We start from the raw sequence: 115,343 nt of genomic DNA, 5'->3' as shown, positions 1-115,343 counted from the left end.
TGATGGCCTGAACGTCACCCGCCGCGATCGCCTCGCTGACCATGGTGGTCGCCTTGGCTTCCGCTTCCGCCTCGCGCTCGCGCGCCTCCGCATCGCGGAAAGCCGCCTCACGCCGGCCTTCGGCCTCCAGAATCTGCGACTGCTTCTGGCCTTCCGCCTTCAGGATCTCCGACTGCCGCTTGCCTTCCGCTTCCAGGATGGCGGCACGCTTTTCGCGCTCCGCCTTCATCTGTCGGCCCATCGCCTCCACGAGATCGCGCGGCGGGTTGATGTCCTTGATCTCGATGCGCGTGATCTTGATGCCCCACGGCTCCGCAGCCGTATCGACGACGCGCAGAAGCTGGGCGTTGATCTCGTCGCGGTTGGACAGAAGCTGGTCCAGATCCATGGACCCCATCACGGTGCGGATATTGGTCATGGTGAGGTTCAGGATGGCATTTTCCAGCCCCAGAACCTCGTAGGAGGCGCGCGCTGCATTGACCACCTGGTAGAAGGTCACGCCATCCACGGTCACCGTGGCGTTGTCGCGGGTGATCACCTCCTGCGACGGCACGTCCAGAACCTGCTCCATCATGTTCATCTTGTTGCCGATGCGATCGAAGAACGGAACAATCAGGTTCAAGCCGGGATGAAGTGTGCGGGTGTACTTTCCGAACCGCTCGATTGTGTAATTGTAGCCTTGGCTCACCGTCTTCACCCCGGCGGCAAAAACAAGCACCACGAGCAGGAAAAGAACGATAATGAAAACGTCTGAGCCGGTCAGAAAGTCCATGGAAGATCTCCGCAAAGAGGATCGGCGTTAAAACCGCCGCGATACAGTCGACGCACGGGCGTGACTATGCCCGCTCATGCGCACGGGGAAAAGATCAGAGTGCCCGCTGCTAGGCAACCCAGCCGCCAAGCTCGCGCCGCACCACGGCCTCGATCACGCGCATGCCCTGCTCACTGTCATTGAGACAGGGGATATGGGAGAACTTCTCGCCGCCATGTTCATGGAAGATCTCGGCATTCTCGCCCGCGATTTCTTCCAGCGTCTCAAGGCAATCGGTCACGAAACCGGGATTGACGATGGCGAGACGCTTCACGCCTTCGCGCGCCAGCTTTTCCACGGTCTTGTCGGTGTAAGGCTGAAGCCATTCCTCCGGGCCGAAGCGCGACTGGAAGGTGATCCGCAGCCGGTCCTTGTCCCAGCCAAGCCTCTCGCGCAGCAGCCGCGCCGTCTTCTGGCAATGGCAGTGATAGGGATCGCCCTTGTCGAAATAGGATTGCGGAATGCCGTGGAAGGACGCCAGCACCACCTCCGGCTCGAAATCCAGGCTCGCCAGATGCGTTTCGATCGAATTGGCCAGCGCATCGATATAGATCGGCTCGTCATGATAGGCGGGGACCGTGCGCAGCGCCGGCTGCCAGCGCATGGACTGCAGCACCTCGAACACCTTGTCGTTCACCGTGGCCGTCGTGGAAGCGGAATATTGCGGGTAGAGGGGAAAGGCGAGAATGCGGTCGCACCCTGCCGCCGCCAGCGCATTGAGACGTTCCGCGATGGAGGGATTGCCGTAACGCATGGCCCAGTCCACCACCACCTCGGGCGAAGAGGACAGCGCCTCGCCGAGCTTTTCGGCCTGTGCGCGGGTGATCGTGCGCAACGGGCTCTCGTCAAGCTCCTTGTTCCAGATGGAAGCATAGGCTTCGCCCGACTTGGACGGACGGCGCATCAGCACAATGCCATACAAGATCGGATACCACAGCAGCCGCGGCCATTCGATCACCCGCTTGTCGGACAGGAACTCCGAAAGATAGCGCCGCATCGACCAGTAATCCGTGCCGTCCGGCGTGCCGAGATTGATCAAGAGCACGCCCACCTTGCCGACCGCCACCTTCGGGTGATCGGCGGGAAGGTGCAGTGTGCTGGAGGAGGGCTGAGCCGGGCTCCGGCCTGTTGCGACGGACTGGACCGTGGTCTCTGTCATGGCTTTACGCATTGCTCCTCAGTCGGGATGGGCAGCGATAATCGGGGCGGGCGGGATCCGGCATTCGGGCTGAAAGCTGAACATGGACCGGTTGAAAGCCGAATATGGGCATGACCACGATATTGGCAAGTTTTCGAGGGCAAGTTTCGCAACGGCGTTTCTCGTGTTCCTCCCGCGCCAGGCGTGGTGCGGGACGCTCCGCTTCCCGGACCGCTTCGCGCGACCCGAAATGCGCCTTCCCCGCCAGTCCTTGCAGGATGGATCGCCTGTCGTGGCCCCCCAAGCAATGACCTCCCCGTCCCCCGTTTGAGCCGTGCGCCTGCGATAGCCAGACATAGCGCATATCTCAAGCCCGCGCCATGCCGGCCGCCGGTTGGGCCTGCCCCGACGCCGTCCATCAGAGCAACGACTTAAGCATTACCCAATAGACTGATCTTCAAGTATTTTTCAGACTTGCGCATCAAGATTGCGGCCAACAGCGCCCGCAAGGCGCGACATAGACAAGGACAGGCGCCATGGCATTGAACGACCCGTTCGATCGGGACGGCCTCGGAGACGTCTTGATCATCGATCCGCAAGCTTTCGGGCGCAGGCGGATGACGGCGCTGGTCACCGAGATCGGCAGCAACGGCATCGTCGGCTGCGATAATCTCGCCGACGCCCTGTCCGCGCTTGTCGCCCAGCGTTTCGATCTGGTGATCATCGACCGACGATTGGGCCTTCCCGCCATCGGCTGCCTGATCCGCGCGTTGCGTCAGTCGAGCGAGCCCAGATTTCGCAACATGACCGCGATGTTGAGCACGGACCGCATCGACCGCGACCATGCCAGAAACGCAGGCGCCCTGGGCTTCGACGGAATCGTCGTCACGCCCTGCACCGCGCGCATCCTCAACGACCGCATCGACGCGGCAGGCGCAATCTGGAACCGCCGCTTCCCCGTCGCGTCGCGGGCAAGGCGCATCTACGGAACACTCGACGACCACCAGACCCAGCCGCCCGCGCGCCTGCTGCACCTGCCTGCACGTTGAAACGAAAGAGGCCGCGACCGGCGGCCCCTGGCGGTACGTCGTCGGGCGGTACGTCGTCGGGCGGCACGTCGTCCGGCGGCACACGGCCTTTCGCCCCGCCGCCATCTGTTGTCCCGCCACAGAGCAACCGCCCTCATCCCGGCGCAAGACCGACATCAGGCGAATCCAATGCGATACCCGCCTCCGGCCGGATCGAAACAGCTTAATCCAGGTAATAGCGCCGGGCAGTGGAGAACCAGAACTCCACGATGGTGTTGAGGATCGCGCTCATGCCTTCCAGCGTGTCGACCTTGGACACCACCGCATTGGCCCCGCTTTCATAGGCGCGACGAATGGTTTCCTCGTCTGTCGCCGTGGTCAGCACACAGACGGGCACCGAATGCAGCCGTCCATGCGCGCGCAGCTTGTGCAGGAAGGTCGTGCCGTCCACCACCGGCATGTTCAGATCAAGGATGATCAGATCCGGTGGGGCGTTCTCGTCAGCTGCAGCCTGTTCCAGATACTCGAAGGCCTCGCGGCCATCCTCGCAGACTTTCAACTCCAGTCGGATCGGCGCATCCCGCAGGGAGCGCTTTATGACCAGAATATCGTCGGGGTCATCTTCGACCAGCAAGACACGCGCATCCACCAGCGGATCTGCATGTTCTTTCTTGTCCGACGCGGTACCCATGAACCAGAAACCTCACCGTTAATAGTAACAATGCGACGACCGACCTCACTCGACGGCAATGTCGCACAGACAGCTTCCCACTTCGTTACAAAATACTATAGTGTCGAATGGACAGGTTCCACAATAGAATCGGCTTTGATCAAGTGAGGCGAAGAGGGCGTTAATCATTGCAAAATTGCCGCAAGGTTGCCGGGATTGACGGAAATCAGCCATTTTACTTCGACCTTAATTTTCTTCCCACTCCGGCATTGCGATTGAGGCCGGACAGCACGATCTCTTTTGCAAATCATCACTATTGCGTTATCTTCCGTTGCGGTAAGCCCCTGCCAGAGGGCTGTAATCTTCTGGATTTCGTTCCGTCACCGAGCCATAATCGGATCCGCAATACAATTGCCGGTCTGACGGTTGAAAGCCCCGAGACCGTCCTGGAGTTTCCAGTCACTGACGGACAGGGGCGCAATTGCTGGGCGCAATGGAGCCTGAAGGGGCGCTTTGATTCGCATGGCGAATTGATTGACGCGGTTGCAGTCGGCCGTGTCATCGCGGAAGAGTTGCGCTACCGAAATGCGCTGGAAGACCTGATGCGCATCTCGAACGACGTCGGAAAGAGCCAGGAGGAGCGTGCCCGCATGATCCTGTCTGTGGGCGTGAAGTATTTCGACGCCGACCTCGCCGGCATCACGCGGCTGGAGGGCGATCTGGCCAATCCTCTGGTGCTCAACTTCCATCTCGATCACCTGCGCGAACGCCACCCCTTCCCGCGCGAAAAATCCTATGTCGATCTGGTCCTGCGGGCCGGGCCAGTGGTGGCCATTCACGACATCCGCGAGACCGAATACGTCAATTACCCCTTCTACGAGAACCTGCCGCTCCAAAGCACCATCGCTTCCGAGGTCTATGTCGGCGACCGCTTCTACGGGATCATCAATTTCGGCACGCTGAAAGCGCGCACGGAGCCCTTTTCCGACAAACAGATCCAGTTCTGCCGGCTGATCGCCCGCTGGATCGGCTACACGCTGGAAAAGCACTTCTTCTATGTCGGGCTTCAGGTGAGCGCGGAACGCTATCACCGGATCTTCGAGCACGCGCCGATCATGATGGCGGTCGTGGACAAGCAGGGGCGGCTGCTTGACGTCAATGCAGCCTGGCTGCAGCGGCTCGGCTACAATCTGCGCGAGGTGATCGGGCGCAACCTGGCCGACTTCGTCACACCGCAATCGCGTGAGGCTCTTGACGCCGAACCGCTCGACCGCCAACCGCTGACGATTGCCACCCAGAATCTCGACTTCATCACCCGCGACGGCGTCATCTTGGCCACCCAGCTCTCCTCACTGGCCGTTTCCGCAGAGGATTTGCCGATCCTGTGCGTCTGGGTGGACATGAGCGAACGCAACCGCTTGCGCGAAGAAATGAACGCCGCCAACCGCGCCATCATGCGCGCCAACGAGGACCTCAAGCGTTTCAACACCGTTGCCGCCCATGATCTGCAAGAGCCGCTGCGCAAGATACGCCTCTATGGCGATCAGCTCGCAAAACACCTGCCGGAAGACTGCGATCCGGAAACCGGCCATGCCCTTGAAGTGATCACGCGTGCGGCCGAGCGGCTGTCCAGGCTGGTACGCGATCTGCTGGCGTTCTCACGCGAAAGCGAGCGCGGCTATGCGAGCGACCCGGTCGACCTCAACCCGCTGATTGAGGAAGTGCTTGGCGACATGGCCCTCTTGATCCGCGAGACCGAGGCAAACGTGAAGATTGCCCCCCTGCCGAAGGTCAACGGCGATGCGGTGCCACTCCAGCGGGTCTTCCATAACCTCATTCTTAACGCCCTGAAATACCGCCATCCCGAACGCCCGCCCGAGGTCGAGGTGTTCGCCCGCAAGTGCAAACAGGGCAATTGCGAGCTCGTCGTGCGCGACAACGGCATCGGACTGCCGGAAGGCGCGCAAGAGGAGATCTTCGAACCCTTCGTGCGCCTTCATGCCTCCCGAACGACGGGAACAGGCATCGGGCTGGCGCTGGTGCGTTCCATTGTCGAGGGTCACGGCTGGAAGGTCATCGCACACGCGCGCGACGATCAACCGGGCACCGATTTCGTCATCCAGACGAATACGGCGGCAGCCGCCGGGCAAAATCCGGATGACGTCCCCTCCCCCAGAAACGACAAGAGGTCCTGAGTGGCAAAGGCAAGATCCGGTCCCGACCCGATCGACGGCGCTGCGCACTTGGCGTCGCTGCAGGATCTGCCCATGCCCGCAACCTTGTTGACAGCGGATGGCGTCATGCTGGAGGCCAATCCGGCCTATTGCGAGGCGTTCGGACTGGAGCATGAGCAGATCATCGGGCGCTCCATCTTTGAACGGGCCAACGAAGAAACAGAGCGGCTGACCCGAGACTACTTTGGCCGCCTCTCCCCGTCGCAGCCGAACGTGACCTCGCGACCGGTCCTGCAGGTCCTGCATCACCGCGAAAGGCGGCGCATCTGGCAGTTGAACGGGGTTTTCGATGCGGATGGCGCGTTGGAGAAGATCCTGATCCTGTTCTGGGATGTCACCGAGGAGTATCGCTACAACGAAACGCTGGAAGACTTGATCCGCATCACCAACGACCGCTCGCTCGACACCGACGAGGTCGTGGAGGGTATTCTGCAGATTGGCCACGCCTATTTTCGCATGACTGCCGGCGTCATCAGCCGCTGCGGCCCGGAAGGGGTGACCGCCGAATTCCAGGTCCGCCATGACATCTCGCCCATCGGCGCGACCGTACCGCTCGAATACTCCTACACCTCCATCACCCATTCGCGCGGCAGCATCGTTGCCATCCAGGATATCTTCAAGACCCCCTATGCGGACGCCCCCTTCCGCAAACGGCTCAACATGCGAAGCTTCCTGAGTGCGGAAATCCATGTCGACGGGAAACTCTACGGGGCGCTCAGTTTCGCATCGCCGGAGGCGCGCGACGCCCCCTTCAAGGACGAAGACATCCAGCTGATCCGCATTCTGGTGCAGTGGCTGTCCTACGCGCTCATGCGGCGGCGCAGGATTGCGGAGCTGCGGGGGAGCGAGGAAAAGTACCGCTTCATCTATCAGAACTCGCCGATCATGATGCACACCGTCGATGCCGATATGCGGATCACCGACGTCAACAAGACCTGGACGGATACGCTGGGCTATTCGCGCGAGGAGGTGATCGGTCGGCCGATCGCCGACTACCTGACGGATGCAAGCAAGGCAGACCTTCCCGACAACATATTCGACCTGATCGAAAATCCCTTTGTCGATGTTCCCTTCACCACGGTGCGCGCCGACGGAACACTGGTGGAGGTGGAGGCGTCCACGCTGGTGGGATCCAGCAGTTTTCCCTTCACCGTGCTCGCCGTGATCAACAATGTCACCGACCGCAATCGCGCCCTGCGTTCGCTTGCCAGGCTCAACGAGGGGCTGCATCGCACCAACGAGGGACTGAAGCGCTTCAACGCCATCGCCGCCCACGACCTTCAGGAACCCTTGCGCAAGATCCGCCTGTTCGGCGATGTCCTCACCGAATCCCTTTCCGGGATAGAAGACGAGAACGTGCGCAATCCGCTGACAGTCATCAAGCGATCCTCCGACCGCCTGACCAAGCTCGTCAACGACCTCCAGACCTACACCCGCGAGACCCAGCGCGGCGTCAAGCGCCTGCCCGTCGACCTGAACCGGCTGGTGAGCGATACCCTGACCTCCATCGTGCCGCCGATCGAGGCGGAGATCGAGATTTCGGCTCTGCCCCAGGTGACCGGCGACCCGAAGTCGCTGTCCAGCCTCTTCCATCACCTTTTGGGATTCGCGCTGTCCGGCACGCAAGGTGAAAGCCCGCGCGGCCTGCGCATCGAGAGCCGCCCCCTGAAGCAGGGCTCCGCTCTGCTCACCATCACCGACAACGGGTCAAGGCTGCCCGGCACGCAGGGCGATCGCATCTTTGAACCCTTTGCCCGCCGCAGTCCCTCGCACGCAAGCGCGGACCCGGTCGCCAGCGAGGTCGGCATTGGCCTTGCCATCGCAAAGTCGATCGTGGAGGGGCATGGCTGGCAAATAACGGCATCGGCAAACCCGGATGGCGCGGGAACGATGTTCACCATCGAGATACCCGCCCACCAGATCATCCACCGTCACATCCCCGCCCCGGCCATCGTCACCGATGAGGCGGACGGGCGCGCTCAGCCGTAATCGCGCGCGTCCTCGATCACCTTGCCGTCATTGGGGAGTGAGCCCGGCGCGACCGCTTCCACGGTTCCCCCGAGCTTCGTCACCTCACGCAAGGTGGCGGCCACCGCATCCGGCAGACCATCCGCCCCCGGCGGCACCTCGATCTTCAGGCTCATGACATCCTGTTCATCGGCGCGCGAGACCACAAGCCGCGCCCGGGCAACCTCCGGGTGACGCTTCATCACGTCCGCCACCTGCTCGGGATCGACGAACATGCCCTTCACCTTGGTGCGCTGATCGGCCCGCCCCATCCAGCCCGCTATCAGGGTGTTCGTGCGGCCACACGGCGATTGGCCGCCAACCACTTTCGTCATGTCGCCCGTGCCAAAACGCACCAGCGGATAGGACGCATTGAACGAGGTCACGACGATCTCGCCCACCTCGCCATCCGGCACCGGATCGTTGGTGCCTGGGCGCACGATTTCCAGAATGAAATCCTCGTTGAGAATGAGGCCCTGTTGCGCCTCGCTCTCATAGGCGATGACGCCGAGATCGGCGGTCGCATAGCACTGGGTGACCGCGACGCCGCGCGCGGCATAGTCCTCGCGGAGCGAGGGAAACAGAGCTCCGCCGGAGACCTGCGCCACCTTGATCGAGGAGCAGTCGAGGCCGAGCTCATCGGCTTTTTCAAGGATCGCCTTCAGGTAGTCCGGCGTACCGCACCAGCCGCGTGGACGAAGCGCCGCGGCGGCTTGCGCCTGCATTTCCGTCATGCCCGCACCGGCGGGAAAGACTGTGCAGCCCAAGGCCCGCGCTCCAAGATCGAGGATAAAGCCACCCGGCGTCATGTGATAAGCTAGGGAGTTGTGCACGATGTCGCCGGGCCGAAACCCCGCCGCATAAAGCGCGCGCGCCGCCCCCCAGGGATCGGCGCCTGCGCCTTGCGGTTCCCAGACCGGGCCCGGAGACAGAAACACCCGCTCCGGAGCACGTCCCAACGCCGCGAACCCGCCAAAGGGCGGCATTGCCTTCTGGGCCGCCATCAACTGGGGCTTGCGCAGCACCGGCAAGCGGGCGAGAGCCTCGCGCGAGGTAATCTGCGTCGGATCGATGTTCTCCAGATGCGCGGCAAGGCCCGGCGCGGCGGAAACCGCCTTTGCAAGAAAGCCCGGCAACCGCCGGAAAAGCTCTCCCTCGCGTTCCTGCGGATCGCGCGTTTCGCGCGTATCAAATTTCTCATTCATCTGACTCTGGTCTCCTCCCGGCCCGAAGTTCCTGTCCAGGGACCTTCGGAAGCCTCAAAGGCTTCCATCCCCCTCATGTACATGCCCCAGGCTTCAGCCTTCGAATCCAGCCCGGTCGACCCGCCCGCTTCGGCAATTGCTACGCGCCTCCGGCACGGGCTCTGCGGCATGGATAAGATCGGCAAGGGGCGTATGCTCGTCCGCGTGCCCGCGCAGTTCGATCCGCAATTCCCGGATCATACCCCTGTCACAGGTGATGGCGACCCGCGATCCCGCTCCCTGACCAAAGGCGTCATCAAAGGCGTGGCGAATGCTGCGCGCCGTGACCTGCCCGCCCACATTGGCCGCCAGAAGATCGCGCACGGCGGAGCCGTTGATTACGTCAACCATGGCGATCGAGGCCCGGAAATAGGCGTCAGGATCGCTGTTGCCGAAACAGCTTCCGTGTTTGATCCATTCATGGCGATGAAGGTTTGACCGCGTGCCGGGCATGACGCGCTCAAGCTGGCGTCGGGTCTCCGGCTTCAGCGGGATCGGATCGAGCGCACCGTAGCGCCCGGATTCATCGAGCGATTTCTGCTCTGCGGGCACATTGCAATAGAAGTTGCCGATCGGTTGTGGCCACAGCCCGTGCAGCGACAGATGCCGTGCATCGTAACGCCCGGGCGATTGGCTCCGGCATTCCGGCTTCGAACGATGGGTTTCGCAAAAAGCGGGCGCCCAGGTGATCGCCAGCAGATATTCCGGCACCCCGGCCTCATGCCATGTCGGTTGCGGACGCGACTTGGACCGACCTGCGGGCTCAAGCGGGGACACGCGCGGCACGACTGCCTCATCCTTACTGGCGGCGCCCGTTACCAGATGCGCACCACATCCGGCCGCCACCCAACGCAGGCGCGGCTCCGCGCCCTCCACCTCGATCCGGTAATGGGTCGCATCGCGCCGGTTGGCCGCATGGACCGGATAGCTGCGCTCTGCCTGCGTCATCACATTGCCTGGATTGGTCCCGGCCTTGATGTTCTGCGTCGCGGGACAGGCAAGACGCGCGACGAAGCGCCCCTCAACCGCGACCTCAGCTTGTGCGGCAAGCGGAAGCGCGATCAGCAGGGCTGCCAATGCAGCATAAATCCGGTTCAGCATGAAAGCTCCCAAGGCGCGGGGTCCTGGCCCGAATGGCGTCACATGTATGGTGGCAGGGCTCAGCGAAAAGGAAAAGCCCGCGCGCGCGTCTCTGCCATAGGGAGAGACCGGAGCGAAGCTCTGCATGAGAGTATCGGTGTCTCCGTATCCACGAGAGATCCCATCCCCTCACCCCAGCCCTCTCCCCATGGGAGAGGGGGTACCATCGTGCCCCTTGCGGGGTCGCGGACAACCGACAGACCCGAGACGGCAACCTCAACGCAAAGCCAGACGCGCCGATGAAAAGACCAGCCTCATCACCTCTCCCAAGGGGAGAGGTCGGCGCGAATGCGCCGGTTGAGGGGCGACAGGCCCCTCCGTATCCACGCGCGCATCCCATCCCCTCACCCCAACCCTCTCCCCGTGGGAGAGGGGGACCATCGTCCGCCTTGCGGGATCGCGGATAACCGACAGCCCCGAGAGGGCAACCTCAACGCAAAGCCCAACGCGCCGATGAAAAGACCGGCCCCATCACCTCTCCCAAGGGGGAGAGGTCGGCGCGAATGCGACGGGTGAGGGGTGACAGACCCCTCCGTATCCAAGCAGCATCCCATCCCCTCACCTCAGCCCTCTCCCCATGGGAGAGGGGGGACCATCGTGCGCCTTGCGGGATCGCGGATAACCGACAGCCCGAGACAGCAACCTCAACGCAAAGCCAGACGCGCCGATGAAGAGACCGGCCCCATCACCTCTCCCAAGGGGAGAGGTCGGCGCGAATGCGACGGGTGAGGGGTGACAGGCCCTTCCGTATCCACGCGCGCACCCCATCCCCTCACCCCAACCCTCTCCCCGTGGGAGAAGGGGAACCATCGTGCCCCTTGCGGGATCGCGGATAACCGACAGGCCGCAGACGTTCCCGCCGCCTCACGCCAGCCAGCGCTTGCGGCGCTTGTAGTGCTTCACGGCCCGGAAGGAGCGACGCCCCTCGCCGCCCACGCCGAGATAGAATTCCTTCACGTCCTCGTTCTCGCGCAACGCCTTGGCATCGCCATCGAGCACAATCCGGCCCGCTTCCAGAATATAGCCGTAGGTGGCGTATTTCAGAGCCACGTTGGTGTTCTGCTCCGCCAACAAGAAGGACACGCCCTGTGTGCCGTTCAGCTCTTTCACGATCTCGAAAATCTCTTCGACGAGCTGAGGTGCAAGCCCCATGGACGGCTCGTCCAGCAGGATCATGTCGGGCCGGGACATCAGCGCACGCCCGATCGCGCACATCTGCTGCTCGCCGCCGGAAGTGTAGCCCGCCTGGCTCTGGCGGCGCTCCTTCAGGCGTGGGAAATAGGTGTAGACCATGTCCAGGTCGTCGCGGATCGCGCTCGCGCCATCCCGCCGCGTATAAGCGCCGGTCAGAAGGTTTTCCTCGATCGTCAGATGGCCGAAACAATGACGCCCCTCCATCACCTGAATGCAGCCGCGCCGCACCAGCTGGTTGGGCGACAGCGCCTGAACCTCTTCGCCATGAAAGCGGATATTGCCCTTGGTGACGTCGCCACGCTCGGCGCGCAGAAGATTGGAGATCGCCTTCAGCGTGGTCGTCTTGCCCGCGCCGTTTGCGCCCAGAAGCGCCACGATGCCCCCCTTGGGCACACTCAGGGACACGCCCTTGAGCACGAGAATGACGTGATCGTAGATCACCTCGATATTGTTGACCGCGAGGATCGTATCACCAGCAACTTCGCTGGCGGCTTGGGGTGCGTGCTGCGTCATGGTCGCCGTTCCTGGGGGTGAGCCGTTCCTGCCGGGACCGGGTCCGGCCATCCCGAATGCCGGAACCCGAGTATCAGAGCCCGGGTGCTTGGAAAGGAGGCGCGGGCGGATGGACCCGCGCCCCGGTTGTCGGATGCCGCGCGGCTATGCGCGGCACAGGCCCCTTACTGGGCGCAAGGCACATCCCGCTCCGGCCAGGGCGAGTTGGACGCGACATATTCCGCCGCAGCAGCCTCCAGCAGAGGCTGGACGACGTCGGTCATCGGCGTGAACCATTCGCTGGCCTTCTTCCAGTCCTTTCCGTCCCACTCCACGATGTAAAGCGGGCCGTGACCATTGTGGTCCTCGCACGACATCTTCAGCGGGGCCATGAAGTCGGTCATGCCCATTTCTTCGATGCGCGCTTCGGTGAGGTTCAGCGTCTCAAGACCGTTACGCACGTCCTCCGCCGTCACCATTTTCTTGCCGGAATATTCCTGAGCGGTCCGGATCGCCTCCGCGATCAGCATCGCGTTGTAGACGCCGCGGTTGTAGAGATTGTCGGCGAATTTCGCGGGCTCGACTTGGCTCTTGCCAGCGTCGACGACATATTTCTTGATGTCCTGAATGACGCCGTAGTCCTTGCCGACACCGTTGAAATTCAAGGTGCGATAGCCCTTGGCGGCCTCGCCACCGGCAGCCGCATCGTCATTGCCGCCGGACCACCACACACCGTAGAAGCGATCCATCGGATAGCGGATCTTGGTCGCTTCCTTGACCGCGGTCGGGTTCATCGCGCCCCAGCCCCACATGATCATGTAGTCGGGACGGTCACGGCGCACATTCAGCCACTGCGAGGACTGGTTCTGCATTTCCTTGCCCGCGACCGGATACTGGGTCATCTCGAACCCGTATTGCTTGGAAAGGCTCTCCAGCAGCGGGATCGGCTCGCGGCCATAACCGGCATCGAGGAAGATGTAACCGATCTTCTTGCCCTTCAGCCCCTCAAGGCCACCCTCGCGGCGCGCAATGTCCTTGATGATGGCCGATGCGCCGTCCCAATAGGTATCCGGCGCGTTGAAGATCCATGGAAAGGTCTTGCCGATGGCCGCCGCCGACAGGCCATAGGCCATCGAAAGAACCGGGATGCGGTCAACGGACGCCTTCGGGATCACCTGGAGGGTGATGCCGGTGGAATAGGGCGAAAGGATCACCGGGTTCTTCGGCTTGACCGTCTCGTAACACTCCACCCCCTTCTGGGTGTTGTAGCCGGTCTCGCATTCATCGAATTCGATCTTCACGCCACCGATGCCGCCATCGCGCTCATTGAGCATGGACAAATAGTCCTCCATGCCGTTGGCGATCGGAATGCCGGAGCCCGCATAGGGGCCGGTGCGGTAGGTGAACAGCGGAACGTAGATGCTGTCTTCCGCCTGTGCGGCCGGCACGGCGAAGCTGGCGGCGACGACCGCCGCAGCGAGGCCTGTGGCCAACAAGGTGTTCTTCATCGTTTCCTCCCTTCCTCCGGAAATGTTCTCCGGGTTGGAGCCTCTCAGCGTCACTGTCGGGCCGGCTCCATGCCCGGGTGAGGTTTGTGCGGGGCGGATGCCGGCCCCGGCACAGGATCAGCCATAAGGGAACGGCCAGTAGCGCAGCTTCTCCTTGGCAAGCTGCCACAGCCGGGCAAGCCCGTGCGGCTCCGTGATGAGAAAGAAGATGATCAGCGCGCCGACGATCATGAAAGTCAGATGCTCGACCGTTTCCGCCGCCACATCGAAGCCGACGGACGGCAGGATCATGCGCAGCGCCACCGGCAGAACCCAGATGAAGGCCGCCCCCATATAGGAGCCGATCAGGCTGCCGAGCCCTCCCAGGATCGTCATGAACAGCACCTGGAACGACAGCGAGATCGCAAAAGCCGACGGCTCCGCCGCACCCAGCCAGAAAAAGACCATCATCGCGCCAGCCACGCCGCACAGATAGGACGAGACCGCGAAGGCGGAGAGCTTGGCGGTGAGCGGACGGACGCCGATGAGCTCGGCTGCGATATCCATGTCGCGGATCATCATCCACTGACGCCCGATCCGGCCCCGGATCAGGTTGGAGACGAACCAGGTGAGCCCCACGGTCACGCACAGGACGATGAAGTATTGCGTCAGGGGTGCTGCGGCTGGCCCGGTCACGATCAGACCCGCCATTTCACGCTGCTGCACCTCGATCGCGCCGGAGGCATTGTAGTTGTAGAGCCACGGAATGCGGATGAAGCACCATTCCAGAAAGAACTGCGCCGCGAGCGTCGTCACCGCCAGATAGAGCCCCTTGATACGCAGGGACGGCAGGCCGAAAACCACGCCGATGGAGGCCGAGAAAATGCCCGACGCCAGAATGACGACGATGATGTTCGCTTCGGGAAAGATGGAGGTGAGCTTGTAGGCGGCATAGGCCCCCACGCCCATGAACGCGCCGGTTCCCAGCGACAGCTGCCCCGCATAGCCCGTCAGCACGTTGAGCCCGATGGCGGCCAGCGCAAAGATCAGGAACGGCGTCATCACCGAGGTCAGGAAGAAGTCTGTCGCCAGGGCCGGAACGACCACAAAGGCCGCAAACGCGATGACAGCAATGCCGATGCGGTCCTGGCGCAGAGGGAAGATCGCCTGATCGGCCTGGTAGGTGGTCTTGAACTGACCAGCTTCACGATAGAACATGGCCCTACACCCTCTCGATGATGCGTTCGCCGAACATGCCCTGAGGCCGGAACAGCAGGAAAATCAGCGCGATGATGTAGGCGAGCCAGCTCTCGATACTGCCCCCCACCAGCGGCCCCCAGTAGATCTCGCCAATCTTCTCGCCAAAGCCGATGACGAGACCACCGACAATCGCGCCGGGAATGGAGGTGAAGCCGCCGAGGATCAGGACGGGAAGCGCCTTGTAGGCGATGATCTCCAGCGCGAAGGACACATCGGACCGCGCGCCCCACATGATGCCGGTGGTCAGCGCCACGATGCCTGCTGCGAACCACACGATGGCCCAAATCTGATTGAGCGAGATGCCCACCGACAAGGCCGCCTGATGGTCATCGGCCACCGCGCGAAGCGCACGGCCGATCCGCGTCTTGTTGAAGAAGATCCCGAGCCCCGCCACCATGATGATGGCGATGACCGCTGCCGCGATATCGATATGCTGGAGGATGAGAAGCCCCCGCTCGCCGATTTCGAAGGCGGTGGAGCCGGTGGGCAGGCCCAGTTCCTCGGTGATCATCGCCTTGGGTTCGCCGCCGAAGACGAATTCGCCGAAGCCGATGAGGAAATAGGTCATTCCGATGGTTGCCATCAGCAGGATGATTTCCGGCTGATTGACCAACGGACGCATGACGACCCGCTCCACCGTATAGGCCAGAAGCCCCATCACGGCGATGGCCATGAGCAGCGCCAGATAGGCGGGAACGCCGCTTTCGTGCAGCCCCACCAGGGTCAGCGCGGAGAACACCACCATGATGCCTTGCGCGAAATTGAACACGCCCGAGGCCTTGAAGATCAGCACGAAACCGAGCGCGATCAGCGCGTAGAGAATCCCCGCCACGAAGCCTTCCCACAGCACCTGGAGCAGAAAGTCCGGCTGGGCGGCCATCTGGACGAACGGGTCGATGAAAATGTCATAGAGCATGGAGCGTGTTCCCTGATGCTCGCTCGAAGAAAGCTGTGATAAAGGCCAGCGCACGGACAGGCAGTCGACCGGCTCGCGATGCCGCAACAGCCGCGATATTGCCCCCTCTCCCATGGGGAGAGGGTTGGGGTGAGGGGATCAGATGTCCCCGTATCCACGAGAGACCTGCGCCCCTCACCCGGACCAGCGGTCCGACCTCTCCCCACGGGAGAGGCAATTGGGCCGGGCGCTTGGCTACGGCTGGCGCGGATGCGAACGGGCACGACGGCCCACAGGCGAACTCTCGGCCCGAGGAGGCATGCCTCGCGGCGATACCTTCACCGCTGGTCGAGCCGCTGATCCCCGATGCCGTAACACCCGCGATATCTCTCCCTCTCCCATGGGGAGAGGGCTGGGGTGAGGGGATCAGATGTCCGCGTCTCCACGAGAGACCTGCGCCCCTCACCCGGACCTGCGCTCCGATCTCTCCCCACGGGAGAGGCAATTGGGCCGGGCTCTTGGCTGCGGCCGGCGCTGATGCGGACGGGCACGATGGCCCACAGGCCGCCTCTCTACCGGTCGCAGCCCCCTTGTAAATGGAAGCCGCCACGCCGATGCGATGCGCGGGCTTGATACCGGAACGGCTCATCAATCCGGCCCTCAATGCGCCACGCCCAGATAGGCGTCGATCACATCCTGGTTGGACTTGACCTCATCGGGCGGCCCGTCGGCGATCTTCTTGCCGTAGTCGAGCACCACCACGCGGTCGGACAGATCCATCACCACGCCCATGTCGTGCTCGATGAGCGCGATCGTCGTGCCGAACTGCTCGTTCACATCGACGATGTAGCGGCTCATGTCCTCTTTCTCTTCCAGGTTCATGCCCGCCATGGGTTCATCCAGCAGCAGAAGCTCCGGCTCCATGGCCAGCGCGCGCCCAAGCTCGACCCGCTTCTGCAAGCCGTAGGGCAGGCGCCCGACCGGCGTCTTGCGGATATGTTCGATTTCGAGAAAGTCGATGATTTCCTCCACCCGGCGCCGATGGGCGATTTCCTCGTCCAGCGCAGGCCCGTGGCGCAGCAGCTGCCAAAAGAAATTGCGCTTCATGGCGAGCGTGCGTCCCGACATGATGTTGTCGAGCGTCGTCATGCCCTTGAAAAGGGCAACATTCTGGAAGGTGCGCGCGATGCCCTGGCTGGCCGCCTCGTAGGGCCGCATCTTGCGCCGGACTTCGCCGCGCCAGGTGATCGTGCCGACCTGCGGGTGATAGAAACCGTTGATGACGTTGAGCATCGACGTCTTGCCCGCACCGTTGGGACCGATGATCGCGCGGATCTCGCCCTTTCGGATATCGAAGGAGATGTTGGTGATGGCCTTCACGCCGCCGAAGAACAGCGAAACGTTGTCCACCTTCAGAAGGACTTCTTCCCTGTCCGCGGGAACGCGGGCCTCTGCCGGATCCACATGCGCGTTCATTCAGCCGCCTCCCTGACGCCGTCACCCTTGGCCGGGTAGGTTTTCATGTCGCGGATCTCCACATCCGCCTCGATGGAGCCCTTGCGGCCGTCCTCGAAGGTGACTTCCGTCACCACATGTTTGCGGCCAACCCCCTCGTAAAGCGCCTCGATCAGCGGACCGTAGCGTTCCGCGATAAAGGAGCGGCGCACCTTCTGTGTGCGGGTCAGCTCGCCGTCATCGGCATCCAGTTCCTTGTGCAACACGAGGAAACGGTGGATCTGCGCGCCCGCCATCAGCGGCTCGCCCGCGAGATCGCGGTTCACCTGGTCCACATGCGCTTCGATCATCTCGTAGACGCGGGCATTGGCGGCCAGCTCCTGATAGCTGGCATAGTTGACGTTGTTGCGCTCCGCCCAGCTTCCCACCGAGGTCAGGTCGATATTGATGAAGACGCAAACCTTGTCGCGCCCGTCGCCAAAGGCGACCGCCTCCTTGATATTGGGGAAGAACTTGAGCTTGTTCTCCAGATATTTCGGGGCAAACAGCGCGCCATCGGAAAGCCGCCCGACATCCTTGGCGCGGTCGATGATCTTGATGTGCCCCTCTTCGGTGAAGAACCCGGCATCGCCCGCATGCACCCAGCCGTCTTCGGTCTTGGTTTCGCGGGTGGCCGCCTCGTCCTTGTAGTAGCCGACAAAGGTGCCGGGGCTGCGATAGAGGATCTCGCCATTGTCGGCGATCTTGATCTCGACATCCGGCGCGGGCTTGCCCACGGTGTCGCCCAGGATCTCGCCATCGGGCTGCATCGCGATATAGACGCTGGCTTCCGTCTGGCCGTAAAGCTGCTTCAGGTTGAGACCGAGCGAACGGTAGAAACGGAAGATCTCCGGCCCGATGGCCTCGCCCGCCGTGTAGCCCACCTTCAGCCGCGAGAAGCCCATTCGGTTCTTCATCGGGCCGTAAACGAGAAACTCGCCGAGCCAGTAGAGAAGACGGTCGGAAAAGGGAGCCGGCTCCCCGTTCAGGATCTTTTCGCCCGAACGACGGGCCACATCCATGAAGTAGTCGAACATCTTCTTCTTGGCGCGGCCCGCATCTTCCATGCGCACCATGATCAGCGTCAGAAGACCTTCGAACACGCGCGGCGGCGCGAAGAAATAGGTCGGCCCGATTTCCCGCCGGTCGTCAAACGCGGTTTCCGGGCTTTCCGGACAGTTCACGCAATAGCCCGCTATGTAGGATTGGGCGACGGAGAAGACAAAGTCGCCGATCCAGGCGAGCGGCAGGTAGGCGAGCGTCTCCTCGTTTTCGTCCAGCGCGTCGAACGCATTGGCGTGTCCGGCGGAGATGATGAGGTTCTCATGCGAGAGCATCACCCCCTTCGGTCGCCCGGTCGTGCCGGAGGTGTAGAGGATGATGGAAAGATCGGCGCCCTTGCCCTCGCCAATCCGCTCCAGCCAGTCGGCTTCGGCATTGGGTTGGGCAAAGCGCAAGGCCCGCCCCGCATTCTGCACCGCGTCGAAGGAATGAAGGTGGCCCTGCTCATAGTCGCGCAGGCCCCGCGTCTCGTCATAGACGATCTGCTCCAGCGCGGGCAGCTTGTCGGCGATGGAGAGAAGCTTGTCGACCTGTTCCTGGTCCTCGACCACGGCGAAGCGCACACCCGCATGCTCAAGCACATAGGCCATCTCTTCGGCAACGGAATCGGAATAGACCGGCACCGGAACGCCGCCCAGCGATTGCGCCGCCACCATCGACCAGTAGAGCCGGGGCCGGTTCGTGCCCACGATGGCGAGCTTGTCGCCCGGCTGAAAGCCGAGCCCGGACAGCCCGAGCGAGAAGTCGCGCACCACGTCGTGCACGTCTTCCCAGGTCCATGCCTGCCAGATGCCGAGATCCTTCTTTCGGATCGCCGGCTTCTGTCCCCGAATGCGCGCATTGCGCAGCAGCAACTTCGGAAAGGTATCCTCACTCGAATGGCCGGCAGCGGACTTCGACTGCATTGCCATGGGCGCCGTGGAAGCCCCCGCTTCCGGCGCGCCGGTTTTCGAGACGCTGACCCTCCCGGCCGCGGCCGTAACCGCTTCCGTCATGCGTTCCCTCATATCGCTTCCCGCCGAAGGTGATCTTTATAAGCGGGTATTTGTTTTGTTTGTGAAAGGATAATGGGCGGAGCTTAACACGAATATCAAGCCCCCTTACGTTAATAGATGTGAATTTATCCGATTGCATACTGTTTACGCAGATCAGATATTATTTCTGCATCGCAGTATTCTATTGCAACGCAAAATCACCTGCCATTTCGTACCCTACGTAATTTATGCTATTTGCCTGTTTTGTATTGACAATTTAGACAATCAGGAGCCCGAAGACAGCGCGCTTGCGTGGTCGAAGCCACACGCGAAAGGCTGCAGCTACAATGCACCGCACAAGGACCAGAGGGACGGGCAATCACCATCATCGCAACCATGCCGGGTTGCCGCGGGCAAAGACAGGCGGACAAATGTCAGGAGCCAATGAAACAAAGAGCGCGCCACCTGCCCGGCGACGCGCTCTTTCTCGCTCATGAAAATCCAAGCTGGCGGCTCTCTGGGACGAGGACCGTCCGTCGCGCGCCCGCCCGCTACTGGGCGGCGGCAGCCAGCGGCTCGCGCCGCCGGAAAGCATCGAGCAGACCGTCGCGCAACGGCTGGGCCGCCTCCATCGCCTCACGGCGGATATACCCATAGCCGCGGATCACCTCCGGCCACGCCGCAAGCGCGACGGCAGCCGCATGATTGTCCGCATCGAGCGCAGCGGCCACCTCATCGAGGACGAACATGTAGTCGTCACGAAGGGCATATTCCATCTTGCGATCGGCAAAGCGCGCGAAGGGATCGAACACCGAGCCGCGAATGCGCCGCATCCCCGCCAGCACCTTGAGGAACGGCATGATCCAGGGCCCGAATGTGCGCTTCTTCGCCTCCCCCGTTGCCGGGTCGACGCCGCCCAGAATGGGCGGGGCAAGATGCAGCTTCACCTTGGACCAGCTTTCGAACTGGGCTTTGAGCTGACGACGGAAAGAGCCGTCCGTGTAAAGCCGGGCGACCTCGTATTCATCCTTGATCGCCATCAGCTTGAAGAGATTGCGCGCAGCCGCCTCCACCAGCACCGTTGAACCGGGCATCGCCTTTTCTTCCGCCTGACGAAGCCTGGAAATCCGGTCCGTGAACGCCTCGGCATAGGAACCGCCGTGATAGTCCACGAGGAAGCGCGTTCGCCGCTCGATCGCCTCCTCCAGCGTTTCGGAAAGCCGCTGACTGTCGCTGCCGGAGATCTCCGCTGAAGTCTCCAAGGCCACCGGTCGCTTCAAGAGGGCCTCGACGCTGGCGATATCATGCCCCGCAAGCCGCCCCCAGCGGAACGCGTCGCGGTTCATCTCCACCGCCACGCCGTTCATCTCGATGGCCTTCTCGATGGCTTCCGCCGAAAGCGGAACGCCGCCCGTCTGCCAGGCCAGACCCAGCATGAACATGTTGGCGGCGATGGCGTCGCCCATCAGCGCCGTGGCGATGCGCGTGGCATCGACGAACCGCGAACGCCCCGGCTTCGCCCTCTGCCCGATTGCCTCGATCAGACGGCGCGAGGGCAACGAGAAGTCGGCATCATGGGTGAAGCTGCCGGGATAGGTCTCATGGGTGTTGACGACAATGGTGGAGCGCGACGGGTCCGCCGCCGTCAGCACCTTGGCTGAGCCCGCCACGACGATATCGCAGCCGATGACCAGGTCGGCGGCACCTGCGCCAACACGGATGGAGTGGATCTGCGCAGGATCCTTGGCAAGGCGGATATGGCTGGTGACCGCCCCGCCCTTCTGCGCGAGCCCGGCCATGTCGATGATGCCGATGCCCTTGCCTTCCAAATGCGCCGCCATGCCGAGCACCGCCCCGACGGTCACGACGCCCGTGCCGCCCACGCCGGTAAGAAGGATGCCATAGGACCTGTCGCCAAGCTCAGCCTGTTGCGGCGCGGGCAGGCCGGAAACGTCAGGCCGCCCCGCCGTATCCGGCACCCCGGCAGGCTTCTTGCGCAGCTTCCCGCCCTCAACCGTGACAAAGCTCGGGCAGAACCCTTTCAGACAGGAAAAGTCCTTGTTGCAGCTCGACTGGTCGATCTGCCGCTTGCGGCCAAACTCCGTCTCCAGCGGCTGAATGGCGACACAGTTCGATTTCACACCGCAATCACCGCAGCCTTCGCAGACCAGCTCATTGATGACGACGCGCCGATCGGGGTCGGGAAAGGTGCCCCGCTTGCGACGCCGCCGCTTTTCCGCAGCACAAGTCTGATCATAGATCAGCACCGAGAGACCGGGCACCTTCGCCATCTCGCGTTCCACTTCCAGCAACTCGTCGCGATGCTGGATGGTCGTTCCTTCCGGCCAGCCGATGGAGGCCGGATACTTGCCGGGCTCGTCGGTCACGATGGCGACCCGGCTCGCCCCTTCCGCCGCCACCTGCGCCGCGATCTGCGGCACGGTGAGCCCGCCGTCATGGGGCTGCCCGCCGGTCATTGCGACCGCGTCGTTGTAGAGGATCTTGTAGGTGATGTTGGCCTTGCTGGCCGCCGCCGCCCGGATCGCCAGATAGCCGGAATGATTGTAGGTGCCGTCGCCGAGGTTCTGGAAGACATGCTTGCGCACCGAAAAGGGCGCCTCGCCCACCCAGTTGGCGCCCTCGCCGCCCATCTGGGTGTAGCCCTCGGTGTTGCGGTCCATCCACTGCACCATGTAATGGCAGCCGATCCCGGCATAGGCGCGCGAGCCCTCCGGCACGACGGTGGAGGAATTGTGCGGGCAGCCCGCGCAGAAATAGGGTGTGCGGGTGGCTACATCCTCGTTGGTGCGCCAGGCGGCTTGCGCTTGCGCCAGAGATTTCGTGCGCGCGACCAGTTCCTCATTGGGCGCGATGCGCGCGACACGCTCGCCGATACCGACCGCGATGTCATTGGCATCAAGCGCGGCCTTCGCTGGGAAAAGCCATTCCCCCACCTCGTCCCGCTTGCCGACAATGGAAGGCGCATTGGCGATGCCATAGAGGATCTCGCGCATCTGGCTCTCGATGAGACCGCGCTTTTCCTCCACGACGATGACCTGTTCCAGCCCCTCCGCGAAGCGGCGGATACCCCCCGGCTCCAGCGGCCAGGTGCACCCGACCTTGTAAAGCCGGATGCCGGAATTGGCGCAGGCCACCTCGTCGAGCCCGAGACTGTCGAGCGCCTGCAACACATCAAGCCAGCTCTTGCCGGTGGAAACGATGCCGATACGCGCCTTCTGACCGCCGGAGTGCACGATCCGGTCGAGACCGTTGGCGGCAAGATAGGCCATCACGGCCGGCAGCTTCACCTCGTGAAGGCGCTCCTCCTGCGCCAGAGGGGGATCGCTGACCCGGATATGCGGCCCGCCGGGCGGGAACGGGAAATCCGGCAGGATGGGTGCGAAACGGGAAAGCGAGCCGTCGATCGATCCGGTCGATTCCACGTTGTCCTTGACGAGCTTCATCGCCGCCCAGGTACCGGCAAACCGCGACAGCGCCCAGCCATGCAGGCCGAAATCCAACATTTCCTGAACGCCCGCCGGGTTCAGAACCGGAATCATGGCATCCACAAAGGCATATTCGGACTGGTGCGCGGTGGTGGAGCTTTCGCAGGTGTGGTCATCGCCCATCAGCGCCAGAACGCCCCCATGGGGCGAGGTTCCCGCCAGATTGGCGTGACGCAGGGCATCGCCGGAGCGATCCACACCGGGGCCCTTGCCATACCAGACACCGAAGACACCCTGCACACGCCCCTCACCGCGCAGGGCGACCTGCTGCGTCCCCCACAGGGCGGTCGCGGCAAGATCTTCGTTGATGGCGGGCTGGAAGTGGATGTCGCGCGGCTCAAGGAGTTTCTTTGCCCGCGCGAATTGCTGATCGAGCGCGCCAAGGGGAGAGCCTCGATAACCCGTGATATAGCCGCCGGTCACAAGACCGGCCTTCTCGTCGAGCGCCTTCTGCATCAAGGCAAGGCGGATCAGCGCCTGGGTTCCGGAGACGAAGACCTGATCGACGTCGAGGTCATATTTGTCATCAAGGCGAACCGGTTTCAGGCGCATATCATCTCCCATTTGAATTTCATGCAGTTTGCGGATCGTCATGCGGCGCGCGCCAGCCGACCGGGCCCGGAGGCCGGTGCTGCGCCTGCGGACATTGCATCCGCATCGATCAAATCGCCGCTGACGATGGCCGTCAGATTTGCGGCCTCCCAAGATATCGGTCCGCAGATTGAACGAGACGGCTACGCTGCGTCAAATGGTTTATTGGGGGCACATCCCGTGGCCCCAAGATCGAACCAAAACGTTGCCCGTGCGTTTCCAATGAAATCGAGAACCGGATGCTTGGGATGTCGGCAATAGCCCCTGTCCCAGGAAGTCGATCACTTCTTGCCCGTCATACACGTAAGGATACGAATTCATGAAGCGCATCAGCGTCAACGCCCCCAATCAGACAGCTTTTCTCGTCTCCCTGATCCTCGTCGGCATCGGCCTCATCGATGCCGTCACCACGGTGATCGTCCTGCCGATCGCTCCGCTGTGGCTCATCGCCATCGGCTATCTGGTGCTGGCGCTCGCCTGCTACAGCCGCCGCTTCTGAGGCGACATCAGCCGTATATGACCTTCGGCAACCAAGTCGCGATCTGCGGCAGGAACCAGATCAGGGCCAGCGCCCCCATCTGCAGGAGCACATAGGGAATGATGCCCTTGTAGATGGCCGAGGTGCGCACCGTATCCGGTGCCACGCCGCGCAGATAGAACAGCGCAAAGCCGAAGGGCGGCGTCAGGAACGACGTCTGGAGATTGACCGCCATCATCACAGCAAGCCACACCGGGCTCATCAGCTCGCCATCCGGCATTTCCATCTTCAGAAGCACCGGCGCGACCAACGGCACGACAACGAAGACGATCTCCAGGAAATCGAGAAAGAAGCCGAGAACGAACATCACCACCATGACGGCGATGACAGCGCCAAGGGTGCCGCCGGGAAGCCCGGACAGGGCCGACTTCACCAGTTCCTCGCCGCCAAGGTCTCGGAAGACGAGCGAAAAGAAGCTCGCGCCGATCACGATGGCGAAGACCATGGAGGTGATGCGAGCGCCCTGGCGCGAGACATCGCCCAGCATGCCCGAGCGCATCAGCCGCAACAGAACCAGCGCGAAGCTTCCCGCAAACAGCGCCGACAGAATGATCGCCACGACAATGCCGACAAGATCGCCGGTGGGGATCTCCTCCCGCATGGGCCTGAGATCGACGAAGGCCGTCAGCACAAGAAGCCCGACAAGGCTCGCAAAGGCCAACATCACGGCCCGGCTCGCCCCCTCCTTGAGCCGGTTCCCGGCAAGGAGCAGCGCACCGGCAGCCCCGACGCCCGCCGCTTCCGTCGGCGTGGCAATGCCCGCCAGAATGGAGCCCAGCACGGCAATGATGAGCACGACCGGCGGCATCAGCGAGCCGAGCAGATCGAGATCCACCGCCTCCTCGTCATCCGCGATCATGGCGGGCGCGGACTTCGGACTGAAAAGCGCGACCGTCATCTGCCACGCGATATAGAGACCTACCAGCATCAGGCCGGGCAGCAAGGCGCCGGCGAAGAGATCGCCCACCGACACGGTGTCGGGCGCGAAATTCCCCATTTCCATCTGCGCCTTTTGATAGGCGCTGGCGAGCTGGTCACCCAGAATGACCAGAACGATGGACGGCGGAATGATCTGGCCGAGCGTTCCTGCCGCCGCGATGCCGCCACAGGCAAGCGAAGGCGAATAGCCGTTGCGCAGCATGGTCGGAAGCGACATCAGCCCCATGGTGACAACGGTCGCCCCGACGATGCCGGTGGACGCGGCAAGCAAGGCCCCGACCAGCGTGACAGCCAGCGCCAGACCGCCATTCATCCGCCCGAACAGACGGCCCATGGATTCCAGAAGATCCTCGGCCACTCGTGAGCGTTCCAGCACCACCCCCATGAAGATGAAGAGCGGCACAGCCACCAGAACCTCATTGGTCATCTGACCGAAAATGCGCGATGGCAGCGCGGCAAGCGTGATCGGAGCGCCCGCCAAATGGCCGAAAAGAGCGAAAACCAGCGCAACCCCGGCCAGTGTAAAAGCAACCGGATAGCCGCTCATGAGCATCACGCAGGCGGCCGCGAACATGGCGATATCGAGCGAATGGACAATATCGAAGGGCAGGACACTCATGACGCCGACCGGACCTCCTCGCCGTCAGGCCCCGCCTGACGGGTAAAGCGCAAGAGCGCCGTGGGCTGACCGGCGAGCGCGCAAAGACCGCGCAGCACGATCGCAACCGCCTGAAGCGCCATGAGGCCCGCGAAAACGAGGATCAGCGTCTTCAACAGGAACACGGCCTGGATGCCAGACGTCTCCCGCGAGCCTTCCAGGATCGACCAGGAGCGCGCCACATAGGGCCAGGCATAGTCCAGGATCACCAAACACATCGGCACCAGAAAAAACGCCGCCCCCAGCGTATCCACCAATGCGCGCACACGCGGGCGTGCCTCGCGATAGAAAATGTCCACCCGCACATGGGCATCCACGCTCAGCGTGTAGGCGCCGGCGAGCATGAAGGTGGCGGCATGGAGATAGACGATCGATTCCTGCATCCAGATCGATCCCAGTCCGAAGACATAGCGCATCAGGACGACGGCAACCTGGATGACCACCATGAGCGGCAAGGCCCAGGCGACGGCGCGACCGATGGAGATAGAGATCCGGTCGATAAGAAGGGCGGCGGCGAGCATGTTCGGACTTCCGCTAAGACGTTGCATCCGCAGGGCATTGCGCTTGCGAATTGAGAACCGGCAGACCAGCGGTCCAGGAGGGGCCCTTGATGGGAAGGCCGGTTCTGCCTCCGGGGTCTTCAGAACGATCCGGGGCAAAGACGGGAGGATGCCTCCCGCACCGGACCCGGCGCGGAAGGCGGCATTCGATCAGAAGCTCAGCGACACGTCGCGATGCCCGGACGAGCAGGCGGCCACGTAGAGGGCCTGTTCCTCCGGCAAACGCGGCTGGGCGCGCAGGCCGATCGTGTCGCGGATGGCGGCATCATAGGCTTCCAGTTCCGGCAGCAGCTTCCGGGAAGCCTCGCGACGCCACGCAAGTTCGCTCTGGAACGTTTGCAGGGTCTTCGCAATGGCTTCGCGCGCTGCTTCCGGATCGGGCGTCCTGGACCGCATGGCCTTGCGCACGGCATTGACGCCGGAGCGGATATCCCCCGCCCCGTCAACCTCACCGACACGCGAGCGGACGTCCTCCACATAGTCGACATAGGCCGCCGGCTCCATCTGAGCGAGCTTGGTGTCGAGCGAGCGAAGGTCATCCTCCAGCGCCGCGAAGGCATCGGTCGCATGGAGAACCGCCAGGATCTCCTGAAGCGGCTCATAAGCCTGATCCACCGTGCGGCGGAAGGTCAGACGCGCCTTGTCCTCCTCCCGCTGGATCTTGGCGAAGGCCTTGTGCTTCTCGTCCCACTCAGCCGGGATCTGGGCTTCAAGGGCGGCTTTTTCAGCCTTCAGCCCCTCCATTTTGATCTGGGCCTTTTTGCCCGCGGCTTCGGAGTAGATGCCATTGGGACCCGCGCGCTGAATGATCAGCTCCTGATCCTCGATCTTCGCTTCGATGCGACGCGCATCACGTTCAAGCTGGCGAACTTCGCCGTGCAACGGACGATAGGCGACCGCAGCCCTGGCCACCGCCTCCTCGACGGCAACGATCTCGTCCATCGCAGGCATCGCCTTGCCCGCCATTTCGATCGATTTCGCCAAATCGCCCGCCAGGTCCTTTGGCAGAACCGTCAGATCAAGCGACCCGGCCTTGGCAATGGCGGCCTTGATCTGGTCGCCATTCTCGGCGAACTGCTCGCGGTCCCATTCTTCGATGCAATATTGCAGGCGCGGGTTCTTCGGCGGCGGCGCCGTGTCCGACGTCAACGACACGCGGTTCGGCAGATAGTTCACCAGCGCCGGATAGAACCCGACGATCAGAAGCGCCAGAAGCTGAAGACCGATGAAGGCAACGACACCCTTGTAGATGGCGGTCGTGCGCACGGTCGGCGGAGCGACACCGCGCAGATAGAACAGCGCAAAGCCGAAGGGCGGCGTGAGGAACGAGGTCTGGATGTTGAGACCGATCATCACGCCCAGCCACACCGCGGTGACATTCGCACCGGGATCGGCCAGCAGGATCGGCGCGACGATCGGCACGACGACCACCGCGATTTCGATGAAATCGAGGAAGAAACCGAGGATGAAGATCACCATCATCACGATGAAGAACTGCATCCAGAAGCCACCCGGCAGGCCCTGCAGGAACTCACGCACGAGCTCTTCACCGCCAAACGCGCGGAACGCCGCGGTGAGCATGGCCGCACCGATCAGGATGATGAAAACCAGCGAAGACGTTTTCGCGGTCTCAAGCATCACGCCGCGCAGCGTGTTTTCGAATTTCAGCGTACGCCAGCCACTCCAGAAGACGGCGATCAGCAGCAGCGACACGCCGATGCCCGCCACCACCAGCGCGGTCACGTCGGCGCTGGTCTGGATGGACTTGATGTTGACCGAGTGGAACCCGACCACCATGGAGATGGCGATCAGGGCGATCACGGTGATGATCGCGGGCGCATAGGCCCCCTTCTCGCCATCGCGCAGACGGTAGCCGGCCATGACCATCGCCCCCGCGGCGCCGATTGCACCGGCCTGGTTCACCGTCGCGACACCCGCGATGATGGAGCCCAGCACCAGGAAGATCAGCGCCAGCGGCGGCACCAGCGTGACCGTGACCTTCAAGAGGAACGCGCCGTTGATCTTCTCACCCGTGCGAACCGAAGGCGCCAGATGGGGTTTTGCGATCGCAAAGCCCAGGATGAACAGCATGTAGATGCCAACAAGCAGCATGCCGGGGATGAAGGCGCCGAGGAACATTTCACCGGCGGACGTGGAGACCACCGCGAAATCCGACGGCATCGAAATCTCGCCAGTCGAGGCCTTGTAGAGCTGCTGGCGCAACGTCCCCGCCTGATCGACCGCGCTTGCAAGCTGGTCGGCCAGAATGATGAGCACGATGGACGGCGGAATGATCTGCCCCAGTGTGCCGGAGGCCGCGATCGTGCCTGTGGCCAGCGGCACCGAATAATTGGAGCGCAACATGGCAGGCAGCGAGATCAGGCCCATGGCCACCACGGTTGCCCCCACGATTCCGGTGGTGGCCGCAAGCAGCGCCCCCACGAAGACGACCGAGATACCGAGACCGCCCGGCACGGGGCCGAACAGCGTCGCCATGGTGACCAGCAGATCCTCCGCGATCTTGGAGCGCTGGAGCATGATGCCCATGAAGACGAAAAGCGGGATGGCGATGAGCGTATCTCGCTCCGCCTCCCAATAGACGCCTCTGAAGTTGGTCACGCCCGCCGACAGCCACTGGCTGGGGCCACCGAGCGCGAAATAGGCATCGGGACTGCCAGCAAACAGCCAGCCCGACCCGGCCGCGATGGCGATGGTCACAATGGCGGAACCCGGCAGTGCAAAGGCCACCGGAAAACCGATGCCAAGCGCCAGCGCCATCAGGAGAACAAGGAGAAGAAGAAAGAAGAGTTCCATGGGTGTCTCTCTGAACGGCTACTGGATGGCGTGAACGTCGTGGTCGCGACCACCCGGCTCGCCGCGAATATCGGCGACCGCATCAAGGAAATAGCTTGTGAACTGGATCATCATCGACGTCGCGAAGATCGCCAGGAACCCGGCCATCAGATACTTCACGTAAAGCCCGAAGCCGGCCTGCGTCGTCTCAAACGACAAGAGCGGAGAGTTGATGATGTTCGATTTGCCGCCCATGCCGACGATCAGAACCACCCAGCAAAGCGCAATGCCGAAGACCACAGAACCGAAGGCATTCACGAAGCCTTTCGTGCGCGGCTTGAAGCTGGCGTAGAACACGTCCACCCGCACATGCCCCTCTTCCTTCAGCGTGTAGGCGCTGGCGAACAGGAACAGCGCCGCGTACCAGAAACGCACGAGATCGGCCATGAAAGCCTGCTCGTAGGAAAAGATGAAGCGGCACAGCACGATCAGCAGTTCCGCCGCCACGACCAGAAGCGCCAGCCAGGGAAAACCGAGCGTGGTGGTGAAGGCCGCGATCACGATGGACAGGCCGATCAGCGGAATGTGGACATAGGGCCCCCGCCATTGCGAACGCCCGAGATCGCCAGCGATATCCGACCCGACCACGGAGGGAAGGAAGTCCTCCACGCGCAGGAACGAGATCACCATGTCGGTCAGCCCCACGATCAGCACCGACCAGAAGGCGGCGCGGATGAGAAAGGCATTGATGTCGGAGATCCGCCGGGAGTCGTCGCGTAGCGACGTGTCCTTGCTGCGCGCGACATAGAGAAAAGCCAATGCCAGCCCGCCGACATAAAGGGCCGCCTGGAGGATCCCCATCGGGTCGCCGGACGCAAAGGCACCCGCCCCCGGCAGATCCTGCCAGTATGTGAGGTAGTTGTTGAGCAGATAGGCTGCGAGGACGGCAAGAACCGACCAACCGAAGAGACGGAATATCATTGCACTCTCGTTCGAACCTGCTGGGGACCAAAGCCCGCACGCGCTATTTCGATTGTTCTGGCCGGAGACATTCGCACGCGGCGCCCACCTTCGACCTTCCCCCCCCCTCGCAGATGAACGCGCCGATGACGCGCCGCATTGCGAAGCCCTGTTTAACAGGAAAAGAGCGGGCGGACCGGATCGGCCCACCCGCCCGTCAGACTGGCGCGATCAGACGGTAATGCCCAGAACGCGGTTACGCTGTTCGGTATAACCGGTGTCGGCAAGCAGCATCCAGCGACCCAGCTCAGATCGGGCCTTGGCGAAGCTCTCATGGGTGCGACGGGCAAGATCGGAATGCTCCATCGTCTCTGAGAACACCGCCTCCGATGCCTCGCCGAAAGCGTCGTAGATCTCGTCGGAGAACTTCCTGAGCTTCACGCCGTGTTCGTTCAAGAGCTTGTCGAGATAGAGGCCGTTATTCTGGTTCGTCTCGGCGCACTGCATGGCGTTTTCCTCCATGCAGGCGGCCTTGATGATCTGCTGGTCGGCCGCGGACAGGCCCGTATACCAGGACTTGTTGGTGCCGAGCGCAAGCTGAAGGCCGGGCTCGTGCATGCCGGGATAGTAATAGTATTGCGCGGCCTCGTAGAGCTTGAGGAAATAGTCGTTCCACGGCCCCACCCACTCGGTGGCATCGATCGCGCCGGAGACGAGGTTTTCGTAGATCTGGCCGCCGGGAAGCGAGACCGGAGACGCGCCAAGCTTGGCCAGCACGTCACCGCCAAGGCCCGGAATACGCATCTTCAGACCCTTGAGGTCATCCTCGGTCTCGATTTCCTTGTTGAACCAGCCGCCCATCTGCACGCCGGTATTGCCGGCGGCAAAGTTCTGAAGGCCGTAGTCGTCGGCCAGTTCGTCCCACAGGGCCTGGCCGCCGCCGAATTTCATCCAGGCGTCCATCTCCGGATAGGTCAGGCCGAAGGGCACGGAAGCAAAATAGGCCCAGGCCGGATGCTTGCCCTTCCAGTAGTAATCGGCGCCGATATAGGCCTGCGCATTGCCGGAGGCGACTTCATCGAAGCTGTCGAAGGCACCGACGCGTTCGCCGGCGGCGAAGTACTGGACGTTGAGGCGCCCTTCGGAAAGCTCACCGATACGGGCGGCGAGACGCTGGGCAGAGGTGCCCAGACCCGGAAAATCCCGCGGCCAGGTGGACACGATCACCATGTCGGTGACGTTCTGGGCATGAACGGCGGGGGTGGCCAGAGTGGTGGCGGCAGCGGCGGCGCCAGCGCCAAGCCCCGCGTTCTTGAGGAATGAACGTCGATTCATGAGTACCTCCCAAAATTAACTGCGTGCACCGTGTCGGCAGCGTTTCGCAGGCTGCTCATGCTGGCCTCCCAACCGACATGAACGCGCAGGTCCCATTACCGGGATCTCCTACCTGATATAAAGCGCATGTCCTAACGGCACACAAGGAAAAGTCCCTGGGGCCATCAAAACTTGTGAAATTAAATGGTTTTGATGGAATTTTGTGCAGCGAAACCCGCACATTTGAATAACAAATCAAGGATCCGCATCCTTGGCAATGCGCTCACACAGTACGCAAAAACACGAATCCTCCCCCAGCGCCTGTTTTTACGGACATATACGGTAAAACGCAAGACGTGCGGCTCGCAGGTCTTGCAACCCGCGAACCGCGTTACCTGTTGAGCAATCAGGCAGTAATGCCGAGAACCCGGTTGCGCTGCTGGGTGTAGCCGGCATCCGACAGCACCATCCAGCGGCCGAGTTCGCCACGCGCCTTGACGAAGCTCTCGTGAATGCGGCGGGTCAGGTCGGAATGCTCCACTGTCGTGGCAAACACCTCATCTGCGGCCTCGCCGATCGCGTCGATGATTTCTTCCGAATAGCCACGCACCTTCACGCCGTGCTCATTGATCAGCTTGTCGAGATAGATGCCGCTCTTGTGATTGAATTCCGCCATCGTCATGGCGTTCTCGATCATGCAGGAAGCTTCGATGATCTCGCGGTCGATCTCGGGAAGATCCATGAACCAGGACTTGTTGACGCCCATGGAAAGCTGGGATGCCGCCTCGTGCATGCCCGGATAATAGTAGTACTTCGCCACTTCGTAATACTTCAGGAAGTAGTCGTTCCAGGGCCCGATCCACTCCGCGGCATCGATGGCGCCGGACACCAGCGCCTCGTAGCTCTGGCTGGCGGGAAGCGACACCGGGGCCACGCCGAGCTTCGACATGATGTCGCCGCCCAGACCCGGGATGCGCATCTTCAGACCGTTCAGATCATCGATCGAGTTCACTTCCTTGTTGAACCAGCCCGCCATCTGCGCGCCGGTATTGCCGGATGCAAACGGCTTGATGCCGTATTCGTCGGACAGCTCATCCCACAACTGCTGGCCACCGCCGAACTTCATCCAGGAATCCATTTCCGCATAGGTCAGACCGAAGGGAACGGAGGTGAAATAGGCAAAGCCCGGCTGCTTGCCCTTCCAGTAATAATCGGCCGAGGTGTAGGCCTGCGCGTTGCCCGAGGCCACTTCATCGAACACGTCGAACGCGCCGACGCGCTCGCCGGCAGCGAAATACTTCACCGCAAGACGCCCCTCGGAGAGCTTTTCGATACGCTCTGCGAGACGCTGACTTCCCGTGCCCGGCCCCGGAAAGTCCCGCGGCCAGCTGGACACGATCATCATTTCGCGGGTGGTCTGGGCATGGACGGCAGGCGCTGCAAGCGCGACAGCAGCTCCGCTCGCAGTACCGACACCGGCTTTCTTCAAGAATTCACGACGGTCCATGTCTCTTCCCTCTCCACTTTTCCGGAGCGTTATTGCCCGACGCCGCGTGGCGCCCATTCAAGGAAACAGCACAGGCTGGACGCCTGCGCCAAGGATCTCGTGCCGGTATATTGCCCGGCTAATGGCGAAACAAGCGAAACTGACGCGGCATCGGCCTCCCCCTGGCACAGGTTATATTTCCGATTGAAATCGTATTTTCGAAATATTCAGCCCTTTCAATCCATTATATGAAATGTTTTTCCCGGCACTCACGGGGGTGGCCGGATAAATTCATGTTCGAAACGGCAGGCAAAAAAAGAAAAAGGCGATGCGAAAATCCGCATCGCCTTTGTGAATTTCACGTGCGCACGCTTCGCCCCAAAGGCGCGAAGCGGCAACCAGGGAAGCCCTGGTCCTAGACGGTAATGCCCAGAACGCGGTTACGCTGTTCGGTGTACCCGGTGTCGGCAAGCAGCATCCATCGACCCAGCTCAGATCGGGCCTTGGCGAAGCTCTCATGGGTGCGACGGGCAAGATCGGAATGCTCGACCGTCTCGGAGAACACTTCCTCGGAGGCCTCGCCGAAGGCGTCATAGACCTCATCGGAGAACTTCTCCAGCTGAACGCCGTGCTCCGTCATCAGCTTGTTGAGGTAGACACCGTTGTTCTGGTTCGTCTCGGCCATCTGCACGGCGTTTTCTTCCATGCAGGCAGCCTTGATGATCTGCTGGTCGACACTCGACAGGCTCGTGAACCAGGATTTGTTGGTGCCCAGAGCCAGCTGCGAGCCCGGCTCGTGCATGCCCGGGTAGTAGTAGTATTTCGCGGCTTCATAGAGCTTGAGGAAGTAGTCGTTCCACGGCCCCACCCACTCGGTGGCATCGATCGCGCCGGAGACGAGGTTTTCGTAGATCTGGCCGCCGGGAAGCGAAACCGGGGATGCGCCAAGCTTGGCCATGACGTCGCCGCCAAGACCGGGAATACGCATCTTCAGACCCTTCAGATCGTCCGCCGTCTCAACCTTCTTGTTGAACCAGCCGCCCATCTGCACGCCGGTATTGCCGGCGGCAAAGTTCTGAAGGCCGTAGTCGCCGGCCAGTTCGTCCCACAGTTCCTGGCCACCGCCGAACTTCATCCACGCATCCATTTCCGCATAGGTCAGGCCGAACGGAACGGCGGTGAAATAGGCCCAGGCCGGATGCTTGCCCTTCCAGTAGTAATCGGCGCCGATATAGGCCTGCGCATTGCCGGAGGCGACTTCATCGAAGCTGTCGAAGGCACCGACGCGCTCGCCGGCGGCGAAGTACTGGACGTTGATGCGCCCCTCGGTCAGCTCACCGATACGCGCGGCGAGACGCTGGGCAGAGGTGCCCAGACCCGGGAAGTCCCGCGGCCAGGTGGACACGATCACCATTTCGGTGGTGGTCTGAGCGCGCACGGCCGGCGCGGCGAGGGTGGTGGCGGCAGCAGCACCCGCACCAATGCTGGCGTTCTTCAAGAACGAACGACGATCCATATTGTATTCCTCCCGAGTAAATTCCGGACGTAACATGGTCGACACGTCCGAAACGCGCATATGCCGGGTCCCGACCGGCATGAAACATTTTTGGTTCCCTCCTCGGAACCGAAGGTCAGATATAAAACGCATGAACACATCTCTTACAAGGACAAACCGCCCTTAAAGAGAAAAATATGTCCCGTTTTTCCGTATTTCTCTCATGTTTAATCTGTTAACTATATATCTTGACTACAATTTCCGTGACGATTACCCGCAAAGACGATCATCTAACCTGGCGAACCCAGCGTTATCTACGAAAGTATAGGTCAGCATGCCTTACCCTATTACCCTCCTTTCTGCGGATATCCGGTGCGGTGACGACCATGACTGAGGCCGCGCGGCGGCCTATTGCCTGAACGCGAGGCCCGGCGGATCGGGTGCCATGCCCGCCCCCTGGCAATACCGGGCCCCACTCCGATGTGAGGCCTGAACGCTCGTGGGCGAAGGCAAGCGCGGAATACGGCTCCCACGCCCCGGCCCGCAATGCTCTCCCTGACATTGATCCGCCGAACACTTGCGGCGCAGGCACAACCACCCGCCTCTCGCCAGATGCCGCGACAGGCAGGAGCCGGATGCCCCCTTTGGTGTAACACTCCAGGCAGGATCCAGACGGTCTCCGGGCGCGCCGATTACCGCGCCACCGCCTTCCCGGAGCGGCCACTGCCTTCCCGGGGCGGCGACTGCCTTCCCTGAACTGGATGAGCGCCATGGCCTCGCCAATGCCCCCCCTGTTGCCGGGAGGCGACCTTGACGATCCATCTCCCCCTTTAAAGCGGGAAGAGCGCCGGGAGGCCGCGCGCCAAGCCTCACAGGGCTGCGCGTTATTTCGTCTACCCACAAGTTCGAGAACACCGAGCCCCTCCCGAAGGCGGCGATAATTTATATTTTTATTACGTAAGTATGTCAATTGAGTTCGACTTATTTTCAATTAGTATTCGTCGTCGTAAGACTCTCAATTATAATTAATTTGTTAGGGAGACTATTGATGAGCGAAATAATTGACATCGAAATCGTCGTCGACACCATGAATCTCATGGCCCATTATCCAAATCCCAGCAAGGACCCCAATCATCCGACGGCCATCGGCCATAACTACGCGTATATGGTCGCCGCCCAGGACTACGTGAAAAGCGGCCAGGCCACTGCCGACCTGTCGATTTCGGCGGATGTCGGAGATACCATCCGCTGGCGCATGATCTCCCTGTCGGGAAATACCAGCTACTCCGCCAATCTGGACAATATTCAGAAGTTCAGCGGCGAGACCATCACGTCGACCGTTGATGGAAAGCTGATCGAACCCCAGACGCCGGTTCCCGGTACAACCCCCGGCGACATCAAGCTCCCGCCGACCTACACCAGCACGGAGCAGTTCGACTTCTATCTGACGGCGGATATCGCCAAGAGCGGCACCGAGAACTACAACGTGTCGTTTGTCGTCCTGCAATATCACTCCGGCTCGCTGAACACGCTCGGTTGCTTCGTCTGGGATCCGACCCTGACCGCAACCTGATTTCCAGACCCAGCATGCCTCTTGCGTGCCGATCGATCCCGCTCGGCACGCATTCTTTCGGGAACATTCTCGGAAAGCACGTCAGGCCCGCAGGCCCCGTCAGACACAGGTGGCGCAAGGGTCTCGGACCACCTGCGGCCCACACCTGCTTTCTTGCCGCCAGGCTCGCCGCACCATGCGCAATCGATGGGCAAGCGAATCGACCGCCTGGCCACGCGCCCCTGCCAGTAACCTCCGGAGTTGCAGCTCGGCAGCGACAAAACCCCCACCCACAATCTCACAGCGTTCGACGAACCCACGCGCGCATTTCGCTCAAGGCGCGGAACTGCGCCAAGAACCGAGCGACCCTGCCCCAGGGGCACCTTGCCCAAACAATCCGATACCGACCTGCGCGCGCAATTCTGCACTGGCGCACGCGAATGCAACCGCTAATCTGCGTAGAACGAAAGTCGGCAAACCGGCGTAGGGAAACGCGAGCGGCGAGCAGCAAAAAGGGACGGAAATGAGCAACGGCAAGAAGCGCATGCTTCGCTCACAGGCATGGTTCGACAACCCCGACAATCCGGGCATGACGGCGCTTTATCTGGAGCGCTATCTGAATTACGGGCTGACCCGCGAGGAACTGCAATCCGGCAAGCCGATCATCGGCATCGCCCAGACCGGGTCCGACCTCTCGCCCTGCAACCGTCATCACCTGGAGCTGGTAAAGCGCGTACGAGAAGGCATCCGCGAGGCGGGCGGCATCTGTTTCGAATTCCCGGTCCATCCCATTCAGGAAACCGGCAAGCGCCCCACTGCGACGCTCGACCGGAACCTTGCCTATCTGGGACTGGTGGAGCTTCTCTACGGCTATCCGCTTGACGGCGTGGTGCTGACCATTGGCTGCGACAAGACAACTCCCGCCTGCCTGATGGCCGCCGCAACGGTGAACATTCCCGCCATCGCCCTTTCCGTCGGCCCGATGCTCAACGGCTGGCACAAGGGCGAGCGCACAGGCTCGGGCACCATCGTGTGGAAGGCCCGCGAGATGCTGGCCGCCGAAGAAATCGATACCGACGGTTTCTTCGATCTGGTCGCCTCCTCCGCGCCTTCCGTCGGTTATTGCAACACCATGGGCACGGCGACGACCATGAATTCGCTGGCGGAGGCACTCGGCATGCAGCTTCCGGGTTCCGCCGCCATCCCCGCGCCCTATCGCGAGCGCAGCCAGATTTCCTATCTCACCGGCAAGCGCATCGTGGAAATGGTGGCGGAGGATCTGAAACCCTCCGACATCATGACCCGCAAGGCGTTCGAAAACGCCATCGTGGTGAACTCCGCCATTGGCGGCTCCACCAACGCCCCCATTCACCTGAACGCCATCGCCCGCCATCTGGGCGTACCGCTCGACAATGACGACTGGCAGAAGCTCGGCCATGACGTGCCGCTTCTCGTCAACCTGCAGCCCGCGGGCGAATATCTGGGGGAGGACTTCCACCACGCAGGCGGTGTACCGGCAGTGGTGGCGGAGCTGATGAAGGCCGACATGCTGCCCAATCCGGACGCAGTGACGGTCAACGGGAAGCCTATCGGCGTCAATTGCGAGGCGGTCGAAAACCTCGATCCGAAAGTAATCCGCCCTGCGTCCGACCCGATGATGGCGCAAGCGGGCTTCATGAACCTGAAGGGCAATTTGTTCGACAGCGCGATCATGAAGACCAGCGTCATCAGCGCCGACTTCCGCCAGCGCTATCTGGAAAACCCCGACGACCCGAATGCCTTCGAGGGCCGCGCCGTGGTCTTCGAGGGACCGGAAGACTATCACGAGCGCATCGAGGATCCGTCGCTGGACATCAACGAGACCTGCATGCTCTTCATTCGCGGCACGGGGCCCATCGGCTATCCGGGCGGCGCGGAAGTGGTGAACATGCAGCCCCCGGCCCATCTCATCAAGAAGGGCATCACCGCCCTTCCCTGCATCGGAGATGGGCGCCAGTCGGGAACCTCCGGCTCGCCCTCAATACTGAACGCATCGCCGGAAGCGGCCGCTGGCGGCGGGCTGGCCTTGCTCAAATCGGGCGATCGCGTTCGCATCGATCTGAACAAGGGAACCGCCGATATCCTGATTGACGATGCCGAGCTTGCGGCACGCCGCGAGGCTCTGGCGGCGGCGGGCGGCTTTGCCTATCCCGCGCACCAGACCCCCTGGCAGGAAATCCAGCGCGGCCTCGTGGAACAGTTCGACAAGGGCATGGTGTTGAAGCCGGCCGTGAACTACCGCGACGTGGGCAATTCCGCCCCGGCGGTCGGCAGTCACGCGATCCCGGGAATTCCGCGCGACAATCACTGACCCTTTCGCCCGCCAACGGGCCCAAAAATCGGCGCCGGTCCGGCCTTGAGGCCCGACCGGCCCGCCCACCCTTCACCTGCCCCACCCTTCGCCTGAAACCCCGCCTTTGGCTAAACAAGAATGGCCCGTCGCACCCTGAAAACGGCGATCGACGCCCCCTGAGGTTAAGTGGCCCGCCCCCGGACCACGGTCACTCGCCAGGGCCCGCGCAGGCCGGATCGGAGAGAAACTCATGACACACGCGTTCATTCTCGGAGCAGCTGGCATGGTCGGCGCCCGGCTGGCGGCCAAGGTGGCCGCTTCTGGATCCATCGGCGGCCACAAGCTCGACCGTCTCACTCTGGCCGATATTGTGGAACCTCGCACACCGGATGCGATCGCCGACGGCCTTGCGGTCACGACCATGGCCGCAGACATCGCAAAGCGCGAGACCGCGGACGCCATTGTCGGCATGAAGCCCGACATCATCGTCCATCTGGCGGCCGTTGTGTCCGGCGAAGCGGAAGTTGATTTCGACAAGGGCTACAGCGTCAATCTGCAAGGCACGCTCAACCTGCTGGAATCCCTGCGCGCCGCCCAGCATGCCCCGCGCCTTGTCTTCACCTCGTCCATCGCGGTTTTCGGCACGCCCTTCCCGCCCTCCATTCCCGACGAGTTCCACCACACCCCGCTTACCTCCTATGGCACGCAGAAGGCGATGAGCGAGCTTCTGATCGCCGATTATCGGCGGAAAGGTCTTGTGGATGCCATCGGCATTCGCCTGCCGACCATCGTGGTGCGTCCGGGCAAACCGAACAAGGCCGCCTCCGGCTTCTTCTCCGGCATCATCCGTGAGCCGTTGAACGGGCTGGAAGCTGTCCTGCCGGTCGATCCCGACGTGCGTCACTGGATGGCGAGCCCGACCTCGGCCGTCGGCTATCTGGAACATGCCGCAAGCCTCGACACCGACCGTCTCGGCGGACGCCCGAACCTCACCATGCCGGGACTGTCCGTCACGGTGCGCGAGGAGATCGAATGTCTGGAGAAACTGGCCGGCAAGGAGGCCGTTGATCTGATCCGGCACGAACCGGACGAGCAGATCATCAAGATGGTGGATGGCTGGGCCCAGTCTTTCGATGCCAGGCGTGCGCTTGATCTCGGCTTCACCACGGATGCCGATTTCGAGGCGATCGTTCGCCTCTACGCAGAGGATGAAGGCATCAAGCTGAAGGGCTGAGGTCCGCTCCAAAGCGGACGCGCGGGACGCGCTGTTGCAGGCGTCCCCGGTCAATCCGCATGCGGAAACCTGATGAAATCCGTTGCGCCGGCGCGTTTTCACATAACGCTTGCCGGCGCATCTGCATTGGCTGCCCGTTTGTTACAGAACAGCCAGATCACGCGCTTCCTGGCGATTTCCTTCATGGAACAGCTCGTAGAAGACCACCTGCCCCTCGCTCAGCCGATTGAGGCCGGAGGCCTTCAGCGCGTTCATATGAACAAACACGTCGCGTCCGCCATGGTCGGGCTGAATGAACCCGAAGCCCTTTTGCGGATCGAACCACTTCACATTTCCGTTTTCCATTTTTGTTTTTCCTTATATGGACATAAATACGCTTCCCCTGCGCACCCGGCATCGCCGGAAAATGCAGTACTTGCGGCTCTCTGGAAAAAAGATCCGCGGGAAGGGGGAACATCAAGGCCGTGCTCCAGAAGACCGCGAATATACGCTGGTCGGGCACGGTCCCAATTCTTTTTCGCCGGGCCATAACGCACCGGCGAGAACCGTCGCGGTCTCCACTCAACTTGTTCGATGGTGGACCCGCGTGGTTAATAGATGGTGTATCACGTTTGCAATTTCAAGCGCTGGCTAATTCGTGCGTGTCGCCCGCCATGGTGTTTTTGCGAAAGACGGCATCATCGCGAAAGACCGGACTGGAACCCTTCCAGTTGCAGGCTGGCTGTGCATGATGAGGGCGACAGCAACCCAGCCCTACGGATGACCGCATGCTTGCAAGGCCACCCAGCGCCCCCTACGACACTTCACGCCGGCGTTCGGGAGCGATGCGTTGACCGATCAGGAAAGCGGCGGCCCCAGGCAAGGCGACGGCAACGAAGATGGTGACGGCACCGGGCACACAGCCCCCGACCGACGCCCGAAAAGCTCGTTTTCTGGCTTCGGGCTGGATCTGCCCGGACATCTGGCCGCCCATCACCCGGCCATCGCGGCTGTCATCCTTGTGTTCGTGATCGCTCTGGCCGCGCTGGCGATCCCGAAGCTTCATTTCGACGACAACGTCCAGCGTGTCTTTGCCTCGCGTGCCGAAACCACGGAATCGCGTACCAGTGGGCGTAACCTCGTGGTGCTGGTGGAAAGCGAGACACCCTTCGATGCGGCAGATTTCACGGCCATGCGGGACTTCTCGCTGGATCTGCAACTGCTCGACGGCGCGCAATTCGTGCTCTCGCCCTTTTCCATGCGTTTCCCGGCAAGCCATGCGGCTTACCCCGGCGAAGCGGTCTTTCCCTTTGAAATCGCCGACGACGAAATAGAGGCCCGGCTTCAGGCCTACCGCGCGAGCGCGCCGGATGTGCGCCCGTTGATTTCCGCAGATCGCATGAGCGCTCTTGTCTTTGTCGCGATCGACGGCACCATGCGGCGCGGCCAGTTGCGCGCCAAGATGAACGAGATCCGCACCCTTGCCGCCGATTTCACGGCAACAGGCCTCACATATGAATTGACCGGCGTTGATGCCATCGCCTTCGATATCGCAGGCGCGATCAAGACCGACCTCATCCGCCTGAACGCCGCTGGTTGCGTCATCTCCATCCTGCTGGCCTACCTGATCTTCTCAACCCTTCGCACCACGCTCGTGGTGGTCGCCCCCGCCCTTGTCGGAGCCATGGTTTCGCTGGCGCTCTTCGTAGCCCTCGGCTTCCCCGTGACGGTGCTTTCCAACGTGGTGCCCATTCTGGTCCTCGTGCTGGGCATTGCCGACAGCATCCACCTGACCATGCACTACCTGGTGGAGACGGAAGGATCGCGGCGCGAGCGGCTGGTTCAGACGATTTCCGATGTCGGCCCGGCCTGCGCGTTGACGGCGCTCACCACCGCCATCGGTTTCAGCGCCATCGGCGTCACGAACAATGCCCCCTTGCGCGAACTGGCGATCCTGGGGGCCTGCGGGGTCATGGCTTCCTTCTTCGTGGTGCTGGTGAGCTTCACGCTGCTGGCCCCCTTTTGCCGCCCGCCTGCCAAATCGCGGCGCGGTTTCCTCATGCGCGCCCCCGTGCCCGCCTTCGTTTCCCGCTGGGCGCTGGGCCGCCCCCGGCTCGTCGTCCTGCTTGCCGCACTCGTGACCCTCGGCGGGCTCTATTCCGTCTCCCGAACAGAGATGTGGTTTCCGCTGTTCCAGAACATGCCGGAAAAGAGCGCCGTACGTCTTGCCAATGACCGTATTGAAACGGCATTCGGCGGCTATTTCCGCCTCTGGATCGACATCGACATCACCGGCGAAAACGCGCTGGAAACACCTGACGGCTGGGCGCGGATGAACCGGCTCGTGGAGGCCATCGAAAAGGCTGCCCCCGACTATTCGGTCCTGTCCGTGGTCTCCGCCGCACGCTGGCTGGGCAACCCCGCGCAGGCCCCGTCGGCAGACGATCTGGAGATGCTCGACAACAGCCAGCGCAATCAGCTTTTCACCCCCGATGGCGAACACGCCCATGTGATCGTCTTCGTGCCCGAACCCATGCGCGATCACACCACGCTTGCCATCCATGACGCAATCACCGAGGCCGCCATGTCGGCCGGGGCACAGCGTATCTATGGTTTTCCCGCCGTCCTGCGCCACAACGCCTTGCCGATGATCCGGCAACTCGCGGAAGGGCTAATGGGGGCCTGCCTCATAGCCGTCATCGTGGTCGCCGCCGCCTTCCGTTGGCCGATGCTGGCACCCGCCTTGCTGTTTCCCAACGCCTTGCCGCTGATCCTATCGGCGGCCGCGCTGCATCTCTTCAATGACGGGCAGGTCAATCCGACAGCCGTGCTCGCCCTGACCGTGGCCTTCGGCATCGCGGTGGACGATTCCATTCATTTCGCCAACCGCTACCGGCTGGAACGCAGCCTGGGTTTGAGCGTTGACGAGGCACTGGACGTTGCCATCTGCCAGACGGGGCGCGTCATGATCATCACAACGGTGCTGATCGCAGCCGGTGTCCTCGTGACGCTGACCAGCGCCTTTTCCACGGTGCGCCTGTTCGGCCTGATGCTGATCACCACCTTCTTCGTCGCGCTGGCGGCAGACCTCTTGCTGCTGCCAGCCATCTTGCGCCTCAAATGGTTCCGACGCCCGAAATGGACGACACATTCATGACCCGATCCGCGCTTGCTGCCACGCTCGCCCTCACGCTTGTGAGCCCGTTCGCCCTCATCGGACAGACGAGCCCCGCAAAAGCGGCAGACCCGACCTTCGCTGATGCGACCGGGCGCTGGAGCGGCAAGGGCTGGGTGAAGCGGAAGGGCGATGGCGACAAGGAAATCGTGCGCTGCCGGATCACCTCCAGTTTCGAGGCTCCGCGCCTTTCCATCGACGGAAAATGCGCCGCCTCCGGCACCAATTTCCCCGTGAAGGGCTATATCATTGATGCGAACGGGCGCTTCACCGGACGTTGGTACAACCCCGTCGGCAACGACACCGCCCCCATTCGGGGCAAGGCGCGCGGGAAGACGGTCGCCCTCACCTTCACCTTCCCGCCGAAGGAAAACCGCAAGGCGGTTTCCGGCCAGCTTCTATGGACCAAAGGTTCGGACGAATTGCTGCTGACCAGCTCAGACGGAGCCGGAGAACTCAGCCGGATCGTCTTCAGGCGCTAGAGCCAAGCCGCACCACGTCCTGTCTTCAAATGCAAAACGGCGGAGCAGTTGCCTGCCCCGCCGCATTTGTTTCGCGCGGACCGCACCCGATCAGCGCGTGACGATTTCCGGGCCCATCAGCAGATAGGGCAGGAAGGTCGAGAGCGGCTCGACATAGGTCACCAGGATCAGGAACACGAACAGGATCGCCACGAAGGGCGCCGCTGCGCGGACCACCTGTACCAGCGACATGCCCGTTATGCCGGATGTCACGAACAGGTTGAGCCCGATGGGCGGCGTGATCATGCCGATCTCCATGTTCACCACCATGATGATGCCGAGATGGACCGGGTCGACGCCCAGTTCCATGGCGATCGGGAAGACGACCGGCGCCACGATGAGCAGCAGGCCCGACGGCTCCATGAACTGGCCACCCAGGAGCAGCAGCAGGTTGATCGCGATCAGGAAGGTGAACCAGTTGAACCCGGCCCCCAGCATCCAGTCGGTGATCGCCTGCGGAATGCGTTCCGAGGTCAGCACGTGGGCGAACAGCAAGGCGTTGACGATGATGAACATCAGCATGATCGTCGTGCGCGCGGCCTCGATCATCACCTTGCGGGTCTCGTGATTGTAGAAGGCCGGAAAGAAAGCCTTCACGATCAGCCAGGCATTGCGCTGCCAGATCCGCAGGGAGCGAAGATAGGCGATGCCGATGCCTTCGGTACGCCGGTCCGCGCGCAGGATCGGGTAATAGGCCAGCACGGCAAGCGCCAGCACCATGCCCGCCCAGAAGCGCGTCTCGAACCCCAGATGCCCGAGAAAGAAGAACGACAAGATCAGCCAGATGAAGAGCAGCGCCAACGCATAGATGGAGCCGGAAAAGCCCACCCTGGCATTGGGTCCGTCCTCGTCCGTCACCCACGGCACATTCTTCAAGGGCCCCATGTCGCGATAGATGAAGACGGCGACGACGAAGGAATAGACAGCCGCCACGGCCGCCGCTTCCGTTGGCGTGAAGACGCCGCCATAGATGCCGCCCAGAATGATGATGATCAGGAACAGGCCCCACCCCGCATCGCGCCCCGCGACGAGCATCTCATGGATGCCGACAAAGGGTTGCTTCGGCATGTTCTTGCGCCGGGCGTTGATATAGATCGCCACCATCAGCATGAGCCCTGCGACGATGCCGGGAATGACACCGGCCAGGAACATGCGCCCGACGGAGACGTCGGTGGCCGCCGCATAGACCACCATCACGATGGAAGGCGGGATCAGGATGCCGAGCGTACCGGCATTGGCGATGACGCCGGCGGCGAATTCCTTGGTGTAACCGACCTCCCGCATGCCCGCGATCGCGATGGTGCCGATGGCAACCACGGTCGCGGGCGAAGAGCCGGACAGGGCCGCAAATAGCATGCAAGAAAACACGGCCGCGATGGCAAGGCCGCCGCGCACATGGCCGACAGAGGCGATGGCAAAGCGGATGATGCGCTTGGCCACACCGCCGGTGGACATGAAGGCGGAGGCGAGAATGAAGTAGGGGATCGCCAGCAGGGTGTAGTTCTGCGAGGCGGTGAAGAGCTGCTGTGCCACCGACGACATGGAGTCGTTGGAAAACACCGCAATTGCAAGGACGCTCGAAAGACCGAGCGAGATGGAAATGGGGACGCCCAGGAACAGGAACGTCAGCACCATCACGAAAAGAGCTGCTGCTTCCATGGGATCAGTCCTTCAGAACATCTTTGTTTTCGGCCACGAGATCCTCGGCTTCATGCGCCGCGATCATCATTTCCCGCTCGCCCTTCATGATGGCGATGGCCGCCTGCAGGCAGCGGAAGGCGAAAAAGGCGAGACCGGTGGGCAACACGAGATAGACGATCCAGCGCTGGACGCGCTCCTTGGTCCCGAACATCTCCTGAATGAGGTCCGGATAGCGCAGATCATCCAGGCCGATCCCGGTGCGGAAATTCAAAGACCAGTAGGCGATGGCCCCGCCGCGGGTATTGATGCCGAAAATCTGGAGCCAGTCGGACGAGATCAGGATGCAGGCATAGGCGACGCCGCAAAGTGCGCCGAACACCGCAAGACCCTTGAAGACCTTGGGCGGAAACAGCCGGATACCGGCATCCACGCCCAGGTGAGAACCGACCTTCACGCCGTAATTCATGCCGAACAGGATCATCCAGGCAAAGAGCAGGCGCGTGAATTCCAGCGCCCCGCCCCAGCCGGTGTTGAACCCGTAACGCGCCACGACCTGCGTGAAGGAAACGAGCGTCATTGCCGCCAGCACGACGGCCAGCGTGATCTCCTCGAAATTGGCGATCACTTTCGGCCAGCGCAGCTCGATGACATGAATGGTCATGACCAGACAGATGAGCGCAACAATGTGCAGCACCAGTTCGGTGTGCTTCCACCTGAAGCCGACCACATCGGCGATCGAACGGGACAGCGGTTTGGCCTCCGCGCCCAGATAGATCGCCACGACCGCCAGCACGATGGCGGCGATGACAGTGAATGATTTGGAGTTCACGGCGTCCCCCGCACATGCCCATGCTCTCAAGAGCGCGGCAAACTGCCCCCGTTCGGTGCTCGTGGGGGCCAGTTATCAGGAAAGACAGGGAGAGGCCGTTTGACCTCTCCCCCGAAACTCGCCCATCAGGACGAGCGGTTTTCGATCAGTTCGACGCCAGTGCGGCGTCGATGACGTCCTTGCCGATATCGCCTTCGAACTTCTCCCAGACCGGCTTCATGGTGTTGACCCATTCCTTGCGCTGCTCTGCGGTCAGCTCGCGGATCGGGGAACCGGCGTCGAGAATGTTCTGACGGTTGGCCGCTTCCTTCTTCGCCACCGCGGCATTGGCCTCGTCGGTCACCTCACGCGCGATCTGAAGGAACTGGTCGCGCACGTCGGGCTCCAGCCCGTTCAGCCACTCGTCGGAGGTAACCAGCAGATAGGCGAGCACCTGGTGGTTGGTCTCGGTGATGCCGTCCTGCACCTCGAAGAACTTCTGGGTGTAGATGTTGGACCAGGAATTCTCCTGCCCGTCGACAACACCGGTCTGCAGCGCGCCATAGACTTCCTTGAAGGAGAGCTTCTGCGCGTTGGCCCCCATCGCCTCGATCATCGCCACGGCGACATCGGAGGTTTGGACGCGGAACTTGAGGCCCGCGGCGTCAGAGGGCACCAGCAGCGGCTTGTTGGCGGAGAACTGCTTCAGGCCCGAAAGCCAGTAGCCCAGCCCCACATAGCCGACATCGGAGATCGAGGTCAGAAGCTCGCGCCCGGTGTCGGAGTTGCCGAATTTGGTCACCGCATCGAGACTGGTGAACAGGAAGGGCAGATCGAACAGGCGGAACTTCTTGGTGTAGGCCTCGAACTTCGACAGCGACGGCGCGGCAAGCTGAACGTCACCAAGAAGGAGGGCTTCCATCACCTTGTCGTCATCGAAAAGCTGAGAATTCGGAAACACCTGCATGCAGGCGACGCCGTTCATGTCCTTGTTGACGCGCTCGGCAAGCATGGTCGCGGCATCCCCCTTGGGGTGCCCGGTGGCGGCCACAACGTGGCTGAACTTGATGACCATCTCGCCGTCGTCGCAGTCATCGGCTGCGAAAGCGGGTGCGACAAAGGCGAACGAGGCAGCCGTGGCGGCCGCCAGGATGAACTTTTTCATGGATGTCCTCCCAGACAAAATACGAAACCGGCCGGAGAGACCCGACCCAGCCCCGCTATGATTGCAACGTATGTGCCAAGGGCGGGTCCTTGCCAAAAAATGGCGCAAATGCGGCAAGGACCCCTCCTCTGCCCTCACGGCATTATACACTTGCTGGGTGCGATTGGTCACATTGCCGCAGGCGGACGGGTCGAAAACGACACATTGCCGCACCCTGGGGCGTCAGGAGATGGCCCAGGCCAGATGCCGGGCCGGACCGGACCTTCATGGCCCCGGCTTCGGCCACGGCCTCGCCCTAGGTCTCCAGATGGGCTTCCTTTTCGAGCCCGTATTTCTTCATCTTCTCGTAGAGCGCCTTGCGCGACAGGCCGAGCGCCTCGTAGGTCGCCTTGATCGACCCGCCATTGCGGCGCAGCTCCGCCGCGATCAGCGCGCGTTCATAAGTGCCGACCCGGACCGACAACGGCTCGCTCCCTGCGGCCACGTCCTGCACACCTTCTCCACCGTCGCCGGTGATCTTGTCGACGCCGAGCACGAAGCGGTCTGCCACATTGCGCAATTCACGTACATTGCCCGGCCAGTCACGGGCCATCAGCCGCGCCATCATTTCCGGCGTGAAGTCGGGGATCTCGCGCCGATAGCGCGCCCGCGCCTCCCGCGCCAGATGATGGAACAGCAGCGGAATATCCTCGCGCCTGTCCCGCAAGGGCGGAATGTCGAGACTGACCACATTGAGCCGATAATAGAGATCGCGCCGGAAGCGCCCGGCTTCGCTTTCCCGCTCCAGATCGACCTTGGTCGCCGCAACGAAGCGCACATCCAGCGAGATCGACTTGTTGGAGCCCAGCCGCTCGATGCTGCGATCCTCGATCACCCGCAACAGCTTCACCTGAAGCTCCAGCGGCATGGATTCGATCTCGTCCAGAAAGACCGTGCCGCCATTGGCATGTTCCAGCTTGCCGATGCGCTGGCGCGAGGCCCCGGTAAAGGCCCCCTGCTCATGGCCGAACAGTTCGCTCTCGATGATCTCCGCGGGAAGCGCCCCGCAATTCAGCGCCACGAACGGTCCATCCTTGCGGATACCCTCCTCGTGCAGCGCGCGCGCCACCACTTCCTTGCCCGATCCGGTCTCGCCCAGGATCAGCACATCCGCATCGGTTGCCGACAACGCCTTGACCGCGGCCCGCAGACGCTCGATCGCCGGCGCGCGCCCGACAAGGCGGGCCGCAAGCCCCGCCGTATCGCCAAGCTGCTCGCGCAGGACCCGGTTTTCCAGAACCAGCCGACGCTGATGCAGGGCGCGTTCGATGACCGCCGACAGGCGCGCCACGGGAAACGGCTTTTCCATGAAATCATAGGCCCCCGCGCGAATGGCCTCCACCGCCAGCGGCACGTCTCCATGGCCGGTGATCAGAATGACAGGCAGCGCGGTGTCGATCTCGAAGGCGGCCTTCATCAGGGAGAGCCCATCCATGCCCGGCATGCGGATATCGGTGACGAGCACGCCGTAGAAATCGCGCGACACCCGATCCAGCACGCTTTCCGCGGTGGAATAGGCCTCCACGCTATGGCCGGCGAGTTCCAACCCTTGCGCCAGCGCCTCACGCAGATCGATCTCGTCATCAACGAACAGGACGGTTGACTGGTCCATACTCATATCCCGGTGCGAGAAACAAGCGCGGCAGGGGCCGAAGGACAGCCTGTGCCGAAGGGGAAGGAATGATCAAGGTCGTAGATACCATGTCCGCAGCCACTTAAAACCCCGAAGAAACGTGCTCAACTCACGGCAGCTTCGGCAGACGCATCCGGCAGGCGGATGGAGAAGACGCTTCCCGGCCTGTCCGGCCGGGCCTCCTCCAGCACCAGCTGACCGCCCAGCTCGCGCACGATCTTGTCGGCAATGGAAAGCCCGAGCCCCAGCCCCGCGCCCACCTCCTTGGTGGTGAAGAAAGGATCGAATATCCGACCGCGGGTCACCTCATCGATGCCCGGCCCGTCATCCTCGACCCGAATGACCACATCCCCTGCACCCTCGCGCGCCGCTCCGATCCGCACGACCCCGCCATCCGCCTGGCCCGCATGGGCGTCCTCCACCGCATCGAGCGCATTGACCAGGAGGTTCATGATCACCTGTTCCAGCAGGATGGCGTCGGCCCGCACCGCCAGATCCAGCACCGGGCGGGTGAAGTCGACACGCGCGTTGGAGCGTTTGATGCGCGGCGAAAGCAGCATCAGCGCCTCATCGATGACAGGCCCGACCGCCACCGGGCCTGCCTCGCTGCCGGGCTTGCGGGCAAAACCCTTGAGGGTGCGCGAGATCGTCGCCATGCGTTCCACCATGGCCGTAATCTTGCGCAAGGACTCCCCGGCCTCCTCCGCTCGCCCTCGCTGCAACAGCATGTCGGCATTGTCGGCCTGGGAGCGGATGACGGCGAGCGGCTGGTTGAACTCGTGGCTGAGGGCGGCCGACATCTGGCCAAGGGTCGCAAGCTTCGCGGTCTGGACCAATTCGTCCTGCGTCCGGCGCAGTTCCGTTTCCGCCGCCTCGCGCTCGCGCACCTCTTCGCCGAGCCTCGCATTGGCGCGCGTCAGGTCACGGGTGCGATCGCGCACGCGCCGCTCCAGCCTGAGGGCGGCGGCCCGTTCTCCACGAAGTTGCGCATCCACGCGCATCCGCCGCTCCACGATGATCCAGACGAGACCGGTTGCCAGAAGCGTCAGCAGGACCGCGATCAGTACAGCGGTCGTGACCTGCCGGGTAACCGAACTGGCATCGAAGAACACGGCGACCGACCAGCCCAGCACCGGCACAACCTTGGAGGCCTGGAGATAGAGCTTGCGCCCGCCCTCGTCCGGCAGCGTGACCATCAGATGCGGGCCGCGCTGCTCGGTGCGCCCACGCAAGGTGTCCAGTTCGGAGCGCGTGCCATCCAGCTCCAGCTGCAGGCCGCGCCATTGCGGGCGGTTGGTGACAATGATGCGCCCCGATCGACTGAGCGCCTGCACCGGATCGCGCGCCAATGCCCATGCCTGCTCGATGCGCCCCAGATCCACCCGCGCGGCGACAACGCCGACAATCGTATCGCGATCCCGCACGGCGGAGGCGAAGATATAGCTGGCGGGCCGGCCTGGCGTGGTGACAAGCAATTGCCGCCCGAGCCTGCCTTCGCGCGCCTGATCCACCGCCTGACGTATTTCGTTGTCGAGCGGTGTGCCCACCGCATCGAATTCGCTGGAGGCGATCAGGCTGCCATCTGCGGACAGAAAGCGGATTTCCTCCGCCCCCGTCATTCCGGCCGTGATGGCCGCAATGCGGTGGGCGGCTTCCCGGTCCCGGCCAATCGAGATATCGACCACGTCCGGCCGGCGCGCCATCAGCGGCGGCAGGATCCGGTACTTGTCGAGCAGGCTCTCAAGGGTGGCGGCCTGAAGATCGAGCGAGGCGGCGGCCCGCAATCCGATCTCGTCGAGCAGGATCCGTTCGCTCACCCGCGCCGTGGCCCAGGCGACAAAGGCCCCGGCCAGAAGACAGACGGCCAATATGGCGACAACGGTCCTGCGCGTGCGAAGCGGCTTGCTCATGGACGCGATCATAGCGGAATTGGACGCAAAGGAAGAAGCAGGATCATCGCACCGAGCGCCTTGAACAGGACAGTCCCGCCGGAACGTCGTCGCAAGGCCCAATGCCTCAACGCGACAGGAACCCGTCGCCGGTGCGCTCGCTGTCATGGGTGGCGAGCGGACGGTCCACCGCGACCGATTTCACCAGCGCGAAGATCGCCTGCCCGGGCTCCAGTCCCAGATCGAAGAGCGAGGCCCGCGTGATGCGCGCACGCAGGCGCTGGCGTCCGAGCCCGCACACGATCTCCGCATAAGGCCCCCGCTCGTGGCTGATTTCCAGAACGGTCACGGGAAGCGCGTTGCGGATGCTGAGCCCCTTGGGCACCTCGCGCGCGATGGCAATGTCACGCGCCCTGAGATGAAGCCGGATCTCCTCGCCGATATCGGCGCGAACCGCGGGCACCTCGATGGTCTCGCCCTCCACCTCAATATGGGTGAGGCCCCATTGCGCGTCGATTGAGGCAATGCGCCCCTCAAGCACCGTGCCGGCCTGCTGGCGCCCCGTGGCGGGACCGAGATCGAGCCGGGTCATGATATCCGCCACCGGCCCGACCGCTTCCACACGCCCGTCCGAAATGATGACCAGCGTTTCCGCCAGCCGCGCCACTTCTTCCAGAGAGTGAGAAACATAGACGATGGGGAGCGCCGCCTCCCGGCGCAGGCGGTCGAGATAGGGCAGGATCTCGCTCTTGCGCGCCTGATCGAGCGAGGCAAGCGGCTCGTCCATCAACAGGATGCGTGGGCCGGAGAGAAGCGCGCGTCCGATGGCAACGCGCTGGCGTTCGCCGCCGGACAGTTTCGCAGGACGCCGGTCGAGCAGATCCTCGATCCCCAACAGCGCCACCACTTCGTCAAACGGCATGGAGGCATCGCGCCCGCCCGCCCAGTGCGAGAATGTGAGATTTCGGCGCACTGTCAGGTGCGGAAAGAGGCGCGCCTCCTGAAAGACGTGCCCGATCCGACGTTTGCGCGGAGAGAGATCGATGCGGCGCTCGGAATCGAACAGCACCTGATCATCAATCGTAATGCGCCCGCGCGCCGGACTGGCAAGCCCCGCGATCATGTTGACCAGCGAGGTCTTGCCCGAGCCTGAGCGCCCGAACAGCGCCGTTACGCCGCCTGAGCTGCTGAAATTCGCGGAGATCTCGAAGGTGCCGAGCCGGGCTTCCACATCCACCGACAGCATCACCCCCCCCCCACGCGCTGATTGACCCGACGCGATACGAATCCGGATGCAATGACGGCCACAAAGGCGATGATGGCGGCCGCAATCGAAAGCCTGAGAGCGGCCAGGTCCCCGTCGGGCGACTGGGTGAAGGTGTAGATCGCCAGCGACATGGTGCGGGTTTCGCCGGGAATATTGGAGGCGAACGTGATGGTCGCCCCGAATTCGCCCATGGCCTTGGCAAAGCCCAGCATCGCCCCGCCGATGATCCCCGGCATGGCGAGCGGCAGGGTCACGACAAAGAAGGTCACGATCCGCGGCGCGCCAAGCGTTTCCGCCGCCTGTTCCAGTTTCGGATCGACCGCCTCGAAAGCCAGCCGGACCGTGCGCACGATCAGCGGAAAGGCCATGACCCCCGCCGCCACCGCAGCCCCCGTCCAGCGGAAGGCGAGCGTGATGCCGAACTGCTCATAGAGGAAGCTGCCGATCGCCCCGCGGCGGCCAAACAGGATCAGCAGCACGAAGCCCGTGACCACCGGCGGCAGAACGAGCGGCATGTGAATGATCGCGTCGAGCAATGAATGGCCGACAAACCGCCACCGCGCGAGCGCATAGGCTGCGAAAATGGCCAGGGGCAGGGCAACGGCGAGACCGAGACCGCTGACTTTCAACGTCAGGAGAATGGCCTCGATCTCGGCGGAGGAAAGTGGCTGCAGCAAGTGTCACTCACCGGACTTGAAGCCGAGCCTTGCGAAGACCTCGCGCGCGGCAGGGCTTGACAGATATTCGAGAAAACCGGCGGCTTCGGCCCCTGCCCCTTTGACGAGCCCCGCCGGATAGACGATGGGGGCATGGCTGTCATCGGGGAAAGTCGCCACAACCGCGACCCTTGGTTCGATTGCCGCATCAGACCCGTAAACGATGCCGAGCGCAACCTCTCCGCGTGCAACGGATGCCAGCGTCACGCGGACGTTTTCCATGTGCACCAGCTTGCCTTCCACCGCATCCCACAGGCCGAGCGAAGTGAGGGAGGCCTTGGCATATCGACCGGCGGGCACCGCCTCCGGCGACCCGATGGCCAGGTGCCCGTCGCCGATGCGCTGCAGGAGAGCCTCTTTCTCCAGCGCAAGCGGTTTCGCCTCGTCCACAGGCGCAACCACGACGAGCGAGTTGCCGGCAATGATGCGAGCCGTCCCCTCCTCAATGGCCTCGGCCTTGGAGACGTAGTCCATCCACTTCACATCGGCGGAGACGAAGATGTCGGCGGGCGCACCGGCGGTGATCTGACGGGCAACGACGGAGGACGATGCAAAGGAGAAGACAACCTCCGTGCCTGTCTCGGACTTGTAGAGATCGCCGATGGCGGTGAGTGCATCCTTCATGCTGGCCGCGGCAAAGACCGTCAGCTTGTCAGCGGCTTGAGCCGAAGACAGCACCGCGCCCAGACAGACACCGGTAGCCACGGCGAGACCGGCTACGCGACGGGCGAATGACGAAAAGGGACGAGAAAGAGATGGGGTGTTCATGGCGGATCCAAGCGATATGTTCAATCGGACATATCGAACCTTACAAGCCCTCCTTGATTGGCTCAAGCAGGGAATTGCCGGTTCGCGGCGGTCACTCCGCGTCACCCGGTCTCACCAGCGCCTGCAACGCACGGATGTCCGCGCCCGCCGCCGCTTGATAGGCCGCCTCAATGGCGCGAAACCGCGCAAGCACCGCTTCTCCCATGGGCGTCAGCCGTGTGCCGCCACCACCTGCCCCACCCTTTTCCGTTTCCACCAGCGGTTCTGCAAAGTTGCGATTCAGCTCGCCGATCAGGTTCCAGGCGCGCTTGTAGCTCATGGAAAGCCGGTTGCCCGCCGCCCGGATCGACCCGGTTTCGGCAATGCCTTGCAACAGATCGGCCTTGCCCGGCCCGAAGGCAACGCCGGGGGCAAGCACGATACGCAGACGGGATTTCGGAAATTCGCTCATGATGTGAGGTCCGACGGCATGGGAACGGGGGCGACAGCCTAGGATAATCCGCTTGCCAGCGGCAATTGGTTGTCCTCGCGGATCGTCTCCAGAACGACGGAGGAATGAACGTTCTGCACGCTGTCATGGGCGAGCAGGTCATCGTTGATGACCTGCGCCAGCGATTTCAGATCCGCAACCGCGATCTTGATCAGGTAGTCCATCTCTCCCGTCAGCGCATGGGCTTCCTGGACGCTGGCCATGCCATTGACGAGATCCCGGAACCGGCGCGAATTCGCCCGGCTATGGGCGTTGAGCGTGACGCCGACAAAGGCGGTGACCTGCAAGCCCAGCGCGTCGCGGGAAAGCTCCGCCCGAACCCGCCGGATGACGCCTTCGCTTTCCAGCCGCGCCCGCCGCCGCGATACCTGCGACGCCGACAGCGCGATCCGCGTCCCGATCTCCTGATTGGTCAGCCCCGCATCGCGCTGGATCATCGCCAGCAAACGCAGATCGAACGTATCGAGAGCCACCATCGCAATCACCTCCCGGAAGGATCCCGCGCCGGGGATCACACTGTGCACACAATACCCCTATTGCGCACACAGCTTGCATCGGTTTGCCCAAACATATCCCGAACGCACACATATTGCACCGGTTAGCGCGCAAAATGGTCGCATTGACACATGGAAATGACGGGACCGCAGCGTCGGGACGGAGCTGGCAACGACAGCACGGCGATGTGCGCCCCTTGAGGAGGACACCATGGGACCCTTTCCGCATGACGCGCCCCCGGCGCGCATCACCGACACCAACCCGGCAGGCACCGACGGCTTTGAATTCGTGGAATTTGCCAGTCCCGAGCCTGAAAAGCTGGATGCCCTGTTCCGCCGCATGGGCTACGAGCCCGTCGCGCGCCATCGCTCAAAAGCGATCACCGTCTACCGGCAGGGCGATATCAACTACCTGCTGAACGCCGAGCCTGGCTCCCACGCCATGCGCTTCGTCGAAAAACACGGGCCCTGCGCGCCCTCCATGGGCTGGCGGGTGGTCGATGCCGATCACGCCTTCCGCCATGCGGTCGAAAACGGCGCAACGCCCTATGAGGGCGACGACAAGGCCCTCGACGTTCCGGCAATCGTCGGCATCGGCGGATCGCTGATCTATTTCATCGACGCCTATGGTGAGAACGGGTCAGCCTACGATGGCGAATTCGACTGGCTGGGCGCGCGCGATCCGCGCCCGGACGGCGTGGGCTTCTATTATCTCGACCACCTCACCCATAACGTCTTTCGTGGCAACATGGACAAGTGGTGGGATTTCTACCGCGATCTCTTCGGCTTCCGCCAGATCCACTATTTCGACATTGATGGCCGCATCACCGGCCTCGTCAGCCGGGCGATCACGTCTCCTTGCGGCAAGATCCGCATTCCGCTGAACGAATCCAAGGACGATACAAGCCAGATCGTGGAATACCTGAAGCGGTATAATGGCGAGGGCATCCAGCACATTGCCGTGGGCACCGACGGGATCTACGACGCCACCGACCGGCTGGCGGACAATGGCCTGAAATTCATGCCCGGCCCGCCCGAGGTCTATTATGAGCGCAGCCACAAGCGCGTCATTGGCCATGACGAGCCCGTGGATCGCATGAAGAAGCACGGCATCCTGATCGATGGCGAAGGCGTCGTCGATGGCGGCATGACCAAGATCCTGCTTCAGATCTTTTCCAAGACCGTGATCGGGCCCATCTTCTTTGAATTCATCCAGAGAAAGGGCGACGAGGGTTTCGGCGAAGGCAATTTCCGCGCCCTGTTCGAGAGCATTGAGGAAGACCAGATCCGCCGCGGCGTGATCAAGGCGGACGCGGCCGAATAAAAATCCGCACCGCAATCGCCGTCACTTGGGAACCGCAAGACGCGGTAAGCGTTCAAGGGATGCCCCCGTTGCGAATGAACTCGGCTGACCCGGGTTTGTGCGCCGCGGACCGGCAAGCGCCGGCACGGGGGTGACGAGCCTTTGGCGGGCGCGCTGTCAGGCACGATGTGTTGCCAGGCGCGATACGTTTTCAGGGGCAATGCATTGTCAGGGACGGATGCAAATTCCAGGGGCGCTGCCATGCGGTGACCCGGGGAGGGGAGAAAGGGACAGGCCCGGCAGTGCCTGTCCCTTTCGTTTTTCAGGTCTTCCGAAAGCCCGCCACACTCAAGCGGCAAGCGTTGCGCTGTGAACGTGCTTCAGATCGGAGACGATCGATTGCGCCCAATGGCTGGAATCGTTGGCCAGAAGCTTGGCGTAGAGCGCATTCCAGCGCTCCTTGCGCTCTTCAAGGCTCATGCGCAGCGCGGTCTGGATCTTTTCCGCGACCTGTTCGCGATTATAGGGATTGACGATCAGCGCCTCCCCCATCTCCGCCGCCGCCCCGGCAAAGCGCGACAGCACGAGAACACCCGGGTTCTCCGGGTTCTGCGCCGCCACATATTCCTTGGCGACGAGGTTCATCCCATCGCGCAAGGGGGTGACCAGCCCGATGGCGCTGCCGCGATAGATCCCGGCAAGAGCGCGGCGCGTGAAGGAGCGGAACATGCAGTGGATCGGCGTCCAGCCCATATCCGCAAAGCGCGCGTTGATATTGCCGGAGACGGATTCCAGCTCGCGCCGGAACGTGTCATAGGCATCCAGATCCGAGCGCGACAACGGCGCCACCTGCATCAGGGAAACCTTGCCACGGTGTTCGGGATAGTCCTCCAGAAGCTTCTCGAAAGCCCGAAGCCGCTCCGGCAGACCCTTGGAATAATCCAGCCGGTCCACACCGATGATCTGTGTGCGCCCGCCAAGAGAGGTCAGCAGCTTCTGATAGTAGCGGCGCGCCTCTACCGACTTTCCGTATTCGGCGAAACTCTCGGTGTCGATGCCGATGGGATAGGCCTTGGCGAGGATCGTGCGGCCAAAGGCGGTGACACGCCCGTCGGCATGCGCGATGCCGTCCAGTTCCTGCTCAACGAAGGCGCGGAAATTGTCCACGTCGCGCTGGGTCTGGAAGCCCACGACATCATAGGCGAGCATGTCGCGTACAAGATGGTGGGCATTGGGCAGAGCGGTCAGGAAATCCGGGCTGGGAAAGGGAATGTGGAGGAAGAAGCCGATCGGGTTCTCCACCGCCATATTGCGCAGCGCACGGCCAAGCGGCAGGAAATGATAGTCATGCGCCCAGATGATGTCGTCGGGCCGCAAGAGCGACTTCAGCCGCGTCGCGAAGCGGTCATTCACCCGCCGGTAGACCATCTCGTAATTGCGCTCGAATTCGGCCAGATCAAGCCGATAATGCAGCACGGGCCACAGCGACTTGTTGGCGTAACCGGCATAGTAGCCGTCATAGTCTTCCTGATTGAGATCGATGGTCGCAAGCTCGACATTGCCGGAGCTTTCCCCCTGCATGGCGCCGAATGTGCCCTCTTCGGAGACGCACCCGCTCCAGCCGAACCACAGCCCTCCGTCCTTCTTGAGCGCGTCCACCAATCCGACAGCGAGCCCGCCTGCCTTACGAGAGTCCTGGAGAGGACCGACCCGGTTTGAAACAACGACAAGTCTGGCCATCGTACTGTTTTCCATCCTCCGTGTGCAGGCGACCCGATCGGTCACCGGGAATTGTCTTGTGATGAGGGGTGCTGAGGCTTCCCTTTTTCCATGCGCCGACCGTTCGGCCCGCATGTTTCGCAGCACAGGCGACCTGCCCGTTATCGCAGCCGCCGCCCGTCAGTCGCGGAACGGGCGCGGTCATGGCCGCGCCCAGATCGAATTTCACCCAGTATCGGCGATCAGATCGCGGATTCCCACCCCTTGCTCAGTCTCATCGCGCCATTGATGATCCCGACCATGGAATAGGTCTGGGGGAAATTGCCCCACAACTCGCCGGTCGCCGTATCGATATCCTCCGACAGAAGGCCGACGTGATTGCGACAGGAAAGCATCGTCTCGTAGATCTCGCGCGCCTCTTCCTTGCGTCCGATCCGGGCCAGAGCATCAATGTACCAGAAGGTACAGATGTTGAATGCGTTCTCCGGCGTTCCGAAATCATCGGCAGCATTGTATCGAAACAGATGATTGCCCCGCCGCAACCGGTCGCCGATACGGTCCACGGTCGCGATGAAGCGAGGATCGGAGGCTGGCAGGAACCCCACTTCGGCCATCAGCAGAAGCCCGGCATCCATGTCCCGGCCCTCGAAGCTCTCAACGAACGAATTGATCTCCGGGTTCCATGCCCGCTTGCAAATTGTGGCGTGAATCTGATCCGCCCGCTCGCGCCAGTAGCGCGCCCGCTCCTCAAGCTCCAGCTTCACGGCGATCTTTGCCAGCCGATCGCAGGCCGCCCAGCACATGAGCGACGAAGACGTGTGAACTCTGGCACGCGTGCGCAGCTCCCACATGCCCGCATCCGGCTGGTCGTGCATGGCATAGGCGCGCTCGCCCACCGTCTCCAGGTAGCGGAATTCCGGCTCGCCAAAAGTGTGTAGCAGTCGCTCGTCGAAGAAGGCCTGGGCCGCGCCCACCACCACATTGCCATAGACGTCGTACTGGAAATGCTCATAGGCCTGATTGCCCACGCGAACCGGCCCCATGCCCCGATAGCCCGGAAGGTCGACGATGGTCTCGATCAGATCCTTCTCCAGCCCGATACCGAAGACCGGCTGGAGATGCTCTCCGTTCATCACCGCGGCGATGTTGCTGAGGTAGCGCAGGTAATTCTCCATCGTTTCCATTTCCGACAGGGAATTGAGCGCGCGCACCACGAAGAAGGCATCGCGCAGCCAGCAGAAACGATAGTCCCAGTTGCGCTCGGTATTGGCCGCTTCGGGAATGGAGGTGGTGACCGCGGCCACGATGGCTCCGGTTTCCTCGTTGGTGCACAATTTCAGCGTGATGGCGGCGCGAATGACCGCTTCCTGCCATTCCAGCGGCAGCCCGAGGCGGCGCGTCCAGTGCTGCCAATAGACTTCCGTCTTTTCCTCAAAGGCCCGACAGAGCGTGTCGGGATGGTCGGTCAGGGACTCGTCCGGGCCGAAATAGAAGGAAAGCGTACGCTCCAGAATGAACGGCGTCTCGCTGCGCACATAGGTGATCGGTGCATTCGTCGTCAGCCGCACCACCTGATCGGGCCCCACCCAGCGGATGTGGTTGGAGCCGAAGGTGATCTCCGGCTTGCTGCGCCCGTAGTCGAAGCCCGGACGAATGCGAAACGTCACCCGCGGACGGCCGGAGACCGGGCGCACCCTTCGGGCAATCGCATTGGGCCGAAAGCCGCGATTGTTGTTGTAAAAGCGGGGTGCGAAATCCGTGATTTCGACACTCGAACCGTCCTCGGCATGAAGGCGGGTGCGCACGATGGCCGTGTTGGGCACGTATTCCTGTTCGCTGCGCACCTGCCCTTCCAGTTCGATGGAAAAAGCCCCGTCCCGGTCATCTCCGCTGGGCGCGCCCAACAGCGCATGGAACACCGGATCTCCATCGAAGCGCGGCAGACAGCACCACGTAATTCGCGCGTTCTTGTCGATGAGGGCGGCGAAGGAGCAATTGCCGATCATGGCAAGGTCGAGCGAACTCACGGGATATCACCTCGTATCGTTTGGCTGAGACAGCACAGCATCATGGCAGGCAGGCCCTTGCAAGGTTCGGGCCGGGAGCGGCGTGACTGCACCGTGACGACAGTTCGAACGCGAACGCCCTAGCTGCCTTCAAGCCGGTTCCGTCTGGCGCAGAAAGGCGTCGAGCCAACGATGCACGGCAGCGACGTCATCAAGACAATGGTCGGCCACGGTCTTCCCCGCGCCCACCTTGATGCCGAAACCGCCCGCTTCGCGCGCAGCCCGGAACCCATCCTCGTCAGTCACATCATCGCCCACAAAGACCGGAACGCGCCCGGCGAAGACCGGTTCCCGTAAAAAACCTTCAACCGCCACGCCCTTGTCGTGCCCGCGCGCCTTGGCCTCCAGAACCATCTTGCCGTGAAGCAGGTGCAACCGGTCCAGATCCGAGCAGAAGTCGCCCATGATGCGAGCAAGTTCGTCGCCGCGCTCCGGCGCGCGCCGGTAATGGACCGCAAGCGCCAGCCCCTTGTCCTCAAGCTGCACACCGCCCTCGATCAGGCCCGCCTCTGCGATGCGCTGGCGCAGGATGTCGAGTTCCGGCGGCGCGGGCACGCGTTCAATGGCGGCGCCGAGCGTGGGCCGGTGTTCCAGTCCGTGCAGCCCGGCCGCGGGCAGATGCAGCGGGCTCAACAACGCATCGATTTCCGAAAGCGGTCGCCCGGAGACCACCGCCAGAGCCCCGGCGAGCTTCTCCGCCACCGCCTGTAGCAACGGGCAAAGCCCGTCCGCCACACGGATACCGTCCGGCGTTTGCGCAATCTCCACCAGCGTTCCGTCGAAATCGAGAAACAGGGCGTGATCTGCCGAAAGAGCGGGAGGAAATGTCATGGGATACACCTGCAGAACGGCTGATGCCTGCCGTTGACGGAGCTTGGGAGATGATCGGGAACCCAAGGGAAATAGTGCATCCGCCCCCGACAATCCAGAGCCACCGTCCTGCCCGCTCTCACCGGCACATCTCCATGGCGGACGCAAATCGCCATGTCGCGAGCCTGAAAGCGGCGCTGATCAGGATGGCCCGCCCCCTTCCGGATCACCGGCACCGCCTGCCTTGCCCATCCATATCCCTCAGGCGCGAGGATCCTCCGCGATCAGGTCCAGCGCCGTGCGGGCCACGGTGGGGATGAGCTTGCCCATCTCCAGTCCCTGCTGCGGATTTGAGCCATTGCCATCCAGCGCACGCTTTTTCACGCCCTGAAGGATCGCCGCAATGCGGAAGAAGGAGAAGGCGAGACAGAAGGTCCAGTGATCGATGCCGGATATCCCGCGCCGCTCGCAGTAAAGCGCGACATAGGCCTCCTCGTCGGGGATGCCCAGCGCCTTGCGGTCGAGACCGGCCAGCCCGCGCAAGCCGCCCGCATGCGGCAGACGCCACTGCATGCACTGATAGGCGAGATCGGAATGGGGATGGCCGAGCGTGGCGAGTTCCCAGTCCACCACGGCGATGACACGCGGCGCGTCGGGCGCAAAGATCAGGTTGTCGATGCGATAGTCGCCATGGACCAGCGAAACCTGCCCGTCATCCTCGGGCACATTTGCCTCCACCCAGGAGATCAGGGCGTCCATCTCGGGCAGAGCGCCGGTCTCGCTGTCGCGATACTGGCGCGACCAGCGCGAGACCTGCCGGGCAAAGTAGTTCCCCGGCCTGCCGAAATCGGAAAGCCCCACGGCCTCCACATCGACGGAATGCAGGGCGGCCAGAACCCGGTTCATCTCATCATAGACCGCCCCGCGCGTCTCGCTGGGCAGGTCCGGCAAGGCCGGATCCCAGAAGACGCGCCCCTCGCGAAACGCCATCACATAGAACATCGAGCCGATGACATCGTCATCCTCACACAGCGCCAACGGATCCGCGATGGGCACATCGGTTCCCTTGAGCGCATTGATGACACGATATTCGCGATCGACCGCATGCGCCGATTTCAGGAGCTTGCCCGGCGGTTTGCGGCGCAGCACATAGGAGCCGCTCGCCGCATCGAGGCGATAGGTCGGGTTCGACTGCCCGCCCGCAAATTTCTCAGCCCGCGCAGGCCCCTCAAAGCCCGCAACATGCGCGCGAAGCCAAGCCTCCAGCCGCCCTTCGACCGGCCCGTCCAGCCGCGTCGGAGCCGGTGCATCCATCGCCTTGTCCATATTTCCTCCCAAAGACTTCCCCCCCGGCCTGTTTCCGGAGCGCCTCCCGCAACCTCATATCCGGCCACAGCTTCTCCCAAAGCTGCCCGGCCCACGTCCCGCGCCAGGCAAACGCCCCCCGCACAGCGCCGCTTCTGGCAAGCTAGACAATAGCCTGCGTCCGCGAAACCGACCGCGCCCACGAATCTGCCCATGCGGCATGCTACTGTGAAAAATCGGGAACCCCAGAACAACCGAAACGTTTGAACAAGCGACACTTCAAAACGGAACCATTCCCCGCCATGACGGACCCGCGACGCCTGACCCTCATTCTCAATGGCAAGGCCGCCCAACAGAAAAACGTGCAGGATGCGGTCAGCGCCATTGCCCGACAGGGACACCGCATCGACGTGAAGGTGACAGAAAGCCCCGGCGACGGAGAGCGCTTTTCCCGCGAAGCCGTGAAGGCCGCGAGGCGGGGCGAGATTGAGACGATCGTGGCGGGAGGCGGCGACGGTACGCTGAACGCGGTGGTGGGTGGCGCGTTGGAAGCAGACACGGATCCGGCCTGCTCCTTCGCACTGATGCCGCTCGGCACCGCCAACGATTTCGCCCGCAACGCAGGCATCCCCGTTGATCCCGCGCAGGCACTGGACATTGCCCTGACCGCCCCGGCGCGCGCCACGGATGTCGCCAGCCTGACATTCGATGACGGACAGAAACCCCGCCCCTTCATCAACATGGCGACCGCTGGCTTCGGTCCTCGGGTGACCTCGGAAGCCGATCCGGACCTGAAGGCCCGGATCGGCGGCGCGGCCTATCTCCTGTCTGCCCTTGCCCGTATCGGCGAGGTGACCCCATGGTCCGGTCGGATCCGGGCCGACGGTTTTTCATGGGAAGGATCATTTGCCGCTCTCGCCATTGGCAATGGCAGGCGTGCAGGCGGCGGCGTGGAGCTGTGCCCGCTTGCCGAACTTGATGATGGCGCGCTCGACCTCACCGTTATCGAGGCCCCCGAGGGCGACGTGCTGGCCGGGCTTCTCTCCTCGCTCCCCCTGGCCGTGGGTCTGAAACCCGACAGCGTTATCCGCGCGCGCGCCAGCTCGTTCGAAGTGGAGACCGACAGCCCCATTCCCGTCAGTCTCGACGGTGAAATGCTGGAGGCGCGCCGCTTCACGCTTTCGGTGCGCCAGCATGCAATCCGCTTCCACCTGCCCGACCAGCCGCCCCCGCGCTAGATACCCTGTCAGACAAGCTCCGCGTCGGCGACCACCACCCGTGTTCCCCATTCGCGACACAGCGCATCGAGGCCCGGCTCAAGCGGCGTGTCGGTGAAGAAACTGTCGATTTCGGACAATGAGGCGATCCGACCCGGCGCACTGCGCTGGAACTTGGAGTGATCGGCAACGAGAAAGGTCTTGCGGGCCTGCCGCAGGATCGACTTGCTGACATTCACCTCCTGAATGTCGAAATCGAGAATGTCGCCGTCGAGATCGATGGCGGAGCAGCCGACCACCGCCAGATCGAATTTGAACTGCATGATGGTCTGGCTGGCGAGATCGCCCACCAACCCGCCATCGGAACGCCTGAGCGTGCCACCGGTGACGATGACCTGACAATCCGGATTCACGGCCAGAATGTTGGCCACATTGATGTTGTTGGTGACCACCAGAAGATTGCGGTGATGAATGAGCCTGCGCGCCACCGCCTCGGTGCTGGTGCCCAGATTCAGAAACACCGAAATGTCTTCCGGGATCTCTTCGGCGCACACCGCGGCGATCGCCGCCTTTTCCTGCTCGTGCAGGGCGCGCCGGTCCTCATAGCCGATATTGGTTGTGCCCGAGGGCAACATCGCCCCGCCATGAACCCGCTCCAGCCGCCCCGCATCGCCAAGCTCGCCGAGATCGCGCCGGATGGTCTGCTGCGTGACGCCGAAATGCGCCGCCAGCCCCTCAACGGTCACGCGCCCCTCACGCCGTGCGATGTCCAGAATCTCGTTCTGCCGAAAACTAATCGCCATATCCCCCTGCCGGGCCCCCGCCTTGCCTGTTCGACACCGTTTGCGACCTGAAACACCGGCCCGCACGCACCGAGACTAGCGCGCCTGCGCCGCTGCGCACCAGCGCGAATGTTCGTTTTTACGCGATTTTGGCAACGAGCCCGAAGTTTGCCACAACAAACGTCAATTATGCTGTCCAATCGCGCAACTTCTCATGCCTTCGCAGGTGCGAAGAGCCCCTTGCGAAGGCCTCGGAGTGGCGCCCCCCGCACCGGCCATGCATTTCTTGGCGTAATTTCAAAGCACTATCGAGAAACAAACATTTTCGAAAATAAGTTCTTTTCATTTTTGTTTCTTCATTCTAGCTTGCCATCACAAACGAAAACGCTTCCGCAGCGGCTCCGCGACGTCAATCCACCATCTGACGGCAGGGCAGGATCGCATTTCACGCGGACCGAAAAGCGGAAGAGGAGGCAAACGTGTCCAAGGCATCGCACGCCGATCCGCTGAGTGTTGCCCCGCCCGTTTACGATCTGCTGATCGTCGGCGGGGGCATCAATGGCTGCGGCATCGCCCGTGATGCAGCGGGCCGCGGCCTGTCGGTCGCGCTTGTCGAGATGAACGACCTCGCCTCCGCCACCTCGTCCGCGTCCACCAAGCTTTTCCATGGCGGCCTGCGCTATCTGGAATATTTCGAGCTGCGCCTTGTGCGCGAGGCGTTGATCGAGCGCGAGCGCCTGCTTGCCGCCATGCCGCATATCAGCTGGCCGATGCGCTTCGTGCTGCCATATGGCCCGGAAATGCGCTTCGACACCGACACCCCGGCATCGAAGCTGCTGCACATGTTCATGCCATGGATGAAGGGCAGCCGGCCCGCCTGGGTCATCCGCATCGGGCTATTTCTCTACGATCACATGGGGGGACGGCACATCCTTCCGCCGACCTCCACGCTGGATCTGACGAAAGCGCCTGAAGGCGCGCCCCTTCAGGAGCGCTTCCGCAAGGCCTACGAATATTCTGACTGCTGGGTGGAGGATTCCCGCCTCGTCGTGCTCAATGCCCGCGACGCCAGTCTGCGCGGCGCGGATATCAAGGTGCGCCACAAGGTCATCGCCAGCCAACGCGGCTCGGATGAATGGCGGGTGACGGTGGAGAACACCGAAACCGGCAAGAGGCAGGAAATTCGCGCGCGCTGCCTCGTCAATGCGGGCGGCCCTTGGGTCGGCGACATTCTTCAAGACCGCACCCATGTGAAGACCCGCGAGAACGTGCGCCTCGTGCGCGGCAGCCACATCGTGACCCGCAAGCTCTACGACCACGACAAGTGCTACTTCCTGCAAGGCAACGACGGCCGCATCATCTTCACCATTCCCTACGAGACCGATTACACCCTGATCGGCACCACGGATCAGGACCACCCGGACCCGGATACGCCGCCGGAATGCACGGTCGAAGAGCAGGACTATCTGTGCGATTTCGTCTCCGCCTATTTCAGGAAACCGGTTACCCGCGCCGACATCGTATGGACCTATTCCGGGGTGCGCCCGCTCTATGATGACGGCGCAAGTTCCGCCACCGCGGCAACCCGCGATTACGTGCTGACCACGGATGATGCGGAGGGTGCGCCGATCCTGAATGTGTTCGGCGGCAAGATCACGACCTATCGCCGACTTGCGGAAAGCGCGATGGAGAAGATCGGTCGCTGGTTCCCGGACCTGAAGGGCAACTGGACGGCGGGCGCAGCATTGCCCGGAGGTGCCTTTGCGGTATCAGGTGTGGATGCGCTCATTCAACGCTTGCGCGACACCTACCCGTTCCTCGACAGTTTCCACGCCCGGCGGCTTGTGCGAGCATATGGCACCGATGCCTTCGAATTTCTGGGCACCGCAGGCAGACGCGAGGATCTTGGGAGGGATTTCGGCGCAACATTGAGCGAACGCGAAGCCGAATGGCTGATGGACCGCGAATTCGCCCGCACCGCGCAGGACATTGTCTGGCGCAGAAGCAAGCTCGGCCTGCGCATGAGCGCCGAGGAAATCGCGACTTTGGAAGATTGGATGCAGCAGCGCCGCAAGGAGGCCACGTCGGCGGCGGCTGAATAGTCCTTGGAGGAGGACTGTCCGGGAGGGGACATGACACTGGCTTTGGAAGCCGCGGCCAAGACGGTCGGCGGGAGGGTTCACATACATCCGACCAGCCTTGAGCTGCAGAAGGGCACGATGAATGTCCTTCTGGGCCCGACGCTGTCCGGCAAGACGACGCTGATGCGGTTGATGGCCGGTCTCGATCGCCCGACAAGCGGCCGCGTCCTGTGGGAAGGCCGCGATGTGACCGGGACCCGCGTGCAGGACCGCAACGTCGCCATGGTCTATCAGCAGTTCATCAACTACCCCTCCATGAGCGTGTTCGAGAACATCGCCAGCCCGCTGCGCCTGATGGGCCGCGGCAAGGCGGAGATTGACCGTGCCGTCACCCGGGCGGCTGAACTGATGAAGCTTGAGGGCCTGCTGCAACGAAAGCCGCTGGAGCTTTCCGGCGGTCAGCAGCAGCGCTGCGCATTGGCGCGCGCACTGGTGAAGGAAGCGGGTCTCGTCCTGCTCGACGAGCCGCTCGCCAATCTCGATTACAAGTTGCGCGAGGAGCTGCGCGTGGAGATCCCGAAGATCTTCGAGGAATCCGGCGCGATCTTCGTCTACGCCACCACCGAGCCGGAAGAGGCACTGCTTCTGGGCGGCAACACCGCGACGCTCTGGGAAGGCCGCATCACCCAGTTCGGCCCTACGCCGGACGTTTATCGCAGGCCCGTGGACGCCACCACCGCGCGCGCCTTTTCCGACCCTCCGATGAATTTCCTCGCCATCTCCAAGACCGGAAACCGTCTGCTGTTCGGCGGCGGCCAGAACCTGCCCGCAACCGGCAAGCTTCAGGAACTGGAAGACGGGCGCTACATGGCGGGCTTCCGCCCCAACCACCTGGAAGTCGCCCGGCACACGCCCGACGCCATGACCTTTACGCCCACCATCGATGTCACCGAGATCACCGGCTCGGAGACCTTCCTCCATCTTGAACACCACGGCGAGAAGTGGGTGGGCCTCATCCATGGCGTCCACGACCTTCGCCACGACCAGCAGATCGAGGTCTTCCTCGATCCCGCACATATCTACATCTTCGCCGAAGACGGGCGGCTCGTCGTGCCCGCGTCTTACGCGATGGCGGCCTGAGGAGGGAAACTGTCATGGCACGGATCACGCTCGATCACCTCGCCCATTCCTATTTCCCCAATCCCGTCAGCGAAGACGATTACGCGTTGAAGGAAATGAACCACGAGTGGGAAGACGGCGAAGCCTATGCGCTTCTGGGCTCGTCCGGTTGCGGCAAGACCACCCTCTTGAACATCATTTCCGGTCTGCGCAGGCCAAGCCAGGGCCGTGTGCTCTTCGACGGGGTCGATGTCACCGATGCGCCGACGGCGGAACGCAACATCGCGCAGGTCTTTCAGTTTCCGGTCGTCTACGACACCATGACCGTGCGCCAGAACCTCGCCTTCCCGCTTCGAAACCGCGGTGCGGATGCGGCCTATGTGGCCGAACGCGTCCAGACCATCGGACGCGTCATCGGCATGGAGGCGGAGCTTGACCGCAAGGCCCGCGGCCTGACGGCGGACGCCAAGCAGAAGATCTCGCTCGGGCGCGGCATGGTGCGCGAGGACGTCAACGCGCTTTTGTTCGACGAGCCGCTGACCGTGATCGACCCGCACATGAAGTGGGAGCTGAGAACCCAGCTGAAATCCCTTCATCGCGAGTTTGGCCACACCATGATCTACGTGACCCACGACCAGACCGAAGCGCTGACCTTCGCCGACAAGGTGGTGGTGATGTATGACGGCCGGGTCGTGCAGATCGGCACGCCGCAGGAGCTCTTCGAGACCCCGCAGCACACCTTTGTCGGCTATTTCATCGGCTCGCCGGGCATGAACATCCTGCCTGCGGCAATCGAGGGCGACCGCGCGACGATCAACGGGGCAAGCATCCCGCTGGCCAGCCACTACGCCCCGCTCACGGGCAAGGTGGAGATCGGCGTTCGCCCGGAATTCGCCCGTCTTTCGGCAACCGAGGGCCTGCCCGTGCGCATCCGCCGGGTGGAGGATGTGGGCCGCCACAAGATCGTGCGCGCGGAATGCTTCGGCAAGGACATCAACATCATCGCGCGCGAGGACGAAGAAATCGCCGCCGACATGACCCGCGTCGCCTTCGATCGGGCCCGCATCAACGTCTATGCCGATGACTGGCGCGTCGCCGGGGAGGCTGCGTGATGGAAAAGACCCCAAACCAGAAAGCCTGGTTCCTCGTTCTCCCCGTCCTCGCGCTGGTGGCCTTTTCCGCCGTCGTGCCCTTGATGACGGTGGTGAACTACTCGGTTCAGGATACCTTCGGCAACAACCAGTTCTTCTGGGCGGGGCTGGAGTGGTTTTCGGAAATGCTGCAATCGGAGCGCATGTGGAATGCGCTTGTGCGCCAGCTTGCCTTCTCCGCCATCATACTCGCCATCGAGGTACCGCTCGGCATCTTCGTGGCGCTGAACATGCCCAAGCGCGGCTTCTGGGCCTCCACCTGCCTCGTGCTGATGGCGCTGCCGCTGCTCATCCCGTGGAACGTGGTCGGCACGATCTGGCAGATCTTCGGTCGCGTCGATATCGGCCTTCTCGGCTACACGCTTGAGGCCGTCGGCATCGACTACAACTACACGCAGGACATTTTCTCCGCCTGGGCGACCGTCGTCGTCATGGATGTCTGGCACTGGACGTCGCTGGTGGCGCTGCTGGCCTATGCGGGCCTGCAATCCATTCCCGATGCCTATTATCAGGCCGCCAAGATCGATCAGGCGAGCCGCTGGGCGGTCTTCCGTTACATCGAACTGCCGAAAATGAGCGGCGTCCTGATGATCGCGATCCTGCTGCGGTTCATGGACAGCTTCATGATCTACACCGAGCCCTTCGTGGTGACGGGCGGCGGGCCCGGCAATGCCACGACCTTCCTGTCTATCGATCTGGTGAAGATGGCCCTCGGCCAGTTCGACCTCGGCCCGGCAGCCGCCTTCTCCATCATGTACTTCCTCGTGATCCTGCTGATCTCGTGGGTCTTCTACACGGTGATGACCAATCTCGACCGGGCCGAACAGGAGGGCGTGGAATGAGCGATACGACCATGACCAGCGCCCCGCGCAAGGCCACCCGATCGGGCAATTTCGCGCTGCCCCGCGTCAACGGTTCGGCCATCGTGATGACGCTCTATCTCCTCTTCCTGCTCCTGCCGATCTACTGGCTCTTCAACATGAGCCTGAAGAGCAATCAGGAGATCCTGTCCACCTTCACGCTATGGCCGCAAGCCGCGACGCTCGACAACTACAAGACCATCCTGACGGATGCCTCGTGGTACATGGGCTATGTCAACTCGCTGATCTACGTGGTCATGAACACCGTGATCTCGGTGACGGTGGCACTGCCCGCAGCCTATGCCTTCTCGCGCTATTCCTTCATGGGCGACAAGCACCTGTTCTTCTGGCTCTTGACCAACCGCATGGCCCCGCCCGCGGTCTTCGCCCTGCCCTTCTTCCAGCTCTATTCCTCCATCGGCCTTTTCGACACGCATATCGCGGTGGCGCTCGCCCACTGCCTGTTCAACGTGCCGCTGGCGGTGTGGATTCTGGAAGGCTTCATGCGCGGCGTGCCGAAGGAAATCGACGAGACCGCCTATATTGACGGCTATTCCTTCCCGCGCTTCTTCATCCGCATCTTCACGCCGCTGATCGCATCCGGCATCGGCGTCGCCGCCTTCTTCTGCTTCATGTTCTCCTGGGTGGAACTGCTGCTGTCGCGCACACTGACTTCGGTCAACGCCAAGCCGATCGCCGCCACCATGACCCGCACGGTCTCCGCCTCCGGCATGGACTGGGGCGTGCTGGCGGCGGCAGGCATTCTGACCATCGTGCCGGGCGCGCTCGTGATCTATTTCGTGCGCAATTACATCGCCAAGGGCTTCGCGCTGGGGAGGGTGTGATGGGAGTTTCTAACGCTCGGAGAGTGCCGCACGCACCAATCCCCTCTCCCATGGGGAGAGGTCGGACCAAAGGTCCGGATGAGGGGTGCAAGGTTCCCGGGGATACGGAGAACTCAAATCCCCTCACCCTAACCCTCTCCCCATGGGAGAGGGGACTGGATCGCGGGTGTTGCGGACTTCTTGGTCTCACGCCGGCTTTGGCGAGCGGCGCGGCAAACCCGCAACGTCGCCCCCGAACAAGAGCCCGGCCCCAGCACCTCTCCCATGGGGAGAGGTCGGCGCGGATGCGCCGGGTGAGGGGTGTCGGGCTCAGCCGGAACCCCGAAACCTCGCATCCCCTCCCCCTTTCACGGAGGCAGAGAGGACCAGGCTGCATCGTGGGGGGTGAACGTACCAATAGATTGAAAACACATACCGTTTCAGCCTGGCGGGGAGGACATTGATATGGACTGGATGGCATGGACCACGCCGACGGCCATTTTCTTCGCCGTCATCGCAAGCCTGCTGATCGTCTTGACGGTGCTGGGCATCCGGTATCCGGAAACCCCGCGCGTGGGTGTGCTCAGGATCGAGACGACCCGCGGCGACCGACTTTTCATCACGCTTCTGGGCTCGGCCTTCATCAATCTGGCCTGGCTTGGTCTTTCCGGCCTGCCCCAATGGGGCGCGCTGGTGGTCTGCCTGATCTATGCGACAGCGGTTTTCCGCTGGGTGTGACGGGCGAGGAGGACGGCGATCCGGCAAGGGAGCGAGGCCGGACCGCTTGAACGAACGACGCTTCTTTTGTTCTGGGAGGAAACAATGATACCGAGATTGAAAGAGACAACGGCCCTCGCCTTGCTGGCGGGCCTCATCGCGGGCCCCGCATGGGCTGGCATGGAGGACGCCAAGAAGTTCCTCGATGCCGAGATCGGTGACATGTCATCGCTGACGCGCGCCGAGCAGGAAGCGGAGATGCAGTGGTTCATCGACGCCGCCAAGCCCTTCGAAGGCATGGACATCAAGGTCGTGTCGGAAACGATCACCACGCACGAATATGAATCCAAGGTGCTGGCCCCGGCCTTTACCGCCATCACCGGCATCAAGATCACGCACGATCTGATCGGCGAGGGCGACGTCGTTGAAAAGCTCCAGACGCAGATGCAGTCGGGCCAGAACATCTACGACGCCTATATCAACGACAGCGACCTGATCGGCACCCATTGGCGCTATCAGCAGGCCCGCAACCTGACCGACTGGATGGCGGATGAAGGCGCCAGCGTCACCAATCCGAACCTGGATCTGGACGATTTCATCGGCACCTCCTTCACCACCGGGCCGGACGGCAAGCTCTACCAGCTTCCCGACCAGCAGTTCGCGAACCTCTACTGGTTCCGCTACGACTGGTTCAACGACGCCAAGACCAGGGCCGACTTCAAGGAAAAGTACGGCTACGAGCTCGGCGTGCCGGTCAACTGGTCGGCCTATGAGGACATCGCGGAGTTTTTCACCGGCCGCGACATGAGCTATGCGGGCGGGCCCACCAAGGTCTATGGCAACATGGACTACGGCAAGAAGGACCCCTCGCTCGGCTGGCGTTACACCGATGCGTGGATGTCCATGGCCGGCATGGGCGACAAGGGCGAGCCGAACGGCCTGCCGGTCGATGAATGGGGCATTCGCGTCAACGACAAGTCCCAGCCTGTCGGTTCCTGCGTGGCCCGTGGCGGCGCGACCAACTCGCCCGCTGCCGTCTATGCGGTGACCAAGGCCATCGAGTGGCTGCAGAAATACTCGCCCCCTGCCGCCGCCGGCATGACCTTCTCCGAGGCTGGCCCCGTGCCCGCCCAAGGCGAGGTCGCCCAGCAGATGTTCTGGTATACCGCCTTCACCGCCGACATGGTGAAGCCGGGCCTGCCGGTGATGAACGAGGACGGCACGCCGAAGTGGCGCATGGCCCCCTCCCCGCACGGCGTCTACTGGTCGCAAGGCACCAAGATCGGCTATCAGGACGCAGGCTCCTGGACGCTGATGAAGTCGACGCCCGTCGACCGCGCCAAGGCGGCCTGGCTCTATGCCCAGTTCGTCACGTCGAAGACCGTGGACGTGAAGAAGTCCCATGTGGGCCTGACTTTCATCCGCGAAAGCTCCATCCAGCATAAGTCCTTCACCGAGCGCGCGCCGAAGCTCGGCGGTCTGGTCGAGTTCTATCGCTCGCCCGCCCGCGTGCAGTGGTCGCCCACCGGCACCAATGTTCCCGACTACCCCAAGCTCGCGCAGCTGTGGTGGCAGAATATCGGTGACGCCATGTCCGGCGCCAAGACCCCGCAGGAGGCCCTCGACAGCCTTTGCGAAGCGCAGGAAAAGGTGATGGAGCGTCTGGAGCGCGCAGGCGTTCAGGGCGACATCGGCCCGAAGATGAACGATCCGAAGCCCGCCGAGGAATGGCTGGCAATGGAAGGCGCGCCGAAGGCCAAGCTCGACAATGAAGACGAAAAGCCCATGACCGTCTCCTATGACGAGCTGATCAAGTCCTGGCAGTGAGCGCAGACCCTGCCTGAGAAAACGCGAAACGGCCGCCTCTCGGGGCGGCCGTTTTTCTTTGCCCGACCTCCCTTGCGGAACCCTGCCCTCTCCCGCTGCGTTGTCTTCCCATGTGCAAAATTCAAGCGGCAAACGGGGACCCATGCGAATGATGGACGAGCCCGTCGGTACATGTGCCCGGCGCGACGACCTTGAAACGGACACGCTGTTCGAGAAGGGCCGCAATGTCTGGTGCGTGGCGCATGCGGATCGCGCCGCGCCGCTCATCGATGCGGGCGCCTATTTCGGGGCGCTGCGCGAGGCCATGATCCGGGCTGAAAAGACCATCACCATTGTGGGTTGGGACATTGACAGCCAGATGCGGCTGGTCGGCGAGGACGGCACGGTCGAGGACGACCTGCCGGAAACCCTCGCCGCCTTTCTGAGCGAACTTGTCCACCGCAACGAGGATCTGCATGTCCGCCTGCTGTTGTGGGACTATTCGGTGATCTTCTCGCTGGAACGCGAGCTCGCCCCGCGCCTGCGTCTTTTCTGGACCACGCCCTCACGGATCGACCTGTGTCTGGACGACGAGATCCCGCTGGGCGCCTCGCAGCACCAGAAGATCGTTGTCATCGACGACAAGGTGGCCTTCTCCGGAGGGCTGGACCTGACCCGCAGGCGCTGGGACAATTCCACCCACAAGGCCAGCGACGACCGCCGCGTCGATCCCTCGGGAAGCGCCTATGCCCCGTTTCACGACGTGCAGATGGTCGTGGACGGCGAAGCGGCGCAGCGCCTGGGCGAGCTCGTGCGCGAACGCTGGTTGATCGCGACCGATGAGACGCTGGAAAAACCGCAAGCTGACGACACCGGCGCGCAGGATCCCTGGCCGCCCTCGCTCGCGCCGGATTTCACCGACCTGCCCATCGCCATTTCCAGAACCGTTCCCTCGCAGCACGGTTCGCCCGCCGTCACCGAGGTGGAAAAGCTCTGGTACGACATGGTCGGACGCGCGCAGCGTCTCGTCTATATCGAGAACCAGTATCTGACCGTCCAGCCCTTCGCCGAAAAGCTGGCCCAGCGCATGAAGGAAAAGCCGGAACTTCAGGCGCTGATCGTGGTGCCGGAGACCTATCCGGAACTGCTCGCCAAAGCCTCCATGCTCGAAGGACGGCAACGCTTCATGCAGGTCCTGAGGCACGCCGACGTCGCCGACCGGGTGCGCCTCGTCTATCCGCGCGCCAGCGATGACGGGGTCAGTGTGCCCATCATGGTGCACGCCAAGGTGATGGTGATCGACGACACGTTGCTGCGCATCGGTTCGGCCAATCTCTCCAACCGCTCCATCGGGTTCGACAGCGAATGCGACCTGACCATCGAGGCCCGCAGCGACGCTGAGCGCGAAAGCCTCGCCCATATCCGCAACCGGCTGATCGGCGAGCATGTCGGCATTGCGCCGGAGATCCTGCAGCAGGAACTCGATGCGGCGGACGGTGCGCTCTTCACCGCACTCGATGCGCTGCCTGAAACACGGCGCACACTTCATCCCGTGCGCGACGAGGAGATCGACATTCCGATGTCGCTGGGCCCGATCGGCGATCCGCCCGAGCCGCTCTACGATCTGAAAGCCGCCGCAAGAGCCGCCCCCGATCCGCGCTGGTGGCCGACCATCGTGCGCGTCTGCATTGCCGTCGGCGTCATCGGGCTGGCGATCCTCGCCTGGCGGCACTCGCCCGTTTCCGACCCGCAAAAGGTCGGCGAGCTTTTCCGCAGCCTGTCCGCGCATCCCTGGGCCCCGGCGCTGGTGATCGGCGCTTTCATCGGCGGCGGACTGGTTTTCTTTCCCGTGACCGTGCTCATTCTGGCCACCGTCGCCGTCTTCGGAAGCTGGGTCGGCATGCTGCTTGCGGCGACCGGCGCAACGCTCAGCGCCGCCGCCACCTATCTGGTGGGGCGCGGCATCGGTCAACGCACACTGCGCCGCATCGTCGGCCCGCGCATCTCCCGCGTGCGCCATGGCATTTCCGATCACGGCATCATCACCATCGCCAGCATCCGGCTCGTCCCGGTCGCGCCCTTCACGCTGGTCAATCTCGTGGCCGGTGCGGCGCGGGTGCGCTTTTTCGACTATGTCATCGGCACGCTTCTGGGTCTCGCGCCGGGGCTGCTGACCATGACGCTGCTGGCCCAACAGGTAAGCCAGCTCATCAATGAACCGACGGCGGGACGGATTGCGCTGTTCGCCGGTCTCGTGGTGGTCTGGGGGGCGTTTCTGTTCGCGCTGCAGTTTCTCGTGCGCCGCTTCAGGCAGGCCCACTCGTGAGAGAGCGCCGCCCCGACAGCATTCGCGTCATGACATGGAACATCCATGGCGGCATCGGCCCGGATGGCCGCTTCGATCTTGACCGCATCGCGAAGCTCATCCTGCGCCACGATCCCGATGTCGTGGCGCTTCAGGAGATCGAGACGCGCGGCCGCGGTCAGGACAGCCTGCAACCGCTCAGGATGCTTTTCGAGGCGCGCGGGCATTGGCACGAGGCCCGCACCATCAGCGCACCCGACGGCGACTATTACGGCCATGCACTGTTGAGCCGCTGGCCCATGCGGCACGGTCGCCTGCACGATCTGTCCTTTTCGGATCGCGAACCCCGCTTCGCCATCGAGGCCAAGATCGACAGCCCCCACGGGCCGCTCCACATGGTATCCGCCCATCTCGGCCTCGCCCTGTCCGAGCGCCGCATGCAGGCGGGAAAACTGGCAAAGCTGGCACATCCGAGCGGTGGCGAGCCGGGCATTGTCGTTGGCGACTTCAACGACTGGTTCGCCTTCGGCGCCGTGCGCCGCGCATTGCGCGCCGTGATGCCCCAACGCACCATGCTCAAGACCTTTCCCGCCCGGGGCCCGATTTTCCGTCTCGACCGGATCTATGTGAAGGGCCCGGCCAGATTGACGGCAGCGTGGAGCGACCGGGAGGCGCGCACCTGTTCCGACCATCTTCCCGTCATCGCCGACATCGCGCCTCGCGCATCCGACTGATCCGGCAAATCGCATCGGGAACATACTTCCCGACCACGCGTTGACATGACACAGACGCGCAAAACTGCGCCGACCATGGAGGAAGACAATGGAAAAGCCCGAAATCATCGAACATGGCGACGGCTGGGTCTATGTGCTGGACGGCAAGACATCGAAGCCGTTTCCCACACGCGATGCAGCGGAAACGGCCGGGACCGAAGCATCCCGGAGCAAAACGGTCGCCGAGGAAGTCCTGGAAGAGGGCCTTGTGGACAGCTTTCCCGCAAGCGACCCGGTCTCGGTCACACGCGTTGATTAGGCCTCTCCTGTAGAAGAGCCACGCTCTTCGCACAGCTCTTGGCTAGTCCTCGCGCAAGGCGCGCGAGAACTGGTCGGAGAGCGGCTTGAAGAGATAGCTCAGCATTGTGCGGCTCTGCGTTTCGATGAAGCATTCCGCCGGCATGCCCGGCAAAAGCCGCAGATCGCCGAGCCGCGCAAGCTCGTCTTCCGAGATCGCAATATCGATGCGGTAGAAGGCCGAGCCGGTCTTCTCGTTCATCACGCTTGAGGGCGAAATCGTCTCAACCCGGCCGAAGAGCTCCGGCGTGGTGCGCTGGTTGAACGCGGGAAAGCGGATCGTTGCCTGCTGCCCGATATGCAGCTGATCGATGGAACGCGGATCGACGGCGACCTCCACTTCAAGCCCCTGACCGGCGGAAATCAACTGCATGAGCGTGCCACCCGCGGGTACAACGCCCCCGATCGTGTGGACATTCATCTCATGCACGATGCCATCAATGGGCGCGCGGATATCAACCCGCTCCAGCTGCTTGGTGGTCGCCACGATCTGCTGGACAAGATCGTCCACCGTCGTGGTCGCCTCGCGCAATTCCGAAAGCACCTGTTCGCGGAAGGACCGCTCCACCTGAAGGATGGCGATTTCCGTCTCGCGGATGGAGTTGTCGATGCGCGCCAGATCCGCCTGATGTTCGGAAATCTGCCCGACCAGATCGGCCCGCGCGCGCTCCTGCGCCACCACACGGGTTCTGGACGTCAGTCCCTTGGCGAGCAGGGAACGCAAGCCCACCAGTTCATCCTCGATGAGCGCCAACTGTTCGCGCTTGGAAGCGATGAGGCCCTTCACCCCCGCGATCTCGTTGGCATAGCGCGCAATCTTCTCGCGCTGCTGCTCGATCTCTCCGGTGCGCATGATGCGCCGTGCCTCAAAAAGTTTCTCCTGCCCACGCTGATGAACGCCCGCCAGATCACCGAGACCATAGCTGCGCACCAGCGCCTCATCGAAAACGATTTCCCTGAGCCCGTCGCGCTCCGCCTCAAGCCGGGAGCGCCGGGCCACCGCCTCGCGCAAGCGGTTGCGATAGATCTCCAGATTGGCCTGCAGCACCGTCTCGTCGAGCTGCACGAGAATATCGCCCGCCTTCACCAGGTCGCCGCTTTCCACCGCGATCGATTTGACGATACCGCCATCCAGATGCTGGATCGATTTCGGCTTGCCGCGCACGATCACGGTGCCGTCCGCGACCACCGCGCCGGAAAGCGAGGCGACGGCCATCCAGCCGAAGCCGCCACCGAACAGCACCGCAAAACCGATGAGCCCGGCGACCATCGCCCCGCGCCAGCTTGTATGCACCACGCGTTTTTCGTCCGTGCCGCTCATCGCCCTACCCCGCCGCCATGCGTGTGACCTTGCGAAGAACCTCGGCCTTGTCGCCGAACTCCTTCACCGTGCCGCCCACCAGCATCATCACCTTGTTGACCGCAACGATTGCCGAGGGACGATGCGCCATGACGACCACCACGGAGCCCTCCGCCCGCATGGTCTCGATCGCCGCCGTCAGCGCCGCATCGCCCTCCGCATCGAGATTGGAATTGGGTTCGTCCAGCACCAGAAGTTTCGGCCGCCCATAGAGGGCCCGCGCCAGCGCAACACGCTGGATCTGTCCGCCGGAAAGAATGCCCGCGCGCGCCTCCACGAAGGTGGAATAGCCCTCGGGCAGACGCAGGATCATCTCATGCACGCCCGCCGTCTTCGCCGCCCGCACGATTTCGCCCTCATCGGCTTGCGCATCAAACCGAGCGATGTTCTGTCCGATAGTTCCCGCCAGAAGCTCCACCGATTGCGGCAGGTAGCCGATGTGACGCCCGAGCGCCTCGCGATCCCACTGGTCGAGCGCGGCCCCGTCAATGCGGACCGAACCCGCATCGGGCGTCCATGCGCCAACCAGAAGCCTTGCCAGGCTCGACTTGCCCGAAGTGGACGGCCCGATCACGCCGAGCGCATCTCCCGGCGCAAGATCGAAGGAGATATTCGACAGGATCACCCGGCGCTTGCCCGAGGCATCCGCTGGCCCCGGCGCGAATTGGCGCGCAATGCGCACCTCCAGATGCCCCTCCGGATCTGGCAGCTGCAACGGCGTTTCGCGCGCAGGATGTGCCGCCATATGCGCCTTCAGGCGACGGTATCCCTGATGCGCCCTCAGGATGTTCCGCCATTGCCCGATGACCTGATCGACCGGCGAAAGCGCCCGCCCGGCAATGATGGAGGAAGCAACGATCATGCCCGGCGTGATTCCCTGACGGATTGCCAGATAGGCGCCGAGAGCGAGGATCGCGGATTGAAGCAGAAGACGGCAGGCCTTGGAGGCAGCGGACAGAAACTCACCTCGCTCCCCACCCTGTTGCGCACCGGAAAGCGCACGCAGATGGATGGCATGCCAGCTCGCGGCCAGATTCCCCAACATGCCCATGGGCAGGATCGTCTCGGCATTTCGAAACGACTGATCGGCGAACCGGCTTTCGGCCACCTCCTGAGACATGGCGTCGGACAAGGGGGCCCGCGTCGCGGTCTCGTTCAATAGGGCCAGCACGGTAACGAAACCGGCCCCGACCAGGGTCAGCAATCCAAGCTGCGTGTGTATGAGAAAGACGATCGCGAGATAAAGCGGCATCCAGGGCAGATCGAAGAGGCCGATCAGGCCGGGGGATGAAAAGAAGTTGCGCAAGGTGCCAAGGTCGGCGAGCGGCTTTCCCGGCACAGCCTCCCGTCCCATGCCGGTCTCGACATAGCCGCGAAAGACAAGCGGGCTCAGCCGCTCGTCGAGCCAGTATCCGGCGCGCGACAACACCCGCGCACGCAACGCCTCGAAGGCTCCAAGAAACAGGAACAGGCCGACCACCAGGGCAAACAGCGCCAGAAGCGTCGGCACGGACCGGCTGGTCAGCACCCGATCATAGACCTGCAACATGAAAAGCGGCCCGGTCAGCATCAAGAGATTGACCGCAAGGCTGAAGAGCCCAACCCCGACAAAGGCGGACCGCAAATTGCCCAAGGCAACACGCAAGGGATCCCCCTGCCCCCGCCTGTCTCTCGCTGACGTCATTCTGGTCCCGCTTTGCCCCGTCATCGCAGATCCTGCCCACCCGTGTGACTTCAAGACCGAAGATAAACGGGCGGATCATCGAGCCCGAAAGTCTAAATTGAATCCATTAACGATGCGTCCTCACGCAGCGCCGCGTGCAAAGCCCATTCATCGGGTATCACCACCATATCGCATCGCCCCGTCATCAACGCCAGAACGTGGCTTTCCTTCAAACGGAAGATGCAAAGGAACACCACCTGCCTTATGGACAGGGGCTCTCCGGGTAAGATAAACTCCCTACACGAACAAGACTTCCATCGCAGCATCTGGCTGGCATGATTTATATTTATCGATTTTATATTTTTGTATGACGCTGGAATATCTGCCTGGACAATTTTCTTCCTGCCCTCCGGAGCGGAGGGCGATTTGATTTTCTGGAGCGTCCCATGCCCATCGGTATCACCTTCAAGGAAACCATGGCCGGAGCCTTTGCGCTTGGCGAGGCATCCCCGCAAGCCGGGGAGGAGCGCGGCAAGGCGCAAGGGCTCACGCTCGCAATACATGCCAGGGTGGAGATCCCGGATCTCGACGCCTTCATCGCGGACCCGGACCACTGCGGAAAACTGTCCGGCACGGTGGATTTCTCTCCGCTTGGCATCGGCCTGACCGCCTCGCAGGGCGTCTTCAACCTGTTCCAGCCCTCCGATGATCCGAAGCTGAAATATATGGTCTACGAGCTTGGCTTCAGCCATGACGGGCACCCGCTCTATCTGGCGGGCAAAAAGCACGTGCGCGACGATGCGGGTTTCGACATGTGGTCCGACACGACCACCCTCTTGACCCACCTGCATGAGGGCGAGAACGCGCAAGGCGGTGTGATCGGCGCAGGCGTCTTGCGGCTCAACGGGGGCGCGCTGGCCAGCCTGATGTCCACCATCCGGGTGATCGGCACCGACAACCCTCTGGAACAGGCGGGGGCGGTCGCGAAATTCGGACAGTTTTTCATGGGCGAACTCTGGGACAGCTACGCGCCACGCTTCGGCCAGCGCGAAAACGCCGACTGAGCCGTTCGATCGGTCGGAAAAGGAGACCGGAGATGGCAGGCCGTTATGATGTCATCGTGGTGGGGTCGGGCTTCGGCGGGGCGGTGACAGCTTGCCGTCTGGCGCAGGCGGGCCGCAAGGTCGCGGTCCTTGAACGCGGACGCGAGTGGAGCCCGGCGGATTACCCGCGCGCACCAAGCGATGCGTGGCTTTGGGACAATGACCGCCCGCAAGCCTGCAACGGCTGGATCGATCTTCGCAATTTCGGTGACATGAGCGTGGCGCAGGGCGCAGGCGTCGGCGGCGGGTCGCTGATCTACGCCAACATCTTTGTGGAGGCGGAACCTTTCGCCTTTGAAAGCGGCTGGCCCGCCGACATCACCTACGAGATGCTCCGACCCCACTACGCGGAAACCGGGCGCATGCTCGGGGTGCAGGAGCTGCCGGACGGCCAGCTCAGCGAGCGGTTCAGACTGATGCGCGAGGGCGCGGAAAAGATCGGCGCGCGCGACCGGTTTCGCAAGCTTCCAATGGCCGTCACCTTCGACGCGGACTGGACATATGACCTTCCCGACGCCCATGGCCCGCACCATTCGAAGGTCTGGACCAACCCGCAGGGCCAGCAGCAGGGCACCTGCATCCATTGCGGCAATTGCGATATCGGCTGTCAGGTGCGGGCGAAAAACACGCTGGACCTGAACTACCTCGCTGCAGCCCGGCAGGCGGGCGCGGAGATCCACGCCAACCACATCGTGCGGTCTCTTGTCCCCATTGCGGACGAGGGCTTTCTCCTGCAGGTGGAGCGCATCGAGGATGGCCGCCTGGTGCCGGTCGATCTGGAGGCGGACCGGGTGGTGCTGGCGGCAGGCTCGCTGGGCTCCACCGAGTTGCTGCTGAGATGCCGCGACGAATACCGCACCATGGCGGGCCTTTCGAAGAGGCTCGGCCATGGCTGGTGCTCAAACGGGGACTTTCTGACCCCCGCGCTTTATCGCGACCGAGAGATCTGCCCCACCCGCGGCCCGACCATCACCTGCGCCATCGACTTTCTCGACGGCAGCGAAAGCGGCAATCGCTTCTTCGTGGAGGATGGAGGCTTTCCCGATGTGCTCGGCAATTCCGTGGAAGAGGCGGCGGCCACCCTTTCCCGCGCCAATCCCGGTCTGGCCGAACTGTTCGTGAAGGCGGGCACCACCGCACGCGGACGCAATGCGCTGTCCCGTCTCATGCCGTGGTTCGGTCAGGCGGTCGACATGCCCGACGGCACATTCTCCCTGAAACGCCCCTGGTGGAAACCGTGGGGCGAAAAGCGCCTCCATCTCGACTGGCCCTTTCAGCGCTCCGAAGCCGCCATTCAGGGCCTTTCCGATATGCACGACAAGCTGTCGCGCGCCACAGGCGGCATTCCCATCGAGCCCTTCACATGGAGCATGCTGCGCAACCTGATCACGCCCCACCCGCTCGGCGGCTGCAACATGGCCGACAGTCCAGAACAGGGCGTGGTGGACAGCCGGGGTCGCGTCTTCGGCCAGCCGGGGCTCTATGTGGCGGACGGATCCATCGTGCCGCGCGCGCTGGGTCTCAATCCCTCACGCACCATCGCAGCCCTTGCCGAACACATCGCCGCCGCCATCATCGCGGAATAGCTCCGCCCGGGTTGAGGAGAACGTCATGCAACGCGAGATCCCGCTCTACACCACCTCCGGCGTCACCGGCGCCGCGATCACCGAGCATCAGATGGTCACCGACGACATGCTGACGCTCTCCATGCTGCGGTTCTGCAAGAGACCGTGCGACGATGTGGTGGTGATCATCCACGGGCTCACCACCTCCTCCGACATGTTCATCATGCCGGAACATCGCAACCTTGTGACATGGCTGCATGACGAGGGCTTCACCGACGTCTTCACCTTCGATTTCCGCATGTCGAACCGGCATATCTACAATCTGGAACCGCACCGCTATTCCATGGATGACTGCGCGCTCTACGATCATCCCAAAGCCATTGAGACGATCCGGGACCTGGTGGGGGCAGACAAGCGCATCCATGTCATCTGCCACTGCCTCGGCTCCATGTCCTTTGTCATGAGCCTGTTTGCAAAAAAGGTGGAGGTGACGAGCGTCATCGCCAATTCGGTGACGCTGACGCCGAACCCGCCGAAATGGTCGCTCGTCAAGGGACGCATCTTCCCGTTCCTGCTGGAGCGCGTCTTCTCCCTGCCCTATGTGAGCCCGCGCTGGCCGCTCTTTCCCCGTTTCAGCCTGCAACGCCTGTTGAGCGGCGGGGTCTCTCTCTTCCACCGCGAATGCGACGAGCCCGGTTGCCACATGCTGAGCCTGATGTGGGGGACCGGCTGGCCTGCGCTCTACGAGCATGAAAACCTCGCCGCGGTGACCCACCGGCGCGGCGGAGACCTTTATGGCGGCACAAGCCTCAACTATCACCGCCACGTCCTGAAGATGGTGGGGGCGGGAAAGCGGGCGGTGAAGATGTACCCGGACAAGCCCGAACACGCCTCCCTGCCCGACGATTACCTGGAGAACGCGCAGGAGATCGAAACGCCGGTCCTCTTCATGACCGGCCGCAACAACCGTGTCTTCGCCGACAGCAACATCATCACGTATCAGACCTTGAAGGAGATCGCCCCCGGCAACCCGCATGAGCTGTTGATCATCGAAGGCTATGGCCATCAGGACCCGTTCATGGGCGAACGGGTGGCAAGCGAGGTGTTTCCGCAGTTTCTGCCGTTCCTGAAGAAACACGCCGGGCGCGACGGTGCGAAAGCCGCCTGAGAGGTGGCCCCAAAGGAGGGCTCACCCCCTGGCGATCCCGGCCGCGGTCTCGCCCGCCAGATAGCCGAAGGCAATGGCGGTGAGAAGCCCGTTGCCGGAGAGATAGCCCGAGACATCCGGCCCCGACACGCCGCAGGCCGCCCCGCCGCCTGCCAGAAGGTTCGGCAAAGGCTTGCCCTCCCCACCCATCACCCGGGCCCGATCGTCGATCACCAGCCCGCCCTGTGTGTGAAACAGCGCGCCCGTCACCCTGACCGCATAATACGGGCCAACCATCACAGGTTTGCCGGCAAAGCTTCGTCCGAAGGGATCAATCATCTCGCCGCGACGGATTTTCTCCACCTCCTCGAAGGTGTGGGCAAGGGCGTCTGCGGGAAGCCCGGTCGCCTTGGCGAGATCCTCGATGGTCTCTCCTTCGCGGATCGCGCCGACGGAAACCGCATCCATGTAGTCGGGGAAACCCTGGGCGAAGAGATGCAACCGGTCGTCATAGACGTTCCACGCCACGCCTCCGGGCTGGGCGAGCACATTGACCGCCTGTTCGGAATAGCCGCCATTCTCGTTGGAAAAGCGCTTGCCTTCCGTGTTCACCTGAAAGCCGCCCTCCATCATCAGCGCCCAGGAAATCAGGATGCCGTGAGGATGGGCGAGCGAGCCGTGGCCCTGATAGCCGGAAAGGTGCTTGAATTCGCAGCCCAGCGCCTCGCCCCAGAAGATCGCATCGCCCTCGTTGCCCTCATGGCCGTAATAGAGCCCGTCGGCGACGTCGGGAATGTGCTTGCGAACCAGATCGCGATTGCCGCCGAAACCGTTGCAGGAAAGGACCACAGCGCCTGCGCCGATGATCTCGCGCGCGCCGTCCGGCCGCACGATCTCCACCGCCGTGATCCGGTTATCTTCCGCGACATACAGCGTTTGCGCGCGCGCTTCCGTCACAATCGGAATGTCGGCCGCCTCAACGGCGGCCAGCAGACGGGCAAGCAGCGCCGTGCCGGTCTTTTCCGGCACCGTATGCATGCGGAAGCGGGTGTGGCCCGGATAGAGGAAATCATCCAGCACCAGCCATTCCACACGGTGTTTCTCCCCCAGCCACTCCAGCGCAGGACCGATGGTCGTGGCCGCAAGGCGCACAAGCGCCGGATCGGAAAGCCCCTTCGACTTGGCCATCAGATCCGCCTCGAAGCACTCCGGGCTGTCGTCCTCGACGCCGACGGCGCGCTGGTAGCGCGTGGCCGGCGCAGGCACGAACCCCGACGACATGGAGGTGGAGCCCGAAGGCGAGGCATCGCGTTCCACCACGATCACCTCCGCCCCGGCAGCGGCGGCGCGCAAGGCGGCGACGAGACCGCAAGCGCCCCCACCGATCACCAACACCTCGGTTTCGACATCGAGATGCTTTGGCGCCTCGCGCAGAACCCGGGCACTCATGTCACAGGCTCTCGAAAAGCGCCGTCGCCTCGGCACAGGTCATCGGCTTGGCGATGGTGGAGAGATCCGCAATCGATGTCTCGTGCGTCGCCTGCCTGAAGGCGGCACAGCCATCGGTGAGGATCGCGGTGGAGAAATCGCGCACATGCGCATCGCGCAAGGTGGAAGCGACGCCGCCATTGGTGACGATGCCGCAGAAGAACAGCGTGTCGATGCCCGCCTTCTTCAAGACCCATTCCAGCCGCGACATGAAGAAGGCCGAATAGGCGACCTTCTCCACCGAGAGATCGGCGGGCTGCAATTCATCCAGAAGCTGATGCCCCCAGGCGCCGGGGCAGAAATCGCCCTTTGCGAGGAAGGGGCGCAGCTCCTTCAGATGGGGGGAGATGAAAGGCTCGCCGCCCTTGCCCGGCACCAGCGTGAACTGGGTGGAGACGACCCACCCGCCCTTGGCGCGCAGCGCATCGGCCACCGGTTTCACTCTTGCGGGCAGCGCGGCGATGGCCTCCGATTTCGCTCCGCCACGCGCATAGGCGCCATCGGGATGGACGAAGTCGTTTTGCAGATCGACGATGATCAGCGCCGTACGGGCGGGATCGATCTGGTGAAGAGACATGGGAGCGCCTTTCGAAGTGCAGGCTCTTGCGGAAGCCTTGTCATTGTATCGAGAAAGACGGCGACCTCCTCGGGAAATCGCCGCCCCTTTTTTTGCTATCTCATGCGTCCGGCTTGATCACCAGATTGCCGAAGGCATCGACGCTGGCCGTCAGGCCCGGATCGACGAAGATCGTCGTATCGGCCTGTTCCAGAAGCGCGGGGCCTTCGATCGTCGCCCCCACTGCGAGCTGAAGTCGTTCATAGACGCTCGCCTCGTGGAACGCACCGTCCACATAGACCCGGCGCGAGCCGATCCGGCACTCCTTGGCGGGCTTGCCGTCGACGGGGGCAAAGACGCCCATGTCGAGTTCGGGACGCCGTCCCACCACCGCAACGCGATAGTTCATGACGCGCATTGGAATGCCGTCGAGCAGACGCCCGTAGGCCTCCCGGTAGGCCGTCTCGAAGGCGGCGCGGATCGCATCCGTATCGAGAACGCCCGCCGGCATGTCCAGGCTGACGGAAACCGTATGCGTCTGGCCGACATAGAGCATGTCGAACTCGAAGAGACGGTCGATGGTGGAAAAGGCGACGCCCGCGCTGCGCAGGAGCGTTTCCGTTTCGTCCGCCACCGCCTTCATCTCGCGACCAAGGGCTGCGGCATCGATATCGTCGAGCGTACGGTTGACCGTCTGCACCTTGTCGTGGCGCATGTCGGCAACGACGCAGCCAAGCGCCGAGGTCACACCGGGAAACCGCGGGACGAGCGCAGACGCCAATCCCACTTCCTTGATCAGTGCACCCGTGTGAAGCGAGCCGCCGCCGCCGAATGGCATGGCGGAGAACTTCGCCGGGTCATGCCCCTTCTCGATGGAGACGAGACGGATCGCGCCCGCCATCTTGGCGTTGGCGAGTTTCAGGATTGCTTCGGCTGCTTCCTCGATGCCGAGATCGAGCGGCCTGGCGATATGGGTCTCGATGGCCTTGCGCGAGGCATCGATATCGAGCCGCGAGAGCTTGCCGCCAATGGGGCGATCCGGGTTGATGCGCCCCAGAACCACGTTGGCGTCCGTCACCGTGGGACGGTCATTGCCAAGCCCGTAGCAGACGGGGCCGGGATCCGACCCGGCAGATTCCGGGCCGACCTGAAGAAGACCCGACTTGTCGACGGAGGCAATGGAGCCGCCGCCTGCGCCGATGGTCGTGATCTCGATCATCGGGGTGCGAACCACCATGCCGAAATCGATCGAGGTCTGGGCCGCCAGCGCCGCCTCCCCTCCCGCGATCAGCGACACGTCGAAGGAGGTGCCGCCCATGTCGCAGGTGATGATGTTTTCAAAACCGGCCGCCTTGGAAATGGCGGTGGCCGCGATGACGCCCGCAGCCGGGCCGGAAAGCGCGGTGCGCACCGGATACTGCTTGGCCGTGTCCACCGACATCACGCCGCCATTGGATTGAACGATCAGGATGTCGCCTTCAAAGCCCTTGGCCGCCAGCCCCTTCTGAAGCCGGTCCAGATAGGAGGAGACGGCGGGCTGGAGATAGGCATTGAGCGTCGCGGTGGAAAGGCGCTCGAATTCTCGGATTTCCGGCAGGATTTCGGTCGCAGCTGTCACATAGGAATTCGGCCAGACCGAGCGCACGGCTTCCACCGCGCGCCGCTCATTGTCGTTATTGGCATAGCCGTTGATGAAGAAGACGCACACGGCCTCGCAGCCGCTTTCCGCCAGCGCCACAGCCTGCCTCTTCACGTCCGCCTCGTCCACGACCTGAAGAATCGAGCCATCGGCCAGAACGCGCTCGCCCACTTCCACCCGGTCCGGGCGATCAACGACGGGGGTGAAGCTGCCCTTCAGCCCCCACGTGGTGGGACGGTCCCGGCGCCGCATTTCCAGCACATCGCGGAAGCCTTCCGTGGTGATGATGCCGGTGCGGGCGCCTTTTCGCTCCAGAAGCGCATTGGTGCCGACCGTCGTTCCGTGAACGACCGTTGAGATGGTGGAGAAGTCATCGACCTTGCCCGCGATGCCTTCCACGAAGCCCTTGGACTGATCTCCGCGGGTGGAGGGAACCTTGGTCGTCACCACCTTGCCGGTGGTCTCGTCGAGAATGAACACATCGGTGAAGGTACCGCCGACATCGACGCCGATCACATAAGCCGGACCGCTCATTCCGCAGCCTCCTGAGTACGTAGAGTTTGGGTGGCCGCCAGATCGACCGAGCCGTCATCGTTGAGGACCACGGCATAATCGGACAGGGCGTGCTCCTTCGACACGAAGCCCTGGGCAACGTCGCGCACGACCTTTTCCGGATCGCGGCTGTGCGCGTCGCCGTAGCCGCCGCCGCCCGGACTGTCGAGGCGAACGCGCTGACCGCGGTCGAGGCCGATGCCGACGATCTTGGAGACCATCGGCGGCACATGCTCACCGTCATCCTGCTGATAGTGGAAGACGTTCTTCGCGCCCGGCCCGCCGCCGAGGATGCCCGGAGGCGCGAACTTGCCCCGTTCGCCGAAGAGGAAGACATCGGCGTGCTTTTCCAGAAGCTCGATCTCGTAGGTCGCGCCCAGTCCGCCGCGCATTTCGCCCGGACCTCCGGAATCGGGACGAAGCGCCCATTGCGTGAAGCGCACCGGATAGGCGGCCTCCAGAATTTCCAGCGGCGGGATCGTCGCGGTGGAAATCGGCGCATTGCCGTGGTTGAGGCCATCGCCGCCCGCATGCGCGCCGTGGCCGCCACCGAAGAAGGAGAACATCACCCAGCGCCGCCCGTCCTCGCGATGGCCGGCCAGAGACAGCGCGTTGATGGTGCCATAGGCGGGCGCCATCGCGTCCTTGGGCGCAAGCTGGGCCACCGCTTCGAAGACCACGTCGATGAGGCGCATGATGGTCTCGGTGTAGCCGCCCACGGGTTTGGGCGCGGTGACGGAGAGAAGCGAGTCCGGATCGATGCGAAATTCCACGGGCTCCAGAACGCCCGCATTGGCGGGGACATCTCCGAAAATATGCTTCAGCGCCACGTAGCAGGCCGCGATCGCGGTGGAGCGGGAAATGTTGACCGGCCCCATGCAGGCGGGAGACGAGCGGGTGAAATCCATCACCATGGTCTCGCCGTCGATGGTGAGATCGAGGGCGATCTTCAGCGGCGCGTCGGAATTGCCGTCATTGTCGAGGAAGTCTTCCGCCGAGACCGTGCCCGCGGGCAGGCTGGCGATCTGCGCCCGCATCATCTGCGCCGCGCGCGCCTTCAGTTCCACCAGGCATTCGGCAACCGTGGCGTCGGTGTATTCGTCGAGCAGATCGGCCATGCGCTTTTCGCCGAGTTCCAGCGCATTAATCTGGCCGTTCAGATCGCCATAAAGCGACAGCGGCAGCCGGGAATTGGCCGACAGGATATCGACCACGTCCTGACGGAATTCGCCGCCATCATAGAGCTTCACCGGCGGGATCAGCATGCCTTCCTGAAAGCACTCAGTGGCAGCCGGGTTGTAGTTGCCCGGAACGTTGCCGCCCACATCATGCCAGTGGCCGACCGAGGCGAGGAAGCAGAAGACCTTGCCATCGCGGAAAACCGGCTTGACCAGCCGGAAATCGGACAGGTGCGTGCCGCCCTCATAAGGATCGTTGAAGATCCAGACATCGCCTTCCTTGACGCCGCCCTGCTTGGCGGCCTTGTCGATGACCGCCTTCACGGCAAAGGCCATCACACCGACAAAGATCGGCAGGCCGGACTTGCCCTGCACCAGCGTCTCGCCGGTCCGCGCATCATAGATGCCATGCGAGGCGTCATGGGCCTCGGCGATGATCGGGTTGAAGGCGGAGCGGAACAGCGTCGCGTCCATCTCGTCGGCGATCTGCTCAAGACGCCCCTTCAGGATCGCCAGGGTTACGGGATCAATACTCATCACTCACCCTCTCCATCGTACTTCTTGCCGCTCGCGAGCAGATCGGGCGTGCCGATGACGTCGTTCAGACCGGCAAAGTCGAACATGTTTTCGCGGAACCGCTCGTTTGAACCGTTTGCGATCAGGTTGGCGTAATAGCTCTGCGCGGTCTTCGCGATGGCGCGCACGATGCCGCCGGGGAAGATCACGAGAGAGAACCCGAGCCGCTCCAGATCGCCCGCATTGACAATGGGCGTCTTGCCGCCTTCCACCATGTTGGCCATGAGCGGCACACGCCCCTTGAAGCGCTTCAGGATTTCCCCGATCTGCTCCATGGACTGCGGCGCTTCGATGAACAGAAGGTCGGCGCCCGCTTCCGTGTAAGCCTCCGCGCGCTCCATCGCCGCCTCGAACCCTTCCACCGCAATGGCGTCGGTGCGCCCGATGATGAGCGTTTCCTCGCTCGCGCGCGCATCGCAGGCGGCGCGGATCTTGCCGACCATTTCAGCGCTCGGCACCACGCTCTTGCCCGCCAGATGGCCGCAGCGTTTGGGCATGGTCTGGTCTTCAAGCTGCAGGGCATTCGCGCCCATGCGCTCGAACGTGCGCACCGTGCGCTGGACGTTCAGCGCATTGCCGAAGCCGTTATCCGCATCCACCACGATGGGAAGCGAAATCCGGTCACGCAGCAATGCGATCGTGTCGGCAACCTCACTCATGGAGACCAGGCCGATATCCGAGCGACCGAGCCGGGTATAGGCGATCGAGGCCCCGGAGAGATAAACCGCTTCTGCCCCCGACTGCTCGGCGATCAGGCCGGAAAGGGCGTCAAATACACCTGGTGCGAGAAGGATGCCGTCCTCGCTTAGCCGTCGTTTGAGGCTCATGAGCCTGCCTCCTTGTGAACCGGTCTTGATGGGCAGCCGGTCATCTTTCCAATATTAGAGCCGGGTCACGACGTGACCGGCCCGGGCGCGGAGCCGGGGCATGTTTTGTTTCGGGTTTCCGCCTGAAGACGGAGCGCCCCGAGTCCGCGTATTCGAAATCAGCGAGCCGCAAACCTCTTCTTCAGGTGCGGCACCAGCCCGCCATCGGCGAGCATGATCTTCAGGTTTTCCGGCAGCGGCTGGAGCTTGACGACCCGCGATCCGAGCCGCAGCTCGCCCGCCTCGACATCGAGGTCCGCCTCTGCGCCGTCCTCCACCCCATCGAGATCATCGCCGACCAGAACCGGCAGGCCGAGATTGATCGCGTTGCGATAGAAGATGCCCGCAAAGGAGCGCGCCACGACCCCCGCCACACCCAGCCGTTTCAGGGCCTCGGCTGCCTGTTCGCGCGAGGAGCCCATGCCGAAGTTCGTGCCCGCCACGACCATGTCACCGGGTTTCACCGTTGAGGCGAAATCGGGCCGCGTCGCCTCAAGGCAGTGGGCCGCAATCGCCTCGATGCCGCCCTTCATGTAGGCACCGGGGGCCAGTTGGTCGGTGTCGATGTCGTTGCCGAGAAGAAAGATGCGTCCACTCATGAGCGGGAGCCTCCTTCAAGGAAGGGCCGCGGATCGCTGATCCGGCCCGTGATGGCGGAAGCCGCCACGGTAAGTGGCGAACCGAGCCAGACCTGTGAGGAATTGGCTCCCATGCGTCCCTTGAAATTGCGGGCCGTTGAGGAAATGGCGGTGACGTCCTCGCCGAGCCTTGCGGTGCCATAGCCGGCACAGATCCCGCAGGCATTGGGCAGGATGCGGGCGCCCGCCTCCTCGAAGACGGCCATGATGCCTTCTTCCGCCGCCCGGTCCTGATCGCGCCGCGAGGACGGGGCGACCATCAGCTCCACGCCCGAAGCCAGTTTGCGCCCCTTCAGGATCCGGGCCGCGCCCTTCAGATCCTCGTATTTCGCGCCCGTGCAGGCCCCGATATAGGCGACACTGATTTCGGTCTCCTCGATCTCGGTAACCGGGGCGGCATTGGCGGGCGAATGGGGGGCCGCCACCTGAGGCGCGAGCGTTGCCGCATCGAAGACGTGATGGGCCATGAGCGGCGCGTCCGCGTCCGTCTTCAGGCCCTGCCAGTCGCCCGCATCGCCGCCAACGGAGGCCAGGAAGGCGGCCGTCGTCTCGTCCGGCTCGATGAGCCCGGCCTGACCGCCAAGTTCCGCCGCCATGTTGGAAAGCGTCATGCGCTCCTGCATGGAAAGCGCGGCAATCGCCTCACCGGTATATTGAACCGCCTGATACTTGCCGCCATCCATGCCGAGTTTGCCGCACAGCGCCAGCATGATGTCCTTGGCGAGAACGCCGGGCGAAAGCCGGTTTGTCCATTCGATCAGGATTGTCTCGGGAACCTTCAGCCAGATCTCGCCGGTCGCCAGAACGCCCGCCATTTCGGTTGCCCCGATGCCGAACATATAGGCCCCGAAGGCCCCGCCGGTGGGGGAATGGCTGTCGCCGCCCACAACGAGCTGGCCGGGCTTCAGCCGCCCGCTTTCCGGCAACACCACATGGCAGATGCCGATCCCGTCGTAGAAAGCGACCTTGCGCTCAACCGCCCAGGCACGGGTGAGGTCCAGAATGCGCGCGCCTTCGTCCGTATCGCCGGGCACGAAATGATCGGAGATCAGCACCACTTTGGAGGCGTCCCAAAGGCCGACGCCGAGATCCTTCAAGATCGGTTCGACCCGGCGCGGCCCGCCGGAATCGTGGATCATGGCGAGATCCACGGCGACGGTGACAACCTCGCCCGGTGTGACCGTTTCCCGACCCGCCGCGCGCGCGATGATTTTCTGTGCGAGCGTCGTTGCCATCACACCAGCCCCAGATAGGAACGCTGCAATTCCGGATCGTCCATCAGCTCCGCCGGTTTGCCGGAAAGCGTGATCGCGCCGTTTTCCATCACGAAGGCGCGCGAGGCGATCTCCATGGATTGCAACACGTTCTGCTCCACGAGCAGGATCGTCAGTCCCTCCGCGTTGAGCTTGGTGATGAGGTCGAACATTTCCTCAACCAACAGCGGCGAGAGGCCGATGCTGGGTTCATCCAGAATGAGCAGTTCCGGCTCCGCCATCATGCCGCGCCCGATGGCGAGCATCTGTTGTTCGCCGCCGGAAAGGGTGCCCGCCTTCTGGCTCTGGCGTTCCGCCAGGCGCGGGAAGACCTCGTAGACATGCGCGATGTTGGCCGCACGGTTCTTGCGCGCACGCCGATAGGAGCCGAGTTCCAGGTTTTCGCGGACGCTGAGATTGGGGAAGATGTGACGGCCTTCCGGCACATGGATGATGCCGCGGTCGATGATTTCGCCCGCCGACAACTTGCCGATCTCCTGCCCCTTGAAGGTGACAGACCCCGCCCATGCCGGGTTGAGCCCGGTCAGTATGGAGGACAACGTCGTCTTGCCGACGCCGTTGGAGCCCAGAAGCGCGACGATCTCGCCGGCCTCGATATCGAAATCGACGCCGCGCAGCACTTCCACCGCGCCATAACCGCCGCGAAGACCGGAAACCTTGAGGAACGGATCAGCCATTGCTCTTCGCCCTCTGTGCAATGCGTTCGGCCATGCCCTTGCCGAGATAGGCCTCGATCACCTGGGGATCGCTGACAACGTCCTTCGGTACGCCTTCGGCAATGAGAGCGCCCTGATTGAGAACCCATGTGTATTCAGACAGGCTCATCACGGCCTGCATCACGTGTTCGATCAGCAGGATCGTGATGCCGCGCTCCTTGAGCGCCAGGATCACCGGAATGACATCGCGGATTTCGGACGGATTGAGCCCGGCCAGAACCTCATCGAACAGGATCAGCTTCGGGTCGGTGGCCAATGCGCGGGCAACCTCCAGCCGTTTGCGGCCCGCAACCGTGAGCGAGGCGGCATCCATGTCGAGCCGGTCGCCCAGCCCCACCTCAATCGCCACCGCATCCGCCTTGGCCAGAGCCTCACGGCGCGACCGGATGCGCAAATGCGCGCCGACCGCGATGTTCTCGCGCACGGTCTGCCCGGCGAAGGGCTGAACCACCTGAAAGGTGCGGATCATGCCGCGCGCAGCGATCTCTTCCGGCGCGATGCCGGTAATGTCCTGACCGAGGAACCTGATGGACCCGGAATCGGGCCTCAAAAAGCCAGTGATCTGGGCAAAGAGCGTGGTCTTGCCCGCCCCGTTGGGCCCGATCAGCGAGGTGATCTTGCCTTCCGGCACCGCCAGCGAAACATCGCGCGAAGCGCGCACGCCGCCAAAGGCCTTGCTGATGTGGGAAACCTCAAGCATTGGCGGCCTCCCCGGTCTTGTCTTCCGCTGCAACCGACGCGGCCTTTGGCGCGGGCTTCGCCTTGGCTCGGCCAAGCGAGAAGAGGCCTGCCAGCCCGCGCGGCATGAACAACACCATGATCACCAGCAGCGTGCCGTAGAGCACCAGCGAGATGCCCGGAACATCGCCGATCAGATCGCGGGAGAGTTCCGAAATCCCGTGCAGCACGACCGCGCCCAGAAGGGGGCCGAACAGTGTGCCGATCCCACCGATGATCGGCACCAGAAGGCTCTCGATGGAGATGGCCGGGCCATAGGCGATATAGGGATCGAGATAGAGGAAATACTGCGCGTAGAAGACACCGGCGAGGCCCGAGAAGAAGCCCGACAGCATGATCGCGCGCATCTTCACCCCATAGGCCGCGACGCCCAGCGCGCGCGCCGCATCCTCGTTGTCGCGCACGGCCATGAGCTGCGCGCCGAAACGCGAATTGCCCATCCACCACGCAACCAGAAATGCCGCCAGCGTCATCGCCCACAGGATCCAGTAGTAACTGGCCTTGTCGGCGAATTGCAGATTGGAGGCTGTCTGCTCAAGCGGGATCAGAATGCCGACGCCCGCGCCGGTGATCTCCACGGAGTTGGAGAGAATGCGCAGCACCTCGGCGAAGGCGAGCGTGACCAGCGCGAAATACGATCCGCGCAGACCATAGCGAAACGTCGAATAGCCGATGATCACGGCGACCACGACCGCCGCCAGACCGCCCGCGATCAGCCCGATCCATGGATTGATCCCGAACTGGACCTGAAGGACCGCAACCGTATAGGCGCCGGTTCCGAAAAAGGCGGCATGGCCGAAGGAGAACTGCCCACCGAAACCGCCCAGCATGTTCCACGCCTGACCAAGCAGGGCGGAATAGAGGATCAGAATGGCGAGGTTCATCCAGACATCGGAGACGAGAACAAACGGCATGGCCGCAAGCCCTGCGAAGATGACGGCAAGGAGGGATAGCGTACGCATCGCTTTCAGACCTTGTGCCCAAGCAGACCCGAGGGCCTGAAGATGAGGACGAGGATGAAGATCGCGAAGATGCCGATCTGGCCGAGGCTTTCACCCAGGAACAGACCGCTCAACGCCTCCACCACGCCGATGAACAGACCGCCGATCAGCGCGCCGATGAAAGAACCCATGCCGCCAAGCACCACCACGGTGAAGGCGATCAGCACGAAGCCCTGCCCCACCTGCGGGTTCACGTAATAGCTGGGCATCAAGAGGCAGGCCGCCACGCCGAGGCAGGCAATGCCGAGACCGAAGCTCATGGCGAAGACATGCTCGGCATTGATGCCGACCAGCGTCGCGCCCTTGCGCTCCTTGGCAAGCGCGCGGATCGCGCGGCCGAGATCGGTGCGCGACATCAAAAGCCACAGGAGCCCGGCGGTGATGAACGCGCCCACAAAGGCGATCACCTTCGGCTGCGGCAGGAATGCGCCAAAGATCTCCACCACCTCGAAGGAATAGGGCGTGTCGATGATGCGCGTGTCCGACTTGAAGAAGAACAGCGACAGGTTCTCGATCACGATGGACAGGCCAAGCGTGACGAGCAGGATGTTCTCGTCGCGGCCATGACCGGCGCGCCCGATGATGCCGCGCTGCAGGGCATAGCCGAGCGCGAACATGGCGGGGGGAACGATGAGGAGGCAGACGTAAGGGTCGATCCCGAACCGCGTGTTCAGATAGAACACGGCGTAGAGCCCCAGCATCAGCAGTGCGCCATGCGCGAAATTGATGATGTGCAGCACCCCGTAGATGAGGGTGAGCCCGAGGGCCACAAGCGCATAGAGAGCACCCGTGGTCAGTCCGTTGAGGACAGAAGGTATGATGATCGCGAGGTCCGGCATAACGCTCACAAGGTTTGAAAAGTGCCGGACGGCGGCGCACCGCCGCCCGGCTCAGATCGATGGGACCTTATTGTTCTCTAACCCGTATTCCCGTGGTGTTTTTATTTCATCGGGAAGACAGGGGCCGCCGAAGCGAACTCCTGTGGGAAGATCACCTCGATTTCTCCGTCGAGGACCTGCGTATTGACCGGCTGGGCATTGACGTTCTGCCCGTTGATCATCTTTGTCGGACCATAGGGCATGAAGGACATGTCCACGGTGGAGGCCGCCAGAGCCGCGTTGACAGCTTCCTTGTCGGTGGTGCCCGCCTGCTCGTAGGCATCGGCAAGGGCCAGCACGGCGTTGTAGGCAAGGAACACCTCGTAGGTGTAGATCAGCCCCTTGGCCTCGGCCGCCTTCTTGCGCGAAAGCGCAATCTCGGACTTCGGATTGAACCAGTGATTGCAATCCATGATGCCTTCGGCGGCTTCCGGGAACTCATTCACGAACTTGTAGTTCGACGCGGCCCCGCCCAGCACCGAATAGATGCCCTTGGCCTCGATACGCTGCTGACGCATGGTGCGCGCGAGCAGCACATATTCGTTGTAGTAGTTGGCCGGAATGATCAGATCCGGCTTCTTGGCCTTGAGCTGCAAAACGATATTGGTGAAGTCGCGTGTCGGATTGGCATGCTTGATGACATCCAGCACCTCGATGCCGACGCCGGGAAGTTCCTTCTGCAGAAGGTTCGCCGTGCCGGTGCCGAAGAGGGATTCCTCGTGAATGATCATCGCCGTCTTCGCCGGCGCATCGCTCATGCTGTTGATGGCGGCGAGGTTCTTCACCGCGAACTGCGCGATCGCGCCATACCCCGGACCAAAGCGGAACGTGTTCTTCAGGCCGCGATCGACGATCTTGTCGGAGACGCCCACATCGACGACATGCGGGGTCATCGACTTGGCCGCTTCCTGCGAGGTGGCCAGCGAAATGGCCGAGGAGTAGCCCGCCACGATGCCGTCGACGCCGCCTTCCACCATCTTGGTGACTTCGGATGCGCCAAGCTCGGGCTTGCCCTGGCTGTCGCCCAGCATGGCTTCAAGCTTGGCACCGCCAAGCGACTTGATGCCGCCAGCGGCATTGATGTCGGCGATGGCCATCTGCGCACCTTCACGACACTGGGTGCCGGAGAACGCGATGAAGCCGGAAACCGGATGGATCAGACCGACCTTGACGGAAGTGGGCTGTGCACGCAGCACCGCCGGAAAGCCGGTCACGCCGAGACCGAGTGCCGCCGCACCGGTCACAAGGAATTCACGACGGCCGAGGCCGCCCTTACGCTCACGCTTCTTGTCAGTCATGCTGACCTCCCGATTTTAGAACCAACTGGCCCTGAGAACCTTGCGGCTCCCGTCTCCCGGTATTCCCTCTGGTTTGTTATCCGTCAGCAGCCGGAACTCCTGACGAGGTTAGCGCAGCCCACCGCATGCCTTCTTTTTCGCGCACCCGGCGCATGGACATGTCGAAGCGGTAGACATCCGGGCGATAAAGCACCCGGAGATATTCGACCGGCCTGCCGGAGACGTCCCGCACCACGCGAAGCACCTCAAGAAGCGGCGAGCCGACCTGAATGGAAAGAGCATTGGCGACCGCGGTATCGGCTACGACCGCCGAAACCTGCTGGCGCGCCGAGGCAACCTCGATACCCGCGCCCTCAAGCAGCCTGAGCAGGGGCTGTTCGTCGAGATCCTCGCGCCCAAAATGCTGGCCGATATCACCCGGCACATAGGTGGTCAGATGGGACATGGGCTCGCCATCGAGCCAGCGCACACGCACCGCATGCTGAACGTCCGCGCCCGCCGCGATCTCCAGCGCATGCGCCACATCCTCATTGGCCGGGACGTGACCGAATTCCAGAACCCGAGCCTGCGTGGCCGTGCCCATCAGCGTGACGTTTTCCAGCCAGCCCTCGATGGACGACGCCACCGCCGGGGCCGGCGGGCGATGGATGACCCGCGTCCCGCGTCCGCGTTCGCGCACCACCAGCCCGGCCTCCGCCAGCTCGTTCAGCGCGCGCTTCGCAGTGATCCGCGAGACATTGAATTCGACCGCCAGATCCTGCTCTCCGGGCACGAGATTTCCCGAAGCGATCTCGCCACCATAGATACGATTACGTAAGATGAGGAAGATCTGGTGATAAAGCGGCAGGCGTGACTCAGGGTTCAAAAGGGCGACCGAACGCCCCTTTACGGCAGCCACACGCTGTCCGCCCCTTGTCTGACCTGTTTCCCGCTTGTCCGACACTATTCCCCCCGCGCGTTCCTGCGCTCTTCACGATCTAATGGATTATGTTTATACCATTATGTCAACTCTATTTCGCTGACCCTGCGTGAAAAAGTGAGATCGCCCCTTGCCCATCATCCGAATGACCCTGATCGAAGGCTATGACGACGCCACCCGCCAGAAGCTGGCAACCCGCCTGACGGACGCGGTGCGCGCAACCATTGCCGCCCCGCTCGACGGCATCACCATCGCCATCGAGGAGGTCAAACCGTCGAGCTACATGCGCGGGCGCAGTGCCCGTGCCCCCGGAAAGCCGGTTGCCGGGGGCGCGGAGATCGTGCGCGACTACCTGCAAAGGATGGAAGCGCGCGACCTGGCGGGGGCCGAGGCCCTGCTGGCGGACGGTTTCCGAATGACCTTTCCCGGTGGCGCCTCCTTCGGCGCGTTGCAGGAACTGATCGACTGGTCGAAGACCCGGTACCGCTTCGTGAAGAAGACCTACGAAGCCTTTGATGAGGCCTTCGGCGAAGCGGGCATGGTGGTCTATTGCTTCGGCACACTTTCCGGCGAATGGCTGGACGGCACGCCCTTTTCCGGCATCCGCTTCATTGACCGTTTCGAGGTGCGCGAGGGAAAGCTCACCGACCAGAAGGTCTGGAACGATCTGGCCGAAGCCACCAGGACCGACTAGCGGGCCTTCGGGCAGGCGAACCGGAGCGCCGAAGCGCCTTCAGCCTGCCCACCTGCCAGCCTGCCCACCTACCTGGCGGGAACGACCGCCCCCGCCTAGTGGGCGGGGGCGGCGTGGTTGTCGCAACCGCGATACCGGATCCTGCGCCCGAAGGCTTGCAAGGTCGTATCCGGTCGCCCGCGCCAGCTCGCCGCCAGAACACCGCCCACATGGGCGGCGGCCACGCTTGCCCCTTGCACCCCCGGCGCCTCCGGTGCGATCACGCAGGCCCCGTAACGTGCCCCCGGCAGGCCAAGCTGGGAAAGCTCCGACGGCTTGCACCGCGCATCGCCCTGAACAGAGAGCACATCCGCATAAGCGGCCGGATAGATCTTCTCCCCATGCACGGGCGAAGAGGCGACAAACAGGGTGCCCGCCGCCTGAAGGGCCGAAATGCGCATTTCCAGTTCAAGCGAGGATCGCGCCAGCCCGAAGGAGCACAAGACGATTTCCGGCGGATCTTGCGCAATCCACTCCAACGCATCGCAGAGACAGGAAACCGAGGTTGCCAGACGCCCGGGAAACACGATTGCATTGATGAATTCAACGTCGGGCGCATGCCGAAGGATCGTCGTGGCCATTGCAAGGGCATGGGCGCATGCCGCGGTCGCACCGTCCGCCTTGATAAATCGCTTTTGTGCACAAAGAGCTGGGTAGGAAACAGGAAGAGGTCCGTCGAGAAGGGCTACTCGCGTCATCGCGTATCCCCTTTCGTTTTGCCTACGAGGAATTCGACGATGCTGTCGACACCGGCCTGGGACAGGCTTGCCGTCGGCACACGCACCGCGAAGGGCTGGACGGTTCTGCAGGACTGCGCCCGCGCACCGAGATCCACTGGCAGCCATGACGCGGACGCATCGAAGGCTGCCAGCGCCGCGCGGGCCTGCAGACCAAACCGCTTTTCCGGTTCAACGAACTGCAACGCTGCCATGACAGCCTCCTTTCCTATTCGGGCCGGACAAGGCTGGCGAAGTCCTCGCCGTCCATCCGGCAGGGTTTATCTCTTCCGCTTTGCGCCAAACCCCACGGAAGCTGACAGGACCACAAGGAACAAGCTCCGCAGGCAGACGCCTATTCGGAATATTTTATCACCGGAACGGCGTCTTGCCGCGGGTGAACCTGCGGCAGCGACGATTTGACAACATTGCCGGGCGAAGGGAGATGTTTCGGCAGGCTGCGCAATGCTGGAGACCGACGCCTCGAAGCAGGAAACCTTCTGAAATCACACGGAAAACGACAGCCGCGCCCCGGATCGCCGCACAGGGCGCGATGATCAACTGGACCCGGACATGAAAAAGACGGCGCGGTTCCCCGCGCCGTCTTTTTTGTTTGGGAATGCCATACGGGCAGAAAAACCGCCCGCCACATGATCAGATCGCAGCTGCCCGGCTCGTCTCGATATAGATCTCGCGCAGACGCTGGGCCACAGGCCCCGGCTTGCCGTCGCCGATGGCAACGCCATCGATCTCGATCACCGGATTGACGAAGCCTGTCGCTGACGTGGAGAAGGCCTCCGCGGCGGCTTGCGCCTCTGCCACTGTGAAGGCGCGCTCTTCGACGGACACGCCAAGCTCTTCCGCGCATTTCAAGACGGCGGTACGGGTGATGCCCGCAAGAATGTCGGAGGAAATACTGCGGGTGACGATGGTGCCATCGCCCTGCACGATATAGGCGTTGTTGGAGGAGCCTTCGGTAACCAGCCCATCCAGCACCATCCATACATCGTCCGCGCCCCGGGCCTTGGCCTCGTTCTTGACGAGGGACGCCCACAGGAGTTGCACGGTCTTGATGTCACAGCGGCGCCAGCGCAGATCGTCGGCGGTCACGACCTTCTGCCCGCGCTTGGCCAACGCATTCTCGACCAACGTCTTTTCCTGCGTGAACAGAACGACTGTCGGCGGCACGTCCTTGGCAGGGAACAGAAAATCGCGATCCGCCGCACCGCGCGAAATCTGCAGATAGACGAGACCTTCCGTAACCGCATTGCGGCTCACCAGTTCACGGTGAACTGCCAGCAAATCCTCATCCGACATCGGAAAGGACATCCCCAGCGCGTCGAGCGAGCGATGGAGCCGTGCCGTGTGGCCCGGAAAGTCGATCAGCTTGCCGTCGAGGACCGACGTCACTTCATAAATGGCATCGCCAAACAGGAAACCGCGGTCGAAGATCGAAACCGTCGCTTCGTCTTCCGGCACGTAGTTGCCATTCACATAGACCGTACGCATTCAAAAACCTCTGTAATCGAGAGAAGGCGGGACGTGGGAACGTCCCGTCGTGAAGATCGGGTTCACTCCTCCCCGCTTCAAAGCGCCTCCAGCGCATCGACAAGGCGATCCGCACCATGGCGGAAGGGATCAACCGTAGGCAGCCCCATCCGGTCTTCCGTCGCCTTGCACAGCGCCGCCGCCGCCGCATCATCGAGCGCGGCGGTGTTGAGAGAGATGCCCACCACCTGACAGGCGGGATTGACGATGCGGGCCATGGTCAGCGCGACATCGCGCAGGTCTTCCAGGCTCGGCAACTTGTAATCGGGCAGGCCGCGCATGTGCGGGCGGTTCGGCTCGTGGCTGAGGATCAGCGCGTCCGGCTGGCCGCCGTGAATGAGCGCCATGGTCACGCCAGAATAGGAGGCATGAAAAAGGCTGCCCTGCCCTTCGATGACGTCCCAGTGATCGTGCTCGTTGTCCGGGGTCAGATACTCGATGGACCCGGCCATGAAATCGGCCACCACCGCATCGAGCGGCACGCCGTCACCCGTGATCAGGATGCCGGTCTGGCCGGTTGCGCGGAAGGTCGCCTTGAGCCCGCGCGCCAGCATCGCCTTTTCCACGCAGAGCCCGGTATACATCTTGCCGACGGAACAGTCCGTGCCCACCGCGAGCAGGCGCTTACCAGCCCGCTTCTTGCCGTTCGCAATCGGATATTGCACGCTCGGGACGCGCACATCGTGCAACTTTCTCCCCAGTTCTTTCGCTCTTTCTGCGAGATCTGCTTCATTTCGCAGCAGATTGTGCAATCCGGAGGCAATGTCAAGACCCGCGTCGAGGGCCTCCAGCAGCACCGACTTCCACGCCGGAGAGATGATGCCGCCGCGATTCGCAACGCCGATGACCAGCGTCTTGACGCCCGCGTCCACGGCTTGCGCAATGGTCATGTCGGGCAGGCCGAGATTGGCGTTGCAACCTTCCAGACGCAGCTGGCCAAGCGCGTGGTCGGGCCGCCAATCCTTGATTCCTTGCGCAACCTTGGCGGCAAGCGGGTCGGGGGCATCGCCGAGAAACAGGAGGTAGGGGAGTTCGATCATCTGGGAAAGGCTCTTCTGGGTTCGCCGGAACGGACCGGCCATACGGGTTTCGCGTCCTGTCGGAAAAGGTGACTGACGCCAGTCTCGCGAGTGAAACGCGTCCGAAAAAGGAACAATGCCCAAGCCGGACGCGGCGAGCAAGCGCACCACGCTCCTGCACTCTATTCATTTTTCGGGCCAACCCGGATCATGCCCTCGCCCGGACCGTGAAACAGCCCGGACGCGCCCCATCAAACCGTATCGGAAAAGCCTTCGCTCAAGGTCCGCTCACGTCGCCGACGCATGCGGCGCGAAATCGGCACCGAGCTTCAAGGGCTGCACACCTTGCCCCTCGCGATCGAGAAACAGCACCGACAGCCCGAGCCGGTTGGCGAGCGGGCGCGCCTCTTCAGGGCCCATCACCATGAAGGCGGTTGCCCAGGCATCCGCCGCCATACAGGTCGGCGCGGTGACCGTGACCGAGGCGGCATGGCGAACAAGCGGGGCACCGCGAGCCGGGTCCATCGTGTGCGACAGCCTCTTGCCGCCCACCTCCACCCAGTGGCGGTAATCACCGGAGGTTGCAACCGCCGTGTCGCGGATCGTCAGCACCGAATGGGTGCTGCGACGCTCATAGTCGGGTTGCTCGATGGCAGTTGCCCAGGGCCTGCCGTCGGGCCGGGCCCCAAGGGCGCGCACCTCCCCGTCGATCGACAGCAATCCATGCGCGACATTCAGGCTGCGGGCCGTTTCCGTCAGTCGGTCCACGCCATAGCCTTTCGCGATGCCGCCGAGATCGAGCGCCAGAGGACCATGCTTGCGCACCCGGCCCGCCGCGCGATCGATCTCCAGCACTTCATGCGCGGGGCGGCGGTCGGCCTTGAGCGCAGAGCGGATCTTGTCCGGATCGGCCTCATCGGCGCAAAAGCCCCAGGCGGTGACCGCATCGCCCATGCCGATCTCGAAGGCGCCACAGGAGATCCGCCCGATTTCAAGCCCCGCCTCAAGCACCTTGAGCAAGTGGTCGGGCACCGCCACCCAGTCCCCGGCCGGAGCCCGGTTGAGCCGCATCAGATCACTGTCCCGGTCCCATGCCGACATTTGCCGGTCGACCTCGCCGACAGCGCGCGACAGACAGACATGGGCGAAAGCGGGATCGAAGCCCGGCGCGGCATGGAGAATGGCGGACCAGCGCGTCCCCATGGTCGCGCCGTTCAGGACGTGGCGCAGGTGATCAGTAGACATCTTCGACATAACGTCCCTCCGCCTTCAGGGTCGCAGGCTCAAGGTTCAACGGCGAGAGAATGTCGGAAAGGACCTCTCTCACGCCTGCGGCCATCCCACGCCCCCCGCACACCATGATCCGCGCGCCATCCGCGATGAGCTTTCGAACCGCCTCGCCGTCGCGGCGCAGAACGTCCTGCACATAAGCGGGTCTGGCGCTGCGCGAATAGGCAAGCGAGGTGGCGGCCAGGCGACCCTCCTTCTGCCATCGGGCGAGTTCCGGGCCATAGAGGAGTTCGCTCTGTTCCGACCGAACGCCGAAATAGAGATGGAGCGGGCGCCGGGCCGTGTTGGCACGTGCAAAGCCCGCCAGCGGCGCGATGCCCGTTCCCGCCCCGATCAGGATGACGGGCGCGCCATCGCTTGCCATGTGAAAGGCGGGATTGGGTCGCAGGAAGGCGCGTATGGTCTGACCGGGTTCCAACTCGCTCAACTGGCCGGAGCACAAACCGCCGGGCTGCTTGCGGACACAGATTTCAAGAAACCCATCCTGTGAGGCGGAAGCCAACGAATAGTAGCGCGCCCGCGTGTCGCCTTGCGGCACCACGCCTATCAGGTCGCCAGCCTGAAAGGCACCGAAGCCCTTGCCGGTGAGTTTTTGCCAGAGCGAGCGATGCGGCAGGTCAAAACGCAGGATCGCGGTGGGGGCCTGCACGCAGGAACCGTAATCGCGACGCGAGACGAGCTTCAGCTCGCCAAGCTCCTGCGCGATGTCATTCGCATCGAGCGACAAGGCAAGACCGGTGACCTCTCCAAGTCGTTCCACCCAATCGGTGAAGGTCGCTTGCGACTGGTTGTCGATCAGTTGAAGTGGCATCAGTTCGACCCAGTTTGCCTGACAGACCCCATCCGCCACCGCGTGCCCATAGGCGCAGTAATGCGCAAAGCTGCTGTCACCGAAACCGAGGACGGCAACGGGGGCGGCCGGGGGAGTAGCAAGAGCGGACAGACGCGTCAGGAACCCGTGGGCGGAAGCCGGGCAGTCACCGTCACCGGAGGTCGCTGCAAGCAGAAGGATGCGTTCAGCCTTTTGATAGCGCGCAGGCTCGAAATCCTTCATGTCTCCCACATGGGCAGGGCTGCCCGCCGCACTCAACGCCTTGGCGAGGCGGTTGGCGAATGCGTAGGTGGTGCCGCCTTCAGAGCCGACGAGAATGACGGTCTGCGCGGATCTGGCTGCGATTTTCTTGCGTTTTGACGGCAAGACCAGACGCCCGGCCTGAAGCATCACGCCGGTCAGCGACATCAAGGGCACGCAAAGGGCAGCCAGAGCGAGGATCAGTCCGACGATCGCGGCCCCCTCGCCGGTATGGAGGGCATGCAGAAGCCCGGTGAAGCGATCGAGAGAACCGGGCTCGGCCCAGGCGAGCACCTGCCCCGTGCCCTGATCGACATAGCCGGAGCCTGTATCGCCCGCCAGCGTGAAGACATCGCGAAGGTTCCCCGCGCGGGGAAAGGTCAGCGACTTCAGGTTCTCAACGGTCAGATCCTTGAACGCCGCGATATCGGCCGGAGACAGACCGCTCGTCCCGCTCACGGCCGGCAAGGGTGGCAGACCGGATGTCTTCGGCAGAACGCCAATGGAATTGGCAAAGAGCCACATGCCGCTCAGCGCGGAAAACAGAAGCGCCCCGCCCGCAACCCGGCCAAGTTCCATGTGCCAGCGGCTCGCGAACGGCCCCTTGATCGGGGCGAACAGCTTGCGCCACCCGCCAAGACGCCGCGCACTCATCACAAAACCGGAAAGGGAAAGGAGCGCCATGGCGAGGCTGAGAAACCCCACCAGATACCGCCCCGCATCCCCCACCAGAAACGCCCGGTGCAGATCGACCAGCCAGCCGCGGGTCGCCGACTTTTGCGACGGTGCGACAACCTCAGCGCTCGCCGGATCGATCGTCCATTGCGAGGCCTGGCCCTGATCGAAAGCAAAAGCCGTGATCTTGCCGGTGGGCGACCGCCGGATCTGTTCAAGACCCGGCACGGCCGCCTGAACCCGGGCCGCAAAGCTGCCCAGGTCCATGTCGAAAGGTGAAGATGTCGTGTAGGTCTCCGCTGCCGGATAAAGCGCAAGGACGGCCCCGCTCAAGGCAGTCACGCAGACAAGGAGCGCCAGGACAAGCCCGACCCAGCGGTGCAGCGGACGGATCATCGCTCAGCCCTCACATGTCGTAGCTGAATTGGGCGATGTAGCTGGAGCCGGAGACCGGTTTGCCCGCGCCTTCCGATGTCAACGGCACGACGATCTCCGACGGGCTGTCGCGCATATCTTCCACCGCCGCATCGATGTGCAATTCGTAACCGGCATCGAACAGCGCATCGGCCAGATCGAAACTGACGGTCAGGCTCCTGCCGGATCCCACGCTCGCCCCGGTGATCCCGTCCACCTCGGCGGTTGAGCCGCCGGTGTAGCGGTACCAGTCGGAAAGGCTGTCATAATATTTGGCCTTGGTGCCCGACATCCAGAGCGAGCCGACATAGGCGCCGTTGGCATCGGTCACATAGAAGGCCAGATAGGCTTCCTTCCCGCCGTAATCGGTGAGCGTGGTGTTGAAGGTCACTTCCCTGGCCATCGCCATACCGGGCGCGACAAGGGCGGAGGTAAGGGCAAGGGCGGTCAAAACGCGTTTCATTTTGGATATCCTTCGATCGCAATTCGGGGATCGGCATTTTGGAAAACGTCGGGGGCCAGCCGGTTTGACGCGGCTGGCCGGGCGGGAGGGTGCGAGGTGACACGCCTTGCAGCGGACGTCAGTTCACCTGAGCCTTCGGCTTTGCGCCGTTGTTGAAGAGGCCGTTGGCCGGCGGAGTGACCGAGCCGGAAGGCGCCGGGCGGTTCATGCCGCGACCACGTCCGCGATAATCATCATCGTCATCGTCGCCTTCGTCGTCGTCATGGTCCCACATGCGCTTGAACCAGCCGGACCGGCCCGCGTGGTGCTCGCGATATTCGTGGCGTTCGCCATAGTCCCGACCGCCATGCCGCCGGCCGTATTCGCCACGTTCATGACGCTTGCCATATCCGCGGCCTTCCCCATCCCTGCGCCGTTCGCGCCGGGCCTCGCGATCGCAAGGCGCTTGCGCATTCCGGCCCGGCCTGACGGCGGTGGAGGTCTGAGGACCGCGCGGTGCGATCTTGGGCTGCGACTGTGAGGTCGCTGCGGGCGGCGTTGCATCGGGAGGGGAGGTCGTTTCCTGCGCCAGGGCGAAGGGAGCGATCATCATCGCCGCGACGATCCCAGCCAGGATCGGTGTTTTTGCCTTGCTCATCGCAATCTCCTAGACGTGTTTGATGGGCAGACAATCGGCCCCACGCCTGATCGCTTCCTGACGGCAACGCAAAAACTTCTTCAGCTTCCTGTAAGGTTTGGGCGCGATACCCTGCCTTTGAATAATCGGGGGAATTCCATGCGTATCCTGCTGATCGAGGATGATGCGATACTGGGCGCGGCGGTCTTCGACCAGTTGAAGGCCGACGGCCATTCCGCCGACTGGGCCATGCGCCTCGACAAGGCGCGCGATGCGCTTGCCGTCGGCGCCTTCGATCTCATCCTGCTTGACCTGATGCTGCCGGACGGGCACGGAGTGCCTTTCCTGAAAAGCTTGCGCGCGGGCGGCAATGTCACCCCCGTCATCATCCTGACCGCGCTTGATCAGGTCTCCGACCGCATTGCCGGGCTCAATGCGGGCGCCGATGACTACATGGTCAAACCATTCGACCTGCACGAGCTTTCCGCCCGCATCGGGTCTGTCGCGCGCCGCTATACCGGCAATCCCAACCCGATCATCCGGCACCATGATCTGGAGATCGATCTTGCGGGCCGCACGATCCTGCGCGCAGGCAAGCCGGTCGAACTGACCGCCCGCGAATGGGCGCTCTTCGAGGCTTTCCTCCATGCCCCTGGCCGGGTGCTTTCCCGCGGTCAGCTGGAAGAGCATCTCTACAGTTTCGATGACGCCATCGAGAGCAATTCAATCGAGGTCCATGTGAGCCGACTGCGCAAGAAACTCGGTCGTGAAGTGATCCTGACGGAACGCGGCCTGGGCTACAGGCTGGGCCGCGCATGAGTGGGCCGCGTTCACTTCAGTTGCGTCTGGCGCTGGCGCTGGGCCTTGCGATCACGCTCATGTGGCTGGCCGCTGCCGCGATCTCCGCGCATCGGCTGCGCCATGAGCTGGACGTGGAATTCGATTCCGCCCTTCGAAACACCGCGCATCGCCTGCTCTCGCTTGCGAGCCGGGGCGAAAGGATGAACCTGGACGATCTGAACAGACGGACGCGGCCTCATTGGGGACGGCGCTTCAATCGGGAGAGCCGGGAGGACAGGGATGATGAGGACGACCGTCATGAACGCGACGATCACGACGAGGACAGGTTCTTCCCGCGCTCGCGGGACCACACTTTCAGCTATGCGATCTTTGATGAAGAGGGCAGCCCGATCTTCGTATCGGATGGAGCCGAGGCGTCCGATTTCCCCGCGTTCAAGCACCGGGGCTTCGTACGCACCGAGAACGAAACCTTCTTCTATGACCGCACGAAACGCGCCGGCCGTGTCCTGACCATCGCCGTCATGGAGCCGATTTCCCGGCGCACGGCCTCTGCCCGGGAAATGGCGATGAGCCTCAGCCTGCCGCTGCTCGTCATCATTCCGCTGACACTTGCCGCCATCTTCCTTGTGGTGAGGCGGAGCCTTCGCCCGTTCCGGGCTCTGCGCGAAGATCTCGGCCGCAAGAGCGCCTACAATCTGGAACCGGTCGCCGATCACGGTCTGCCGAGCGAGGTGACGCCGGTGGTTGCAAGCCTCAACGCGCTGCTTTCGCGCCTGCGTTCCGCCTTCGAGGCCGAGCGAAGCTTTGCTGCGAACGCGGCACATGAGTTGCGCACCCCCGTTGCCGGTGCCATTGCGCAGGCCCAACGGCTTCAGGCCGAAACGTCTGACGCGCGCGCCTCGGCGCGGGCGGGAGAGATCGAAACAACCCTGAAACGCCTGAACAGCCTGTCCGAAAAATTGATGCAGCTGGCGCGGGCGGAAGGGGCACGTCTACGCACCGACGACCAAACCGACCTGCGCCCGATCCTCCGCATGATCGTGGATGATTTCGAAAGGCTTGGCGCAAGGGACCGCATCGATCTGGAAATTGTCGATCAGCCGGTCCTGTCCGATCTCGACCCCGATGCGTTCGGCATCCTGTCGCGAAACCTGATCGAAAACGCCCTGAAACACGGGACACCGGAAACCTCGATCACCGTGAGGCTCGAACATCCCGGCATTCTCCGGGTCTCCAATGCCTGCCCGGTGTTTTCGCCCGGTGATCTGCAAGGGCTGACGGGCCGCTTTGTGCGGGCGAACGGGACGACCGACGGCACCGGGCTTGGGCTGGCCATCGTTCGCACGATTGCCGAGCGCGCCAATGCCCAACTGGAGCTGCTCTCCCCGGCGCCGGGGCGCAAGGATGGCCTGGAAGTCCGTGTCGACCTCACCTGCGACACCTGACAGGGGCGCGCATGCGCTGACGACGGAGTGTGGATTGCAGTTTGCGCGCTCCTGCGCCACAAGGTGACGACGCAGTGAGAGGGTTCAAGATGTCCGATTTCGTGATTGCACCGCCGCCGGTTCCGACCATCCCTGTTCTGGGCGAGACGGCGCGCTTTCCCGTTCGCCGCGTCTATTGCATCGGACGCAATTACGCCGCCCACGCGGTGGAGATGGGCCACGATCCGGACAAGGAGCCCCCCTTCTTCTTCCAGAAGAACCCGGACAATCTCGATGCGTCGGGCACCTTCCCCTATCCAGTTTGCTCCTGCGACGTTCACCACGAGGTGGAGATGGTCGTGGCGCTCAAATCCGGTGGCACGGACATCCCCGTCGGCGACGCGCTCACCCATGTCTACGGCTATGGCATCGGTCTCGACATGACCCGTCGAGATCTGCAGGGCATCGCCAAGAAAATGGGACGCCCCTGGGAAATCGGGAAGGCCTTCGAGCACGCGGCCCCTGTCGGCCCTCTGGTCCCCGTCACCCAATGCGCGCATCCGGACAAGGGAGCGATCACGCTGCGTGTCAACGGGGAGATCAGGCAGCAAGGCGACCTCAACCAGATGATCTGGAAAGTGCCGGAAATGATCGCGTATCTCTCGCGCTATTTCGAACTGGCCGCCGGAGACGTCATCATGTCCGGCACCCCCTCGGGCGTGGGCCCGGTGGAACGCGGCGACAGGCTGGAAGCGCGCATTGAAGGCTTCGCGCCCTTGAACGTGGACGTCGTCTGATCCACGTCCCGTGGCCGCGCCCTTTCAGGTCGTCGTGGTCTCCTTTGTGCCGTCGTCTTCGCTCGCCGCGTGTTGAGGGTCAGGCAGAAGCGGCGGCATCCTTCCGATCGCATGGGAAACCAGCCAGGCGCTGCGCTCCGTCTTGGGAATGAGCCCGTCTTCCGCCGCAAGCCATTCTTCCAGAAAGCGAATGATCTGACCGGCGTCTTGCTCGTCGGGCCGCAGATCTGCCAGCAACCAGGACCAGCGGGCCGGATCGGCGATGGAAATGCGGCATCGGCGGTTGCATCCGCCGAGGCAGGCGGTTTCCGCGATGCGAAACCGCGAGGCGAGCCCCGCCCCCTCCAGCGCATCGATGAGGGCATCCCTCAATTGAAGGCCATGGGTTTCATATCCTTCGCGCCGCTTTGACGACGCCAGCTTGCACCGGATGCAGACATGGATCGTGGAACAGGTCATTCGGCGGCATCTTTCACGATTTGCGGCAAGGCGCGGATGGCGGCGACATGCATGTGCCCTTCCCGGCCGGTCAGGATCTCCGCCTCGATATTGTAGATCCGACCGAGCATCTCGCGTGTCATGACCCGGGAACTGGCATCATCCGCAATGAGGCGACCGTCTTTCAGGAACACAATGCGCTCGGCAAAGCGCGCGGCCAGCGACAGGTCGTGCAGCACACAGATGACGGTGATGTTCCGTTCCGCGGCCAGCTCACGGACATTGTCCAGAACGAGCAGCTGCCGATAGAGATCCAGCGCGCTGGTCGGCTCGTCGAGCAGCATGATGCGCGGCTGGCGGAAAAGCACCTGCGCCAGACCGACCAGTTGCCGCTGCCCCCCGCTGAGGGTGTCGATCCGCCGGTCGGCCAGATCCGCAATCGAGAACCGGGCCAGAGCCGCATGGGCCGCATCGAGATCCGCGTCCGTGATCCTGAGCCCGAGCCGGTCATGACGCCCGAGCAGGATCGCCTCGACAACGCTCAGCCCGGTCTTGCCTATGCCATCCTGCGGCAAGTAGGCGATACCGCCGCCGGATTGCGTCGAGGCCTCTTGCGCACACGGGGTTGTCAGATGCCCCTCTGTCGGCTCGATGATACCGGCAAGGGCCTTGATCAGGGTGGATTTGCCCGCCCCGTTGGGGCCGAGAAGCCCGACGACCTCGCCTTGCCTGATGGCGAAGGAAACGTCGGAAAGAACCTGCCGTCCGCCCAGTCGAACGCCCATGTCGGTGACGTGAAGCATCATCTCTCACATCCTCCTGTTGCGCAGGATGAGGAAGAAAAGAAACGGCACACCGAGCACCGCCGTCACGATGCCGATGGGAATGATCGCCCCGGGAGACATGAGCTTGGCGACCACCGAAGAGCCGACCAGAAAAAAAGCACCGGCAAAGGCGGAGAGCGGCATGAGAAAGCGCTGATCCTCGCCCACAAAGCCGCGCGCCATGTGAGGGGCGACCAGCCCGATGAAACCGATGGTCCCGGTAAAGGCCACCGCCGAGCCGGTGAGCACGGAAATCAGAATGAGCAATCTCAGGCGGATCGCGCCGACCTTCAGACCGAGACTGAGCGCAGTCTGGTCGCCCATGGTCAGAGCCGTGAGCTTCCAGGCGTCCTTTGCAAGCAGGGGAACGACCGCGAGGAAGACGCCACTCGTGACGAATGTCGAGGTCCAGTTCGCCTTGAGTAGAGAGCCGAAGAGCCAGAAGACGATCTCCTGCAACACCTCCGGGCTCGCCATGTACTGGACGAGCGATTGCAAGGACTGGAACAGAAACAGCATGGCGATGCCGGAAAGCACGAGCACGTCGGTGCTCACGCCGCGCGCCTTGCCGATCAGCCACACGCCCATGCAGGCTGCGAGCGCCGTGACAAACGCAAGCAACGGAACGCCCAGCCATGCAACGAATGGCAGGCTGAACCCGGTCAGGATCGCCATCGCCGCGCCGAAACCGGCAGCCGCCGATATGCCGAGCGTATAGGGGCTTGCCAGGGGGTTCCTCAGGATCGTCTGCATCTCGACACCGGCCAGCCCCAGAGAGGCCCCGACCGAGAGGGCGGTCAGCGTCATCGGCAGGCGGATATCGATCACGATGGCATAGAGCGCTGTCCCCGCATGATCGCCGGGATGGAGAAGAACTTGCCAGACATCGCCGAGCCGTATCGACGAAGGTCCAATCGCGATATCGACGAGGACGGTCAGTCCCAGTGCGATGACGGCAACCAGCATGACCGCAAGGCGCTTGCCCTGGGCGCGACGATAAAGAAGAGCGGTGCTGGTCGAGGTGTGAACGGCCATGCGAATCTCCCGCAATGGAGACCCCAGCCTTCAGATCAGGCTGGGGTCCCGACGATCATTCGCCTTGGCCGACCATGAAGGCGCCATCTGCGGCGATCGGCAGATAGCGCTCATAGTAAGTTCGAAGCGTCTCCCCCGGGTCGACGTCTTCAAACGCTTCCGGATACATCGCCTTGGCCAGGTATTGCAGGGCTGCATAGTCATGCAATGTGCGCGCACCACCGTGGTAGATGGCATACATGCGGCTGTTTTTCACCGCATCGATATTTTGCCAGCCCGCACGCCCCGCATAAGCGTTCAGACGTTCGCGCGTGCGGTTCTCGTCGACGCCGAAGCCCATGACCACGGCATCACCGCCGTCCACCCAATAGCTTCCCGCGATGAAGACAACCTCGGGGTTCTGATCCAGCACATATTCCGGCGCCAACGGGGCCGACCGCTCGATGACATGACCGGCAATGTTCCGCCCGCCTGCGAGGTCGATCATGCCGCCCCACATGTACCCGTCGGCAAAGGAGCGGTCATATTCCCCAGGGCCCTTCTTGCCGAGCTCGACATAGGCGCGAACCGGCTCCCGTCCGCCTTCAAGCGCCTTTGATACCCGCGCTTCGATGTCCTTGACGGCGGCCACGTATTCATCAGCCAACTGACGTGCCCGCTCAGGGGTACCCATGACCGCACCAATGGCCAGCGTCGAGGCAACATGCTTTTCAACGGTCTGGGCATTGTAGTCGGCGACAATGATCGGGATCCCGGCAGCCTCAAGCCGTTCGGCGGCTTCGCCGAGAGCATTGAAGGTGGAGACCGGCAGGATCGCGACATCCGCGTTCAGCGCGATCGCCTTTTCGAGACTGAAGCCGGTCGCTCCAAGTCCGCCCACATCTTCCAGCTCCTCAATCCGCGGAATGACCGCCGAATAGGCCTTCCACTGCGAATTCCGCCAATCATGCCAGGCGGATTTGGAGATGCCGACGACCCGGTCATAGGCCCCCTCCCCCGTGATCGCGAGAAAATCCTCAAAATAGAAGCCCAGGATCACCCGCTGGGCGGGCCCTTCAAGCGTCCGTTCACGTCCAAGCACATCCTTGACGACAATCTCGGCATGGGAAAGTCCAGGCGCCATTGCGCCGGCAACAGCAATAAGTGCTGCCAAAACAAGCTTCTTCATATGCATCTCTCTTTGAGAACCTGCGCGCAAAGCCGGGGTCACCGCGCCGCGCGTCGCGTTCTGATACTGGGATCTTCAGAAACTCAAGAGAGAGCCGGCGGACCGCGTGGTCCTATCCAACCGGGTGTCGCGACAGAGGATACGCGTTCAAATTCGGGAAAAAGTATCCGGCGCGCCAGGCTGCCTTCTACCGGCTCGAATTCAAGAACAGGTTCGGCAGCGAGTGCGAAATTCAGCTGGATGGGGCAAAATTGACAACAATCCGCACAGCCGCCCGGACCGCCCTTCTCGGGCGTCTCGCCGTCCAACTCGGTGAGGGCGACGCGTTTGAAGCCGTTTTCGCTGCAAATGATGATGGAGTTGGTGTCATCGAGCACCGCCGCCTTCGCGGGGCAAGGTGCCAGCGGCACCATCACGGTGAGCAGATTGGCGAGGACCAGGCAAAGCGTCAGGATCGGCGCGAAACGCCGCCTGTCGCCAATCCCCCTCTGGACGAACCGATACCGGATCACCCGACCTCTACCCTGTCCCCTCACGTGACCGGCATCTTTAAGGGGGCCAATTGCGCATATCAAGCCATTTACGTGTGGCCATGCGGACATCTGAGGCCCGGTGCGAAGATAACGGGCTAATCGTCCATACCTTCCGAACGGATCAGATCCCCTATCGCAGGACCAGTCACCGAATATGGTCGCCTTTGATCAGCAGTGTTTTCTTGGAGGAAAGCGACGTTACGTCCCTTCGCGCCATTTTGCTTGTTGGAGAACGCAAAAAGCCCCCTCGCGTATTTGCGTCGGGGGCTTTTTTTGGAATGGTGATTTTGGTTGCGGGGGCAGGATTTGAACCTGCGACCTTCAGGTTATGAGCCTGACGAGCTACCGGGCTGCTCCACCCCGCGGTAATATTTTTGTCCTGTGTTTTTTTGCCAGGACGTTGGGCTGGTTTTCAGCCCGGTATTTATGTTTTGCCGCGTCCTCGCGGCTTTGCCGCTGCGGGCGAGGCGGGGGCTGCTCCACCCCGCGGTAAATTTTGGTGTCCTGTGGTTTTGCGCCAGGACGTTGGGCTGATTTTCAGCCCGGCATTTTTGTTTTGCCCGTCCTCGGCGCTTTGCGCATGCGGGCGAGGCGGGGGCTGCTCCTTTTGGGATGCGGCTTTTGCCTCAGGATTTCGTATCTCCGGACGTGTTTAAACGAGCGGAGCAGTTTTGCCCCACTCGGGAGATTTTCGGAGTGGAGATGATATGGCTTTTGATCGTTGAGAGATTTGTAATCGGTGTCCTTTGCAGGCCTGGCAGTGACCTACTCTCCCGCGTCTTAAGACGAAGTACCATTGGCGCAGGGGAGTTTCACGGCCGAGTTCGGAATGGGATCGGGTGGGGGCTCCCCGCAATAGCCACCAGGCCGGCGAAGGACATCGATTATCAGAAGAAACTGGTTTTTGTACTCATTTCATCGTGTTTTGTATCCGCGTTAGGGACGCACTTCCCGACATCCCGGCTAGGGATGTCGCTAGCGCGACCGCGCGCCGGCCGGTCAGGCCGCCCTCCCGGAGGGCAGCGCGCAGCGCGGTCGCCCGTGAGGGATACAAGTTATATTCAGATGATCATTGACTAATGAGAGTGATCAAGCCGAACGAGTTATTAGTACCGGTAAGCTGCATGCATTGCTGCACTTCCACACCCGGCCTATCAACGTGGTGGTCTTCCACGACTCTTCAGGGAGAACTCGTTTTGAGGTGGGTTTCCCGCTTAGATGCTTTCAGCGGTTATCCCGGCCACATATAGCTACCCTGCTATGCCGCTGGCGCGACAACAGGTCCACCAGAGATGTGTCCATCCCGGTCCTCTCGTACTAGGGACAGATCCTCTCAATTCTCCTACACCCACGGCAGATAGGGACCGAACTGTCTCGCGACGTTCTGAACCCAACTCACGTACCACTTTAATCGGCGAACAGCCGAACCCTTGGGACCTGCTCCAGCCCCAGGATGTGATGAGTCGACATCGAGGTGCCAAACGATCTCGTCGATATGGACTCTTGGAGATCATCAGCCTGTTATCCCCGGCGTACCTTTTATCCGTTGAGCGATGGCCCTTCCACGAGGGACCACCGGATCACTATGGCCGACTTTCGTCTCTGCTCGACTTGTCAGTCTCGCAGTCAGGCGGGCTTATGCCATTGCACTCAGCGAACGATTTCCGACCGTTCTGAGCCCACCATCGCGCGCCTCCGTTACTCTTTGGGAGGCGACCGCCCCAGTCAAACTACCCGCCACACACTGTCCCGGATGCTGTTACATCGCGGTTAGACATCCATGCAGGTAAGGGTGGTATTTCAAGGATGGCTCCACCAAGGCTGGCGCCCTGGCTTCAAAGCCTACCACCTATCCTACACATGCCGACACGAATGCCAGTGTGAAGCTGTAGTAAAGGTGCACGGGGTCTTTCCGTCTGACCGCAGGAACCCCGCATCTTCACGGGGAATTCAATTTCACTGAGTCTATGCTGGAGACAGCGGGGAAGTCGTTACGCCATTCGTGCAGGTCGGAACTTACCCGACAAGGAATTTCGCTACCTTAGGACCGTTATAGTTACGGCCGCCGTTTACCGGGGCTTCAATTCGGTGCTTGCACACCTCCTCTTAACCTTCCGGCACCGGGCAGGCGTCAGACCCTATACGTCGCCTTGCGGCTTCGCAGAGCCCTGTGTTTTTGATAAACAGTCGCCACCCCCTGGTCTGTGCCACCCCCACCTGGTTGCCCAAGCAGAGGTCTCCCTTCTCGCGAACTTACGGGAGCAATTTGCCGAGTTCCTTCAGCATAGTTCTCTCAAGCGCCTTGGTATGCTCTACCAGTCCACCTGTGTCGGTTTCGGGTACGGTCTGTACGCGGGGGCTATTTCCTGGAACACCTTCACCGCAGCTCCAATCCAGTAAGGAACTACGATACACGGCATCCGTCACCACCCGCAGGCTGCAGAATATTGACTGCATTCCCATCGTCTACGCATGTCTGCCTCGACTTAGGGGCCGGCTAACCCTGCGCCGATTAGCGTTGCGCAGGAACCCTTGGACTTTCGGCGGGAGTGTCTCTCACACTCCTTGTCGTTACTCATGTCAGCATTCGCACTTCCGATATCTCCAGGATCTCTCGCGAGTATCCCTTCACAGACCTACGGAACGCTCCGCTACCGCTCAGACAAGCTGAGCCCGCGATTTCGGTGCATGGCTTGAGCCCCGTTACATTGTCGGCGCGGAACCCCTTATTTAGACCAGTGAGCTGTTACGCTTTCTTTAAATGATGGCTGCTTCTAAGCCAACATCCTGGTTGTTTTGGGAGTTCTACATCCTTTCCCACTTAGCCATGACTTCGGGACCTTAATCGGCGGTCAGGGTTGTTTCCCTCTCCACGACGGACGTTAGCACCCGCCGTGTGTCTGCTGGATAGTACTCTCGGGTATTCGGAGTTTGGTTAGGTTTGGTAATCCGGTGAGGACCCCTAGCCCATCCAGTGCTCTACCCCCCGAGGTATTCATCCAACGCTCTACCTAAATAGATTTCGCGGAGAACCAGCTATTTCCGAGTTTGATTGGCCTTTCACCCCTAGCCACAAGTCATCCCCGTCTTTTTCAACAGACGTGGGTTCGGTCCTCCAGTGCGTGTTACCGCACCTTCAACCTGCTCATGGCTAGATCACTCGGTTTCGGGTCTAGTACAACGAACTAAAACGCCCTATTCAGACTCGCTTTCGCTGCGCATACACCTATCGGCTTAAGCTTGCTCGTTACACTAAGTCGCTGACCCATTATACAAAAGGTACGCTGTCACCCAGGACGAACCTTGGGCTCCAACTGTTTGTAGGCGTCCGGTTTCAGGGTCTATTTCACTCCCCTCGTCGGGGTGCTTTTCACCTTTCCCTCACGGTACTTGTTCACTATCGGTCGGCAAGGAGTACTTAGGCTTGGAGGGTGGTCCCCCCATGTTCAGACAGGATTTCACGTGTCCCGCCCTACTCAAGGACTGCATCTCTTTCTACCCGTACGGGGCTGTCACCCGCTGAGGCCCGACTTTCCAGACGGTTCCGGTTCTTAAAATGCAGCCACTGGCCTGGTCCGCGTTCGCTCGCCACTACTAGCGGAGTCTCAATTGATGTCCTTTCCTCCAGGTACTTAGATGTTTCAGTTCCCTGGGTTCGCTTCCCTAAATCGTTAAACTTAGGGATACCCCAAAAGGGGTGGGTTTCCCCATTCGGAAATCCGAGGATCAAAGCTTATTCGCAGCTCCCCACGGCTTATCGCAGCGTATCACGTCCTTCATCGCCTCTTGCCACCTAGGCATCCACCAAACGCCC

At 62.7% G+C, this 115,343-nt stretch carries 91 protein-coding genes, 1 tRNA gene and 2 rRNA genes (2 of these 94 only partly in view); 28 read left to right on the top strand and 66 right to left on the bottom strand.

Annotated elements, in window-relative coordinates:
* Together ABGM93_RS16840 and hemH are read right to left on the bottom strand one after the other, a co-directional pair.
* Window positions 1-772, bottom strand: partial view of an SPFH domain-containing protein gene (locus tag ABGM93_RS16840; protein ID WP_321501426.1) — the 5' portion only. The gene continues 242 nt to the left of window position 1, outside the view; only the first 772 of its 1,014 coding nucleotides appear in the window; its start codon is at window positions 770-772; the stop codon falls past the left edge of the window.
* Between the two features lie 109 nt (window positions 773-881).
* Window positions 882-1,970 carry a ferrochelatase gene (gene hemH / locus ABGM93_RS16835; RefSeq protein ID WP_321501424.1) on the bottom strand — a complete coding sequence of 363 codons (1,089 nt, stop codon included), beginning with the start codon at window positions 1,968-1,970 and terminating at the stop codon, window positions 882-884.
* A 560-nt stretch (window positions 1,971-2,530) separates the two neighbouring features.
* Here hemH and ABGM93_RS16830 point away from each other — a divergent pair.
* Window positions 2,531-2,998 (top strand): hypothetical protein, encoded by a 468-nt coding sequence (locus ABGM93_RS16830; protein WP_321501422.1) that lies wholly within the window; start codon window positions 2,531-2,533, stop codon window positions 2,996-2,998.
* A 202-nt stretch (window positions 2,999-3,200) separates the two neighbouring features.
* Here ABGM93_RS16830 and ABGM93_RS16825 read toward each other — a convergent pair whose 3' ends face one another.
* Window positions 3,201-3,668 (bottom strand): response regulator, encoded by a 468-nt coding sequence (locus tag ABGM93_RS16825; protein ID WP_319775038.1) that lies wholly within the window; start codon window positions 3,666-3,668, stop codon window positions 3,201-3,203.
* Window positions 3,669-4,177: 509 nt separating this feature from the next.
* On the opposite strand from ABGM93_RS16825, the gene ABGM93_RS16820 reads away from it, so the two are divergent.
* Complete coding sequence (locus ABGM93_RS16820) at window positions 4,178-5,842, top strand: ATP-binding protein (protein ID WP_321501420.1); 1,665 nt, start codon at window positions 4,178-4,180, stop codon at window positions 5,840-5,842.
* Window positions 5,843-7,870, top strand: a complete 2,028-nt coding sequence (locus tag ABGM93_RS16815; protein WP_321501418.1) for a PAS domain S-box protein — start codon at window positions 5,843-5,845, stop codon at window positions 7,868-7,870.
* Here ABGM93_RS16815 and ABGM93_RS16810 read toward each other — a convergent pair.
* The 9 genes from ABGM93_RS16810 to ABGM93_RS16770 all read right to left on the bottom strand — a co-directional run bounded on the left by ABGM93_RS16810 (window position 7,861) and on the right by ABGM93_RS16770 (window position 23,188).
* On the bottom strand, window positions 7,861-9,093 hold the full coding sequence (locus ABGM93_RS16810; protein WP_321501416.1) for an AMP-binding protein: 1,233 nt from the start codon (window positions 9,091-9,093) through the stop codon (window positions 7,861-7,863). The two genes, ABGM93_RS16815 and ABGM93_RS16810, sit on opposite strands and share 10 nt — an antisense overlap.
* A 93-nt stretch (window positions 9,094-9,186) precedes the next feature.
* Window positions 9,187-10,233, bottom strand: coding sequence for a ribonuclease T2 (locus ABGM93_RS16805; RefSeq protein ID WP_321501414.1), 1,047 nt, complete (start codon window positions 10,231-10,233; stop codon window positions 9,187-9,189).
* Window positions 10,234-11,136: 903 nt separating this feature from the next.
* Entirely contained in the window at window positions 11,137-11,979 is an 843-nt protein-coding gene (locus tag ABGM93_RS16800; RefSeq protein WP_319775033.1) for an ABC transporter ATP-binding protein, read from the bottom strand.
* A 164-nt stretch (window positions 11,980-12,143) separates the two neighbouring features.
* Window positions 12,144-13,466 (bottom strand): ABC transporter substrate-binding protein, encoded by a 1,323-nt coding sequence (locus ABGM93_RS16795; RefSeq protein WP_321501411.1) that lies wholly within the window; start codon window positions 13,464-13,466, stop codon window positions 12,144-12,146.
* Between the two features lie 117 nt (window positions 13,467-13,583).
* The gene (locus tag ABGM93_RS16790) at window positions 13,584-14,663 is read right to left on the bottom strand and encodes a branched-chain amino acid ABC transporter permease (protein ID WP_321501409.1); all 1,080 of its coding nucleotides are present in this window, start codon (window positions 14,661-14,663) and stop codon (window positions 13,584-13,586) included.
* Window positions 14,664-14,667: 4 nt separating this feature from the next.
* Window positions 14,668-15,621 carry a branched-chain amino acid ABC transporter permease gene (locus ABGM93_RS16785; RefSeq protein ID WP_321501407.1) on the bottom strand — a complete coding sequence of 318 codons (954 nt, stop codon included), beginning with the start codon at window positions 15,619-15,621 and terminating at the stop codon, window positions 14,668-14,670.
* 639 nt (window positions 15,622-16,260) lie between these two features.
* Entirely contained in the window at window positions 16,261-17,076 is an 816-nt protein-coding gene (locus tag ABGM93_RS16780) for an ABC transporter ATP-binding protein (protein WP_319775030.1), read from the bottom strand.
* Window positions 17,073-19,061 (bottom strand): AMP-binding protein, encoded by a 1,989-nt coding sequence (locus ABGM93_RS16775; protein ID WP_321505977.1) that lies wholly within the window; start codon window positions 19,059-19,061, stop codon window positions 17,073-17,075. Before ABGM93_RS16775 ends, ABGM93_RS16780 begins: the two co-directional genes overlap by 4 nt.
* Before the next feature lie 620 nt (window positions 19,062-19,681).
* Window positions 19,682-23,188 (bottom strand): indolepyruvate ferredoxin oxidoreductase family protein, encoded by a 3,507-nt coding sequence (locus ABGM93_RS16770; RefSeq protein ID WP_321501405.1) that lies wholly within the window; start codon window positions 23,186-23,188, stop codon window positions 19,682-19,684.
* A gap of 358 nt (window positions 23,189-23,546) precedes the next feature.
* On the opposite strand from ABGM93_RS16770, the gene ABGM93_RS16765 reads away from it, so the two are divergent.
* Entirely contained in the window at window positions 23,547-23,726 is a 180-nt protein-coding gene (locus ABGM93_RS16765; RefSeq protein ID WP_321501403.1) for a hypothetical protein, read from the top strand.
* A gap of 7 nt (window positions 23,727-23,733) precedes the next feature.
* Here ABGM93_RS16765 and ABGM93_RS16760 read toward each other — a convergent pair whose 3' ends face one another.
* The 7 genes from ABGM93_RS16760 to ABGM93_RS16730 all read right to left on the bottom strand — a co-directional run bounded on the left by ABGM93_RS16760 (window position 23,734) and on the right by ABGM93_RS16730 (window position 33,991).
* Window positions 23,734-25,323, bottom strand: a complete 1,590-nt coding sequence (locus ABGM93_RS16760; protein ID WP_321501400.1) for a TRAP transporter large permease subunit — start codon at window positions 25,321-25,323, stop codon at window positions 23,734-23,736.
* The gene (locus ABGM93_RS16755; RefSeq protein ID WP_321501398.1) at window positions 25,320-25,883 is read right to left on the bottom strand and encodes a TRAP transporter small permease subunit; all 564 of its coding nucleotides are present in this window, start codon (window positions 25,881-25,883) and stop codon (window positions 25,320-25,322) included. The genes ABGM93_RS16760 and ABGM93_RS16755 overlap by 4 nt, the downstream gene beginning before the upstream one ends.
* A 189-nt stretch (window positions 25,884-26,072) precedes the next feature.
* Window positions 26,073-28,736, bottom strand: coding sequence for a TRAP transporter large permease subunit (locus tag ABGM93_RS16750; protein WP_321501396.1), 2,664 nt, complete (start codon window positions 28,734-28,736; stop codon window positions 26,073-26,075).
* 18 nt (window positions 28,737-28,754) lie between these two features.
* Window positions 28,755-29,696 carry a TRAP transporter small permease subunit gene (locus ABGM93_RS16745; protein WP_321501394.1) on the bottom strand — a complete coding sequence of 314 codons (942 nt, stop codon included), beginning with the start codon at window positions 29,694-29,696 and terminating at the stop codon, window positions 28,755-28,757.
* A gap of 210 nt (window positions 29,697-29,906) precedes the next feature.
* Window positions 29,907-31,010 carry a TRAP transporter substrate-binding protein gene (locus ABGM93_RS16740; RefSeq protein ID WP_321501392.1) on the bottom strand — a complete coding sequence of 368 codons (1,104 nt, stop codon included), beginning with the start codon at window positions 31,008-31,010 and terminating at the stop codon, window positions 29,907-29,909.
* 385 nt (window positions 31,011-31,395) lie between these two features.
* Window positions 31,396-32,496 (bottom strand): TRAP transporter substrate-binding protein, encoded by a 1,101-nt coding sequence (locus tag ABGM93_RS16735; RefSeq protein ID WP_321333794.1) that lies wholly within the window; start codon window positions 32,494-32,496, stop codon window positions 31,396-31,398.
* Window positions 32,497-32,890: 394 nt separating this feature from the next.
* A complete protein-coding gene (locus ABGM93_RS16730; RefSeq protein ID WP_321501390.1) occupies window positions 32,891-33,991 on the bottom strand; it encodes a TRAP transporter substrate-binding protein in 1,101 nt (366 codons plus the stop codon).
* Window positions 33,992-35,018: 1,027 nt separating this feature from the next.
* On the opposite strand from ABGM93_RS16730, the gene ABGM93_RS16725 reads away from it, so the two are divergent.
* From ABGM93_RS16725 to denD, 3 genes are all read left to right on the top strand, one after another.
* Window positions 35,019-35,543 (top strand): inclusion body family protein, encoded by a 525-nt coding sequence (locus ABGM93_RS16725; RefSeq protein ID WP_319775020.1) that lies wholly within the window; start codon window positions 35,019-35,021, stop codon window positions 35,541-35,543.
* 502 nt (window positions 35,544-36,045) lie between these two features.
* Window positions 36,046-37,872: an IlvD/Edd family dehydratase gene (locus ABGM93_RS16720; protein WP_321501388.1), complete on the top strand. Its 1,827-nt coding sequence runs from the start codon at window positions 36,046-36,048 to the stop codon at window positions 37,870-37,872.
* A 232-nt stretch (window positions 37,873-38,104) separates the two neighbouring features.
* Window positions 38,105-39,088 carry a D-erythronate dehydrogenase gene (gene denD, locus ABGM93_RS16715; protein WP_321501385.1) on the top strand — a complete coding sequence of 328 codons (984 nt, stop codon included), beginning with the start codon at window positions 38,105-38,107 and terminating at the stop codon, window positions 39,086-39,088.
* Between the two features lie 141 nt (window positions 39,089-39,229).
* Here the strand turns inward: denD and ABGM93_RS16710 are convergent, their stop codons facing one another.
* A complete protein-coding gene (locus ABGM93_RS16710; RefSeq protein ID WP_319775017.1) occupies window positions 39,230-39,433 on the bottom strand; it encodes a cold-shock protein in 204 nt (67 codons plus the stop codon).
* A 484-nt stretch (window positions 39,434-39,917) separates the two neighbouring features.
* Between ABGM93_RS16710 and ABGM93_RS16705 the strand changes: the two genes are divergently transcribed.
* Complete coding sequence (locus ABGM93_RS16705; protein ID WP_321501383.1) at window positions 39,918-42,224, top strand: MMPL family transporter; 2,307 nt, start codon at window positions 39,918-39,920, stop codon at window positions 42,222-42,224.
* Complete coding sequence (locus ABGM93_RS16700) at window positions 42,206-42,724, top strand: hypothetical protein (protein WP_321501381.1); 519 nt, start codon at window positions 42,206-42,208, stop codon at window positions 42,722-42,724. Before ABGM93_RS16705 ends, ABGM93_RS16700 begins: the two co-directional genes overlap by 19 nt.
* 90 nt (window positions 42,725-42,814) lie before the next feature.
* Here ABGM93_RS16700 and ABGM93_RS16695 read toward each other — a convergent pair whose 3' ends face one another.
* The 10 genes from ABGM93_RS16695 to ABGM93_RS16650 all read right to left on the bottom strand — a co-directional run bounded on the left by ABGM93_RS16695 (window position 42,815) and on the right by ABGM93_RS16650 (window position 53,655).
* A complete protein-coding gene (locus tag ABGM93_RS16695; protein ID WP_321501379.1) occupies window positions 42,815-44,422 on the bottom strand; it encodes a TRAP transporter large permease in 1,608 nt (535 codons plus the stop codon).
* A gap of 4 nt (window positions 44,423-44,426) precedes the next feature.
* Window positions 44,427-45,065, bottom strand: coding sequence for a TRAP transporter small permease (locus ABGM93_RS16690; RefSeq protein ID WP_321505976.1), 639 nt, complete (start codon window positions 45,063-45,065; stop codon window positions 44,427-44,429).
* A gap of 313 nt (window positions 45,066-45,378) precedes the next feature.
* Complete coding sequence (locus ABGM93_RS16685; protein WP_321501377.1) at window positions 45,379-46,377, bottom strand: DctP family TRAP transporter solute-binding subunit; 999 nt, start codon at window positions 46,375-46,377, stop codon at window positions 45,379-45,381.
* Window positions 46,378-46,672: 295 nt separating this feature from the next.
* On the bottom strand, window positions 46,673-48,028 hold the full coding sequence (locus tag ABGM93_RS16680) for a sigma-54 dependent transcriptional regulator (RefSeq protein WP_319775012.1): 1,356 nt from the start codon (window positions 48,026-48,028) through the stop codon (window positions 46,673-46,675).
* Between the two features lie 125 nt (window positions 48,029-48,153).
* Window positions 48,154-49,959, bottom strand: coding sequence for an ATP-binding protein (locus ABGM93_RS16675; protein WP_321501375.1), 1,806 nt, complete (start codon window positions 49,957-49,959; stop codon window positions 48,154-48,156).
* Between the two features lie 106 nt (window positions 49,960-50,065).
* Entirely contained in the window at window positions 50,066-51,184 is a 1,119-nt protein-coding gene (gene modC / locus ABGM93_RS16670; RefSeq protein WP_321501373.1) for a molybdenum ABC transporter ATP-binding protein, read from the bottom strand.
* The gene (gene modB / locus ABGM93_RS16665; protein WP_321501371.1) at window positions 51,184-51,882 is read right to left on the bottom strand and encodes a molybdate ABC transporter permease subunit; all 699 of its coding nucleotides are present in this window, start codon (window positions 51,880-51,882) and stop codon (window positions 51,184-51,186) included. The genes modC and modB overlap by 1 nt, the downstream gene beginning before the upstream one ends.
* A 3-nt stretch (window positions 51,883-51,885) precedes the next feature.
* Entirely contained in the window at window positions 51,886-52,689 is an 804-nt protein-coding gene (gene modA, locus ABGM93_RS16660) for a molybdate ABC transporter substrate-binding protein (protein ID WP_321501369.1), read from the bottom strand.
* Window positions 52,690-52,780: 91 nt separating this feature from the next.
* Entirely contained in the window at window positions 52,781-53,140 is a 360-nt protein-coding gene (locus ABGM93_RS16655) for a LysR family transcriptional regulator (protein WP_319775007.1), read from the bottom strand.
* Between the two features lie 38 nt (window positions 53,141-53,178).
* Window positions 53,179-53,655: an Lrp/AsnC family transcriptional regulator gene (locus ABGM93_RS16650; RefSeq protein WP_321501367.1), complete on the bottom strand. Its 477-nt coding sequence runs from the start codon at window positions 53,653-53,655 to the stop codon at window positions 53,179-53,181.
* Window positions 53,656-53,884: 229 nt separating this feature from the next.
* Here ABGM93_RS16650 and hppD point away from each other — a divergent pair, with 229 nt between their 5' ends.
* Complete coding sequence (gene hppD / locus ABGM93_RS16645) at window positions 53,885-54,997, top strand: 4-hydroxyphenylpyruvate dioxygenase (RefSeq protein ID WP_321501365.1); 1,113 nt, start codon at window positions 53,885-53,887, stop codon at window positions 54,995-54,997.
* A 327-nt stretch (window positions 54,998-55,324) separates the two neighbouring features.
* Here hppD and ABGM93_RS16640 read toward each other — a convergent pair whose 3' ends face one another.
* The 4 genes from ABGM93_RS16640 to ABGM93_RS16625 form a co-directional block, all read right to left on the bottom strand.
* Window positions 55,325-56,716, bottom strand: a complete 1,392-nt coding sequence (locus tag ABGM93_RS16640) for a trehalose-6-phosphate synthase (RefSeq protein WP_321501363.1) — start codon at window positions 56,714-56,716, stop codon at window positions 55,325-55,327.
* Between the two features lie 221 nt (window positions 56,717-56,937).
* Window positions 56,938-58,722: a glycoside hydrolase family 15 protein gene (locus ABGM93_RS16635; RefSeq protein WP_321501361.1), complete on the bottom strand. Its 1,785-nt coding sequence runs from the start codon at window positions 58,720-58,722 to the stop codon at window positions 56,938-56,940.
* Window positions 58,723-58,851: 129 nt separating this feature from the next.
* Complete coding sequence (otsB, locus tag ABGM93_RS16630) at window positions 58,852-59,592, bottom strand: trehalose-phosphatase (protein ID WP_321501359.1); 741 nt, start codon at window positions 59,590-59,592, stop codon at window positions 58,852-58,854.
* A 240-nt stretch (window positions 59,593-59,832) separates the two neighbouring features.
* Entirely contained in the window at window positions 59,833-60,885 is a 1,053-nt protein-coding gene (locus tag ABGM93_RS16625; protein WP_321505975.1) for a phosphotransferase, read from the bottom strand.
* 293 nt (window positions 60,886-61,178) lie between these two features.
* On the opposite strand from ABGM93_RS16625, the gene yegS reads away from it, so the two are divergent.
* Window positions 61,179-62,114: a lipid kinase YegS gene (yegS, locus tag ABGM93_RS16620; RefSeq protein ID WP_321501357.1), complete on the top strand. Its 936-nt coding sequence runs from the start codon at window positions 61,179-61,181 to the stop codon at window positions 62,112-62,114.
* An 8-nt stretch (window positions 62,115-62,122) separates the two neighbouring features.
* Here yegS and ABGM93_RS16615 read toward each other — a convergent pair whose 3' ends face one another.
* The gene (locus ABGM93_RS16615; RefSeq protein ID WP_319775000.1) at window positions 62,123-62,896 is read right to left on the bottom strand and encodes a DeoR/GlpR family DNA-binding transcription regulator; all 774 of its coding nucleotides are present in this window, start codon (window positions 62,894-62,896) and stop codon (window positions 62,123-62,125) included.
* Window positions 62,897-63,354: 458 nt separating this feature from the next.
* On the opposite strand from ABGM93_RS16615, the gene glpD reads away from it, so the two are divergent.
* The 10 genes from glpD (at window position 63,355) to ABGM93_RS16565 (ending at window position 74,770) form a co-directional block, all read left to right on the top strand.
* Entirely contained in the window at window positions 63,355-64,977 is a 1,623-nt protein-coding gene (gene glpD, locus ABGM93_RS16610; RefSeq protein WP_321501354.1) for a glycerol-3-phosphate dehydrogenase, read from the top strand.
* A 30-nt stretch (window positions 64,978-65,007) separates the two neighbouring features.
* Window positions 65,008-66,096, top strand: a complete 1,089-nt coding sequence (locus ABGM93_RS16605; protein WP_321501352.1) for an ABC transporter ATP-binding protein — start codon at window positions 65,008-65,010, stop codon at window positions 66,094-66,096.
* Window positions 66,097-66,110: 14 nt separating this feature from the next.
* Entirely contained in the window at window positions 66,111-67,187 is a 1,077-nt protein-coding gene (locus tag ABGM93_RS16600; protein ID WP_321501350.1) for an ABC transporter ATP-binding protein, read from the top strand.
* On the top strand, window positions 67,187-68,068 hold the full coding sequence (locus tag ABGM93_RS16595; protein WP_319774996.1) for a sugar ABC transporter permease: 882 nt from the start codon (window positions 67,187-67,189) through the stop codon (window positions 68,066-68,068). The genes ABGM93_RS16600 and ABGM93_RS16595 overlap by 1 nt, the downstream gene beginning before the upstream one ends.
* Window positions 68,069-68,154: 86 nt before the next feature.
* A complete protein-coding gene (locus ABGM93_RS16590; protein WP_321505973.1) occupies window positions 68,155-68,931 on the top strand; it encodes a carbohydrate ABC transporter permease in 777 nt (258 codons plus the stop codon).
* A gap of 444 nt (window positions 68,932-69,375) precedes the next feature.
* Window positions 69,376-69,648 (top strand): DUF2160 domain-containing protein, encoded by a 273-nt coding sequence (locus tag ABGM93_RS16585; protein ID WP_321501347.1) that lies wholly within the window; start codon window positions 69,376-69,378, stop codon window positions 69,646-69,648.
* Window positions 69,649-69,732: 84 nt separating this feature from the next.
* Window positions 69,733-71,454, top strand: coding sequence for an ABC transporter substrate-binding protein (locus ABGM93_RS16580; protein WP_319774994.1), 1,722 nt, complete (start codon window positions 69,733-69,735; stop codon window positions 71,452-71,454).
* A 148-nt stretch (window positions 71,455-71,602) separates the two neighbouring features.
* A complete protein-coding gene (locus ABGM93_RS16575) occupies window positions 71,603-73,759 on the top strand; it encodes a VTT domain-containing protein (RefSeq protein WP_321501345.1) in 2,157 nt (718 codons plus the stop codon).
* Window positions 73,760-73,788: 29 nt separating this feature from the next.
* Window positions 73,789-74,472 (top strand): endonuclease/exonuclease/phosphatase family protein, encoded by a 684-nt coding sequence (locus tag ABGM93_RS16570; RefSeq protein WP_321501343.1) that lies wholly within the window; start codon window positions 73,789-73,791, stop codon window positions 74,470-74,472.
* An 88-nt stretch (window positions 74,473-74,560) separates the two neighbouring features.
* Window positions 74,561-74,770: a hypothetical protein gene (locus ABGM93_RS16565; protein ID WP_321501341.1), complete on the top strand. Its 210-nt coding sequence runs from the start codon at window positions 74,561-74,563 to the stop codon at window positions 74,768-74,770.
* 42 nt (window positions 74,771-74,812) lie between these two features.
* Here ABGM93_RS16565 and ABGM93_RS16560 read toward each other — a convergent pair whose 3' ends face one another.
* Together ABGM93_RS16560 and ABGM93_RS16555 are read right to left on the bottom strand one after the other, a co-directional pair.
* A complete protein-coding gene (locus ABGM93_RS16560) occupies window positions 74,813-76,129 on the bottom strand; it encodes an HlyD family type I secretion periplasmic adaptor subunit (RefSeq protein ID WP_321501339.1) in 1,317 nt (438 codons plus the stop codon).
* A gap of 4 nt (window positions 76,130-76,133) precedes the next feature.
* Window positions 76,134-77,813, bottom strand: coding sequence for a type I secretion system permease/ATPase (locus tag ABGM93_RS16555; RefSeq protein WP_321501337.1), 1,680 nt, complete (start codon window positions 77,811-77,813; stop codon window positions 76,134-76,136).
* 464 nt (window positions 77,814-78,277) lie between these two features.
* Here ABGM93_RS16555 and ABGM93_RS16550 point away from each other — a divergent pair, with 464 nt between their 5' ends.
* The 3 genes from ABGM93_RS16550 to ABGM93_RS16540 are packed head-to-tail and all read left to right on the top strand — an operon-like array spanning window position 78,278 to window position 81,667.
* A complete protein-coding gene (locus ABGM93_RS16550) occupies window positions 78,278-78,895 on the top strand; it encodes a hypothetical protein (protein ID WP_321501335.1) in 618 nt (205 codons plus the stop codon).
* 32 nt (window positions 78,896-78,927) lie between these two features.
* On the top strand, window positions 78,928-80,520 hold the full coding sequence (locus tag ABGM93_RS16545; protein WP_321501333.1) for a GMC oxidoreductase: 1,593 nt from the start codon (window positions 78,928-78,930) through the stop codon (window positions 80,518-80,520).
* A 25-nt stretch (window positions 80,521-80,545) separates the two neighbouring features.
* The gene (locus ABGM93_RS16540) at window positions 80,546-81,667 is read left to right on the top strand and encodes an alpha/beta fold hydrolase (protein ID WP_321501331.1); all 1,122 of its coding nucleotides are present in this window, start codon (window positions 80,546-80,548) and stop codon (window positions 81,665-81,667) included.
* A 21-nt stretch (window positions 81,668-81,688) separates the two neighbouring features.
* On the opposite strand, the gene ABGM93_RS16535 is transcribed toward ABGM93_RS16540, so the two are convergent.
* The 13 genes from ABGM93_RS16535 to ABGM93_RS16475 all read right to left on the bottom strand — a co-directional run bounded on the left by ABGM93_RS16535 (window position 81,689) and on the right by ABGM93_RS16475 (window position 95,942).
* Window positions 81,689-83,095: an FAD-dependent oxidoreductase gene (locus ABGM93_RS16535; RefSeq protein WP_321501329.1), complete on the bottom strand. Its 1,407-nt coding sequence runs from the start codon at window positions 83,093-83,095 to the stop codon at window positions 81,689-81,691.
* A 1-nt stretch (window position 83,096) separates the two neighbouring features.
* Window positions 83,097-83,711, bottom strand: coding sequence for a cysteine hydrolase (locus tag ABGM93_RS16530; protein ID WP_321501327.1), 615 nt, complete (start codon window positions 83,709-83,711; stop codon window positions 83,097-83,099).
* A 100-nt stretch (window positions 83,712-83,811) separates the two neighbouring features.
* Window positions 83,812-85,863 (bottom strand): hydantoinase/oxoprolinase family protein, encoded by a 2,052-nt coding sequence (locus ABGM93_RS16525; RefSeq protein WP_321501325.1) that lies wholly within the window; start codon window positions 85,861-85,863, stop codon window positions 83,812-83,814.
* Window positions 85,860-87,599 (bottom strand): hydantoinase B/oxoprolinase family protein, encoded by a 1,740-nt coding sequence (locus ABGM93_RS16520; RefSeq protein ID WP_321501323.1) that lies wholly within the window; start codon window positions 87,597-87,599, stop codon window positions 85,860-85,862. Before ABGM93_RS16520 ends, ABGM93_RS16525 begins: the two co-directional genes overlap by 4 nt.
* On the bottom strand, window positions 87,596-88,462 hold the full coding sequence (locus ABGM93_RS16515) for an isocitrate lyase/PEP mutase family protein (protein ID WP_321501321.1): 867 nt from the start codon (window positions 88,460-88,462) through the stop codon (window positions 87,596-87,598). Before ABGM93_RS16515 ends, ABGM93_RS16520 begins: the two co-directional genes overlap by 4 nt.
* 158 nt (window positions 88,463-88,620) lie before the next feature.
* Window positions 88,621-89,100: a 3-isopropylmalate dehydratase gene (locus tag ABGM93_RS16510; RefSeq protein WP_321501319.1), complete on the bottom strand. Its 480-nt coding sequence runs from the start codon at window positions 89,098-89,100 to the stop codon at window positions 88,621-88,623.
* Window positions 89,097-90,374: a 3-isopropylmalate dehydratase large subunit gene (locus ABGM93_RS16505; RefSeq protein ID WP_321501317.1), complete on the bottom strand. Its 1,278-nt coding sequence runs from the start codon at window positions 90,372-90,374 to the stop codon at window positions 89,097-89,099. The genes ABGM93_RS16510 and ABGM93_RS16505 overlap by 4 nt, the downstream gene beginning before the upstream one ends.
* Window positions 90,374-91,090: an ABC transporter ATP-binding protein gene (locus ABGM93_RS16500; protein ID WP_321501315.1), complete on the bottom strand. Its 717-nt coding sequence runs from the start codon at window positions 91,088-91,090 to the stop codon at window positions 90,374-90,376. The genes ABGM93_RS16505 and ABGM93_RS16500 overlap by 1 nt, the downstream gene beginning before the upstream one ends.
* A complete protein-coding gene (locus ABGM93_RS16495; protein WP_321501313.1) occupies window positions 91,083-91,829 on the bottom strand; it encodes an ABC transporter ATP-binding protein in 747 nt (248 codons plus the stop codon). The genes ABGM93_RS16500 and ABGM93_RS16495 overlap by 8 nt, the downstream gene beginning before the upstream one ends.
* Window positions 91,822-92,829 carry a branched-chain amino acid ABC transporter permease gene (locus ABGM93_RS16490; RefSeq protein WP_321501311.1) on the bottom strand — a complete coding sequence of 336 codons (1,008 nt, stop codon included), beginning with the start codon at window positions 92,827-92,829 and terminating at the stop codon, window positions 91,822-91,824. The genes ABGM93_RS16495 and ABGM93_RS16490 overlap by 8 nt, the downstream gene beginning before the upstream one ends.
* A 5-nt stretch (window positions 92,830-92,834) precedes the next feature.
* Window positions 92,835-93,707, bottom strand: coding sequence for a branched-chain amino acid ABC transporter permease (locus ABGM93_RS16485; protein ID WP_319774975.1), 873 nt, complete (start codon window positions 93,705-93,707; stop codon window positions 92,835-92,837).
* A 101-nt stretch (window positions 93,708-93,808) separates the two neighbouring features.
* Window positions 93,809-95,044: an ABC transporter substrate-binding protein gene (locus ABGM93_RS16480; protein WP_321501308.1), complete on the bottom strand. Its 1,236-nt coding sequence runs from the start codon at window positions 95,042-95,044 to the stop codon at window positions 93,809-93,811.
* A 76-nt stretch (window positions 95,045-95,120) separates the two neighbouring features.
* Window positions 95,121-95,942 carry a GntR family transcriptional regulator gene (locus tag ABGM93_RS16475; RefSeq protein ID WP_321501306.1) on the bottom strand — a complete coding sequence of 274 codons (822 nt, stop codon included), beginning with the start codon at window positions 95,940-95,942 and terminating at the stop codon, window positions 95,121-95,123.
* Window positions 95,943-96,093: 151 nt separating this feature from the next.
* Between ABGM93_RS16475 and ABGM93_RS16470 the strand changes: the two genes are divergently transcribed.
* On the top strand, window positions 96,094-96,657 hold the full coding sequence (locus ABGM93_RS16470) for a tautomerase family protein (RefSeq protein WP_321501304.1): 564 nt from the start codon (window positions 96,094-96,096) through the stop codon (window positions 96,655-96,657).
* Between the two features lie 95 nt (window positions 96,658-96,752).
* Here the strand turns inward: ABGM93_RS16470 and ABGM93_RS16465 are convergent, their stop codons facing one another.
* The 8 genes from ABGM93_RS16465 to ABGM93_RS16430 form a co-directional block, all read right to left on the bottom strand.
* A complete protein-coding gene (locus tag ABGM93_RS16465) occupies window positions 96,753-97,394 on the bottom strand; it encodes a hypothetical protein (RefSeq protein ID WP_321501302.1) in 642 nt (213 codons plus the stop codon).
* Entirely contained in the window at window positions 97,391-97,627 is a 237-nt protein-coding gene (locus ABGM93_RS16460; protein WP_321501301.1) for a hypothetical protein, read from the bottom strand. Before ABGM93_RS16460 ends, ABGM93_RS16465 begins: the two co-directional genes overlap by 4 nt.
* Before the next feature lie 439 nt (window positions 97,628-98,066).
* The gene (locus ABGM93_RS16455) at window positions 98,067-98,921 is read right to left on the bottom strand and encodes a D-amino-acid transaminase (protein WP_321501299.1); all 855 of its coding nucleotides are present in this window, start codon (window positions 98,919-98,921) and stop codon (window positions 98,067-98,069) included.
* Between the two features lie 77 nt (window positions 98,922-98,998).
* Complete coding sequence (dgcN, locus tag ABGM93_RS16450) at window positions 98,999-100,000, bottom strand: N-acetyltransferase DgcN (protein ID WP_321505971.1); 1,002 nt, start codon at window positions 99,998-100,000, stop codon at window positions 98,999-99,001.
* Window positions 100,001-100,267: 267 nt separating this feature from the next.
* Entirely contained in the window at window positions 100,268-101,233 is a 966-nt protein-coding gene (locus tag ABGM93_RS16445; protein ID WP_321501297.1) for an FAD:protein FMN transferase, read from the bottom strand.
* Window positions 101,214-103,412 carry a PepSY domain-containing protein gene (locus ABGM93_RS16440; RefSeq protein WP_321501295.1) on the bottom strand — a complete coding sequence of 733 codons (2,199 nt, stop codon included), beginning with the start codon at window positions 103,410-103,412 and terminating at the stop codon, window positions 101,214-101,216. Before ABGM93_RS16440 ends, ABGM93_RS16445 begins: the two co-directional genes overlap by 20 nt.
* Before the next feature lie 10 nt (window positions 103,413-103,422).
* Window positions 103,423-103,893, bottom strand: a complete 471-nt coding sequence (locus tag ABGM93_RS16435) for a DUF2271 domain-containing protein (RefSeq protein WP_321501293.1) — start codon at window positions 103,891-103,893, stop codon at window positions 103,423-103,425.
* A 118-nt stretch (window positions 103,894-104,011) separates the two neighbouring features.
* On the bottom strand, window positions 104,012-104,530 hold the full coding sequence (locus tag ABGM93_RS16430; protein WP_321501291.1) for a hypothetical protein: 519 nt from the start codon (window positions 104,528-104,530) through the stop codon (window positions 104,012-104,014).
* A 138-nt stretch (window positions 104,531-104,668) separates the two neighbouring features.
* Between ABGM93_RS16430 and ABGM93_RS16425 the strand changes: the two genes are divergently transcribed.
* The 3 genes from ABGM93_RS16425 to ABGM93_RS16415 all read left to right on the top strand — a co-directional run bounded on the left by ABGM93_RS16425 (window position 104,669) and on the right by ABGM93_RS16415 (window position 107,531).
* The gene (locus tag ABGM93_RS16425) at window positions 104,669-105,328 is read left to right on the top strand and encodes a response regulator transcription factor (RefSeq protein ID WP_321333889.1); all 660 of its coding nucleotides are present in this window, start codon (window positions 104,669-104,671) and stop codon (window positions 105,326-105,328) included.
* On the top strand, window positions 105,325-106,755 hold the full coding sequence (locus tag ABGM93_RS16420; RefSeq protein WP_321501288.1) for an ATP-binding protein: 1,431 nt from the start codon (window positions 105,325-105,327) through the stop codon (window positions 106,753-106,755). Before ABGM93_RS16425 ends, ABGM93_RS16420 begins: the two co-directional genes overlap by 4 nt.
* Before the next feature lie 89 nt (window positions 106,756-106,844).
* Window positions 106,845-107,531, top strand: coding sequence for a fumarylacetoacetate hydrolase family protein (locus tag ABGM93_RS16415; protein WP_321501286.1), 687 nt, complete (start codon window positions 106,845-106,847; stop codon window positions 107,529-107,531).
* A 24-nt stretch (window positions 107,532-107,555) separates the two neighbouring features.
* Here ABGM93_RS16415 and ABGM93_RS16410 read toward each other — a convergent pair whose 3' ends face one another.
* From ABGM93_RS16410 to ABGM93_RS16375, 8 genes are all read right to left on the bottom strand, one after another.
* Entirely contained in the window at window positions 107,556-107,990 is a 435-nt protein-coding gene (locus tag ABGM93_RS16410) for a DUF1636 domain-containing protein (RefSeq protein ID WP_321501284.1), read from the bottom strand.
* Entirely contained in the window at window positions 107,987-108,775 is a 789-nt protein-coding gene (locus tag ABGM93_RS16405; protein ID WP_321501282.1) for an ABC transporter ATP-binding protein, read from the bottom strand. Before ABGM93_RS16405 ends, ABGM93_RS16410 begins: the two co-directional genes overlap by 4 nt.
* Window positions 108,776-108,778: 3 nt before the next feature.
* Complete coding sequence (locus tag ABGM93_RS16400; protein ID WP_321501280.1) at window positions 108,779-109,828, bottom strand: iron ABC transporter permease; 1,050 nt, start codon at window positions 109,826-109,828, stop codon at window positions 108,779-108,781.
* 55 nt (window positions 109,829-109,883) lie between these two features.
* Window positions 109,884-110,996 carry an ABC transporter substrate-binding protein gene (locus ABGM93_RS16395; protein WP_321501278.1) on the bottom strand — a complete coding sequence of 371 codons (1,113 nt, stop codon included), beginning with the start codon at window positions 110,994-110,996 and terminating at the stop codon, window positions 109,884-109,886.
* Between the two features lie 83 nt (window positions 110,997-111,079).
* Window positions 111,080-111,508 (bottom strand): DUF2946 family protein, encoded by a 429-nt coding sequence (locus tag ABGM93_RS16390; protein WP_321501276.1) that lies wholly within the window; start codon window positions 111,506-111,508, stop codon window positions 111,080-111,082.
* A gap of 309 nt (window positions 111,509-111,817) precedes the next feature.
* Window positions 111,818-111,894: transfer RNA gene (locus ABGM93_RS16385), tRNA-Met, on the bottom strand.
* A 387-nt stretch (window positions 111,895-112,281) separates the two neighbouring features.
* Window positions 112,282-112,396: ribosomal RNA gene (gene rrf / locus ABGM93_RS16380) — 5S ribosomal RNA — on the bottom strand.
* Between the two features lie 218 nt (window positions 112,397-112,614).
* Window positions 112,615-115,343 (bottom strand): 23S ribosomal RNA (locus ABGM93_RS16375); it runs 15 nt beyond the window's last position.

The organism is Breoghania sp., assembly GCF_963674635.1.
In the GTDB taxonomy this organism is placed as follows: domain Bacteria; phylum Pseudomonadota; class Alphaproteobacteria; order Rhizobiales; family Stappiaceae; genus Breoghania.
The sequence above is the reverse complement of the archived record's forward strand: the minus strand, read 5'-3'. Positions and strand labels throughout refer to the sequence as shown.

Bases quoted from the DNA above. Each gene is read 5' to 3' on its own strand.
- ABGM93_RS16775 (WP_321505977.1), bottom strand. From the start codon at position 19,061: ATGCAGTCGAAGTCCGCTGCCGGCCATTCGAGTGAGGATACCTTTCCG.
- ABGM93_RS16595 (WP_319774996.1), top strand. From the start codon at position 67,187: ATGGAAAAGACCCCAAACCAGAAAGCCTGGTTCCTCGTTCTCCCCGTC.
- ABGM93_RS16585 (WP_321501347.1), top strand. From the start codon at position 69,376: ATGGACTGGATGGCATGGACCACGCCGACGGCCATTTTCTTCGCCGTC.
- ABGM93_RS16755 (WP_321501398.1), bottom strand. From the start codon at position 25,883: ATGCTCGCCGCCGCCCTTCTTATCGACCGGATCTCTATCTCCATCGGT.
- ABGM93_RS16785 (WP_321501407.1), bottom strand. From the start codon at position 15,621: ATGCTCTATGACATTTTCATCGACCCGTTCGTCCAGATGGCCGCCCAG.
- ABGM93_RS16655 (WP_319775007.1), bottom strand. From the start codon at position 53,140: ATGAGCGAATTTCCGAAATCCCGTCTGCGTATCGTGCTTGCCCCCGGC.
- denD (WP_321501385.1), top strand. From the start codon at position 38,105: ATGACACACGCGTTCATTCTCGGAGCAGCTGGCATGGTCGGCGCCCGG.
- ABGM93_RS16515 (WP_321501321.1), bottom strand. From the start codon at position 88,462: ATGAGCCTCAAACGACGGCTAAGCGAGGACGGCATCCTTCTCGCACCA.
- ABGM93_RS16405 (WP_321501282.1), bottom strand. From the start codon at position 108,775: ATGATGCTTCACGTCACCGACATGGGCGTTCGACTGGGCGGACGGCAG.
- ABGM93_RS16625 (WP_321505975.1), bottom strand. From the start codon at position 60,885: ATGGATGCACCGGCTCCGACGCGGCTGGACGGGCCGGTCGAAGGGCGG.
- ABGM93_RS16615 (WP_319775000.1), bottom strand. From the start codon at position 62,896: ATGGCGATTAGTTTTCGGCAGAACGAGATTCTGGACATCGCACGGCGT.
- ABGM93_RS16445 (WP_321501297.1), bottom strand. From the start codon at position 101,233: ATGTCGAAGATGTCTACTGATCACCTGCGCCACGTCCTGAACGGCGCG.
- ABGM93_RS16650 (WP_321501367.1), bottom strand. From the start codon at position 53,655: ATGGTGGCTCTCGATACGTTCGATCTGCGTTTGCTGGCGATGATCCAG.
- ABGM93_RS16575 (WP_321501345.1), top strand. From the start codon at position 71,603: ATGATGGACGAGCCCGTCGGTACATGTGCCCGGCGCGACGACCTTGAA.
- ABGM93_RS16710 (WP_319775017.1), bottom strand. From the start codon at position 39,433: ATGGAAAACGGAAATGTGAAGTGGTTCGATCCGCAAAAGGGCTTCGGG.
- hppD (WP_321501365.1), top strand. From the start codon at position 53,885: ATGGGACCCTTTCCGCATGACGCGCCCCCGGCGCGCATCACCGACACC.
- ABGM93_RS16725 (WP_319775020.1), top strand. From the start codon at position 35,019: ATGAGCGAAATAATTGACATCGAAATCGTCGTCGACACCATGAATCTC.
- ABGM93_RS16730 (WP_321501390.1), bottom strand. From the start codon at position 33,991: ATGGATCGTCGTTCGTTCTTGAAGAACGCCAGCATTGGTGCGGGTGCT.
- ABGM93_RS16435 (WP_321501293.1), bottom strand. From the start codon at position 103,893: ATGAAACGCGTTTTGACCGCCCTTGCCCTTACCTCCGCCCTTGTCGCG.
- ABGM93_RS16740 (WP_321501392.1), bottom strand. From the start codon at position 31,010: ATGAATCGACGTTCATTCCTCAAGAACGCGGGGCTTGGCGCTGGCGCC.
- ABGM93_RS16570 (WP_321501343.1), top strand. From the start codon at position 73,789: ATGACATGGAACATCCATGGCGGCATCGGCCCGGATGGCCGCTTCGAT.
- ABGM93_RS16410 (WP_321501284.1), bottom strand. From the start codon at position 107,990: ATGACCTGTTCCACGATCCATGTCTGCATCCGGTGCAAGCTGGCGTCG.
- ABGM93_RS16455 (WP_321501299.1), bottom strand. From the start codon at position 98,921: ATGCGTACGGTCTATGTGAATGGCAACTACGTGCCGGAAGACGAAGCG.
- otsB (WP_321501359.1), bottom strand. From the start codon at position 59,592: ATGACATTTCCTCCCGCTCTTTCGGCAGATCACGCCCTGTTTCTCGAT.
- ABGM93_RS16485 (WP_319774975.1), bottom strand. From the start codon at position 93,707: ATGCCGGACCTCGCGATCATCATACCTTCTGTCCTCAACGGACTGACC.
- ABGM93_RS16580 (WP_319774994.1), top strand. From the start codon at position 69,733: ATGATACCGAGATTGAAAGAGACAACGGCCCTCGCCTTGCTGGCGGGC.
- ABGM93_RS16790 (WP_321501409.1), bottom strand. From the start codon at position 14,663: ATGTTCTATCGTGAAGCTGGTCAGTTCAAGACCACCTACCAGGCCGAT.
- ABGM93_RS16735 (WP_321333794.1), bottom strand. From the start codon at position 32,496: ATGGACCGTCGTGAATTCTTGAAGAAAGCCGGTGTCGGTACTGCGAGC.
- ABGM93_RS16530 (WP_321501327.1), bottom strand. From the start codon at position 83,711: ATGTCTCTTCACCAGATCGATCCCGCCCGTACGGCGCTGATCATCGTC.
- ABGM93_RS16510 (WP_321501319.1), bottom strand. From the start codon at position 89,100: ATGAGTGGACGCATCTTTCTTCTCGGCAACGACATCGACACCGACCAA.
- ABGM93_RS16430 (WP_321501291.1), bottom strand. From the start codon at position 104,530: ATGAGCAAGGCAAAAACACCGATCCTGGCTGGGATCGTCGCGGCGATG.
- ABGM93_RS16805 (WP_321501414.1), bottom strand. From the start codon at position 10,233: ATGCTGAACCGGATTTATGCTGCATTGGCAGCCCTGCTGATCGCGCTT.
- ABGM93_RS16795 (WP_321501411.1), bottom strand. From the start codon at position 13,466: ATGAAGAACACCTTGTTGGCCACAGGCCTCGCTGCGGCGGTCGTCGCC.
- ABGM93_RS16400 (WP_321501280.1), bottom strand. From the start codon at position 109,828: ATGGCCGTTCACACCTCGACCAGCACCGCTCTTCTTTATCGTCGCGCC.
- ABGM93_RS16700 (WP_321501381.1), top strand. From the start codon at position 42,206: ATGGACGACACATTCATGACCCGATCCGCGCTTGCTGCCACGCTCGCC.
- ABGM93_RS16605 (WP_321501352.1), top strand. From the start codon at position 65,008: ATGACACTGGCTTTGGAAGCCGCGGCCAAGACGGTCGGCGGGAGGGTT.
- ABGM93_RS16720 (WP_321501388.1), top strand. From the start codon at position 36,046: ATGAGCAACGGCAAGAAGCGCATGCTTCGCTCACAGGCATGGTTCGAC.
- ABGM93_RS16690 (WP_321505976.1), bottom strand. From the start codon at position 45,065: ATGACCATTCATGTCATCGAGCTGCGCTGGCCGAAAGTGATCGCCAAT.
- ABGM93_RS16495 (WP_321501313.1), bottom strand. From the start codon at position 91,829: ATGCTTGAGGTTTCCCACATCAGCAAGGCCTTTGGCGGCGTGCGCGCT.
- ABGM93_RS16545 (WP_321501333.1), top strand. From the start codon at position 78,928: ATGGCAGGCCGTTATGATGTCATCGTGGTGGGGTCGGGCTTCGGCGGG.
- ABGM93_RS16565 (WP_321501341.1), top strand. From the start codon at position 74,561: ATGGAAAAGCCCGAAATCATCGAACATGGCGACGGCTGGGTCTATGTG.
- ABGM93_RS16460 (WP_321501301.1), bottom strand. From the start codon at position 97,627: ATGGCAGCGTTGCAGTTCGTTGAACCGGAAAAGCGGTTTGGTCTGCAG.
- ABGM93_RS16745 (WP_321501394.1), bottom strand. From the start codon at position 29,696: ATGATATTCCGTCTCTTCGGTTGGTCGGTTCTTGCCGTCCTCGCAGCC.
- ABGM93_RS16550 (WP_321501335.1), top strand. From the start codon at position 78,278: ATGCCCATCGGTATCACCTTCAAGGAAACCATGGCCGGAGCCTTTGCG.
- dgcN (WP_321505971.1), bottom strand. From the start codon at position 100,000: ATGATCGAACTCCCCTACCTCCTGTTTCTCGGCGATGCCCCCGACCCG.
- ABGM93_RS16500 (WP_321501315.1), bottom strand. From the start codon at position 91,090: ATGGCTGATCCGTTCCTCAAGGTTTCCGGTCTTCGCGGCGGTTATGGC.
- ABGM93_RS16780 (WP_319775030.1), bottom strand. From the start codon at position 17,076: ATGAACGCGCATGTGGATCCGGCAGAGGCCCGCGTTCCCGCGGACAGG.
- ABGM93_RS16440 (WP_321501295.1), bottom strand. From the start codon at position 103,412: ATGATCCGTCCGCTGCACCGCTGGGTCGGGCTTGTCCTGGCGCTCCTT.
- ABGM93_RS16525 (WP_321501325.1), bottom strand. From the start codon at position 85,863: ATGAGCGGTCCGGCTTATGTGATCGGCGTCGATGTCGGCGGTACCTTC.
- ABGM93_RS16560 (WP_321501339.1), bottom strand. From the start codon at position 76,129: ATGAGCGGCACGGACGAAAAACGCGTGGTGCATACAAGCTGGCGCGGG.
- ABGM93_RS16535 (WP_321501329.1), bottom strand. From the start codon at position 83,095: ATGAGTGCCCGGGTTCTGCGCGAGGCGCCAAAGCATCTCGATGTCGAA.
- ABGM93_RS16825 (WP_319775038.1), bottom strand. From the start codon at position 3,668: ATGGGTACCGCGTCGGACAAGAAAGAACATGCAGATCCGCTGGTGGAT.
- ABGM93_RS16800 (WP_319775033.1), bottom strand. From the start codon at position 11,979: ATGACGCAGCACGCACCCCAAGCCGCCAGCGAAGTTGCTGGTGATACG.
- ABGM93_RS16480 (WP_321501308.1), bottom strand. From the start codon at position 95,044: ATGACTGACAAGAAGCGTGAGCGTAAGGGCGGCCTCGGCCGTCGTGAA.
- hemH (WP_321501424.1), bottom strand. From the start codon at position 1,970: ATGACAGAGACCACGGTCCAGTCCGTCGCAACAGGCCGGAGCCCGGCT.
- ABGM93_RS16490 (WP_321501311.1), bottom strand. From the start codon at position 92,829: ATGCGTACGCTATCCCTCCTTGCCGTCATCTTCGCAGGGCTTGCGGCC.
- ABGM93_RS16680 (WP_319775012.1), bottom strand. From the start codon at position 48,028: ATGGACCAGTCAACCGTCCTGTTCGTTGATGACGAGATCGATCTGCGT.
- ABGM93_RS16695 (WP_321501379.1), bottom strand. From the start codon at position 44,422: ATGGAAGCAGCAGCTCTTTTCGTGATGGTGCTGACGTTCCTGTTCCTG.
- ABGM93_RS16810 (WP_321501416.1), bottom strand. From the start codon at position 9,093: ATGAATGAGAAATTTGATACGCGCGAAACGCGCGATCCGCAGGAACGC.
- ABGM93_RS16675 (WP_321501375.1), bottom strand. From the start codon at position 49,959: ATGAGCAAGCCGCTTCGCACGCGCAGGACCGTTGTCGCCATATTGGCC.
- modC (WP_321501373.1), bottom strand. From the start codon at position 51,184: ATGCTGTCGGTGGATGTGGAAGCCCGGCTCGGCACCTTCGAGATCTCC.
- ABGM93_RS16765 (WP_321501403.1), top strand. From the start codon at position 23,547: ATGAAGCGCATCAGCGTCAACGCCCCCAATCAGACAGCTTTTCTCGTC.
- ABGM93_RS16590 (WP_321505973.1), top strand. From the start codon at position 68,155: ATGACGCTCTATCTCCTCTTCCTGCTCCTGCCGATCTACTGGCTCTTC.
- ABGM93_RS16505 (WP_321501317.1), bottom strand. From the start codon at position 90,374: ATGGCAACGACGCTCGCACAGAAAATCATCGCGCGCGCGGCGGGTCGG.
- ABGM93_RS16640 (WP_321501363.1), bottom strand. From the start codon at position 56,716: ATGGCCAGACTTGTCGTTGTTTCAAACCGGGTCGGTCCTCTCCAGGAC.
- ABGM93_RS16420 (WP_321501288.1), top strand. From the start codon at position 105,325: ATGAGTGGGCCGCGTTCACTTCAGTTGCGTCTGGCGCTGGCGCTGGGC.
- ABGM93_RS16465 (WP_321501302.1), bottom strand. From the start codon at position 97,394: ATGACGCGAGTAGCCCTTCTCGACGGACCTCTTCCTGTTTCCTACCCA.
- ABGM93_RS16760 (WP_321501400.1), bottom strand. From the start codon at position 25,323: ATGAGTGTCCTGCCCTTCGATATTGTCCATTCGCTCGATATCGCCATG.
- ABGM93_RS16425 (WP_321333889.1), top strand. From the start codon at position 104,669: ATGCGTATCCTGCTGATCGAGGATGATGCGATACTGGGCGCGGCGGTC.
- ABGM93_RS16600 (WP_321501350.1), top strand. From the start codon at position 66,111: ATGGCACGGATCACGCTCGATCACCTCGCCCATTCCTATTTCCCCAAT.
- ABGM93_RS16685 (WP_321501377.1), bottom strand. From the start codon at position 46,377: ATGAAAAAGTTCATCCTGGCGGCCGCCACGGCTGCCTCGTTCGCCTTT.
- ABGM93_RS16415 (WP_321501286.1), top strand. From the start codon at position 106,845: ATGTCCGATTTCGTGATTGCACCGCCGCCGGTTCCGACCATCCCTGTT.
- ABGM93_RS16750 (WP_321501396.1), bottom strand. From the start codon at position 28,736: ATGGAACTCTTCTTTCTTCTTCTCCTTGTTCTCCTGATGGCGCTGGCG.
- ABGM93_RS16395 (WP_321501278.1), bottom strand. From the start codon at position 110,996: ATGAAGAAGCTTGTTTTGGCAGCACTTATTGCTGTTGCCGGCGCAATG.
- ABGM93_RS16540 (WP_321501331.1), top strand. From the start codon at position 80,546: ATGCAACGCGAGATCCCGCTCTACACCACCTCCGGCGTCACCGGCGCC.
- ABGM93_RS16770 (WP_321501405.1), bottom strand. From the start codon at position 23,188: ATGCGCCTGAAACCGGTTCGCCTTGATGACAAATATGACCTCGACGTC.
- modA (WP_321501369.1), bottom strand. From the start codon at position 52,689: ATGAACACCCCATCTCTTTCTCGTCCCTTTTCGTCATTCGCCCGTCGC.
- yegS (WP_321501357.1), top strand. From the start codon at position 61,179: ATGACGGACCCGCGACGCCTGACCCTCATTCTCAATGGCAAGGCCGCC.